General features: G+C 44.7%; 96 protein-coding genes, 1 tRNA gene, 1 other RNA gene and 4 pseudogenes (2 of these 102 cut by a window edge). 15 read left to right on the top strand and 87 right to left on the bottom strand.

Going from position 1 to position 115,343, the window contains the following annotated elements:
- The 4 genes in view from J1C86_RS04305 to J1C86_RS04290 are tightly spaced (at most 14 nt apart) and all read left to right on the top strand, a layout consistent with a single transcriptional unit that may run on beyond the window.
- Positions 1-468, top strand: partial view of an HD domain-containing protein gene (locus J1C86_RS04305; RefSeq protein ID WP_125408079.1) — the 3' portion only. Its footprint begins 834 nt before the window's first position; the window shows 468 of its 1,302 coding nt (coding positions 835-1,302); its start codon lies off the left edge, out of view; its stop codon occupies positions 466-468.
- 1 nt (position 469) lies between these two features.
- The gene (yidA, locus tag J1C86_RS04300) at positions 470-1,279 is read left to right on the top strand and encodes a sugar-phosphatase (RefSeq protein ID WP_125408077.1); all 810 of its coding nucleotides are present in this window, start codon (positions 470-472) and stop codon (positions 1,277-1,279) included.
- Positions 1,279-2,493 (top strand): aminoacyltransferase, encoded by a 1,215-nt coding sequence (locus tag J1C86_RS04295; RefSeq protein ID WP_185757512.1) that lies wholly within the window; start codon positions 1,279-1,281, stop codon positions 2,491-2,493. Before yidA ends, J1C86_RS04295 begins: the two co-directional genes overlap by 1 nt.
- A gap of 14 nt (positions 2,494-2,507) precedes the next feature.
- Positions 2,508-3,749 (top strand): aminoacyltransferase, encoded by a 1,242-nt coding sequence (locus J1C86_RS04290; protein WP_125409194.1) that lies wholly within the window; start codon positions 2,508-2,510, stop codon positions 3,747-3,749.
- 34 nt (positions 3,750-3,783) lie between these two features.
- Here J1C86_RS04290 and J1C86_RS04285 read toward each other — a convergent pair whose 3' ends face one another.
- From J1C86_RS04285 to pcrA, 8 genes are all read right to left on the bottom strand, one after another.
- Positions 3,784-7,965 (bottom strand): GBS Bsp-like repeat-containing protein, encoded by a 4,182-nt coding sequence (locus J1C86_RS04285; RefSeq protein ID WP_185757511.1) that lies wholly within the window; start codon positions 7,963-7,965, stop codon positions 3,784-3,786.
- Between the two features lie 64 nt (positions 7,966-8,029).
- Positions 8,030-8,788, bottom strand: a complete 759-nt coding sequence (gene tpiA / locus J1C86_RS04280) for a triose-phosphate isomerase (protein WP_427150822.1) — start codon at positions 8,786-8,788, stop codon at positions 8,030-8,032.
- Positions 8,789-9,068: 280 nt separating this feature from the next.
- On the bottom strand, positions 9,069-9,923 hold the full coding sequence (rfbD, locus tag J1C86_RS04275) for a dTDP-4-dehydrorhamnose reductase (protein WP_125408067.1): 855 nt from the start codon (positions 9,921-9,923) through the stop codon (positions 9,069-9,071).
- A gap of 259 nt (positions 9,924-10,182) precedes the next feature.
- Positions 10,183-11,667: a glucosyltransferase domain-containing protein gene (locus tag J1C86_RS04270; protein WP_427150821.1), complete on the bottom strand. Its 1,485-nt coding sequence runs from the start codon at positions 11,665-11,667 to the stop codon at positions 10,183-10,185.
- Entirely contained in the window at positions 11,664-12,590 is a 927-nt protein-coding gene (locus tag J1C86_RS04265) for a glycosyltransferase family 2 protein (RefSeq protein WP_002895909.1), read from the bottom strand. Before J1C86_RS04265 ends, J1C86_RS04270 begins: the two co-directional genes overlap by 4 nt.
- Before the next feature lie 100 nt (positions 12,591-12,690).
- Positions 12,691-13,971 carry an O-acetylhomoserine aminocarboxypropyltransferase/cysteine synthase family protein gene (locus J1C86_RS04260; protein WP_002895910.1) on the bottom strand — a complete coding sequence of 427 codons (1,281 nt, stop codon included), beginning with the start codon at positions 13,969-13,971 and terminating at the stop codon, positions 12,691-12,693.
- A 98-nt stretch (positions 13,972-14,069) separates the two neighbouring features.
- On the bottom strand, positions 14,070-14,468 hold the full coding sequence (locus tag J1C86_RS04255) for an NUDIX hydrolase (protein WP_125409299.1): 399 nt from the start codon (positions 14,466-14,468) through the stop codon (positions 14,070-14,072).
- Complete coding sequence (gene pcrA / locus J1C86_RS04250) at positions 14,465-16,753, bottom strand: DNA helicase PcrA (protein WP_125409301.1); 2,289 nt, start codon at positions 16,751-16,753, stop codon at positions 14,465-14,467. The genes J1C86_RS04255 and pcrA overlap by 4 nt, the downstream gene beginning before the upstream one ends.
- A gap of 260 nt (positions 16,754-17,013) precedes the next feature.
- Here pcrA and J1C86_RS04245 point away from each other — a divergent pair, with 260 nt between their 5' ends.
- Positions 17,014-18,210 carry a cation diffusion facilitator family transporter gene (locus tag J1C86_RS04245; RefSeq protein WP_125409303.1) on the top strand — a complete coding sequence of 399 codons (1,197 nt, stop codon included), beginning with the start codon at positions 17,014-17,016 and terminating at the stop codon, positions 18,208-18,210.
- Positions 18,211-18,242: 32 nt separating this feature from the next.
- On the opposite strand, the gene J1C86_RS04240 is transcribed toward J1C86_RS04245, so the two are convergent.
- The 5 genes from J1C86_RS04240 to J1C86_RS04220 form a co-directional block, all read right to left on the bottom strand.
- Positions 18,243-18,980, bottom strand: a complete 738-nt coding sequence (locus J1C86_RS04240; protein WP_185757517.1) for a hydrolase — start codon at positions 18,978-18,980, stop codon at positions 18,243-18,245.
- A gap of 140 nt (positions 18,981-19,120) precedes the next feature.
- Positions 19,121-19,678, bottom strand: a complete 558-nt coding sequence (gene lepB, locus J1C86_RS04235) for a signal peptidase I (protein WP_125331455.1) — start codon at positions 19,676-19,678, stop codon at positions 19,121-19,123.
- Positions 19,679-19,861: 183 nt separating this feature from the next.
- Positions 19,862-21,367 (bottom strand): pyruvate kinase, encoded by a 1,506-nt coding sequence (pyk, locus tag J1C86_RS04230; RefSeq protein ID WP_125331454.1) that lies wholly within the window; start codon positions 21,365-21,367, stop codon positions 19,862-19,864.
- A gap of 56 nt (positions 21,368-21,423) precedes the next feature.
- Positions 21,424-22,434 carry a 6-phosphofructokinase gene (gene pfkA, locus J1C86_RS04225; protein WP_125409309.1) on the bottom strand — a complete coding sequence of 337 codons (1,011 nt, stop codon included), beginning with the start codon at positions 22,432-22,434 and terminating at the stop codon, positions 21,424-21,426.
- Between the two features lie 84 nt (positions 22,435-22,518).
- The gene (locus J1C86_RS04220; RefSeq protein ID WP_312022656.1) at positions 22,519-25,629 is read right to left on the bottom strand and encodes a DNA polymerase III subunit alpha; all 3,111 of its coding nucleotides are present in this window, start codon (positions 25,627-25,629) and stop codon (positions 22,519-22,521) included.
- A gap of 180 nt (positions 25,630-25,809) precedes the next feature.
- Here J1C86_RS04220 and J1C86_RS04215 point away from each other — a divergent pair, with 180 nt between their 5' ends.
- A complete protein-coding gene (locus J1C86_RS04215; protein ID WP_125405874.1) occupies positions 25,810-26,517 on the top strand; it encodes an ABC transporter ATP-binding protein in 708 nt (235 codons plus the stop codon).
- Between the two features lie 14 nt (positions 26,518-26,531).
- Positions 26,532-27,365, top strand: a complete 834-nt coding sequence (locus J1C86_RS04210; protein ID WP_125405871.1) for a lantibiotic ABC transporter permease — start codon at positions 26,532-26,534, stop codon at positions 27,363-27,365.
- Positions 27,366-27,407: 42 nt separating this feature from the next.
- Here the strand turns inward: J1C86_RS04210 and J1C86_RS04205 are convergent, their stop codons facing one another.
- The 23 genes and pseudogenes from J1C86_RS04205 to dnaG all read right to left on the bottom strand — a co-directional run bounded on the left by J1C86_RS04205 (position 27,408) and on the right by dnaG (position 58,167).
- On the bottom strand, positions 27,408-28,103 hold the full coding sequence (locus J1C86_RS04205; protein ID WP_125405868.1) for an LrgB family protein: 696 nt from the start codon (positions 28,101-28,103) through the stop codon (positions 27,408-27,410).
- Positions 28,096-28,476 carry a CidA/LrgA family protein gene (locus J1C86_RS04200; RefSeq protein WP_002900667.1) on the bottom strand — a complete coding sequence of 127 codons (381 nt, stop codon included), beginning with the start codon at positions 28,474-28,476 and terminating at the stop codon, positions 28,096-28,098. Before J1C86_RS04200 ends, J1C86_RS04205 begins: the two co-directional genes overlap by 8 nt.
- Before the next feature lie 173 nt (positions 28,477-28,649).
- Positions 28,650-28,871, bottom strand: a complete 222-nt coding sequence (gene asp5, locus J1C86_RS04195; RefSeq protein ID WP_125405865.1) for an accessory Sec system protein Asp5 — start codon at positions 28,869-28,871, stop codon at positions 28,650-28,652.
- 1 nt (position 28,872) lies between these two features.
- Positions 28,873-29,055 (bottom strand): accessory Sec system protein Asp4, encoded by a 183-nt coding sequence (asp4, locus tag J1C86_RS04190; RefSeq protein WP_002895929.1) that lies wholly within the window; start codon positions 29,053-29,055, stop codon positions 28,873-28,875.
- The gene (gene gtfB, locus J1C86_RS04185) at positions 29,048-30,400 is read right to left on the bottom strand and encodes an accessory Sec system glycosylation chaperone GtfB (RefSeq protein WP_125405862.1); all 1,353 of its coding nucleotides are present in this window, start codon (positions 30,398-30,400) and stop codon (positions 29,048-29,050) included. The genes asp4 and gtfB overlap by 8 nt, the downstream gene beginning before the upstream one ends.
- Positions 30,384-31,904: an accessory Sec system glycosyltransferase GtfA gene (gene gtfA / locus J1C86_RS04180; RefSeq protein WP_125409313.1), complete on the bottom strand. Its 1,521-nt coding sequence runs from the start codon at positions 31,902-31,904 to the stop codon at positions 30,384-30,386. Before gtfA ends, gtfB begins: the two co-directional genes overlap by 17 nt.
- 12 nt (positions 31,905-31,916) lie before the next feature.
- On the bottom strand, positions 31,917-34,298 hold the full coding sequence (secA2, locus tag J1C86_RS04175) for an accessory Sec system translocase SecA2 (RefSeq protein WP_125409315.1): 2,382 nt from the start codon (positions 34,296-34,298) through the stop codon (positions 31,917-31,919).
- Positions 34,291-34,770 carry an accessory Sec system protein Asp3 gene (asp3, locus tag J1C86_RS04170; RefSeq protein ID WP_125405854.1) on the bottom strand — a complete coding sequence of 160 codons (480 nt, stop codon included), beginning with the start codon at positions 34,768-34,770 and terminating at the stop codon, positions 34,291-34,293. The genes secA2 and asp3 overlap by 8 nt, the downstream gene beginning before the upstream one ends.
- Positions 34,767-36,296 carry an accessory Sec system protein Asp2 gene (asp2, locus tag J1C86_RS04165; protein ID WP_125337856.1) on the bottom strand — a complete coding sequence of 510 codons (1,530 nt, stop codon included), beginning with the start codon at positions 36,294-36,296 and terminating at the stop codon, positions 34,767-34,769. Before asp2 ends, asp3 begins: the two co-directional genes overlap by 4 nt.
- Positions 36,286-37,866 carry an accessory Sec system protein Asp1 gene (gene asp1 / locus J1C86_RS04160; protein ID WP_125409317.1) on the bottom strand — a complete coding sequence of 527 codons (1,581 nt, stop codon included), beginning with the start codon at positions 37,864-37,866 and terminating at the stop codon, positions 36,286-36,288. Before asp1 ends, asp2 begins: the two co-directional genes overlap by 11 nt.
- An 8-nt stretch (positions 37,867-37,874) precedes the next feature.
- Positions 37,875-39,098, bottom strand: a complete 1,224-nt coding sequence (secY2, locus tag J1C86_RS04155; protein WP_125409319.1) for an accessory Sec system protein translocase subunit SecY2 — start codon at positions 39,096-39,098, stop codon at positions 37,875-37,877.
- A gap of 32 nt (positions 39,099-39,130) precedes the next feature.
- Positions 39,131-40,135, bottom strand: coding sequence for a sugar transferase (locus J1C86_RS04150; RefSeq protein ID WP_002900686.1), 1,005 nt, complete (start codon positions 40,133-40,135; stop codon positions 39,131-39,133).
- Positions 40,136-40,151: 16 nt separating this feature from the next.
- Positions 40,152-43,373: an SP_1767 family glycosyltransferase gene (locus J1C86_RS04145; protein WP_427150820.1), complete on the bottom strand. Its 3,222-nt coding sequence runs from the start codon at positions 43,371-43,373 to the stop codon at positions 40,152-40,154.
- A gap of 343 nt (positions 43,374-43,716) precedes the next feature.
- A pseudogene (locus J1C86_RS04140) lies at positions 43,717-43,821 on the bottom strand (LPXTG cell wall anchor domain-containing protein); the annotation flags it as partial.
- 96 nt (positions 43,822-43,917) lie between these two features.
- A pseudogene (locus J1C86_RS04135) lies at positions 43,918-45,561 on the bottom strand (accessory Sec-dependent LPXTG-anchored adhesin); the annotation flags it as partial.
- Positions 45,562-46,773: 1,212 nt separating this feature from the next.
- Positions 46,774-47,571 (bottom strand): annotated as a pseudogene (locus J1C86_RS04130) (hypothetical protein); the annotation flags it as partial.
- Positions 47,572-48,786: 1,215 nt separating this feature from the next.
- A pseudogene (locus J1C86_RS04125) lies at positions 48,787-53,034 on the bottom strand (accessory Sec-dependent serine-rich glycoprotein adhesin); the annotation flags it as partial.
- Between the two features lie 200 nt (positions 53,035-53,234).
- A tRNA-Ser gene (locus J1C86_RS04120) sits at positions 53,235-53,322 on the bottom strand.
- 38 nt (positions 53,323-53,360) lie between these two features.
- On the bottom strand, positions 53,361-54,206 hold the full coding sequence (locus J1C86_RS04115; protein ID WP_125409676.1) for a DUF695 domain-containing protein: 846 nt from the start codon (positions 54,204-54,206) through the stop codon (positions 53,361-53,363).
- A gap of 166 nt (positions 54,207-54,372) precedes the next feature.
- Positions 54,373-54,721: a transfer-messenger RNA gene (gene ssrA, locus J1C86_RS04110) on the bottom strand.
- Positions 54,722-54,802: 81 nt separating this feature from the next.
- Positions 54,803-55,141 carry a metal-sulfur cluster assembly factor gene (locus J1C86_RS04105; RefSeq protein ID WP_002897870.1) on the bottom strand — a complete coding sequence of 113 codons (339 nt, stop codon included), beginning with the start codon at positions 55,139-55,141 and terminating at the stop codon, positions 54,803-54,805.
- Positions 55,142-55,267: 126 nt separating this feature from the next.
- Positions 55,268-56,380, bottom strand: a complete 1,113-nt coding sequence (gene rpoD / locus J1C86_RS04100) for an RNA polymerase sigma factor RpoD (protein ID WP_002897871.1) — start codon at positions 56,378-56,380, stop codon at positions 55,268-55,270.
- 2 nt (positions 56,381-56,382) lie between these two features.
- Positions 56,383-58,167 carry a DNA primase gene (gene dnaG, locus J1C86_RS04095; protein ID WP_427150819.1) on the bottom strand — a complete coding sequence of 595 codons (1,785 nt, stop codon included), beginning with the start codon at positions 58,165-58,167 and terminating at the stop codon, positions 56,383-56,385.
- Between the two features lie 154 nt (positions 58,168-58,321).
- On the opposite strand from dnaG, the gene mscL reads away from it, so the two are divergent.
- Positions 58,322-58,705, top strand: coding sequence for a large conductance mechanosensitive channel protein MscL (mscL, locus tag J1C86_RS04090; RefSeq protein ID WP_002895947.1), 384 nt, complete (start codon positions 58,322-58,324; stop codon positions 58,703-58,705).
- Positions 58,706-58,818: 113 nt separating this feature from the next.
- On the opposite strand, the gene rpsU is transcribed toward mscL, so the two are convergent.
- The 6 genes from rpsU to J1C86_RS04060 form a co-directional block, all read right to left on the bottom strand.
- Positions 58,819-58,995 carry a 30S ribosomal protein S21 gene (gene rpsU / locus J1C86_RS04085; RefSeq protein WP_000048054.1) on the bottom strand — a complete coding sequence of 59 codons (177 nt, stop codon included), beginning with the start codon at positions 58,993-58,995 and terminating at the stop codon, positions 58,819-58,821.
- A 147-nt stretch (positions 58,996-59,142) separates the two neighbouring features.
- On the bottom strand, positions 59,143-59,826 hold the full coding sequence (locus J1C86_RS04080) for a DUF4956 domain-containing protein (protein WP_002904175.1): 684 nt from the start codon (positions 59,824-59,826) through the stop codon (positions 59,143-59,145).
- Between the two features lie 11 nt (positions 59,827-59,837).
- Positions 59,838-60,569 (bottom strand): polyphosphate polymerase domain-containing protein, encoded by a 732-nt coding sequence (locus tag J1C86_RS04075; RefSeq protein WP_002910141.1) that lies wholly within the window; start codon positions 60,567-60,569, stop codon positions 59,838-59,840.
- 378 nt (positions 60,570-60,947) lie between these two features.
- Positions 60,948-62,405 (bottom strand): M56 family metallopeptidase, encoded by a 1,458-nt coding sequence (locus J1C86_RS04070; RefSeq protein WP_125405830.1) that lies wholly within the window; start codon positions 62,403-62,405, stop codon positions 60,948-60,950.
- 15 nt (positions 62,406-62,420) lie between these two features.
- Positions 62,421-62,798, bottom strand: a complete 378-nt coding sequence (locus J1C86_RS04065; protein ID WP_002895954.1) for a BlaI/MecI/CopY family transcriptional regulator — start codon at positions 62,796-62,798, stop codon at positions 62,421-62,423.
- A gap of 113 nt (positions 62,799-62,911) precedes the next feature.
- On the bottom strand, positions 62,912-63,268 hold the full coding sequence (locus J1C86_RS04060; protein ID WP_125405827.1) for a DUF1304 domain-containing protein: 357 nt from the start codon (positions 63,266-63,268) through the stop codon (positions 62,912-62,914).
- A gap of 189 nt (positions 63,269-63,457) precedes the next feature.
- On the opposite strand from J1C86_RS04060, the gene J1C86_RS04055 reads away from it, so the two are divergent.
- Entirely contained in the window at positions 63,458-64,774 is a 1,317-nt protein-coding gene (locus tag J1C86_RS04055; RefSeq protein WP_125405824.1) for an FAD-containing oxidoreductase, read from the top strand.
- A 111-nt stretch (positions 64,775-64,885) separates the two neighbouring features.
- Entirely contained in the window at positions 64,886-65,854 is a 969-nt protein-coding gene (locus J1C86_RS04050) for an NAD(P)/FAD-dependent oxidoreductase (protein ID WP_061592718.1), read from the top strand.
- A 33-nt stretch (positions 65,855-65,887) separates the two neighbouring features.
- On the opposite strand, the gene whiA is transcribed toward J1C86_RS04050, so the two are convergent.
- The 11 genes from whiA to cdaA all read right to left on the bottom strand — a co-directional run bounded on the left by whiA (position 65,888) and on the right by cdaA (position 75,963).
- Positions 65,888-66,799, bottom strand: coding sequence for a DNA-binding protein WhiA (gene whiA / locus J1C86_RS04045; RefSeq protein WP_125405818.1), 912 nt, complete (start codon positions 66,797-66,799; stop codon positions 65,888-65,890).
- Positions 66,796-67,773, bottom strand: a complete 978-nt coding sequence (locus J1C86_RS04040) for a YvcK family protein (protein WP_125405814.1) — start codon at positions 67,771-67,773, stop codon at positions 66,796-66,798. The genes whiA and J1C86_RS04040 overlap by 4 nt, the downstream gene beginning before the upstream one ends.
- Entirely contained in the window at positions 67,770-68,660 is an 891-nt protein-coding gene (gene rapZ / locus J1C86_RS04035; RefSeq protein WP_002900704.1) for an RNase adapter RapZ, read from the bottom strand. The genes J1C86_RS04040 and rapZ overlap by 4 nt, the downstream gene beginning before the upstream one ends.
- Before the next feature lie 55 nt (positions 68,661-68,715).
- Positions 68,716-69,096 carry a RidA family protein gene (locus J1C86_RS04030; protein WP_002895964.1) on the bottom strand — a complete coding sequence of 127 codons (381 nt, stop codon included), beginning with the start codon at positions 69,094-69,096 and terminating at the stop codon, positions 68,716-68,718.
- Between the two features lie 234 nt (positions 69,097-69,330).
- Entirely contained in the window at positions 69,331-69,492 is a 162-nt protein-coding gene (locus tag J1C86_RS04025) for a hypothetical protein (protein ID WP_125405811.1), read from the bottom strand.
- Between the two features lie 11 nt (positions 69,493-69,503).
- Positions 69,504-70,814, bottom strand: coding sequence for a GTPase ObgE (gene obgE, locus J1C86_RS04020; RefSeq protein ID WP_011836728.1), 1,311 nt, complete (start codon positions 70,812-70,814; stop codon positions 69,504-69,506).
- 50 nt (positions 70,815-70,864) lie between these two features.
- Positions 70,865-70,993 carry a DUF4044 domain-containing protein gene (locus J1C86_RS04015; protein WP_002895969.1) on the bottom strand — a complete coding sequence of 43 codons (129 nt, stop codon included), beginning with the start codon at positions 70,991-70,993 and terminating at the stop codon, positions 70,865-70,867.
- Between the two features lie 117 nt (positions 70,994-71,110).
- Positions 71,111-72,850, bottom strand: coding sequence for an Ig-like domain-containing protein (locus J1C86_RS04010; RefSeq protein ID WP_185754987.1), 1,740 nt, complete (start codon positions 72,848-72,850; stop codon positions 71,111-71,113).
- Positions 72,851-72,915: 65 nt separating this feature from the next.
- On the bottom strand, positions 72,916-74,268 hold the full coding sequence (glmM, locus tag J1C86_RS04005) for a phosphoglucosamine mutase (RefSeq protein WP_125401451.1): 1,353 nt from the start codon (positions 74,266-74,268) through the stop codon (positions 72,916-72,918).
- 94 nt (positions 74,269-74,362) lie between these two features.
- On the bottom strand, positions 74,363-75,127 hold the full coding sequence (locus J1C86_RS04000) for a CdaR family protein (RefSeq protein WP_002902728.1): 765 nt from the start codon (positions 75,125-75,127) through the stop codon (positions 74,363-74,365).
- On the bottom strand, positions 75,115-75,963 hold the full coding sequence (gene cdaA / locus J1C86_RS03995) for a diadenylate cyclase CdaA (protein WP_125409499.1): 849 nt from the start codon (positions 75,961-75,963) through the stop codon (positions 75,115-75,117). The genes J1C86_RS04000 and cdaA overlap by 13 nt, the downstream gene beginning before the upstream one ends.
- Before the next feature lie 232 nt (positions 75,964-76,195).
- On the opposite strand from cdaA, the gene murT reads away from it, so the two are divergent.
- Genes murT through J1C86_RS03980 form a run of 3 tightly spaced genes read left to right on the top strand, consistent with a single transcriptional unit; the run spans position 76,196 to position 78,600 of the window.
- On the top strand, positions 76,196-77,539 hold the full coding sequence (gene murT / locus J1C86_RS03990; RefSeq protein WP_125341721.1) for a lipid II isoglutaminyl synthase subunit MurT: 1,344 nt from the start codon (positions 76,196-76,198) through the stop codon (positions 77,537-77,539).
- Complete coding sequence (gatD, locus tag J1C86_RS03985; RefSeq protein ID WP_125341720.1) at positions 77,539-78,324, top strand: lipid II isoglutaminyl synthase subunit GatD; 786 nt, start codon at positions 77,539-77,541, stop codon at positions 78,322-78,324. Before murT ends, gatD begins: the two co-directional genes overlap by 1 nt.
- 18 nt (positions 78,325-78,342) lie before the next feature.
- On the top strand, positions 78,343-78,600 hold the full coding sequence (locus J1C86_RS03980) for a LapA family protein (protein WP_002895980.1): 258 nt from the start codon (positions 78,343-78,345) through the stop codon (positions 78,598-78,600).
- An 18-nt stretch (positions 78,601-78,618) separates the two neighbouring features.
- Here the strand turns inward: J1C86_RS03980 and J1C86_RS03975 are convergent, their stop codons facing one another.
- From J1C86_RS03975 to J1C86_RS03810, 34 genes are all read right to left on the bottom strand, one after another.
- Positions 78,619-79,800, bottom strand: a complete 1,182-nt coding sequence (locus tag J1C86_RS03975; protein ID WP_125409497.1) for an MFS transporter — start codon at positions 79,798-79,800, stop codon at positions 78,619-78,621.
- 78 nt (positions 79,801-79,878) lie between these two features.
- Positions 79,879-80,742: an XRE/MutR family transcriptional regulator gene (locus tag J1C86_RS03970; RefSeq protein ID WP_125409495.1), complete on the bottom strand. Its 864-nt coding sequence runs from the start codon at positions 80,740-80,742 to the stop codon at positions 79,879-79,881.
- Between the two features lie 200 nt (positions 80,743-80,942).
- On the bottom strand, positions 80,943-81,830 hold the full coding sequence (locus J1C86_RS03965) for a hypothetical protein (RefSeq protein ID WP_427150818.1): 888 nt from the start codon (positions 81,828-81,830) through the stop codon (positions 80,943-80,945).
- Complete coding sequence (locus J1C86_RS03960) at positions 81,823-82,722, bottom strand: hypothetical protein (protein ID WP_427150817.1); 900 nt, start codon at positions 82,720-82,722, stop codon at positions 81,823-81,825. Before J1C86_RS03960 ends, J1C86_RS03965 begins: the two co-directional genes overlap by 8 nt.
- Before the next feature lie 28 nt (positions 82,723-82,750).
- Positions 82,751-83,416, bottom strand: coding sequence for a hypothetical protein (locus J1C86_RS03955; protein WP_125405799.1), 666 nt, complete (start codon positions 83,414-83,416; stop codon positions 82,751-82,753).
- A gap of 424 nt (positions 83,417-83,840) precedes the next feature.
- On the bottom strand, positions 83,841-84,023 hold the full coding sequence (locus J1C86_RS03950; RefSeq protein WP_237657555.1) for a DUF4176 domain-containing protein: 183 nt from the start codon (positions 84,021-84,023) through the stop codon (positions 83,841-83,843).
- 52 nt (positions 84,024-84,075) lie between these two features.
- The gene (locus tag J1C86_RS03945) at positions 84,076-84,738 is read right to left on the bottom strand and encodes a hypothetical protein (RefSeq protein WP_004187647.1); all 663 of its coding nucleotides are present in this window, start codon (positions 84,736-84,738) and stop codon (positions 84,076-84,078) included.
- Between the two features lie 90 nt (positions 84,739-84,828).
- Positions 84,829-85,560 carry a hypothetical protein gene (locus tag J1C86_RS03940; protein WP_125405888.1) on the bottom strand — a complete coding sequence of 244 codons (732 nt, stop codon included), beginning with the start codon at positions 85,558-85,560 and terminating at the stop codon, positions 84,829-84,831.
- 146 nt (positions 85,561-85,706) lie between these two features.
- A complete protein-coding gene (locus J1C86_RS03935; protein WP_125405796.1) occupies positions 85,707-86,264 on the bottom strand; it encodes a hypothetical protein in 558 nt (185 codons plus the stop codon).
- A gap of 136 nt (positions 86,265-86,400) precedes the next feature.
- A complete protein-coding gene (locus J1C86_RS03930; RefSeq protein ID WP_125405794.1) occupies positions 86,401-88,296 on the bottom strand; it encodes an ABC-F family ATP-binding cassette domain-containing protein in 1,896 nt (631 codons plus the stop codon).
- 100 nt (positions 88,297-88,396) lie between these two features.
- Positions 88,397-88,762, bottom strand: a complete 366-nt coding sequence (locus J1C86_RS03925; protein ID WP_125409483.1) for a hypothetical protein — start codon at positions 88,760-88,762, stop codon at positions 88,397-88,399.
- 4 nt (positions 88,763-88,766) lie between these two features.
- On the bottom strand, positions 88,767-89,486 hold the full coding sequence (locus J1C86_RS03920) for a matrixin family metalloprotease (RefSeq protein WP_125405788.1): 720 nt from the start codon (positions 89,484-89,486) through the stop codon (positions 88,767-88,769).
- A 177-nt stretch (positions 89,487-89,663) separates the two neighbouring features.
- The gene (locus J1C86_RS03915; protein WP_125405786.1) at positions 89,664-90,524 is read right to left on the bottom strand and encodes a DNA/RNA non-specific endonuclease; all 861 of its coding nucleotides are present in this window, start codon (positions 90,522-90,524) and stop codon (positions 89,664-89,666) included.
- A gap of 60 nt (positions 90,525-90,584) precedes the next feature.
- On the bottom strand, positions 90,585-90,767 hold the full coding sequence (locus tag J1C86_RS03910; RefSeq protein WP_002895988.1) for a DNA-directed RNA polymerase subunit beta: 183 nt from the start codon (positions 90,765-90,767) through the stop codon (positions 90,585-90,587).
- The gene (murA, locus tag J1C86_RS03905; protein WP_002897900.1) at positions 90,760-92,040 is read right to left on the bottom strand and encodes a UDP-N-acetylglucosamine 1-carboxyvinyltransferase; all 1,281 of its coding nucleotides are present in this window, start codon (positions 92,038-92,040) and stop codon (positions 90,760-90,762) included. Before murA ends, J1C86_RS03910 begins: the two co-directional genes overlap by 8 nt.
- 67 nt (positions 92,041-92,107) lie before the next feature.
- A complete protein-coding gene (locus tag J1C86_RS03900; protein ID WP_002897901.1) occupies positions 92,108-92,338 on the bottom strand; it encodes a DUF1146 family protein in 231 nt (76 codons plus the stop codon).
- A 174-nt stretch (positions 92,339-92,512) separates the two neighbouring features.
- Positions 92,513-92,935, bottom strand: a complete 423-nt coding sequence (locus J1C86_RS03895; protein WP_002904155.1) for a F0F1 ATP synthase subunit epsilon — start codon at positions 92,933-92,935, stop codon at positions 92,513-92,515.
- A gap of 7 nt (positions 92,936-92,942) precedes the next feature.
- Complete coding sequence (gene atpD, locus J1C86_RS03890; RefSeq protein ID WP_002895993.1) at positions 92,943-94,349, bottom strand: F0F1 ATP synthase subunit beta; 1,407 nt, start codon at positions 94,347-94,349, stop codon at positions 92,943-92,945.
- A gap of 38 nt (positions 94,350-94,387) precedes the next feature.
- Complete coding sequence (locus tag J1C86_RS03885) at positions 94,388-95,269, bottom strand: F0F1 ATP synthase subunit gamma (protein ID WP_002895995.1); 882 nt, start codon at positions 95,267-95,269, stop codon at positions 94,388-94,390.
- A 15-nt stretch (positions 95,270-95,284) separates the two neighbouring features.
- Positions 95,285-96,790: a F0F1 ATP synthase subunit alpha gene (gene atpA / locus J1C86_RS03880; protein ID WP_002895997.1), complete on the bottom strand. Its 1,506-nt coding sequence runs from the start codon at positions 96,788-96,790 to the stop codon at positions 95,285-95,287.
- 15 nt (positions 96,791-96,805) lie between these two features.
- A complete protein-coding gene (locus J1C86_RS03875) occupies positions 96,806-97,342 on the bottom strand; it encodes a F0F1 ATP synthase subunit delta (protein WP_002897904.1) in 537 nt (178 codons plus the stop codon).
- Positions 97,342-97,836, bottom strand: a complete 495-nt coding sequence (atpF, locus tag J1C86_RS03870) for a F0F1 ATP synthase subunit B (protein WP_061589215.1) — start codon at positions 97,834-97,836, stop codon at positions 97,342-97,344. The genes J1C86_RS03875 and atpF overlap by 1 nt, the downstream gene beginning before the upstream one ends.
- An 18-nt stretch (positions 97,837-97,854) precedes the next feature.
- A complete protein-coding gene (gene atpB / locus J1C86_RS03865) occupies positions 97,855-98,571 on the bottom strand; it encodes a F0F1 ATP synthase subunit A (protein ID WP_002910186.1) in 717 nt (238 codons plus the stop codon).
- A 35-nt stretch (positions 98,572-98,606) separates the two neighbouring features.
- Positions 98,607-98,807, bottom strand: a complete 201-nt coding sequence (locus tag J1C86_RS03860; protein WP_002896005.1) for a F0F1 ATP synthase subunit C — start codon at positions 98,805-98,807, stop codon at positions 98,607-98,609.
- A gap of 264 nt (positions 98,808-99,071) precedes the next feature.
- Positions 99,072-100,013, bottom strand: coding sequence for a mannose-6-phosphate isomerase, class I (gene manA / locus J1C86_RS03855; protein WP_002912075.1), 942 nt, complete (start codon positions 100,011-100,013; stop codon positions 99,072-99,074).
- 125 nt (positions 100,014-100,138) lie between these two features.
- Complete coding sequence (locus J1C86_RS03850; protein WP_002912074.1) at positions 100,139-100,639, bottom strand: phosphatase PAP2 family protein; 501 nt, start codon at positions 100,637-100,639, stop codon at positions 100,139-100,141.
- 142 nt (positions 100,640-100,781) lie between these two features.
- Positions 100,782-103,178 (bottom strand): glycogen/starch/alpha-glucan phosphorylase, encoded by a 2,397-nt coding sequence (locus J1C86_RS03845; protein WP_002912072.1) that lies wholly within the window; start codon positions 103,176-103,178, stop codon positions 100,782-100,784.
- Between the two features lie 212 nt (positions 103,179-103,390).
- Complete coding sequence (gene glgA, locus J1C86_RS03840; RefSeq protein WP_002900748.1) at positions 103,391-104,821, bottom strand: glycogen synthase GlgA; 1,431 nt, start codon at positions 104,819-104,821, stop codon at positions 103,391-103,393.
- Positions 104,818-105,957 carry a glucose-1-phosphate adenylyltransferase subunit GlgD gene (glgD, locus tag J1C86_RS03835; RefSeq protein ID WP_002896012.1) on the bottom strand — a complete coding sequence of 380 codons (1,140 nt, stop codon included), beginning with the start codon at positions 105,955-105,957 and terminating at the stop codon, positions 104,818-104,820. Before glgD ends, glgA begins: the two co-directional genes overlap by 4 nt.
- Positions 105,947-107,089, bottom strand: a complete 1,143-nt coding sequence (locus J1C86_RS03830) for a glucose-1-phosphate adenylyltransferase (protein WP_002897914.1) — start codon at positions 107,087-107,089, stop codon at positions 105,947-105,949. Before J1C86_RS03830 ends, glgD begins: the two co-directional genes overlap by 11 nt.
- A gap of 6 nt (positions 107,090-107,095) precedes the next feature.
- Positions 107,096-109,006, bottom strand: a complete 1,911-nt coding sequence (glgB, locus tag J1C86_RS03825; protein ID WP_125409485.1) for a 1,4-alpha-glucan branching protein GlgB — start codon at positions 109,004-109,006, stop codon at positions 107,096-107,098.
- Between the two features lie 385 nt (positions 109,007-109,391).
- Positions 109,392-110,816, bottom strand: a complete 1,425-nt coding sequence (locus J1C86_RS03820) for an NADP-dependent glyceraldehyde-3-phosphate dehydrogenase (protein ID WP_002912068.1) — start codon at positions 110,814-110,816, stop codon at positions 109,392-109,394.
- A gap of 235 nt (positions 110,817-111,051) precedes the next feature.
- Positions 111,052-112,785, bottom strand: a complete 1,734-nt coding sequence (ptsP, locus tag J1C86_RS03815) for a phosphoenolpyruvate--protein phosphotransferase (protein WP_002912067.1) — start codon at positions 112,783-112,785, stop codon at positions 111,052-111,054.
- 1 nt (position 112,786) lies between these two features.
- Positions 112,787-113,050: a phosphocarrier protein HPr gene (locus J1C86_RS03810; protein ID WP_002896017.1), complete on the bottom strand. Its 264-nt coding sequence runs from the start codon at positions 113,048-113,050 to the stop codon at positions 112,787-112,789.
- Positions 113,051-113,647: 597 nt separating this feature from the next.
- Here J1C86_RS03810 and nrdH point away from each other — a divergent pair.
- Together nrdH and nrdE are read left to right on the top strand one after the other, a co-directional pair.
- On the top strand, positions 113,648-113,866 hold the full coding sequence (nrdH, locus tag J1C86_RS03805; protein ID WP_002897920.1) for a glutaredoxin-like protein NrdH: 219 nt from the start codon (positions 113,648-113,650) through the stop codon (positions 113,864-113,866).
- A 160-nt stretch (positions 113,867-114,026) separates the two neighbouring features.
- A protein-coding gene (gene nrdE / locus J1C86_RS03800) for a class 1b ribonucleoside-diphosphate reductase subunit alpha (protein WP_125381821.1) crosses the window boundary here: on the top strand, positions 114,027-115,343 show its 5' portion. It continues 843 nt past the right edge of the window; 1,317 of the gene's 2,160 nt are visible here — the first part of the coding sequence; the start codon lies at positions 114,027-114,029; the stop codon falls past the right edge of the window.

Genomic DNA, 115,343 nt, shown 5'->3' with positions numbered 1-115,343 from the left:
GCCTTGGATGATGGTGTTATGAATACCTATTTCCAAGTTTGGATGACTAGTCCGGACAAGATTTTATCAGACTTGGCTCAGCGTTTTATCAACCGCAAGGTCTTTAAGTCCATCGTCTTCTCTCAGGAAAACGAAGCGCATTTGGATATCATGCGAGACCTAGTTGGACAGGTTGGTTTTGACCCTGATTACTATACTGCTATCCATCGTAATTTTGATTTACCTTACGATTTCTACCGGCCTGACGTTGAAAAACCCCGGACTCAGATAGAAATTCTGCAAAAAGATGGCAGCTTAGCAGAACTGTCCAGTCTGTCTCCTATCGTCCATTCGCTAGCCGGGACCAGACAGGGTGATAATCGCTTCTACTTCCCCAAGGAAATGCTGGCAGAGACCGGACTTTTCAGCGAAAAAAACCAGACCTTTATGCACTATATCAAAAACGACCAATTTACCTACGGAGAATAAAATGTCTATCAAATTAGTTGCCGTTGACATTGACGGTACCCTCTTAAACAACCAAAAAGAAATCACTCCTGAAGTCTTCAGCGCTGTTCAGGATGCCAAGGCTGCTGGTGTAAAAATTGTCATTGCAACTGGCCGTCCTATTGCAGGCGTAAAAAAACTCCTCGAGGAGCTAGAGCTTAATCAGCCAGACAACTATGTCGTTACTTTCAACGGCGGACTGGTGCAGGATACTGTTACAGGTCAAGAATTAATCAAAGAAACATTGACTTATGAGGACTATCTGGATATCGAACTGCTCGGGCGAAAATTAGGCGTTCACATGCATGCCATCACCAAGGACGGCATTTATACAGCCAATCGCAACATTGGCAAGTACACTGTTTACGAGTCCAATCTGGTCAGCATGCCGATCTTCTACCGTACACCTGAGGAAATGGCCAATAAAGAAATCGTCAAGTGCATGTTTATTGATGAGCCGGAAATTTTGGACGCGGCCATTGCTAAGCTGCCACCGGAATTAGCCGAAAAATATACACTGGTTAAATCAGCTCCTTTCTATCTGGAAATTGTCAAAAAGACTGTCAATAAAGGGGCTGCTATCCTTCATCTGGCTGAAAAACTTGGCTTGAGCAAGGAGCAGACCATGGCTATCGGTGATGAAGAAAACGACCGCGCCATGCTGGAAGCTGTTGGCTCTCCTGTTGTCATGGAAAACGGTAAGGAAGAACTCAAGAAAATCGCCAAATATATCACCAAATCGAACGACGAATCCGGCGTAGCACACGCTATTAGAGAGTGGGTTTTAAAATAATGTTTAGTTACAAAATTGGAATTTCAGCTCGGGAACACGACGATTTTGTCACGGCTCATCCACAGGCTAATCTTCTGCAGAGTTCTGCCTGGGCTCAGATTAAGGATAACTGGGCCAATGAGCGCTTGGGCTTCTATAAAGACGACCACTTGGTTGCTGCAGCCAGTGTCTTGATCAAACCACTGCCCTTGGGGATGACCATGCTTTATATTCCGCGCGGTCCCATCATGGACTATACTGACAAGGAGCTACTGACCTTTGTTTTGGCCTCGCTCAAGAAATTTGCCAAGGAGAAAAAAGCGCTCTTTGTCAAGTTTGACCCAAGCCTCTTTCTGGCAGAAAGCAAAATGGGCGGCGAAATGCAAGACAAGTCAGAGACAGTTGAACTGATTCAAGAGCTGCAGCAGGCAGGAGCTGTCTGGGTCGGACGGACTGAGTCTCTAGATGAAACCATCCAACCTCGCTTGCAGGCCAATATCCATAAAGAAGATTTCAGCGAGGATCTGCTTTCTAAGAGTACTCGGCAGGCTATTCGTACATCCCGAAACAAAGGCATTCAAATCCAATTTGGCGGAGCAGAATTACTGGATGACTTTTCAGCCCTGATGAAGAAAACAGAAAACAGAAAAAACATCCACCTGCGTGGCAAAGACTATTATCAAAAACTCTTGGACACTTATCCTGAACACTCCTACATCACCTTGTCCAGCATTGATCTAAAGGCGCGATTGGAAGACTTGCATACTCAGCTGACCAAGACACTTAAGGAAGCAGAGAAATTTACCGAGAAAACCAAGCCCGGCAAGATTGAGAATAACCAGCAAGAACAGAAACGCCTCCAAGAAGAGATTGACTTTCTGCAGGGCAAAATCAGCCAAGGTGCTACTGTCGTTCCCCTTTCTGGCACACTGGTCTTGGAATACGGCAAAACCTCTGAAAATATCTATGCCGGAATGGACGAGGAGTACCGCCGTTACCAGCCAGCCATTATCACTTGGTACGAAACGGCCAAACATGCTTTTGAGCGCGGAGCGGATTGGCAAAATATGGGCGGAATCGAAAACGATCTCAAGGGCGGTCTCTACAGCTTTAAATCCAAGTTCAATCCGACTATTGAGGAATTCGCTGGTGAGTTCAACCTGCCAACCAATCCTCTTTACCACCTCTCCAATCTGGCCTACACTATCAGAAAGAAACTGCGCAGCAAGCATTAACAGAAAGGAAGCCTATGACCTTTAAACTTCTCAGCCAAGAAGAATTCATCCAGCATACCTCAGCTAGCTCCCAACGCTCTTTCATGCAGACCGTAGAAATGGCAGAGCTGCTGAGCAAGCGTGGCTTCAGTACCCAGTATGTTGGCTACACTGACCCACAGGGACAGGTAGTGGTGTCTGCTGTCCTCTACAGTATGCCGATGACTGGCGGCCTCCATATGGAAATCAACTGCGGCCCTGTCTCTACTGATGCTCAATACTTGACTCCCTTCTATCAAGCTTTGCAATCCTATGCTAAAAAAGAAGGTGCTCTAGAGCTCATCATCAAGCCCTATGAAACTTATCAGGCCTTTGACAGCAATGGCCAGCCAACTTCTGATGAAAAAGGCGAGCTTATCCAGCAACTGACTGACTTAGGCTTTGCCTTTGACGGCCTACAGACAGGCTATCCAGGCGGGGAGCCTGATTGGCATTATGTCAAAAACTTAGCTGGTCTGACGGAGAAAGACCTACTCAAATCCTTCAGTAAAAATGGAAAGGCGACCGTCAAAAAGGCGAATACCTTTGGCATCAAGCTAAAAAGGCTAGAACGTGACCAACTCAGCGTTTTCAAAGACATCACAGCTTCTACTTCTGACCGGCGGGAATATGATGACAAGCCACTAGACTACTATCAAGATTTTTATGATAGCTTTGGACATCAGGCGGACTTTATGACAGCCAGTCTCAACTTCAAGGACTATCTTCAGAACTTACAAAAAGACCAAGAGAAACTGGGCCAGAAAATCCAGAAACTGCAGGCGGACTTGGAAAACAATCCTCAATCTGAAAAGAAGCAAAATCAGCTGCGAGAGCTTTCCAGCCAGTTTGATAGCTTTGAAACCCGTAAAGCAGAAGCACAAGAACTGATTGATAAGTACGGCGACCAAGACCAAGACCAAGTCCTGGCTGCCAGCCTCTTTATCTATACTCCTCAGGAAACAACCTATCTTTTCAGTGGCTCCTATCCTGAGTTCAACAAATTCTACGCGCCAGCCCTGCTGCAGGAATACGTTATGACCGAAAGCATCAAGAGAGGCATTCCATTTTATAATTTCCTCGGCATTATGGGAATTTTCGACGGTTCTGACGGTGTTCTGCGCTTCAAGCAGAACTTCAACGGCTTCATCGTCCGAAAAATGGGGACTTTCCGTTATTATCCTAACCCTCTCAAGTTTAAGCTGCTTCAGCTCATAAAGAAAATTCTAAGACGTTAAAAAAACCAAGTTTTCCCTTGGTTTTTTTGTATGTTTATCTATAACGAGGTGTCGCAAAACCACGGATATTTCCATGACCGATGCGGTAAGTATTGCGTTTAACTACGTTATTGCTGTTGCCTTCAATCGTGTGAATGATGCCATTTTCAACTTTTTCGACAATACCGATATGATCAGCCCAACCATCGTTTTGCTGGGTATCTTTGTCCCAGTTAAAGGTGATGATATCACCTGCGCTAGGAGTCGAATTACCATCTTCATTCCAGATACCTAGTCTTTGGAAAATATGAATATGGCGCTCAACACCGCACTCGCGACCGATAAGATCGCTCAAGCCCTCTCTTTGGAAAATAACCGTCGTGAAAATGTCGCACCAGTCATCTGTGTTTTTTACAGCGTAGCCAACTGGCAGCGGTCTGACACTGTTATAATCGTTGACCAAGCGCTGATGCTCAGCACTTCCTCCCCTGACACCTACCATAGCAGCTGCCGCCGCAAGAACACGGTCTCGCTGACTAGCTGCCTGAGGGCGGTTCACAGAGATAGAGGTCTTTTCTCCGCCAGCTCCCTGCAGCTGATTTTGATTATTTAAGTAATACAAGTGAACATTGTACTCGCCTGCATTATTCTTATGGTCACGCGCATATACATGCTTACGATAAGTACCATCAGCCTGACGATCCGCTGTGTACCATTGGACATCATCTTGGCCATTCGCTTCTGACCAAGTCGGCAGGTAAACTGTCTTGAGACCTTCTGGTGCCACAATGCCTGATACTACAATGTCAAACTCTCCAGTATCGTTGTTCTTATTTTGAATACTGATTTTACCTTGCGGCTTACTGATAGAAACATTTGTCTTGATGCCACCTGCTCCTACCAGCTTACCATCATTTTGGACATAGTAGAGATGCACATTATACTCGCCCTGAACGTTGTTATGGTCACTAGCACGAACTCGTTTCCGATAAGTTCCATCCGGCTGACGTTCCGCGTTGTACCACTTGATATCATCCTGACCGTTGGCCTCTGACCAGGTTGGCAGGGAAACAGTCTTGAGACCGCCTGGCGATACAATATCTGAAACCACAATATCAAAATCGCCATTTTCGCTGTTACGATTTTGGATACTGATTTTGCCCTGTGGTTTAACTGCTGACACATTGGTTGTAGTACCACCAACACCGACTAACTGCCCGTCGTTACGGACATAGTAAAGATGGATATGATACTTACCAACTGAGTCTTTATGTTTACTAGATTCAACAGTAACTTTATAGGTACCATTAGCCTGCTGAGTAGCTGTATACCAGATAATATCGTCTTGACCGTTAGCTTCAGACCAAACCGGAACACTGACAGCAGACACTTCATAAGGGGCAGAAACGTTTGAAATCACAACATCAAAACTGCCGTTGACATTATTCTTATTTTGGATACTGATGTTGCCCTTTGGCTTACCTAGAGAAACATTAGTCTTGATGCCACCAGCACCAACCAGCTTGCCATCATTTTGCACATAGTAGAGATGAATATTGTACTCGCCCTCAACATTTTTGTGATCACTCACACGGACTCGCTTACGATAGGTACCATCCGGCTGACGTTCTGCGTTGTACCACTTGATATCATCTTGACCGTTGGCCTCTGACCAGGTTGGCAGGGAAACTTCCTTCAGACCGCCTGGAGATACGATACCTGAAACTACAATATCAAAATCGCCGGTTTCGCTGTTGCGATTCTGGATGCTGATTTTGCCCTGCGGCTTGCTGATAGAAACGTTGGTCTTGATGCCACCTGCTCCTACTAGCTTGCCATCATTTTGCACATAGTAGAGATGCACATTATATTCGCCTTGGACATTGTTATGATCGCTCAGTCGAACTCGTTTCCGATAAGTACCGTCAGCCTGACGCTCAGCATTGTACCACTTGATATCATCTTGGCCATTGGCCTCTGACCAAGTTGGTAGGGAAACAGTCTTGAGACCGCCTGGCGATACGATATCTGAAACCACAATATCAAAATCGCCAGTTTCGCTGTTGCGATTCTGAATACTGATTTTGCCTTGAACTTTTGGTTTTTCTATAGAAATAGTCGTTTTAGTGCCATTTACACCTACCAAGCTGCCATCATTTTGCACATAGTAGAGATGCACATTGTACTCACCCTCAACATTTTTGTGATCGCTCAGACGGACACGCTTACGATAGGTGCCATCAGCTTGACGCTCAGCGTTGTACCACTTGATATCATCTTGGCCGTTAGCCTCAGACCAAGTTGGCAGGGAAACTTCCTTCAGACCGCCCGGAGATGAAATACCTGAAACCACAATATCAAAATCGCCGGTTTCTTTGTTTCGATTTTGAATACTGATAGTGCCCTTAGGCTTGCCAAGAGAAACGGTCGTTTTAGTTCCGCTTACACCAACCAATCGGCCGTCATTTTGGACATAGTAGAGATGGACGTTGTACTCGCCCTGCACATTATTGTGGTCGCTTATAGGTACTCGCTTACGATAGGTGCCGTCCGGCTGACGTTCCGCGTTGTACCACTTGATATCATCCTGACCGTTGGCCTCTGACCAAGTTGGCAGAGAGACAGTCTTAAGACCACCTGGGGATGAGATACCTGAAACTACAATATCGAAATCTCCAGTTTCGCTGTTGAGATTCTGAATGCTGATTTTGCCCTGTGGCTTGATGACAGATACATTGGTTGTAGTACCACCAACACCGACTAATTGACCGTCGTTGCGGACATAGTAGAGATGGACATTGTACTTGCCAACTGAATCCTTATGTCTGCTAGAATCAACAGAAACTTTATAAGTACCATTGGCCTGCTGAGTGGCTGTGTACCAGATAATATCGTCTTGACCATTAGCTTCAGACCACACTGGAACACTAACGACAGACACTCCATAAGGAGCAGAAACGTTCGAAATCACAACATCAAAGCTGCCGTTGACATTATTCTTATTCTGAATACTGATGTTACCCTTCAAAGGCTGCTTAGCAAGAGCGGACTGCTGGGTAAATCTCCCAGTGTAATCAACGCTATGATCAAATACATGCTTACCAGCTAACAGCTGAGCCTGGGCTGTAAACTGCCATGCTCCAGCGCCACTATTGTATTTGAGAGATTTAGCTCCATCAAGATTTAAATTAGAGGACGGATACTGGGCCACCCAGAAGTTGCTATATCCAAATTGCGACGTATTAACCGGTCCCTTGCTGCGAAGATTATTTTGATCCAGCCAGCTGGCACTGGTATAGTACATCAGGTTTGAATAACCCAGTCTGCGCATCTCATCCGCCCAAGCCTGGGTATGCTGGTTAATCCCATTTTGCATTTTAGGATCTTCCATGTCATTGACCATGACTGTGTTTTTAGGCAGGCCTAGTCTATTAGCAAAGGCAACGTAATAACGAGCTTCTGCTCTCGCTTCTTCATCACTGGTATAGTGCGAGAAGGCATAGGTCGATACTTGTAAACCAGCTCCCTGCGCATTTCTCACCTGAGACTCAGCAAATGGATTAGTGTAATGGGTTCCTTCTGTCAGTTTGACAACGACACCGCCAACCCCTTGCTGGGCTAATTTACGATAGTCGTCTACGCTGATATGGCCATTGTGGCTGCTGACATCTACAAAGGATGTGCCTTTAATCTCCGCTTGGGAATTCCCGCGGGCTGCCTGAGCCTTTGACCCCGCATTATAAAATACAGTTTTTCCAGCATTATTAGCTTTTGGTGCTGATGCTACTGCAGGACTAGCCTTGGGCTCTGAGGCAATAGCAGAATCTACAACAGAAGAACTTGCTTTTGCTGACTGATTAGCTGCAGTTTCATTCTGATTAGAAGCATTTGCATCTGGCTGACTTTGCCCTTCTGGCTTAGCAGAAGCTACCTGAGTTTCTACAGGAACTGATTGAGCTGCTCCTCCAGACTCAATAGCTGTTCCTGTAGCGTTCGTTGCTTCCTCCTCTTGCTTAACAGCTTGAACTGACTGTTCTGCAGATGATACTGCTACAGTCAGCTGATTAGACGTTTGTGATGCGGCCGCATTCACTGTCTGATTCTCGGAACTAACAGACCTTTCTGTTTTTAAAACTCCTGACTCAGCGACAGTATGTTCCTCGGCTTTTGCAACATTGGCAGTCGCTGCCAACAAAATAGCCGTACTCGCTAAATAAACTAATTCTTTCGATTTCAACTTTTCTCTCCAACTTTTAAAAAACTTGTCACCTTTGGGAGGACAAGTCTTTTTTCAACATTTTTTATTTTACAAAATCAAGCAATGCCAAGAAGCTTTCAGCTTCAAGTGATGCACCACCAACAAGAGCACCGTCAACATCTGGACAAGCCATGTAAGACGCAACATTTTCAGGTTTTACAGAACCGCCGTACTGAACGCGAACCTTGTCCGCTACTTCTTGACCAAAGTCAGCTGCTACAACGTCACGAACTGCTTTACACATCTTTTGAGCGTCGTCTTGAGTTGCTGACTTACCAGTACCGATAGCCCAGATTGGCTCATAAGCGATAACCAATGATGCAACTTGCTCAGCAGTCAAGTCTTTCAAAGCAGCTGATACTTGAGCACCAACGAAATCTACAGCTTTACCAGCTTCGTAAGTTTCAAGCGATTCACCACAGCAGATGATTGGCACCAGACCATTGCGGAAGATAGCATGCGCTTTTTTGTTGATGTCTTGGTCTGTTTCATGGAAATAATCACGACGTTCTGAGTGACCGATAACAATGTAGTCAACTCCAACTTCTGCAAGAACTTTCGGGCTGTTTTCACCAGTGAAGGCACCTGCATCTTCAAAGTAAGAGTTTTGCGCTGCAACCTTAAGATTGCTTCCTTTAGCTGCTGCCAAAACAGTTGTCAAATCAAGTGCTGGAGCAGCGATACCAGCTTCTACTAAATCTGAAGAAGGTAGCTTAGCAGCAACCGCTTCTACAAAAGCCTTTGCTTCTTCAGGATTTTTGTTCATTTTCCAGTTACCAGCAATAAATGGTTTACGTGACATATTCACACACCTCTTCTATTTTATTTATAGTAATATTGTAACATAGTTGAATGAAATAATAAAGGTTATCCACAGAATTTCATCAAATTGAAACATCTTTATTTTAAGGGGATAAGATCTGTGGAAAATTCTTCTCATTATCATTTTCCCCTCGCATCTTCAAGCCAGCTATTTCTACAGCAGAGCACGCGCCTCAAAATCACTTCTTGAGTCTGCTAGAAGAAAAAAACAGAACCTAGTCTGAGACTAAGTTCTGTCGATGTTATCAATTTCAAAAAAATCACTGTTTCTTCTCTTGCTTGTAAAACTCTTTTAAGGCATCCTGCCAAGTCGGAATGACAAAGCCTGTCGCCTTAGCCTTGGTCAGGCTCATAGTTGAGTTGAAAGGCCGCTTAGCCTTGGCTGGGAATTTGCTGGAATCAACCGGCTGGACTTCCACATCTGTATCTTTGAGAATTTCCACTGCAAAGTCATACCAAGTTGTGTCCTCTGCCGCATCATTAGACAGATGGTAATAACCAAATTCCTTTTGGTTTTCAGCCAAATGAGTCATAAATTCAGCCAGCGTACGAGTCCATGTCGGACGTCCATGCTGGTCATTGACTACAGTCAGAGTTTTGTGCGTCTTAGCAAGATTTTGCATGGTAAAGACAAAGTTTTTACCGTAGTTACCAAAGACCCAAGCAGTACGGATAATATAGAAACGGCTGGAATATTTCTCAACCAGCTCCTCACCCATGCGCTTGGTACGGCCATACTCCGTCTGCGGATCCGGCCGGTCATCTACTTCCCACTCCTCACCGACAGGTTTTTGGCCGTCAAAGACATAGTCTGTTGAGATGTAGACCAAGGATGCTCCATGTGCTTCTGCAGCTTTTGCAACATTTTCGGTCCCTGTCACATTGATGGCATAGTCCAGCTCTTTTCCTTCGTCCTCTGCAGCATCAACTGCGGTATAGGCTGCGCAGTGATAAACCAAGCTTGGCTTGACTTCCGCAAAGACCTTGTCCACCATTTGCGCATTGGTAATATCCATTTCCGCCACATCAACAGCCACATACTCCTCATTGCGCTCATCCAAAAGATAGCGAAGCTCTGTACCCAGCTGTCCATTCGCACCTGTAATTAAAATCATTTGTCTTTCCTTTCACATCATAAACATTCAATGAGTTTATTATAACAAAAAAAGCAGAAAAAATCTGCTTGATCGAATCATACCTCTAGTCATTTTTAGAAAAAAATCTCATACTTTTTACACTCCATATATAAATGATGCAACATTATGCAAGTGATAATCAGAAAACTTAGCATCATTTCAAATTGACAGTATAAACTTTAACAATGCATAATCATATTAAAATGAATCTTTTCTTTATTTCTCTCTTAGGAAGTTTCTACTTCATGATAACAAATAATTCATTATTTTCAAGATAAATATTATATAACTTTGTTTCTTCAAGTAATGTGTAATTTTCACTACTAAAATCTATATTAGCAATATCGATTAATTTGAAATCGACGTTTAAGTTCGTTATGCTATTAAATCTCAATGTCATATCCCAAGAAACATTTGTATTTGGCATAATCAAACTTTTTAACATTGGATAAACAGAAGCTGTATTGCTAAATACTGGCGAATCAGAAAGAAAGCGATTCACATTAATAACTGTTTTTTCGGGTGTAATGTACTTGTTTAGAGAGGAGGCTAGCAATATGCTCTGCGCTTTGAACATTTCATTTTGTTGTTTTAAACTGCTCACATAAGTAAAAGAGAAAGATAAGAAATAAAAAACTAATAATCCCGAGACGACAGACTTCCCTCTACGTAGAATTTTACTCTTTTCAACGCACTCTAAGCTAACAATTAAGATAATCGCTAAAAAAATTCCGAAACCATATTCATATCTTGGTCTCATAAGATAATAAGGATTAGATAAAATCAAATAAGTTCCATAACTAAATACACTTCCTAAACTTAGCCAAATCATCATGTAAATAAAGTTTAAAAGGAATTTAGTACTGGATAGGCGAATCACACTAATAGTTAAGAGAAATATAGCAATTATCGTTAGTAAAACCCAGATAGTTGAACTTTGAAAAAATATATTGTTCAAATATCCTGTAGCATTCACCCCAATTATTTTAATCATCTCTAATCCCTTTGGAATATCAGCTTGATCAGCAAAAATCGGTGGCTTTATAAAAATTTGTATACGATATAAAAGCAAACCAATTACATATGACAACATTGAGATGAAAATTTTAGGAATTTTTTCTTTAAAATAACTTCCTTGCAATAATTCTAAAAATACTAGCGTCATGGTTACAATAATGTACACTCCTGAAGAAGCTTGGTATGAATTGCACATTAAGAATATACCAACAACTGACATAACTCCAAATATTTTTTTATTATCCCAGAAAATAAATGGAATGATGGAAACTAATATACTTAAAGTCATAAAAGGATTGTCAAATCTAAAACTTAATGGCTCTAAAAACCACGGATTAATCCCTATAATAGTTGAAACAGATGCTGTTATAAAAGAAATCTTCTTATTGGGATATAAGACAAACAATAAAATTAAGCTCGCTAAAGTTAAAAAACAAGCTGACAGAATATTTGAAGTCAAGCCTAGTTCTGTCAGATGATCCCCACCTTGTATTAAACGAGCGGAATACTCACTTAAATATCTTGAATAATGTTCAGAGAATTTTGAATAGCCTTGTAATTGTCTTCCAATATCATCAATATAGGGATACTCAGCTAAACCGATATTAATATTGACCACTGAATAAATAATAAAAATAACTAGGGCAGACGATTTATTTAAAAGAAGATAGTTTTTAAAATCAGAAAAACGTTTCTGGAAAATCATTTACTCTTCTCCTTAATCACATAAATCGGTCGATGCTTGGTTTCCATAAAGATTTTGCCAATGTATTTACCCAGTATGCCGATGGTCAGCAGCTGGAAGCCGCCAATAAGGAGAATGACAGTCATAAGGGACGGCCAACCCGATGTCGGGTCACCAAAAACCAAGGTGCGAATAATAATCACTGCCATCAGGATGAAGGCTAAAATCCAAGACAGGATACCTCCTAAAAAGGCGATGTTGAGCGGCGCATCAGAGAAATTGACGATGCCTTCCAAAGAATAGTTGAAAAGAGACCAGAAATTCCAAGAGGTCTTACCAGCCACTCGTTCAACATTTTTGTATTCCAAATACTCGGTATTGAAGCCAACCCAGGCAAAAATCCCCTTGGAGAAGCGATTGTACTCTGAAACTTCCAGAATAGCTTCTACCATCTGGCGGCGCATCAGGCGGAAGTCCCGCGCACCATCTACCATCTCTACCTGACTAATCTTGTTAATCAGCTTATAGAACAGATTGGCAAAAAAGCTCCGGATAGGTGGCTCTCCCTCGCGAGTAGTCCGACGAGTCCCCACGCAGTCCAGCTCAGGATTCGAGTCCAGCATGGCCTTCATCTCAATCAGGAGCTCAGGCGGATCCTGCAAATCTACATCCATGACCGTCACAAATTCCCCTCTCGCCTCTTGCAAACCAGCATAGAGGGCTGCTTCTTTTCCGAAATTGCGAGAAAAGGACAGATAGTGCACGTCTGGACAGCGACTGCTGAGCTCACGCAAAACAGCCAAGGTCCGGTCTGTCGATCCGTCATTGACAAAAATATATTCAAACTGGTCACGGATTTGGTATTTGACCGCTTCCATAGCTTCATGAAACAGAGGAATAGACTCTTCTTCATTGAAACACGGAACAATCACCGAAATTGTCATTTTAATCTCCTACTATTTTATATATTTCATCCTATTATAACAAAAAACTAGGCGAAAACCTAGTTTTATTCTCATTTTCACAGTCTAGAGGCCTTGAAAATTAGATAGATTCCAAGGCGATTCTCAAATCCTCTATCAAGTCATCTACATTCTCCAAGCCGATAGAGAGACGGATTTGATTTGGTGTGATGCCTGCTGCCAGCTGAGCTTCTGGTGACATCTGACCGTGAGTCGTCGTAGCTGGATGGACGACCAGGGACTTAGCATCTGCTACATTGGCCAAGTCAGAGAAAATCTCTAAGCTGTCAATAACCTTACGAGCTTCTTTCTCTCCACCTTTGACATTAAAGGTGAAAATAGAGCCCACACCTTTAGGGAAATATTTTTCTGCCAAAGCATGGTAAGGACTGCCAGCGAGCTTGGGATAATTGACCTGCTCGACCTTAGGATGCTCTGCTAGGAAATCTACAATCTTCTCGGCATTGGACACATGGCGCTCTACACGCAAAGAGAGAGTTTCCAACCCCTGCAGGAAGAGAAAGGCATTGAAGGGAGACATGGCTGCGCCCGTATCGCGCAAGAGCTGAGTCCGGACAGCAGTAACAAAGGCTGCTGCTCCAACATCACGTGTATAACTGATATCATGATAGCTCGGGTCCGGATCAACAAACTGCGGAAACTTGCCAGAAGCTTCCCAGTCGAAACGACCGCTGTCCACAATCACACCGCCAATGCTGGTTCCATGACCACCGATAAACTTGGTCGCAGAATGCACCGCGATGTCCACTCCATGAGAAAAGACATTGATCAGATAAGGAGTGGCAAAGGTATTGTCGGAAATCAGCGGAATTTTATGAGCATGAACCAGCTCTGCCAAAGCATCAAAGTCTGGAATATTAATCAGCGGATTGCCCAAGCTTTCAATCAAAACCAGCTTGGTATTGTCCTGAATGGCCACTTCTACTTCAGCCAGATTTTCAATATCCACAAAAGTCGTGGTAATGCCATAGCGAGGCAAGGTTTCCTTGAGCAGATTAAAGGTACCGCCGTAGATGGTAGAGGCTGCCACTACATGATCGCCAGCATGAGCTAAGGCTAAAATGGTATAGGTAACAGCTGCCATACCAGAAGCTGTTGCTAGAGCTCCGACTCCACCCTCCAAAGCTGCAATGCGCTCCTCAAAAGCAGACAGGGTCGGATTGGTAATCCGAGTGTAGATATTACCCGGTTTGCGTAGGGCAAAGAGATCTTCTCCCTCCTGAGTATCGTCAAACACATAGGAAGTTGTCTGGTAAATAGGCAGAGCCCGCGACTTAGTTGTCGGGTCAACTGTCTGTCCGGCATGAAGCTGCAGGGTTTCAAATTTAAATTCACGTGTCATAAGGTCACCTCACTATAGTTATGTGATAAGTCTACCACTAAACGTCTCGCTTGACTAATAGAATTTCTTTATCAAAAGAAATAAAGAGAAGCTATATCTTATAGCTTCTCAGTTATATTCTCAAAAGTCGCTTGATTGCTGGGCCAGTACAACTGCGACGAAACTTTGTCTAAAGCTACCCACTGAGCTCCCACATGCTCATCTGAAAGCTGGATTTCCTTCTGTTCAGTCAGAACTAGAAAGAGATTTTTGTGGATGGTCAGATTTTCATCAATCTTTACCGTGAAATCTCCAAGACCCGTCAGACTTGAACAAGCTAAGAGCAAGCCGGTCTCCTCTTTTATTTCACGAAGGCAAGCTTCTTCTGGACTCTCACCACTCTCAATCCCACCAGTAATGGGCTGCCAAAAGGAAACTTTCTCATTCTCAACTTTCAAGAGCAAGATTTCTCCATCCTCTGGATGATAGATCCAGGCTTCAATTGACTGTCTTATCATGATTTTTTCTCAATCGGCGCTATGCTGGCCAATACTTTCTTCAAACCGACTTCTGGGAAATTAATCTTAAGCTCTTGACTATTTCCACTGCCAGAGACTGCCAGAACAGTCCCATCGCCCCATTTCTTATGATGGGCAATATCTCCGATAGCCCAAGCAACTTCCGGCTTAGATGGCTGGCTCTGACTGCTTTTTCCAAAAGGCAGACTGCCTGTAGAAATGGAACTTGGTGCCGCCTGACGCTTCCGCTCCTGCAGGGCTTGAGCCAGACTCATGCCCTGACCGAATTTGCTAGTATCGCTATTGGTATAGCTGACCTTAAAGGAGCTGTTTGCCGGCCGAGCCAGTCCCTGATAATCTAGCAAGTCTGAACTGATTTCTCTCAAGAAGCGAGTAGGATGATTATAGTTGGTTTTACCATAAAGCATACGGGAATTGGCATTGGTCAGATAGAGAATCTTCTCTGCTCGGGTGATACCGACATAGGCCAGACGCCGCTCTTCTTCTAGCTCATCCTCATCTTCAGATGCCCGACTTAGAGGGAAGACATTTTCCTCCATACCAACCAGAAAGACGACTGGAAATTCCAATCCCTTGGCCGCGTGGAGGGTCATCAGCGTCACTTCGGAACTCTCCGTATCTCCGTCATCTGTGTCTGCAATCAAGGCTAAGTCATTGAGGAAGCGGCTGAGCTTATCCAGACCTGTCTCATCTGCAGGATTATCTGGACTTTCATCAAAGTTCTTGGTTACAGACAGGAATTCTTCGATATTTTCAATCCGAGCTTGGCTTTCCAAGGTTGCCTGGGCAGCTAAGGCTGCAACATAACCCGTCTTTTCCAGTACGGCTTCTACCAGCTCCGTTACTGTATAATCATCCAAGCGCTCCCGCAAGTCAAGAAGCATATTAGCAAAATCATAAACCGCCTGAGCCGCCTTGCCCTTGACCGGCGACAGCAGGATATTGACGGACGCATCCAGTAAAGAGATTTCCTGACTGGACGCAAAATCCCGAATTTTCTCCACCGTTCCTGGTCCTACACCACGCTTGGGCTCATTGACCACGCGCTCATAGCTGATATTATCGCTAGGATTGGCGATGAGATTGAGATAAGAAATAACATCGCGTATTTCTTTACGGCTGTAGAACTTGGTTCCACCGACCATGGTATAGGGAATATTGGATTTGAGCAGGGCTTCCTCCACCGTCCGTGACTGGGCATTGGTCCGGTAAAGAACTGCAAAATCCTTATGACTGTATCCTTCTCGGCTCAGCTGATCAATAGTTCGGGCGACAAAAAGAGCCTCATCCTGCTCGTCATTAGCCCGATAGTAGACAATTTCCTCACCGTCTTCGTTTTGAGTCCAGAGATTTTTAGGACGGCGGTTGCGGTTGTTTCGGATGACTTCATTAGCCGCCTGAAGAATGGTCTTGGTTGAGCGATAATTTTCCTCTAGCAGGACTACCTTAGCTTCTGGATAATCCTTTTCAAAGTCTAGGATATTCTGCATATCGGCTCCCCGCCAGCCATAGATAGACTGGTCAGCATCTCCGACTACGCAAATATTCTTAAAGCGGGAGGCCAAGAGCTTGACCAGCTGATACTGAGCATGATTGGTATCCTGATACTCGTCCACATGGATGTACTGGTAGCGTTGCTGGTAGTAGGTCAAAACGTCAGGATTTTGATCAAAGAGTCGCAGGGTCAGCATGATTAAGTCGTCAAAGTCCATAGCCTCAGACTGGCGCAATTCCTTTTGATAGGCCGTGTAGCACTTGGCCACAATCTCTGTATACATATCACCAGCTAGATTTGCATAGGCTACCTCATCAATCAGGTCGTTCTTAGCATTGGAAATGGTCCCCAGAATGGCACGCTCATTCCACTTTTTAGGATCTAGATTGAGATTTTTGAGAATTCGCTTCATCAGAGTCCGCTGTTCGCCAGGATCAACGATCGTAAAGTTGCGGTTGTAGCCAATATAATCTGCTTCTCGTCTCAGAATACGCACACACATGGAGTGGAAGGTAGCGATTAAGCAATCTTGAGCTTCCGTTTTAAGTTTTTCAGCCCGTTCTCTCATCTCCCGCGCCGCCTTATTGGTAAAGGTAATGGCTAAGATATTCCATGGATTGACCATTTTTTCATCAATCAAATAGGCAATGCGGTGGGTCAGGACACGGGTCTTACCCGATCCAGCTCCCGCCATTATCAGCAAAGGCCCTTTTGTTGTCTGAACCGCCTCAGCCTGACGGTCATTCATACCGTTTAATAAAGGATGCATTTTTCTTCCTCTTTCAAAGTCAATGCTACTATTATAACAAAAATCCTGATGAAGCTAAACCAGAAAGAAGAGGAATTTCTGATTTTAGGTTAGATTTTCGGCAAAGTCATCTAAGGCACCCTAAGTCTGACGAAAATTGAAAATCAGGCCTATTTTTGCTATAATATGCCCATATGAGACTTAGAACATCTGTCCAGAGATGACATTTCTTCGCAAGTCTCTTTTCCATTCTGCTGCCCCACTCAGAAAGAAAGGCTGTCATGAAAAATCCTAGTAACAATCTGAAACTAGCGGAGAGAGGAGCCATCCTGTCCATCGCTACCTATCTGATTCTCTCCGCGGTCAAGATTATCGCAGGTTCAACTCTCCAGTCCTCCAGTCTGACGGCCGACGGCTTTAACAACGTCTCTGATATCGTGGCTAATATCGCCGTTTTAATTGGCCTGCGTATGGCTAGAAAACCAGCCGACCGTGACCATCGCTTCGGCCATTGGAAGATAGAAGATTTGGCCAGTCTCATCACATCTTTTATCATGTTTTTCGTTGGATTTGATGTCTTGATTGAGACCATTCAGAAAATCATCTCCAATCAAGAAACCAAGATTGACCCAGTTGGTGCCGTGGTCGGAATCCTCTCGGCTATCATTATGTTGGGTGTTTATTTTTACAATAAAACGCTAGCTAAAAAAGCTCACTCCAAAGCTCTGGATGCCGCAGCCAAGGATAACCTATCAGACGCTGTCACTTCTATCGGCACTTCAGTTGCTATCATTGCCAGTGCCTTCAATTTCCCAATCGTTGATAAGCTAGCAGCCATTATCATTACCTTCTTCATTCTCAAGACGGCCTATGATATCTTTATGGAATCTTCCTTCAGCCTGTCCGACGGATTTGATGAAAGCCTGCTCCAAGACTATAAGCAAGCCATCCTAGAAATTCCTAAAATCACTCAGGTCAAGTCACAGCGCGGCCGGACCTATGGCAGCAATATCTATCTGGATATTATCTTGGAAATGAATCCGGATTTGTCTGTTTTTGAAAGCCATGAGATTGCGGACCAAGTTGAGGATATGCTTATGGAGCGCTTCGGAGTCTTTGATATTGACATTCATATTGAGCCTGCTCCCATTCCCGAGGATGAGACGCTGGACAATCTTTACCCAAACCTGCTCATGCGTGAACAGCTCGTGGAGCAAGGCAACCAACTGGATACACTTCTGTCCGCCGAATTTCTCTACATTTCCCAAGATGGCCGACAGCTGAACAAGGCTGAATTTCTGGCAGAAAGAGCCTCAAAAACACCTATCAAGAACGTTGAACTGCTCTCTGTCAGCCAGAAAACCAAGCTCATCCGCTATGAAATGGACGGTGTTATCCATACCAGCCTCTGGCGCCGCCACGAAGTATGGCAAAACATCTTTCACCAAGAGACACGAAAAAACCAGTCTGATGATTAAGTCAGCCTGGCTTTTTCTTTGCAAAACATCCTTCACTTCCCTGTGTAATAGATAACAGTAATACTATCTAGACTTTGCAAATTTGTTGGTTTCTCTTTAGCTTTCAGGCCGTCTTTTTCAGGATTGTCAGACAAATAATAGTTGTCATAGCTATCATCTAGGTCGGTATAAATCTTTATCTTATCATTAACAAGTAAAGCAGCATATCTTGCCTGTCCAAAAGACTTTCTTGAAATCTTTGTAAATTCAATTTTTTCAACATTTTCATAGTGATTCAGTAAAAATAAAGCCAGCCCCTCTTCCTGGTTGCGCACCTTTACTTTTTCCTCAGTCGTCAGCCAAGCATTTTCTCCAGAGTAAATAACATCCGTCTCACCCGTATCTTTAAAATTTGTGACCTTCTCTTTCTTTTTCAGACGAAAAGTCAATTCTGTAGAATCAGTGCGAGAACTATCATTTATATTATATTTTTTATCCTTTGAGTCCAAAGAAATGTGTGGGATATAGCTGGTGTCATTTACAATCACACTAACAGAACCTGCTTCCCAGAACTTTCCCTTAGAAAATTCATCAAATTCAATTTTTTGAACATCTTCATAATGATTAATGATATAAAGTGCAAGCTTTTGCTCTTTCTTATGAAGCTCAGTCATTTCTGTATCTGACATCCATATTTTTTCACCATCTCTATTTATTATGTTGCTACATGCAGTCAGAAAAATCAGAGCCAGTATAACCAAAAATAATAATTTTTTCTTTCTTGACTTCAAGAGCAGTCTCCTTTAACGGTCTTTTGATATTAGTATACCACATCAGGACAAGTATCTTTATGTTTACTTGTAACTTTAAAGTTGATTTTCAAAGAAAAAAACCAAGACTTGCCCTGCCTTGGTTGAAAATAGACTTCAATTTACTTATTTTTAATAAAACCAAATTCATTAAGAGGTGAGAGTCGGAACTCCACCACTCCCTTGATTTGACTGGCTTTGATGAGTCCAAATTCTCGGCTGTCCTTGGTATTTTCACGTCGGTCATTAAGAATCAGATAAGAATCTTTAGTAATTTTATCAGACTTTGAGTCCTTTAAATCCATAATAGAGAAATCATGAGTATAGTAACCCGAACTTCCTGCTGAAGCCAAATATTTCTCGCGCATTTTCTCAATGTATTCTTCCGACATGACCTGGCCGTTCAGGTAAAGGAGATCATCCATATAGGTTACCTGATCTTTTTCTTGGGCAATGACCCGGCCGACATAGTCTTTACCGTCCACTTCATAGAGGACAAAGTCTCCACGCTTGATGTCTTGCTTTCTCGTCGCCAAGACCAAGTCATTCTTTGCCACATAAGCATTGCTGTCTTGTTCAGTCACCCGATAAGGCGTATAAATAAAAACTCTCAACCCTATAATGATAGCTGCTAGAACTGAAAAAATAATGACATTTCTTAATAAATCTCTCTTTAACATCTGTCTCTCCCATCTCTTTTATACCATTATATCATTTTTAGACAAAATAGACAAAGGGACAATCTTATTTCAAAAATCAAAACGCTAACGTATCCTTCTTCTCATGCAAGATAACGGTCATCACATAGACAAGAAAAAAACCGGTGATTTTTCAATCAACGGTTCTTTTTTTATTTTCTTAGATTAACGTACTGTACGGATACGCATTGTGTTGGTACGAACTGCTTCACCAAGCGGCACACCAGCAACGATAACGATATCATCACCAGATTCAACCAAGCCTTGCTCAACCGCAATCTTTTCAGCGATGTCAAACATATCATCTGTGTTAGATGGAGTGTTTGTAGTCACTGGAATTACACCCCAGTTCAGCATAAGACCGCGTTGAGTCAATTCGTCAAAAGTGATAGCCAAGATATCAGCATTTGGACGGTATTTAGAAATCAAGCGAGCTGTGTGACCAGTCTTAGTAAGGGTAACTACCAACTTGATATCCATTGAGTTTGTAGCATCTTTAACTGCTGAAGCCATAACTTCAGTCTTAGAGTTGCGCTCAAAGTTGTCAGTTGTCAAGCGACCATATTCGTTAAGAAGGGTTTGAGCATTCTTATCGATAGTAGCCATTGTTGTTACTGACTCAAGTGGGTATTTACCATTTGCAGACTCACCTGAAAGCATAGTTGCATCAGTTCCGTCGATAACAGCGTTAAATACGTCTGATACTTCTGAACGAGTTGCACGTGGTTTTTCTGTCATGGTTTCAAGCATGTTAGTTGCTGTGATAACCACTTTACCAGCTGCATTTACCTTCGTGATGATCATCTTTTGGTAAACTGGAACCATTTCAAATGGTACTTCGATACCCATGTCACCACGGGCAATCATGATACCATCAGCAGCTTCAATGATTTCGTCCAAGTTATCGATACCTTGTTGGTTTTCGATTTTCGCGAACAATTGAACATGGCCGTTGCCAGTTTCTTCACAGATTGCACGAACTTCGTTGACGTCTTTTGCAGTACGTACAAATGAAATCGCGATGAAGTTGATTCCTTGCTCAAGACCGAAGCGGATATCATCATTGTCACGCTCAGCAAGTGCTGGGAAAGGAATCTTCGTGTTAGGGATGTTCACACCTTTTTGCTTAGCAATGATGCCGTCATTTTCAACTTCAACTTCAAATTCACGAGTAGCATCGTCTTTAGCGACAACACGAAGACCAAGTTTACCATCGTCAACCAATACTTGACGGCCAACTTCAACATCATCGTAGATGTCCAATCCGCCAGCAACATTCAAAGCAATGACTTCACGAGTAGACTTGATGCCTTGCTTAGTAGCAACACGGATTTTTTCACCAGTCTTGTATGAATACTCTTTTGCATCGCCTTCGAACAATTCTGTACGAATTTCTGGTCCTTTTGTATCAAGAAGGAAACCAACTTTTTGACCGGCAATTTCTTCTGCACGCTTAACAGTTGCCATGCGTTCTCCTTGCTCAGCATGGTCACCGTGTGAGAAGTTGAAACGGAATGTGTTTGCGCCAGCTTCAATCAGCTTAGCAATGTTTTGAGCTGATGCTTCAACATCCAGCTTTTCTCCCCAATATCCGTCATCACCGAATTTTTTACCACCGCGGATTTCTACCGCAGGACCTAATGTTGCAACGATTTTTACACGTTTATTCATGATTGTATGAAACTCCTTCTTCTATTTGGCCTCTTGGCCTGAATAACAAATAATAATTAAATATTGATGCTGCGGTTCAAATCAGCCAAGTCCAAATCAGCCTTGTGCGGATTGTTAACGACAATTTTGCCCTCAGAAGTCAAACTAAAGAGTGCTCCTTCTTCAGCAGTTCCCAGAATTGGGCTTTCAACCATCTGCTCATTGCGGATTCCAACAGCAACTCCGCCGATACCTTCTTTAAGCAGTTTAACAGCATGTGCTCCCATACGAGATGCAAGAACACGGTCACGCGCAGTTGGTGAGCCTCCACGCTGGATATGTCCGAGCTCTGTAACACGCAAATCGCTCATATCTCCAGCTTCTTTCAGCTTTTCAGCAAATTCATCCGCTGACATGACACCCTCAGCCAAGACAATGATGTTGTGCTTCTTACCCTTGGCATAGCCACTCTTAATGCTTTCAACAACTTCTTCGATCTTGAAACCTTCTTCAGGAACGATGATTTCATCCGCACCAGATGCGATACCTGCCCAGAGAGCAATATCACCAGCATTACGTCCCATTACTTCGATAACGAAAGTACGGCGGTGACTGGATGAGGTATCCCGAATCTTGTCAATCGCATCCATAGCTGTAGTAACAGCTGTATCAAAACCGATAGTGAAGTCTGTTCCGACGATATCATTGTCAATGGTTCCTGGAACACCGACAGCTGGGAAGCCGTGCTCTGTCAAGCGCATAGCACCGTGGTAAGATCCATCTCCACCGATAACAACGACACCTTCGATTCCATGTTTTTTAAGTTGCTCAATCCCTTTTAGCTGCCCTTCAACTTGGGCAAACTCAGGGTAACGTGCAGAGTGAAGGAAAGTCCCACCGCGAGAAATAATGTCACCAACTGATGTCGCATCAAGTGGGTAAATCTCGCCAGCTACCATTCCAGCGTAACCATCATAAATACCGTAAACTTCCATTCCTTCGGAAATTGCTTTACGAACAACTGCACGGATGGCAGCATTCATTCCAGGGGCATCACCACCACTAGTCAAAACAGCAATACGTTTCATTTCGCTTTTTGCTCCTTTTTCTTTTTAACATTCTTATAGATTATACCACAATCATCATGAAAATTCTCTTATTTTCCATATTTTTTAACGAAAAATCGTTTTCATAGTATAATTCTTCAATTCCTCTTGCAGTTGCTCCGATTTCTCCACTCGGAAATGAGGTGCAGATATGGTTCGCTTCTCATCTTCGTAGCGCAGGACAACCGGAATATTGCCGGGATATTTCTGCAAAATATGAGATATTTCCCGATCATGCTCATGTCCAGCAAGTTTTATCCAAAAGCGTTCAGTAGTGGCTTCTTCTATATCTGACAAGACCAGCTGTAAGCGTCCATCCCGCTCCTGTACCTTGCCGGTCAAGTAGTAAATCCCCTTCTCCTTAATGCGTTCACCTAGCTGGCGATAGGTATCAGGAAAGAGGGTAACATCCAGTTTTTTCTTGGTATCTGAAACCTGCAAGAAGGCCATATTCTCGCCCTTTTTAGTCCGGATAGTCTTGATAGTCTGGACTTGAGCTAAAATCCTAGCTCTGCTATTTTCCGTCAAATCACTAATCCAGCTAAAGTGCTGGTCCGCTTCTTTGGCCAGTTTAACCAAGGGGTGATCGCTAAGCCCCACACCGATAATGCTCTGTTCCAGCTCAAACTTTTCAGCATCGCTAAAATCCTGAGCCTCTGTCCAAGAATAAGTCGTATCCGCAAAGAGACTACCTAGCTCATCCGCAAATACAAATAAATTAGGCAGATTGGCTAGAATTTTTTGGCGATTTTTCTCAAAACTGTCAAAGAGCCCCAGCTGGATCAGAGGAGTCAGCAGCGGAATCTTATGGTAATTCTTAGGCAGGCGCAGAATAAAGTCTTCCACCCCAGTAAAGGCAGCATTTTGTCGCTCTTCTATAATCCAGTAAGCCAAATCCCTAGGCAGGCCTTTGATATTTTTCAGACCCAAAAAAATCTTCTTATCCTGAAACTTATCATGGTAGGGAATATTGTTGATACTGAGGGGCGCTGTTTCAAAGTTAAAACTCAGGGCATCGTTAATATAGTCACTGCTAGAATAATTGAGCATGATATCAAAGAAAACATCTGGATAGTGAGCCTTGAAATAAGCCAACTGAAAAGCCAGAGCTGAGTAGGCATAGGCGTGGCTGCGGTTGAAGCCATAGCCAGCAAACTTCTCCATAATAGCAAAGACTTCCTTGGCTTTGGTTTCCGAGTGACCAAGTTTGAGAGCACCTGCGACAAAGTCCTCCTGCATGCGGTGCATTTCAGCAGCACTCTTCTTTCCCATTGCCCGCCGTAAAATATCGGCTTTCCCCAGACTAAAGCCACCAAAGCGCTGGGCTACCTGCATAACCTGCTCTTGGTAGAGCATGATACCATAAGTCGGAGCTAAAATATCAGCCAAACTGTCATCAATCAGCTCCACCTGCTCCAGTCCATGCTTTCTTTTGACAAAATTGTCGATATAATCACTGGCTCCAGGACGATTGAGAGAGGTTGTGGCCACTACTTCCTCAAAGCAAACAGGCTGAACCCGCTTGAGCAGGCTGATAGCGCCCGGCTGCTCAAACTGGAAAATCCCCTTTGTCTGGCCCGCCGCAAAGAGTTTCAGAGTGCCTGCATCCTCCAAGTCAATGTCTGCAATCTCAATATCTACCTCATATTTTTTCAGTGTTACTTCTTTCATCCGCTGGACAAAGGTCAGATTGCGCAAGCCCAGAAAGTCCATCTTGAGCAGACCGTTGCTCTCCACACCGTGGGCATCATATTGGGTAATATACATGTCCTCGCCGTATTTGAGCGGTATCTGATCAGTCAGGTCACTGTCACTCATCACAACGCCGGCTGCATGGATAGAAGTCTGACGGGGATGACCTTCAATTTTTTTAGCAATATCAAAGGCCTTTTGATATTCTAGCTTACTGTTGATAATCTGACGAAAGGCCATATTTTTCTCATAAGCAGAGGTCAGACTATCGCCAAATCGGATTTTCTTGGTGATATTGGTCAGTTCATACTCTGGCAGACCGAAGCGCTTAAAGACATCGCGAATGGCCTGCTTAGCTCCAAAGGTCGAGTAGGTCACAATCTGTGCCGCATGCATACTGCCATACCGGTCGCGAACATAGCGGATAAACTCCGGCCGGTAAACATCGGGAATGTCGATATCAATATCAGGCATGGTATAGCGCTCTAGATTTAGAAAGCGCTCAAAGAGCAGGTTATTCTTGACTGGGTCAATCCCAGTAATCTCCAAGGCATATGCCACCAGACTGCCAACAGCAGATCCTCGGCCCATGCCCATATAATAGCCCTGACTGCGACCAAAGCGCAGCAAATCCCAGACGATGAGGAAATAATCATCAAAGCCCATCTGATGAATGACATCCAGCTCCTGATCCAGCCGCTCCTGATAGAGAGCTCCTCTTAAGCCACGTTTTTTCAGACCAGCTTCTGAGCGCTCCCTTAGCTCTTGCACGGCTGGCCGCTCTCGGTTAAAGCGTGGCAGTTTCAGCTCCCTATTGATATCATAGTGAACATCACGGACTAGCTTCTCAAGGTTAGCCAGACTCTCTGGGAAAGTTTCCTTAAAAGCTCCTGCCAGAGCATCTGGTGCTAGCAAAAACTCATGATTGGGGAGGCTGCCAATCTCCCGCAAGCTGGCATTTTCTCGAATAGCCCGGAGCATCTGCAAGGTCTCCAAATCTCCTGTGTCAAAATATCGGACGGTATGCAGGGGCAGGGTTGGCCGACCAAACTCCTGCTGGGGCGTTGCTGGAAATACACCAACATAAAAATCCAACCCCAAATCCAGATCTGCTACTCCGTCAAAAGCAGGAACAATCACAGCCAATCCCTTAAAGAGATGCTGGAAATCCTCCCAGTTTTTTTGTCCCATCATCTTGAGAGTCGAGACTTTCATCAGATTGCGATAGCCCTGACTGTCTAAGGCTAGCAGACGGAGATGAAGCTCCTGCTCTGCCTTGATCAGACTCAGCTCCAAGCCTAAAAGCGGCTGTAGTCCCGTAGATTCGGCTTCCTCTAAGAAATGATAAGCCCCATAGAGATTGTCCACATCCATCATGCCCAGATGACTGTATCCTAACTCCTTGGCTTTTTGCACATATTTCTTTATCGGGATCAAGCTATCCATAAAACTGTAAACAGTTTTGGTATCAAGTTGTATCACCACATTTTTCTCCTTGAACATGCTTTGCTTCTTCTTATAACTATTATACCGCAATTCACTGAATGAGGGAAATAGGAGTTTGACTGAACAGAAAGATTCCATTCACCCTTTCCGGCTTTCTTTGCCATTTTCCTAAGGAAAAGGTATAATAATTGTAAATTGAAGAAAATAAAGGAGATATGTATGAATCAGTATCCTCTGGTCTATCTTGACCATGTCCATAAAAATTATGGCGACGCACCTGCCCTGTATGATGTGAGCTTAAACATTCAGCCTGGCAGAATCATCGGACTTCTAGGTCCTAATGGCAGCGGCAAGACAACTATTATCAAGCTTATCAATGGTCTCTTGCAGCCCACCTCTGGCCATATTTATCTCAAAGGCGTCAAACCTTCTCCTGATACCAAAAGAATCGTTTCCTATCTGCCAGATACGACTTATCTAAGCGACAGCTCTAAAGTAATCGAAGCTGTAAAATATTTCCAAGATTTTTATGATAATTTTGACAACGCGAAAGCCATGCAGCTTCTAAAGGATCTTCATATCGATCCTCAAGCGCGCATCGGAAGCCTTTCAAAAGGAAACAAGGAAAAAATGCAGCTCATTTTGGTCATGAGCCGCCATGCGGAACTGTATATCCTAGACGAGCCTATCGGTGGTGTTGATCCGGCTGCTCGTGACTATATCCTGCAGACCATCATCCAAAATCGCACGCCTCAGTCTTCTGTCATCATTTCCACCCACTTGATTGCAGATATCGAGCCAATCTTGGATGAAGTCATCCTGATTAACCAAGGTCAGATTCTTTTGCATGAAAATGCTAATCAGCTGCGTCAACAGTACAATCAATCCATTGATAATCTCTTCCGCAGCCAGTTTCGCTTTTATTAGGAGGTCTTCATTATATGTTTGGAAAACTGTTTAAATACGATTTTAAGTCTAATTACAAATGGTATTGTATCACCTTTGCCATTCTTCTCACTCTATCTATCTTGATGGGATTTATAACTGGCAGCAGCTTAAGACCTGAGGTCATGGAACGCTATAGTGACTACCCAATGGCTACTAGTGGTGTTATTGTCACTTTATACCTACTCTTCCTCTTGCTGTTTTCTGCATCCTGCGCTGTCTTTCTGTCCAATACCATCATTATTATCCGTCGGTTTTATAAAAATGTTTTTGGGCGAGAAGGCTACCTGACTTGGACTTTGCCAGTTACCCCGCATCAGATTCTTCTGTCTAAGCTTCTTTCCGCATTTGTTTGGACCCTCTTGTGTATGCTGACCATGTTTATTAGCGGCCTTGTCATTTTTGGCATTGCCCTCCCTATTACAGGCTATTCATTTAATGAGATTTTTAAATATATTGGCGAAATCCCAGATTTATGGCTTTGGATTGTCAAATACGGCTTCCTTAATCTCCTCCAAATCCTTTCTGGTATCCTCTTCTTTTATCTAGCAATCTCAGTTGGACAGTTATTTAAGAAGAATCGGATTATGATGGCTGTGCTTTTCGGATTTTTGATTTGGAGTGTTCTGGCGGTCCTGTCAATCTTCTTACCTAGTTTCTTCAATCCATATGGCCTATTTGCTCCATACGATTATAGTAACTCCGCTACGGACTTTGAACAGATGCTAGACGTCTTTCTTCTTATCCGAATCGTCTTTGAACTGGTCAAAATTTTCGGTTTCTATTTTACAATCTATGCCATCGTAAAAAACAAACTAAATCTGCAATAAGTAAAACAAGGTTGAAACAAAACGTTTCAACCTTGTTTATTTTTACTTCAGAATAATGGCTGCCACGATGGGGCTAACCAGAACATACATGAGGCCGGTCACGCCAATCGCAAGTCCTGCCATAGCTCCTGCGACTTGGCCGTATTTAAAGGCGGTTCCCGTTCCTACCGCATGGCCAGTTCCACCTAAAGCAAGACCGATAGCTACCGGGTCTGTGATTTTTAAGAGCTTAAGAAGCGTTGGCCCCAAGACACTGGTCAGAATGCCCGTCGCAACCACCACCACTAATGTCACTGTAGCAAGACCTTGCAGCTTGTCTGTGATACCGACAGCCATGGCCGTTGTGACAGATTTCGGAAAAAGAGAAACAGCCAGAAAGAAGTCCATTCCGAAAAACTTAGCCAGTAGAGCTGTAAAGCTGGTATTGACTACAACCGCCGCAAAGGTCCCAATCAAAATACTGCGCGCATGGTGCTTCATCAAATGAAAAGTCTTGTAAAGCGGAATCCCCAAAGCAACCGTAGATGGCACGATTAGGTTGTTTAAATAGGAGCCGCCGACATAGTAATCCTTGTAGGAAATACCGGTTAATTTCAAAAAAGCAATAACCAAAACTGCTGCAATCAGCAAAGGAGTTGTCAAGGGATGAGGAAATCTACGAAAAATCAATAGGCCTAACAGATAGGCCAAGATAGACAAGGCAAGGCCAAAGAGAGGGTTGCTCCATAAATCAGACATTGCTGGCGTCTCCTTCCTCATAATCTCCTTCGAAACGAGTCTTAATCAGCTGCACCACAACTGCAATCACGCAGACATTAAGCACAATTGCTCCTAAAACAATCAAAATAATCGGCAGTAGATAAGGCGCGATGACCTGAAATTTATCCATGATACCAACTGCTGGAGGCAGAAAAAGAATGGTCATATTTGCCAAAAGAAAATTGCCAACCATGCTGATATGACGCAGGCGCAGAAGCTTGAACTGCAGCGCCAAAAACAGCAAGACTAAACCAATGATACTGCCCGGAACAGGCAGATGGAAAACACTTGAAATCCCTTCTCCAACGAGGGAAATCATAAAAATAATCATCAACTGAACGTATAATTTCATACCAAACCTCCATCACTTGTATATCCAGTTTACTCCTTTTCAGAAAAATATCAAGGTTCTTTCAGAAATTAAAACCTTTACATCCAAAATTTGCTTATAAAAATTCCCTCTATTGTCTGCAATAGAGGGTCTTTCTTATTTAGCAGTCGTCTGAGTAACTTCCTAAACAGATGCTAGATGGATTGAATCATAAAGAAAATCATGAGCACAATCAAGGCAAGGCTTGCCAAAAGAACTAGGATTTTCTTTGCGAGATGGGTTTCCCAGTAGCCTGACTTGCCAATCGATGTATTGGTGTCTCTGTAAAATTGCTGGTTTTCTCTAGGAAGCAGACTAACCAGCAAAATCAAGATAAGGGCTACTACAATGGTAAATGTAATCAATATTGTTTGCATTTTATTTCCTCAAGGCTCCAATCAATGTAAAAATCAAGCCAATCAAGATCATCATGCCCAAGGCGATGACAAAGGCCTTGTTGAGATTTTCTCCCAAGCTGGCCTTTTCTTTCTTGGGCTTGGCTTGCTTGAGCTCATCTAACCGTCCCTCAATATCCTTATAAAATAAATCTTTTTTAGCCATGCTGACCTCCTAACAAGCTTTGGAGAGTCTCCTGATAAAGACTGACGGGTACATCATTGGCATGTCGACCTTGAGCTTGCAAGGCCGACCGCATCTGCTCAACACCAGATAAGGCTTCTTCCAAAGTTGATGCCAGTTGAGCTGGCTGGCTGCTGTCGAAAATATGCTGTTGGGCAATGTAGTGCCTGTCATGCAGGGTCTGCTCAAAGCCTAGAATCAAGAGATTGTTCTCAAAAGCCTTGCGCACTGCCTGCAGGACCTGACCTCCGTGATTGATGTCCAGATAAATGTCCGATTCCAAGTAGAGCTGCTCGATCTGCTTGAGACTGGCATTTTGATAAAGGACGACATTTTTATAGGACAGCATAGACAAGAGTTTAGGTGACATTTCCGTAAGGGCAGCAATGCGAAAGACTAGCTGTGGTAGGGACTGAACCAAGGTCTCTAAGCCTTCAATCTGATCCGAATGGGTCAAGATTAAGGCATCTTTTCGTAGGTAGTTGTCCCGCTTGAAGTCATAATGATAGCCCAGATGCAGGAACTTCTGCTGCTGGTCAGTCGCTGCCAGACTCTTGGCCTTTTCATAAGTTGCTAAATCTGGAATGACAATGGTCTGCGTCCGCAGCTGACTATTTTCCAGAATCAGCTGCATATTGCCCGGAAGCTCGTCATACAGAGGCTCCTGCCAGAAGAGAATATCCTGGCCAGCTCGGCCTGTCAAGCTATGGGAAACCAGGAAAGAATAAGCCAGCGAATTAAAGAGAATGTGATCCAAGTCAAAGTCTAGCCGCTCTAAAAAGAAATGGATAAAATCTACTCGGCTTTTGAACATCCGCAGCGGCTCCTGATCTAGAGTCAGGATAATGTCACCGGTGGCGTGATTTTCCACGATACGCTCCTGACCATCAGTACTGTAATAGGTTGTGTTGAAAGCCTCCTGGCCTGATTTGTAGGCTGTTTTCGCAAAGCAGCGGCCTTGCTTATTATAGCGCTCACTCAGTCGCAGCTGGCCTTTTTTATCCAGCCAATCCACCTGTTTGACCAAGCGCCCCTTGGCCTGACTTGCATAGTGAATCCGTGCTCTTTCTTCTCCCATGTCACTGACACGTGCCGACTGGTGGTCGCCTGTGATTTCCCAGAAAGGGGGCACTGGCACTTGATTGAAAAAGAGCGGGTGGTCTACTCCCTCTTCATCCCCTAAAAAATAAGTATAGGGGGAAATCATATCGTCCGGGAGAAAGCCATTGGCCTCAATGACAATGGTCGGACAGTCATAGCCAGCTGCAAGGAGGGAATCATGCAGATCCTGGGTTTCCTGATTGTAATAATCAAAGAGCTGAATCATCTCTGACCTCCTTTAAAAGCTGGGACCAAGCCGCTTCAACCCTGCTGGTCAAATAATTCTCGGCCACTTGATAAGAGTGTTGGCTCATCTCCTGCTGGCGTCCTTGGCTAAAGAGAGCTACTATTTTCTCCACAAAAGCAGCAATAATTTGGTCCTCGACCTGATTGGAACTGACCGGTATCAGATAACCATTTTTACCATCATCGATAAAAGTCTGATTGCCATAGCGGACATCAAATCCGATGAGGGGCAGACCGGAGCCAACTGCTTCCATAAGAGTCAAACCAAAGCCTTCGCTGGTTGAAGCCGTCAGATAAAGCTCATAGCCTGCATAAATCTGACTTAAATCTGAATGCCCTTTGAGTCGAATGTAGTCCTGAGCTCCTGCTTCCTCAATCCTGCGGCGCAGCTTCTCCTCTTCGCCCCCCTTACCGTAAATATCCAGAGTCAGCTCAGGCAGCTGGGCATGGGCTTGGACAGTAGCTGCCACTAGCCAATCGATATGCTTTTCCGTAGCAAGACGCGAAGCCGTGATCATGGAGTAAGGCTTGCGAGGCTCTTTGGGATAAGTCAGCTGGTCCAAACTCCCTACCGGTATGGTGACAATCTTGGGCTGCTTGTTCGAGTAATGCTGGAACTGCTGCTCTAGAATCCTTTTCTGAGCCTCTGTTGCCACGATGAAAAAGTCCACCTTGTCAGCATTGGTAAACTGGTAGTCATAGAAATTATTCCAGAGAATGTAGTCGTCGCTGCTGGCATTTTCACTAAAATGCTCCGCATGGACCACTACTCCCAGCTTAGCCTTCTGACTCTCCTCAAAGACAACCTGACCAATCCCAGTCTCCCTATCCAAGATAACTACATCATCTGCCTGCAGCTGCAAACATTGGAGAAAATAGCGAACCAGCTCAGCCTTGGAATAGAAAATCCGATCTGGAAAGCGATAGAGCTCTTCCTGACCATCCTCTATCAGCATGTCATAAGCCACACTACCGTCTTCGTTGTAGAAACGGCGCTGGTAGAGGGTTGCAGCATCATTGTGGGGTGCAAAGTACTCGCTGGCATAGCGGACATAGGAGAAATAATCCTTGCGAATCAATCTCCCCCTCGAGACATACTCCACATGCTCCACAAAGTCCTGGTCTTCCTGCCGCAGATAGCAAGTGATAAACTGATCATCCTGCGGATAGAAATAACGGACAATCTTGCCCTCTCTCTCCGAGCGCTCCGGCAGACCTGCGACTTGAGACAGCACCTGATCCAGCGTCACCGTCGTTGGTGCAATCTTGACATCAGTAAAGTAATTATAAAGCCAAATAACTTCCTCATCCAGAAAACCGATATTTTCCGTCAGATGCTGGATATTATCTGCTAAAATCATATCCATAAAGATAAACTTAGCCGGTTGCTGGATCCTGCGCAGAAGCTGGGCCCGATAAGCTTGGGCGTATTCTACACCGCTGCTAGCCCAGCCGATGCCTAAGTTGATGTTATATACTGTCATATTCTCCTCGTCTTACGGGAAGTACATGATGACTTCTCCTTTAGGGTTGAGTGCCAATTCACTCATCAAAAGATTCTTGACAATCTGCTGTTTCATGCGCTCCTTCATATATTCAAAGCCATCGTAAGCCTCTTGATAATATTCTACCAGAGGATTTTTCATAGAGAAATGCTGACCGCTCAAGGCTGTCTTAAGCTGTTGCAGATAGTCCACTTGCTCGACCCAGTTCTCATCAATAGCCTTGAGAACGGACACCCGCTGAAAATGGGTAAAGAGCTTGTCAGACTTGAGATAGGCTTTCTTTGCCTGCAATTCCTGCTCGGCGATATCCTGCAAGAGCTCTGCAATTTTCTCCGGCGAATAAATATCGAAATCATAAGGAATGCGCTCAGCATGATAGCTGAAATGGTCTAAGATAAAGCGATAGAGGTCAGCCCGCGTCCCATAGGACTGCTCATAGGCCGCCTGATGAATGACCTGACTGAGGACACGGCTGATTTCTTCATCAATCCGCTCTTCAGCTTGAATCAGACGATTGCGCTCAGCATAGGTAATCTCCCGCTGAATCTTCATACACTGGGCATATTCCAGCGTCATCCGACGGGACATCTTGGCACTGCTTTCGCTGGCTCTCTGGGCCTTAGCTACTAAGCGTCTAAAGCGGCGCTGTCCCAGCTGGACTGGATGCTGCTGAACTTCTTCAGTTGAATAGTCCTTGTAGAGCTTCTTGAGCCAATCTGGCCCCCACTTCCTGAGCAGATCATCCTCTAGCGAGATGAAAAACTTACTAATCCCCGGATCACCTTGGCGGCCTGAACGGCCACGAATCTGTAGGTCAATCCGTTGGTTCTCCATCCGCTCAGTACCAATCACCACGAGACCGCCTAAATCTGCGACACCTGGACCCAACTTTATATCCGTCCCGCGGCCAGCCATGGATGTAGCCACCGTCACCGCACCTTTCTGCCCAGACTCAGCGATGATTTGCGCCTCACGGGCCGCATTGTTGGCATTGAGCAGGTTATGGGCGATACCTTCTCTCAGCAGTAGGGATGAGTAAATCTCTGACATCTCCACTGAGCCGGTGAAAATCAAGAGCGGATTGCCTTGGGCATGGTAGTTCTTGACCTCATCCAATGAAGCAAAGACTTTTTCTGGCAGGGTCTGGTAAAGCTGGTCTGGTAAATCCTGCCGAATCACTGGCTGGTTGGTCGGGATCTTGATGACAGACATGGAGTAAGTCTCCATAAATTCGCTCTCCACCACCTTGCCGGTTCCAGTCATACCAGAGATTTTCCGGAAGAGCCGGAAAAGATTCTGATAGGTAATGGAAGCCATGGCCCGCGTTTCATCCGTCAGCTTGACATGCTCCTTGGCCTCAATAGCCTGGTGCTGGCCTCCCTGAAGCCGAGTCATTTCCAGCAGACGGCCGGTTGAGCGATCTAGAAGCACGACTTCTGCCTCTTTGTCGCCCTGTCGGACAATATAGTCCTTGTCTTTCTTGTAGAGCTTGTGGGCCCGCAAGGCTAGATTGAGGTGGCGGACCAACTCTTGATTTTCCTTGGAGAAAAGATGCTCCAAGTCAAGAAAAGACTCCGCCGCCAGAATACCTTTGGATGTCAGCCAGACTTCATTTTTCTCGTCATCGTAGTGATAATCCCCTTCTTCTTTCAAAGTCGTAATGAAGGTATCCATGATACCATAGAAGTTTGACTGAACTCGAGGAGCACCAGAGATAACCAAAGGTACCTGAGCGCTGTCTAAGAGGATGGAGTCAATCTCGTCTATGATGACATAGTTGAAAGGACTAAGATATTGGCTATCCTTATTCTCTGCTAGATTTTCAATCAGATAGTCAAAGCCCAAGGCACTATTGGTCGTATAGACAATATCCGCCTGGTAAATCAGCCGCTTCTGCTTGGGAGTTAAATTTTCAGCCTCATCAGCTACCACCGCTGCCTCAATAGTCAACTCCAGAAAACGATAGACCTGCCCCATTTCCTGAGCATCCCGCAGGGCCAGATAGGTATTGGTGGTCACCAGCATAGCTCCTTGACCAGACAGGGCATTGAGATAGAGTGGCATGGTAGCCGTCAGAGTCTTGCCCTCTCCCGTAGCCATCTCAGCGACATTGCCCTCATGAAGAACAATCGCCCCCATGACCTGCACATCGTAGGGAAACATGCCCAGCACCCGCTTGTCCGCTTCCCGCACCACAGCATAAGCCTCCGGCAGTATGTCGTCTAAAGTCTCACCTGCGGCCAGTCTCTCCTTAAATTCCTGTGTTTTCTTTCGCAGATCAGCGTCTGACAAGCCAGCCATTTCTGACTCAAAGCTCTTGACTTTGGCTAAGATTTTCTTTAAGCGCTGAATTTGAAAATGATTTTTAATCATCAGACTCCTCTATGATTTGGTCAATATTTAGGCAATGAAACTCTAAGGACTCAACTCCTGCACTCAGCAGCTGAACCTTATAGCTATAGGCTTCGTTTGGGTAGGTAAAGATCATACTCTCCGAGCGCTCCACTTGATTGCTGATTTCTTTCTCATAACGGTCAAAGAAGATGATTTTCAGAAAGACGCTGGATTCAGGATAGGTGGTCATATCTCTAGACAGGCAATAGCAAGCTCCCTTTTTGAGCAAGGGAAGAGCAGGCACCTGCCGGTCTCGCTGATAGTTCCATTTGGAAGACCATTCATGGATGGTCTGGCCGGAGGCCATTAGTTTATTTTCAAAAAATATATGTGAAGGGGAATGAATGATAAGGGTAGTTCCATAGAGATAGGTAAAGTCAGTCATTTTACCAGCTGCCGAAACCCCTCTCAGCTCTCCCCAGTAAATGCCCTTTCTTTTTTGAATGTTCATTTCTTTCTCCCAAATTCCTTTTCCAATATCATTCGATAATAATTTATAAACCAAGATACAGATACGCTGATATCGTCATTATGACGTCCCGGAACACCTCTGCTGATCAGCTTGGCCTCGGTCAGATGAAGAGCCGCTACTAAGTCCTCATAGGCCGTCGGATCATAGTCTTCTTCCTTCATATAGGCGATACCAAAGGTCGTCCGGCTGAAATCAGCCTTCTCAACTTTGCGCCAGTAGCGATGATTCAGCTCCTCTACGTGTTCCTGATCTTTGCCACCTGTGTGGAGATGAAGGACGTCGAAAGCTGTTGGAAAGACCTTAGGCAAGTGCAAACGACCACGTTGGGCAATAGTTCCTAGATTTCCCAAGGGCTTGGACAAAACGATAGCTCGCGGACGAAACTCCGAACCATAATAGACAGCACCGTAGGTCCCCATCGACATGCCAGATATGACAAGGTCTCTCTCTGTAAAGCCCAGATAGTCCAGATGCTCTTGGATAATCTCATGAATACCGCTCTCCAGCTCCTGACTGCCTAGATAAAACATACCGCCATCCACGCGCGGATCTGAAAACAAGAGAAAAGGACAGCCCAAACTGCGCATCATACCGAAGCCCTCGAAGCCTTCCGCCCGACGGTAACCAGAAAAATAAACAGCCAAAGGAGGCTTCAAATCTCCCGGATAAAAGAAGTAATTAATCTCCTGACGGTGGCTATCGCGAAAAATCTTCCCACCCAGAACATACTTACCAAACTCAAAGCGGGTCAGGCGCTGATGCAGAGCACCTACCTGAATCCGTCCCTCGCCTCTAGCCTCCAGACTGACGCCCAGATAGGAAGTAAAGTCATTGTCCAGAACCATGGATTCCCGCATGTCCTCTTCTGTGAAAATAGTCTCGCGAGCAATATCTGCAGTCGAGCCTTCCTGGATATTATAGAGGCGAAGCCGCAGCTCACAGCTGCCGGACTTTTCATATTCAAGCCAGAGTTCAACTGGATTGAACTTATTGGCAATAATATTGTATTTCCAAGACAGGATTGGCTGAAAGTCCTGACCAAAGTCACCTTCCAGCTCCAGATTTTCATAGCCATTGTAGCAAATCTTGCCCCGAAATCCGGGACTGACCACCATATCAAGCGGGGTCATCTTATCGCCATACTGGCCGGAAAAGAGAGCCTTAGACAGCTTGCGGAGCAGGTCAGCTCGATCGCTCATATCCGTTGGCTGAGCACAGTGACGCTTAAGGAAGTACTCAATATCCGCTTCCTGGGTTTCCTGTTCCTGATCATAGAAAACTGTATAAGGAATAATCTTGGACTCAATCATAAACAAATCTGGAATCCGACGCAGGTCGTCCACCAGAATCGCATCAAACTTGCCAATCTTATCCATCTCCATGACCTTTTTGATAGCTAGATTGGAGTTGGGAAAGAAATAATACCAGGCCATATTGTCTGGAATGGCAAGCTCCTTGCTCCAGTCGCTTGAGCCAATCTGTAAGATTTTCAGCTTATTTTGCATTCTCAGCCTCCTTGAGCCACTGCTCCCACCTGCCAATCAGCTCCAGACCAGTATTATGATGGATTTTTTCAATGGAATAAATCAAGGCCTGGTTCCAATTTTTTAAACCTTCCAAGTAATAGTCTGCAGCAGTTGGTAGATCAGAGATAGAGTCCAAGATGTAGCCATTTTGCAGATGGGTCACATAGTCCGAGCCCACCAGATTGATCTGCGGAATCCCGGCAGAAATCCCAGCAATCTGCGTATAGAGATTGGGCTGCTCACTCAGGTCGATGATTAACCGCGTATCATCCAGCTCCTGAATCAAGCTGAGCTCGTCTGTGATATTTTTAATGGTGAAACGGAGGTCCTGCTCCTGATTTTCCAGCAGGGCATTCTCAGCCTGCTCACTGCGCCGGTAGTTCTTGACAAATTCATATTGATTCAGATACTCATCAATAACCTCCTGCACCTTGGTCTCGACCTTTTGGATTCCTTCCTGCCAAGCATTGTAAACACCGATAGTCAGCTCCGTATCCGTATGCTTGGCCACATAGTGGAGAACCTTGAAGATAGCATAGTCATTAAGCCCTTCTTCCAGATTAATCTGATAAAAAATCTTGGATTCGCGGCGGCGTTGGCTCTTGCCCAGCTGCAGACGGGTATCAAAAGGCGACAGGTAATGCACCTTCTGAGCCTGCCCAAGCAGGTAACGCTGAATAACCTTCTTGAAGTCCATACGATCAGTCAAGACTAAATCCGCCTGCTGCAAATCTGCTTCTAAAGCTGGCCAATCCACTGTATGATTGCGCTCGTGGAAAAAGCTGAGAATGATTTGAACATTCTTGGGCAATAAGCGCAAAATGGCTTGAGTGTATAAGGGATGCGTTGCTAGGACAAACCGGCTGTCAGCTCTTGCATTACGCTCGATATAGTGGCCTAATTTCTCCAAGATTAAGTCTGGCATCCTCTCATACTCCAGCTTATCAAAGTCCAGTAAGTAAGCAGGATTGACCTCTACCCGGCAGTCGTCAGGCTTGAGATGCTCACGAATCCGCCAGTCACCATCCGGCTGTAGGTAGTCCTGATAAAGGGGCTGCCCCTCTTCATAATAGGTGATACTGGAGGCAAAGCCCCGATCATCAAAGATATAAAACTTCTCCAGTTGGTCATCCTTGAAAAACTTGATGAAGCTGATAAAGCCTTCTACTCCAAACTCGACATGGGCATAGAGCTGTCCCTGCCTGCGGACCATGACTAGAAAGGGCGTATAGACAAACTCGCAGTCTGGCTCCCAGTCCAGATCCTTGATTTGCAAGACCTGCATTTCTTTAGACTGGATTCCCTGAATCTCATCAAAGACCGAGTAATAGTCCGTCTCAAAAATATCCTGCCGATGCAAGAGATAGCGGGCATGTGGCATATAAGCTGGCAAAAGCAGCTGGACTGGCAGATTTTCACTTTGAAAAATCCGAATCTGATGAATCGAGTCATCAAACTCCAGTCGCTGCATAGAGCGGTACCAAGGGATAATATCCCGGTGCCAAATCCGATCCCCACTGCCACTCCATGAAGGAATAAAGTAATACATAGTTTCTCCTACAACAATGAACGATAACGGTCATTAAGCGTCAAGGCATCCACCTCGTCCTTAATAGAAAAGACCATCCCGATAAAAATCATAAAAATCCCCGGAATCATACTGAGCCGCAGATAGCGAATGTCCAGAAGCACCACTATCATGGGTAGGCCAGAAATCAGGATAAGATAGAAAGCCCCCACTAGTGCAAAATAGGTCACTAAACCATTTATATAGCGGCGGGTTGCTCCTCCCGGATAAACATTTTCAATATACTCTCCACTCTTTTGCATCCGCTCGGCAATCTGGTCGCCACTGATATTGATAAAGGCGAAGGCCAGCGCCAGGATGAAAATAGTCAACAGATAGAGGATAAACCAAGCTGGACTTCCCATAGACAGCGCTTCTATCCACTGCTCAATCAGCTGATTGTTCGGCTGAAGAAAGTGGATAATCAAAAGGAAATACTGGGGAATGCTGACCAAGGTCATAGCGTACATAATCGGCATCCCACCAGCAGGATTCAGACGAATATCCAGATAAGAGTATTTCTTGAAACGATTATGAATATTGATCTTATTGACTGGAATTCGGTACTTGGACCGCTCAACTGTAACAGCCAGATAGAGAAAGACTAGGCTGAAAACCAGCATCAAGGCCAGCCAAAGTGAAGAAATCTTCAGCTCCTGAATGGAGTTCCAAATATCCTGCGGAATGTAGGCAATCATGCTGGCCATGACAATCATGATGGAGCCGCCCAATCCCATGGCAGCATTCAAATCCGTCAGCCAAATGAGAAAGTAGGTCCCAGCCATCAAGACCAAGGTATCTAAGACCATAATCGTAGTCATATCCACCCCACCTGCTTCTTGCAATGGCAGATTTAGGACCAACGCTACTGACTGAATCAAGGCAATGACCAAAGTCAGCAGCATCCGCCGCCTTTCCTGCACTTCCAAAGGGAGCTTACTTAGGCCTAGGCGCTTGGACACAGCAAACATCTGCCAGATCAGCATAGAGGACATCCAAGGAGACAGGCCGACGGAAAAGAGCGACATACTGCGCAGATTTCCCCCCATCAGGGCTGTCGCATAGTTTAAGGTCGTAGAGGTTCCGTCCATGGCAGCTGCCTTACTCATATCGATGAAGGGCAGGGTCAGCTTGGTTCCCAAGACATAGATAAATAAGAAAAATAAGGTCCATAGAAACTTCTTGATAATGACTTGTTTAAAAAATGACTTCACACTGACTCCTCATGACGATGGCTGGAAAAGCTCTAAGATAAGACTTCCATCACCGCATCTACTAAGACTTTTTTGCTAAAATAACCTTCCTTGAGCAGGAAAGAGAACTTTCTAACCCGCTCGACCATAGCCTGATATTCCTCTGCAGTCAGATTTTCAACGATCCGACTGGCCTCTTCCAGACTGTCTACGACAAAGCCCAGACCGCGCTCGCGAATCAGCTCTGCATTGGACAGGTAAGAAGGGACGATGACCGGAATCCCAGCTGCCAGATAGGTCGCTGACTTATGAGAGATGTTGAGACCATAGTATTCTGGCTCGTCTGCTGGATTTTCCTCAACACCCCAGACCAGACCCAGACCACCCTTGGACAGCTCCAAGAGCAACTCTGGCCGGCTGACCCAGCCGCGATAGCTGACATTGGCCTCTGGATTTGACTCTTCTTCAGGCGAAAAAATCTCCAGTGGCGTAGCATAAGACCAATTGATCAGATGTGGAAAACGCTCCACACTTCCTGCAAAATACAGCTTAGGCGCAAACTGAGGCTGGTGCAGGGGCAAATCATAGGGATGATCCCACATGCGCTGGACCAAAATCTTGTCCACAGTCAGCCCCTCTGCCAGAAGTTTGTCCCGCATCTGCTCAGAAGGAACGATGACTGCATCTGACTGATTGTACATATCGATATACTCCGGCATCAGATAGTAGTTTGACGGGAACATCAGCGGCGGCACATCATGGATAAAGGTAATCAGCTTGGCCTGCAAAATCTTCAGCTTGCTGATAAAGGCCTGGTCAAACTCCCGACCATTCCAAGTCGGCGACTGATAGATAACCACATCGCCATAGCCCACACTGGCCATAATGCCGTCCAGACGACGACTGAGCTCCGACTGGCTGTCACTGTATATATCGTAAAAGTAAAAACTCAGTTCATTGAAGCCCAGCTGCTTGGCGAGCTTGGTCACATCATTCTGGGCAATCAAGGCCGTACTCTGGCCAGACATACCGTATAGATTGGTAATATTAACTTTCATATTCTTTTTCTAATCTTCATTCCTGAGCCAGATTGGCAACAATCTGACTGTCATAAGCTTGGTCGTCTCTAAACTCAATATCCTGATCAAAGTTATGCTCAGCCGTATGCTTGTGCGACAGCTTGACCTTGTGCGTAGCTCCCATCTGGAACCATTCATACTCTGAGTCAATATGCCCAATATCCAGCGCTCGATAACCTTCCTGAACCAGATCATAGACCAAGACCTTGGCCGTCGGACCCAGCATGGTCAAAATCAGACGATTATCCGCATGCTCTCGAACAGCCTGCTTGATGGACTCCAGCTTGCTAAAGGCATTGCGCGAAGGACAGATAATTCGCTTGATGGACCTAGCCCCATCAAAGAGGTCATTGCCCACACCAGAGCGAGAAGTCAAGCCCTCTACGATCAAGAGGTCCTTGTCCTGCCATAGCTGCTTGAGCTTTGCAAAATAGCCCGCAGACGGCGTCTTATCTTCCAAATCGATATAAGGACGGGAAATAAAAGTCGATCCGTACCAAGGTGCTCGGCAGATCTCTTGATAATCTGCCAAATGATAATACAAGTGAACTTTCCAAAAATTCTGGGCATCAATGGAATAGCGCTCTAGCCCTGTAAATACATCGGACAGACAGACCATCAAACGCTCATCGCTCTCCATAGACATAATCTCTCTCAAGCGTGCTGACAGTTCTGGATCGTATTCCTGATAGACGATACCACGGCCCGCAATCAAATCCATCTCCCCATCTCCAAAGCGAACTACTGAAGCACCTTTCTCCAAGAGATAATCCAGCGATTGGTCAATAGAGAGTACAGAAATCTGCCGCTCTTCAGGATCGGCCAATCTTAGCTTCTCAATAGCCTGCACCATGACTTCAGGGTTATCAGCTGGAAAGACTTCCTGCCCCTGCTGGCCATGGGCTGTGCTGTCAAAGGCAAAGACTGGCTTGCCAGCAGACTTAAAGCGAGCAATGATATCACCGACCTCATCGCCGGCATTGATATCCAGCAGCAGCTGAGACTTAGCTTCCAGCGACTCCAAGAGAGCCGGAATGCCCGCAATATCTGAACTGACGCTGACATTAGGATACTGGAGCAAACGCGTGATTGGCTCTGCTACCACTACTGGAGCTGCAATGTAGAAATGACAGGCAGGCAGGGCTTGAATCAGATAATTGATATGCAACAGATCACAAGAGTAGGTGTAGACTAGACAGGACAGACTTGAGCCTTCTTCCCCTTCCACCATCTTTTGAGTCAGGGCTCCGACTGGCTCCTGCATATCCGACCAATCCAGTCCCTGATAGAACCACCAGACCTCACGATAGATGGACTGGGTATACTCTTTCCAAGGCTTGCGCTCGGTCAGATAGTGAATCACCGGCGGATAGAGCCCTTTTTCTGGCTCATAGTCCGAAAAGGTCGTGTGCAGCGTAATGCAGTTATAAGCAAAAGGCAGCTCCATCCAGCGGTTTTCAAAGAGCATATTGAGAATGCTTTGATCACCAGACGGTACCTTGTCATGCCATTCATTGGTCAGTTCAATCAAACGTTGGCGAATATTTTCCTGCTTCCAAAGGGCATTATTGATTAATAAGAACCCAGCATTAAAGATGTGCTGATGAAAATACACTTGCCCACCCAGATCCTTGACAGCAGCAAGTGGTGCATCTCCAAGTTCTGTTTCAAATAAGGAGCTTAAATCCCGCGTGACAACGATATCGCAATCCAAATACAAAGCCTTGTCTTCCTCAACAAAATCCGCTACAAAATAGCGCAGGAAAACTGTATAACTAATATCCGTTTTAAAATTTGATACCAGCGAAGCAGACACCCGAGCATTGACAATCTGGCAGTCCAGCTTGGCCAGCTTTTTCCGCATGCTGACAAACCACTCTGTCGGAAAGTCACTGTTGATGACATAAAACTTGATAAAGCGATTGTGGCAGACGATGGACTTAATGGTGGTTAAGACCTGCTCACTATAGGCAGCATTAGCCGCCAGCACCACAGCCCGAAAGACTTGCGGCTTCTCTCTTTTCATCAGACTGCGCAGCTTTTCCACCATCTCCTGTGGATTTTCATGCGGATAGACCAGCTCTTCCTTTTCATTTTTCTTAGTATTGTCAAAAGCCAGAACTGGCTTGTCAAGCGCCTTGAAACGACTGCTCAGCTGATAGTGCTCGCTTCCATGGTGAATATCCAAATAGACCTGGCACTTATCAATGAGCTCATCCAGCACAGCATGAATAACCTGCGGATAAAGATGGATGTTCTCATACTGGTTCAAAGATTGCAGATAAGCTCCCATCTCTGTGTAACAGGCGATGTGAAAATCAACCCTAGGCAAGGACTGGGCTAAAAACTCTATCTGCTCTAACTCCTGTACATCTGTCAGGAGCATGCAGTTCAGAGATGCCTGCTCCCAACGGTCCGGCATCTCAAACTCTCCCCGATGATGGGCTAAAATCTCCTCTAGACTCAAGGCCTGAAAGTCCCACCAAAGCTGACGGTAGCGATAGCTAACTTCCGAGTTCCAAGGCTTGCGAAAGGTCGTATAGTGGATAATCAGAGGTTCCTGATCCAGCTCAAAATGGCCATTCCAGCCGCTGTAAAAGGCCACCAAGTCATGGCCTACCTGCAAATTGTAAATCTTATCCAAGGGCAGCCAGTCTTGAGCCAGCACATGATTTAAAACCGTCTGATCGCCGTTGAAATCCTCCATTTGGCCAGACTTGACCAAGCTCATGATGCGGTCCGTTTCCTTGATAAAGGTCTCCTGCAGCTGCCTTTCTTTCCAAGTTTGATTATCAATTAACAGAACGCCAGCATTAAAGCCATAACCTCCGGCATCTCCAACCGCAGCCACAAGCTTGCCATCTAGAGAAATATCAAATAAAGGCTGCAAATCTCTATTGACCACCAGATCACTGTCCAGATAAAGGACGCGTTCCTCAGCCACAAACTGCGGAATGAAATAGCGAGCATAGGTAGCTGAACTGATATGATCCTGAGTCAGCCACTCTGGACTGATAGTCACTTGATCCAAGCTAACATTGACCAATTCACTGTCCAGCTGCTCGGCCAGCTCATTAAATTCATGAAACCATTCGTCACTTAATCCTTGATTGAAAACATAGATTTTTACATTTTTATTGTAATATAAAATTGACTTAATTGTAGTCGAAACTTGCTCCTGATAGGCCTGATCACCAACCAAAACAATCGTTTTCATTTCTTCCCTTACTCTTTCATTTCATAAACTCTAAAACATCATTTCTATACTTGATATTATATAAAATATTGTCCAAAAAATCTATATTCTCAAGGACTTTCCTGCAGAATAAAGGATACTTTTTTCTACTAAATTGTCAAAAAAACAGGAAGTTGTCAAAACTTCCTGTTTCTATTGCCTCTCGGTTTCTTTTTACTAATTCCTAGTCTAGGATTTTAGGAAGCAAGCACCAGAAATAATCAAATTATTTCCTTAAGGCTTGCTCTGTCCATCACTTCCTCAACTCATTAGCTGAGTGAAATTTCGACGGACTAAAAGATAAACTGATCGGCTTTATTTACTGCTACTCCTCAGAGTCGCTTTTCTTTTTACGTCTCTTGAAGGCCAAGCCCAATGCTCCTAAGCCCAGAGCTAGGATGGAAGCCTTGCTCTCCGTTTCCCCTGTCTGAGGCAGACGACCTCTGGAAATCAGATCCAGCTCAGACTGTCTTGCTGAAGCGGAAAGACTTTCAGATATGCTCTGACTAGCTGACAGACTCGTTGACAGGCTTTCCGATACAGACTGACTGACACGGGCAAGCTCGCTGAGACTGACTGCTGCTGACAGTGACTCGCTAGTAGAAAGGCTGAGTGAATAGAATTCCTTCTCATGAACCAGATCCAGCTGACTATGCAAGACTGAGGTGCTGGTGCTCAGTGAGGTAGACTCGCTGATTGACTGAGAATCGCTAATCGAAGCACTTTCCGAACCAGACAGGCTAGCCGAAGTACTTGCGGATTCTGAAGCACTTACTGAAGCAGATCTACTTGCCAAGGCTAAAGCAGATGCACTTACTGAAGTGGATTCGCTTGCTGATACAGATGCACTCGTTGAGGCATTCGTTGAGGCTGAAGCACTTGCACTTACTGAAGCGCTGGTGGACGCAGACGTGCTGGCAGATACAGATGCGCTCGTGGACGCGGATGTGCTTGCACTCACTGACGCACTGGTTGAGGCTGAGGTACTTGCACTCACAGATGCACTTGTCGACGCGGACGTGCTTGCGCTCACAGATGCACTCGTCGACGCGGATGTGCTGGCAGATATAGATGCACTCGTGGAAGCTGATTCACTCGCTTTTGCAGATGAGCTAGTTGAAGCTGACTCACTTGCACTTACTGAGGCACTCGTCGATGCGGACGTACTTGCTGATACTGATGCACTCGTCGACGCTGACGTACTTGCAGATACTGAGGCACTCGTCGATGCAGACGTGCTTGCACTCACTGACGCACTTGTTGAGGCTGAGGTGCTTGCAGATACTGACGCACTCGTGGAAGCAGACGTGCTTGCAGATACAGATGCGCTCGTCGATACTGACGTGCTTGCACTCACTGATGCACTGGTTGAGGAGGACGTACTTGCGCTTACTGACGCACTCGTCGACGCTGACGTACTTGCACTCACGGATGCACTCGTGGACGCTGAGGTACTTGCACTTACTGACGCACTTGTTGAGGCAGACGTGCTTGCAGATACTGATGCGCTCGTCGAGGCAGACGTACTTGCGCTCACGGATGCACTTGTAGATGCCGAGGTACTTGCGGATACTGACGCACTCGTCGACGCGGACGTACTTGCACTTACAGATGCACTCGTCGACGCGGACGTACTTGCGCTTACTGACGCGCTTGTCGACGCGGACGTACTTGCACTTACTGATGCGCTAGTAGACGCGGACGTACTTGCAGATACTGACGCACTCGTGGAAGCAGACGTACTTGCGCTTACTGAAGCACTCGTCGAGGCGGACGTGCTTGCGCTCACGGATGCACTTGTTGATGCGGACGTACTTGCACTTACTGATGCACTCGTCGACGCGGACGTACTTGCAGATACTGATGCGCTCGTGGACGCGGACGTGCTTGCGCTCACAGATGCACTCGTCGACGCGGATGTGCTGGCAGATACAGATGCACTCGTCGATGCAGACGTACTTGCACTCACTGACGCACTCGTAGATGCGGACGTACTTGCACTTACAGAGGCGCTCGTGGACGCGGACGTACTTGCGCTCACTGACGCACTTGTCGACGCGGACGTGCTTGCAGATACGGATGCACTGGTTGAGGCTGAGATACTTGCACTTACTGAGGCACTCGTTGAAGCAGACGTACTTGCGCTTACTGAAGCACTCGTCGAGGCGGACGTGCTTGCGCTCACGGATGCACTTGTTGATGCGGACGTACTTGCACTTACTGATGCACTCGTCGACGCGGACGTACTTGCAGATACTGATGCGCTCGTGGACGCGGACGTGCTTGCGCTCACAGATGCACTCGTCGACGCGGATGTGCTGGCAGATACAGATGCACTCGTCGATGCAGACGTACTTGCACTCACTGACGCACTCGTAGATGCAGACGTACTTGCGCTCACGGACGCACTCGTTGACGCTGACGTGCTTGCACTCACTGACGCACTCGTAGAGGCGGACGTACTTGCGCTGACTGAGGCACTCGTGGACGCAGACGTACTTGCACTCACTGACGCACTTGTCGATGCAGATGTGCTGGCGCTCACTGACGCGCTAGTAGACGCTGAGGTACTTGCACTTACTGATGCACTCGTCGATGCTGAGGTACTTGCACTTACTGATGCACTCGTAGATGCTGAGGTACTTGCACTTACAGACGCACTCGTCGACGCGGACGTGCTTGCACTCACTGAGGCGCTCGTCGACGCTGAAGTACTTGCAGATACTGACGCACTTGTCGACGCTGAGGTACTTGCACTTACAGACGCACTTGTTGATGCAGACGTGCTGGCAGAAACTGATGCACTTGTCGACGCTGAGGTACTTGCACTTACAGACGCACTCGTCGATGCGGACGTGCTTGCACTTACTGATGCACTCGTTGAAGCCGACGTACTTGCGGATACAGACGCACTCGTGGAGGCGGACGTACTTGCACTTACTGATGCACTCGTTGAAGCGGATGTACTTGCGGATACAGAGGCACTCGTTGAAGCTGAGGTGCTTGCACTTACTGATGCGCTCGTTGAAGCCGACGTACTTGCGGATACAGACGCACTCGTGGAGGCGGACGTACTTGCACTTACAGACGCACTCGTCGATGCGGACGTACTTGCACTTACTGATGCACTCGTAGATGCTGAGGTACTTGCGCTTACGGATGCACTCGTCGACGCGGACGTGCTTGCACTCACTGAGGCGCTCGTCGACGCTGAAGTACTTGCAGATACTGACGCACTTGTCGACGCTGAGGTACTTGCACTTACAGACGCACTTGTTGATGCAGACGTGCTGGCAGAAACTGATGCACTTGTCGACGCTGAGGTACTTGCACTTACAGACGCACTCGTCGATGCGGACGTGCTTGCACTTACTGATGCACTCGTTGAAGCAGACGTACTTGCGGATACAGACGCACTCGTGGAGGCGGACGTACTTGCACTTACTGATGCACTCGTTGAAGCGGATGTACTTGCGGATACAGAGGCACTCGTTGAAGCTGAGGTGCTTGCACTTACTGATGCGCTCGTTGAAGCCGACGTACTTGCGGATACAGACGCACTCGTGGAGGCGGACGTACTTGCACTTACAGACGCACTCGTCGATGCGGACGTACTTGCTGAAACTGACGCGCTCGTTGAAGCGGACGTGCTTGCACTTACTGATGCACTCGTTGAAGCCGACGTACTTGCGGATACAGACGCACTCGTCGATGCGGACGTACTTGCACTTACAGACGCACTCGTGGAGGCTGATGTACTTGCTGAAACTGATGCACTCGTCGACGCGGACGTACTTGCAGATACTGATGCGCTCGTGGACGCGGACGTGCTTGCGCTCACAGATGCACTCGTCGACGCGGATGTGCTGGCAGATACAGATGCACTCGTAGATGCAGACGTACTTGCACTCACTGACGCACTCGTAGATGCAGACGTACTTGCGCTCACGGACGCACTCGTTGACGCTGACGTGCTTGCACTCACTGACGCACTCGTAGAGGCGGACGTACTTGCGCTGACTGAGGCACTCGTGGACGCAGACGTACTTGCACTCACTGACGCACTTGTCGATGCAGATGTGCTGGCGCTCACTGACGCGCTAGTAGACGCTGAGGTACTTGCACTTACTGATGCACTCGTCGATGCTGAGGTACTTGCACTTACTGATGCACTCGTAGATGCTGAGGTACTTGCGCTTACGGATGCACTCGTCGACGCGGACGTGCTTGCACTCACTGAGGCGCTCGTCGACGCTGAAGTACTTGCAGATACTGACGCACTTGTCGACGCTGAGGTACTTGCACTTACAGACGCACTTGTTGATGCAGACGTGCTGGCAGAAACTGATGCACTTGTCGACGCTGAGGTACTTGCACTTACAGACGCACTCGTCGATGCGGACGTGCTTGCACTTACTGATGCACTCGTTGAAGCCGACGTACTTGCGGATACAGACGCACTCGTGGAGGCGGACGTACTTGCACTTACTGATGCACTCGTTGAAGCGGATGTACTTGCGGATACAGAGGCACTCGTTGAAGCTGAGGTGCTTGCACTTACTGATGCGCTCGTTGAAGCCGACGTACTTGCGGATACAGACGCACTCGTGGAGGCGGACGTACTTGCACTTACAGACGCACTCGTCGATGCGGACGTACTTGCACTTACTGATGCACTCGTAGATGCTGAGGTACTTGCGCTTACGGATGCACTCGTCGACGCGGACGTGCTTGCACTCACTGAGGCGCTCGTCGACGCTGAAGTACTTGCAGATACTGACGCACTTGTCGACGCTGAGGTACTTGCACTTACAGACGCACTTGTTGATGCAGACGTGCTGGCAGAAACTGATGCACTGGTCGACGCGGAGGTACTTGCTGAAACGGATGCGCTGGTTGATGCAGACGTGCTGGCGCTTACTGACGCACTAGTCGAGGCGGACGTACTTGCTGAAACGGACGCACTCGTTGAAGCGGACGTACTTGCAGATACGGATGCACTGGTTGACGCGGACGTACTTGCTGAAACGGATGCACTGGTTGACGCGGACGTACTTGCACTTACTGATGCGCTCGTTGAAGCTGACGTACTTGCTGAAACGGATGCACTGGTTGACGCGGACGTACTTGCACTTACTGATGCGCTCATGGAGGCAGATGTACTTGCTGAAACGGACGCACTGGTCGACGCGGAGGTACTTGCTGAAACGGATGCGCTGGTTGACGCGGACGTACTTGCACTTACTGATGCGCTCGTTGAAGCTGACGTACTTGCGCTCACGGACGCACTTGTCGATGCGGACGTGCTTGCTGAAACTGACGCGCTCGTTGAGGCAGACGTACTTGCACTTACTGATGCACTCGTTGAAGCGGACGTGCTTGCGGATACCGACGCACTCGTCGAGGCTGAGGTACTTGCACTTACCGATGCGCTCGTGGACGCAGATGTGCTTGCGCTGACTGACGCGCTCGTCGACGCTGAGGTGCTTGCACTCACAGATGCACTCGTGGACGCTGAGGTACTTGCGGATACCGACGCACTCGTCGAGGCTGAGGTACTTGCGCTTACGGACGCACTTGTCGATGCGGACGTGCTTGCTGAAACTGATGCGCTCGTGGAAGCAGACGTACTTGCAGATACGGATGCACTGGTGGACGCTGAGGTGCTTGCACTCACAGATGCACTCGTTGAAGCGGACGTGCTTGCGCTTACGGACGCACTTGTTGACGCGGACGTGCTGGCACTCACTGACGCACTCGTTGACGCGGACGTGCTTGCAGATACGGATGCACTCGTGGAAGCAGACTCACTTGCTGATACAGATGCACTTGTTGACGCTGAAGTACTTGCGGATACAGAAGCACTGGTAGACGCGGACGTACTTGCTGAAACGGATGCACTCGCCGACGCGGACGTACTTGCTGAAACGGATGCGCTGGTAGACGCTGAGGTACTTGCACTTACTGACGCGCTCGTGGACGCCGAGGTACTTGCGCTCACTGACGCACTTGTTGAGGCGGACGTACTTGCGGATACGGATGCACTCGTCGATGCTGAGGTACTTGCTGAAACGGACGCACTTGTCGACGCTGAAGTACTTGCACTCACTGACGCGCTAGTTGACGCCGAGGTACTTGCGCTCACTGACGCGCTTGTTGATGCAGATGTGCTGGCACTCACTGACGCGCTCGTGGACGCCGAGGTACTTGCACTTACTGATGCGCTCGTTGAGGCTGAGGTACTTGCAGAAACAGAGGCACTTGTTGAAGCCGATGTGCTTGCGCTTACTGACGCACTCGTTGAGGCTGACGTACTTGCAGATACGGATGCACTCGTTGAAGCGGACGCGCTGGCACTCACTGACGCACTCGTGGAAGCGGACGTACTTGCACTTACCGACGCACTCGTTGACGCTGACGTACTTGCACTTACTGAGGCACTCGTGGAAGCAGACGTACTTGCACTTACTGAGGCGCTCGTTGAGGCAGACGTACTTGCACTTACTGACGCACTCGTGGACGCTGACGTGCTTGCGCTCACTGACGCGCTAGTAGACGCTGAGGTACTTGCAGATACAGATGCACTGGTGGACGCTGAGGTGCTGGCGCTCACTGAGGCACTGGTTGAAGCGGACGTACTTGCACTTACGGACGCGCTCGTGGAGGCGGAGGTACTTGCACTTACTGACGCACTCATCGATGCAGACGTACTTGCGCTCACTGACGCACTCGTTGAAGCAGACGTACTTGCACTTACGGACGCGCTCGTGGAGGCCGACGTGCTTGCAGATACTGACGCACTCGTCGACGCTGAGGTACTTGCACTTACTGATGCGCTCGTTGAAGCAGACGTACTTGCACTTACTGATGCGCTCGTTGAAGCAGACGTACTTGCACTTACTGATGCGCTAGTGGACGCTGACGTACTTGCACTTACTGATGCGCTAGTGGACGCTGAGGTACTTGCACTTACTGATGCGCTAGTGGACGCTGAGGTACTTGCACTTACTGATGCGCTAGTGGACGCTGAGGTACTTGCTGATACGGATGCACTTGTGGATGCTGACGTACTTGCACTTACTGATGCGCTAGTGGACGCTGAGGTACTTGCTGACACAGATGCACTTGTGGATGCTGACGTGCTGGCGCTCACTGAGGCACTCGTTGAAGCGGACGTACTTGCACTTACAGACGCACTCGTGGAGGCGGAGGTACTTGCGGATACAGAAGCGCTGGTTGATGCAGACGTGCTTGCAGATACAGAGGCACTCGTGGAGGCAGACGTACTTGCACTCACTGACGCACTCGTTGATGCGGACGTACTTGCTGATACTGACGCACTCGTTGATGCGGACGTACTTGCTGATACTGACGCACTCGTCGATGCCGACGTGCTAGCACTTGTCGATGCGCTCGTTGAAGCAGACGTACTTGCTGATACGGATGCACTCGTTGATGCGGACGTACTTGCAGACACAGATGCACTGGTTGAGGCTGAAGTACTTGCAGATACGGACGCACTCGTCGACGCTGAGGTGCTTGCACTCACAGATGCACTCGTTGAAGCAGACGTACTTGCACTTACTGATGCACTAGTGGACGCTGAGGTACTTGCGCTCACTGACGCACTTGTCGACGCTGACGTACTTGCGCTGACTGACGCACTGGTTGAAGCAGACGTGCTGGCAGATACGGATGCACTCGTCGACGCTGAGGTACTTGCGCTTACGGACGCGCTCGTCGACGCCGAGGTACTTGCACTCACTGACGCACTGGTTGAAGCAGACGTGCTGGCAGATACGGATGCACTTGTCGACGCTGAAGTGCTTGCAGATACGGACGCACTGGTTGAAGCCGATGTGCTTGCGCTTACTGACGCGCTCGTTGAAGCAGACGTGCTTGCTGAAACTGATGCACTCGTTGACGCTGAAGTACTTGCACTTACTGACGCGCTCGTTGAAGCGGAGGTGCTTGCACTTACTGACGCGCTGGTCGATGCGGACGTACTTGCACTCACTGACGCACTAGTTGATGCTGACGTGCTGGCTGATACAGATGCACTTGTCGACGCGGACGTGCTGGCGCTGACTGATGCGCTCGTCGAGGCAGACGTACTTGCGGATGTTGATGCACTTACAGAAGCCGATTTACTATCTACAATAGACTGGCTCGCTGAGGTCGATGCACTAAGAGACGCTGAGGTACTTGCAGACACTGAAGCACTGGTCGAGGCGGATGTAGAAGCTGATGTTAAAGCTGAACGACTTGATGCAAGATCCTTTACTACTCTATCCGCAGAAATAGTATCTTTAGATTTATCTGGATAAGTAATGGTAACCGTTCCGTTTGCAGAAACAGAAATCGTAGCTGTAGCAGGTATATTAGGATTTGCTGCTCTAACCGCAGCAGCTACAGCATTTCTCTCATTTGTAGATAGGTTAGAAAGATTATTTACAAACGTTATTGTCGGATCTGCAGGATCATACTTTTCATTTTGAGTTTTTACAGTGAGGATAAATCTTTCAAAACCATTTCGGCTATCAATAGGGTTTATTTTAGTTTCATTGCCACTAGGATCTGTTCCAAGCATATAACGAGTATAAATACCAATAGGGTTATCTAGTGGAACGGTACCAAATATTCTAGTTCGAAGAGGATTCTGAGCCGTAGCATTGCCCGGTTGTCCCAGATTATCTGTAGAATATTGTAACCAGTCAGGTGAAAGATAAAACTGCCCCTGCTTATTTCTTTCAACATTACGGATGATAACAGCATTAACTTGACCGCTATTATCTGTAGTTCCTGCATAAAATTCAAAAGATTCGCCTCTATATACTACATAATCTCCTGTTGTAACCTCAGGAGCTTCTGTATCAACAGCATTTGCCACATCACGACGTTTCCGAACACGAGCCGTTTCACTTGAGGAACTGGCTGAGCCATTATTAGTCGAAGACCTATTGGTTTCAGATGATGCGCTTTGACTGTTTACAGTAGATTCTGACTTGGAGCTAGCTGAGGTCGATGCTGGCTGAGATGCACTCACTGAATCAGATGTACTTGAAGATACTGAAAGAGACTCAGATACACTTAAGGAATCTGAGACTAACTGAGATGTGCTGGCACTGATAGAAGCAGAGCTAGACTGTGACATTGACTCTGAAGCTGAAATGCTGGCAGAGATAGACGCACTGACAGAAGCACTGGCACTGGCTGAGGATGTATCTGATACAGACTCTGACTCAGTATGTGAGCTTGCCGTTGCGGTCGCTGCTTCAGCAGCACTGCTTTCTTCTCCTAAAACTGTTTCACCACGTGTCGCTAAAACGTCTGTCGTGTCAATGACTTTTTCCAGAGCCTGCTCTTCTTCCGCATGGACGATTGTGTTTGTCACAACAGCTCCGCCCAGCACGGCTCCCGTGGCGACAATGCCCCTCAAAAAGTCTATGCCGCTCTTCTTATCGGTAACTTGTTCTTCCGTTACCTTGAGCTCGATCGATGAAAGGCCTCCCCCTCTCATTGATCTAAAAAGGCCGAACTGTGATGTCGCAGCACGCAGCCAATGCTTACCCGATTTAATCAGCTTAAAACGAGTCACACGCTCTACTTCGTGGTACTTACCTTTTTGACGTTTAAAAAACATAATTCTCCCTTTAATTTATATCCTTTTTAAAAATCCATTAATCCCATTTTACCACACTATTATATAAAATGAACAATAAATTACTTATTTTTTTTGCTGAAATTGTTTTCAAGCATTTCCAAAAATATTCATATTAAAGCAACTTTCATCTCCTTCAATAAATAGAAAAAACGCCAAACAGCGTTTCTTGCATATGATAACGGAAGACATGGGATTCGAACCCACGCACGCTTTTACACGCCTACTGCGTTTCCAACACAGCCTCTTAAGCCTCTTGAGTAATCTTCCACAAAAGAGAAAGCCCAGCTTTCTCAAAACTTTAACCATTATACCACATTACAGCCCCAACCGCCATAGTTTCCGTTAAATTTTTTCACAAATTCAACCAAAGTCCAAACATTCTGGTTCAAATCAAAGATTTCCGTCGTATCCATACGAATCACGTGCAGCTGATATGGTTTGTCCGCATCTTCTATCTTTTCAGCAGATACAAGGCTATAGCCCAACGCTTCAACTTCCTTAAGAAAACCATCTCGGTCTTCCTCAGACGCAAAATAGGCCAAATGGTCAATCTCGCGCTCCTGAGTGTGGTCATCACCTTCCTGCTCCAGCTGATACCAGACCCGCTGGTTGAGAATGGTCTGATACTCGTATTCATTAGGATAGAGAAAGTCAAAGTACTGATCCCACTCCTCATCTTCCAAGGTCGCTGAGTCATAGCGGCGGTCTGGAAAGTCGCGCATCACGTTTGCAATTGGCTCCAGATGGCTTTTCTTGTCTTGCAGATAGTAGTAAAACTCAATATTTCCATCTGTCGTAATCACACCAACATGAATGCCACCGACCTGGCTCAAAGCCTCAGAAAGCCGATCCTCAATCACATTCAGCTCCTTAAACTCTTCACTAGATGGAAAACCCGTCTCCCCATCGTACTGGAGGAGCGATATCTTGAGTCTCATAGCATGGGTATAGAGAGGATAGGGTGCCTCATCAGCAAGAGCTAGATTCAGACGGATACTAGCCAACTTGTCATCAATATAAGTTGAGAAAGATCCCCACTCACTCGGAAAAGGATCTTCAGAAGGCACATCAAGCACTGATTCTTCTACCTTTTCTACTTTCTCTTCCTCTTGTTCTTGTTTCTTACCAAACAGATTCTTAAAAAAACTCATATCCAACTTCCCTTAATACTTATGAAATTGACCAATTAGAAATACCAATATTTCCTTTGTCATCACTAACATCATTGTATTACTTTTTCAAACAGAAATCAAGATTCCCTGAACATAGCAAAAGCAAAAAACGCTGATTTCTCAACGTTTTAGAAAGGCTTTAAAATAATGGAGCCGGTGGGAGTCGAACCCACGTCCAAACACCTGCTAACACATTTGTCTACAACCATAGGCTATGTATTGATTTAACTTAACTTTGACACATAGCTCAAGCCCAAGTCAAGCGAGTCTATAATTCTCTTGCAAAATCCCTAGACCAGATTTTGCCGTAGCTTGCTCATAATAAGACCTGTCATCAGACACAAGCAATCCGAATCGGGTCACGCTGGCTGGTTTTTAGGCAGCTAAAGCGTAAGAATTGTTATTTTTTGCAGTTATATTTAACTGGCGTTTTACATCCGCTAGATGAGTCGCAAAATGTGCCTCATAATGCCTGTCGAATCCGTAACGACCCCGAGACAATAGGAATATTATAACAGAATCCCTCAAAAAAAGCAAAAGCCTGCACACAGCAGGCTAGTACTTACTATCAGTTCTTAGCGAATCCCCAAAGCGATTCGAGCATAGCGGCTCATCTTTTCCACCGTCCAAGCTGGGTACCAAACCAACTTAACATCAGTCTTAGTAACCTCTGGAACATCTGACATAGCATCATAGATCTGGTCAGTCAGAAGATCCGCCAGAGGGCATCCCATGGTTGTCAGGGTCATATCGATTTCCGTTTCCCCATTGGTCTCGTCAAAACGGATTTCATAGATTAGGCCCAGATTGACAATGTCAATCCCCAGCTCAGGGTCAATGACTTGCTCCAAGCTCTCTAAAATACGCGTTTTAATCTTTTCAACTTCTTCAGGGCTGTATTTTTGTTCTGACATGCAATATCCTCCTTATAGATATAGCAGAAATTTCAAATTAGCTCGAGGGGGCTTTTGTTTTCAGCTAGGTCTTCCGGCTTGACGCTTCCTACTGAAAATTTCTCCCCCTTCTTGTGCTCTTAGTTCTTAATCTTCGATAAAATCTCTGAGTGGTTTGCTGCGGCTTGGATGGCGGAGTTTACGCAGGGCCTTGGCTTCAATCTGGCGAATCCGCTCGCGGGTGACATTGAAGACCTTGCCGACATCTTCCAGGGTCCGCATTTTGCCGTCGTCCAGACCAAAGCGCAGACGTAGGACGTTTTCTTCGCGGTCTGTCAGCGTATCCAATACTTCATCCAGCTGCTCACGAAGGACGACACGAGTTGTATAGTCGACTGGGTTTTCAATCACTTCGTCTTCGATAAAGTCTCCCAGATGACTGTCATCTTCTTCACCGATAGGTGTCTCCAGAGAAACCGGCTCTTGAGCAATCTTGAGAATCTCACGAACCTTGTCAGGTGTCATATCCATCCGCTCAGCGATTTGCTCTGGTGTTGGGTCTTGCCCTAATTCCTGCAAGAGATTACGTTGCTCGCGGACCAGCTTGTTAATGGTTTCCACCATATGGACCGGAATCCGAATAGTCCGAGCTTGGTCAGCAATCGCACGGGTAATGGCTTGACGAATCCACCAAGTTGCATAAGTTGAAAACTTAAATCCTTTGGTGTAGTCAAACTTATCAACGGCCTTCATCAACCCCATATTTCCTTCTTGAATCAAGTCAAGGAACTGCATACCACGGCCGACATAGCGCTTAGCAATGGAAACAACCAGACGAAGATTGGCCTCAGCCAGACGCTGCTTGGCCTCCAAGTCTCCCTGTTCTACCAAGATAGCCAGCTCCTGCTCTTCTTCATTGCTGAGAAGCGGCACAACCCCGATTTCTTTCAGATACATGCGGACCGGGTCATTGACCTTGGCTGAATTGCTGCCTAAGAGCTCTTCATCCGTCAGCTCCGCTTCTTCCTCTTCGTTATTTAAGACGCGCGCGCTGGGATTTCCTTCTTTATCTGTAATTGAGATACCAGCATCCTGGATGCGCTGCAGCAAATCCTCAATCCCATCAGCGTCCAAAGTGAAAGGAATGACCAGTTGGTCATTGATTTCATCATCTGTCGCAACTCCTGTCTGCTTGTGGTTGCGGATAAATTCTGCAATTTGAACGTCTAATGTTGTTACTTCTTTTTGTTTTGTAGCCATTCCTACTCCATTCTTCTTTTTTGCTCAATCAAGCGCTCTAGCTCAGACAAGGCTGTATCCGTATCTCCGCTGTGAGAGGCTTCTCGAATCTTCTTACTAATAAACTGATTATGCTTGCGCAAAATCTCCCGCTCTCTTGTTTCTTCCACTTCTTTCAATTCATCTTCCAAAACCTCATCAGGCAAATCTTCTTCTAAGACGCGGTACCAAGCCTGCTGGACATGATCTGGCAGCTGGGACAAATCTTGCGGTGTCACCTCACCATTTGCCAGCAAAATCTCATACAAGGCCTGTAACTCCTCAGAGTCAAAGAAAAAGTCTTCTCTCAGCCGATATTGGTTCAAAATCAAAGGATGATGCATCATGCGGTGGAAGATATGATTTTCCGCCCTCGTCAGCTGACTCAGCCGGTTCGAAGGCGAAAACTGCATGACGACTGGTTGAGACTGCTGAGTGGGCGCCTCCTGACTGCGACTAGAGCGCTCAGCCAGCCGGCTGTTATTCACCGTCTGCTCCACCTGCTGATAGTCAAAGTCCGGCAGCAACTCAGCCAGCATGTATATATAGGAGTTCTGCGCTGTGATGGACTTGGTCTTCGCAATAATCGGTGCCATCTTCTCTACAAACTCAATCTGAGCCTGCAGATTTTCAATATTATCTGGTTTCAGATGATGCAGCAGAAACTCCACATTACTTATTCGCGTTTTACTCAGCAAATGCTGCAAGTCTTCCTCAGAATTTTTAGCGAGAAATTCATCGGGGTCCAAATTATCCGGAATCCGAACAATTTCCACCGTCATATCTTTCAGCTCATCCAAAGCCTTTGCAGTCGCTGCCTGTCCTGCCCTATCTCCATCGTAAGACAGGATAATCTTCTTGCAATACTTGCTCAGGTGCTGGACATGCTCAGGTGTCAGAGCTGTTCCCATAGAGGCAACCGCATTTTCAATCCCAGCCCGATAAGCCGCAATCACATCCATGAAGCCTTCCATTAGATAAACCTCATGGCTCTTCTTGATAACCGGCTTGGCCTTATCCAGATGATAGAGCTCGTAGCTTTTATTGAAAATAGCGGTGCTGCGACTGTTTTTATACTTGGCCTGATGCCCGTCTGAAGCCGCTGCCTGCCAAATCCGTCCGGAAAAAGCCACAACCTGCCCACTGTCATTGGTCAGGGGAAACATAATCCGATTCTGAAAGGCATCATAGACCAGATTATTCTCCGCCAGATTAAAGAGTCCCGAGTTCATGATGGTATTCTCATCAAACTTGCCAGCCATACTCTTATGAAGATAATTCCCCTCATTAGGAGCCAGCCCGATTTGAAAATGCTTAAGAACATCATCTGTCAGACCCCGCTGGTAGAGATAAGCCCGCGCTTCCTCTCCCATCTTGGTCGTCATCAGAACCGCATGATAAAATTTCGCTGCCTCGGTATGGATATCGTAGAGAGCCTGGTGCGGATGGCTTTGTCTCAGTCGGTCATTGCCCGCTGTCTCTACAGCCAAGGGAATCCCTGCCCAATCTGCTACAATCTGCACAGCATCCATAAAGGAAACGCCTCGATAATCCTCAATGAATTTGAAGACATCGCCCGACTTGCCGCAGCCAAAACAGTGATAAAACTGCTTGTCCTCTACAACGTTAAAAGAGGGCGTCTTTTCGCCATGAAAGGGACAGAGTCCCAGGAAATTCCGCCCAGCCTTGGTCAAGGCTACTGTTTCTCCTATGACATCGACGATATTGACGCTGTTTTTAATTTCAGAAATGATTTCTTTATCAATCAAGAGACAATACCTCCAATTTATCATAGAATATCATTCTATATTTTATACTAAAATGAAGCAAATGTAAAATATTTGACAAACAAATATCTTGTAGATGTCATATAAATAAGCTATAATATAATCACATTAATAAATTCTTGAAAGGAAAGAAAGAATGTTAAAGGATCTTAAAGAATTCTTGCTGCGTGGGAACGTGATTGATTTGGCAGTCGGTGTGATCATCGCCAACGCTTTTGGAGCAATCGTCACTTCATTGATTACTGACGTAATCACTCCCCTCTTCCTCAACCCAATTTTGAAAGCTGCAAACTTGGAGCAAATTTCTCAATTGAAATGGAACGGGATCGCTTATGGTAACTTCTTGAGCGCTGTAATTAACTTCTTGGTAATCGGTACTGTTCTCTTCTTCATCGTTAAGTCTGCTGAAAAAGCACAAAGCCTTGCTAAGAAGAAGGAAGAAGCTGAAGAAGCGCCAGCTGGACCAACTGAATTGGAAGTCCTGCAAGAAATCAAAGCTTTGTTGGCTGAGAAAAAATAAAGAGAATTCACTGATGAAAATCAGTGTTTTTTTCTTGCCTATTGCTCATAATCATCCTCTTCTCTCCAAAAAGCCAAAACAAAAAACAGACCGGGGTCTGCTTCTTTGTTCAATTAGAATTTTTTACGTTTACGAGCTGCTTCTGATTTGCGTTTGCGTTTTACAGAAGGTTTTTCATAGAATTCACGTTTGCGTGTTTCTTGAAGAGTACCAGCTTTAGTAACCGCACGTTTGAAACGACGAAGTGCATCATCAAGTGATTCATTCTTGCGTACTACTGTTTTTGACATTTTTTTCACTCCCTTCAAGTCCAAAATCTATATAATCATACCACATATAGAAAAGAGTGTCAAGTATTTTCTGTAAGTATAATGTAGCTCCTTTTTATGATACAAACAAGAAAACCAACTGCTCTGCTGCAGCTGGTCTTCTTCTGCTTATAGAGTTTTGCGCTTTTTAGCGGCTTTGGAAAGGGAAATATCCTGTACCTTATCATAGAACAGGAACTGCTGAATAAGCTCCCTGTCGCTCATGTCAGGATTCAAGTCAACAACATAGTCCAGCTTGATAGACTTCTTTTCAGCCGACTTGAGAGAGGTCAGTTCTGCTGATTTACAAGTCGTTGCAAAGATAGCATCAAAGAGTACTTCGTAGTCAAAGTCAGCTGGAACCTGAACCTGGACATAACGTCTGGTCGGACTGACTGAAGTAAAGCTCATCTTTTCAAAGAGCATCCAGATGCCTGAAATAGCTAGAGTAAAGACAATTCCCAATGCTACAAATCCCATCCCTGTTGTAATCCCAATAGCCGTCGCCATAAAGATGGCTAGGAGCTCCTTGGAGCCACCTGCGGCTGACCGGAAACGAATCAAGCTGAAAGTCCCTGCTACGGCGACACTGGTACCCAGATTTCCATTAACCAAGAAGATGATAATGGAAATAATAGCTGGCAAAAGGGAGAGGGTGACGACAAATTCCTTGGTATAAATCGTTTGCCGCTTATAGACCTTGGCCAAGATAATTCCTAAGACCACACTAGTTGCTAGTGAAAAAATCAGTGCCAAAGGATTAATCTTAACTTCCGTGGAGGAGTAAATACTGTTAAATAACTGATTGAGCATAGACTACCCCCTTAGGCCTTGACTGTTTGAGTCAGCCTTTCTTTAGTTTGCAGGTAGGCTTTGCCGTATTTTGAGAAGGACTGGTCTTCTAGTCCATATTTATTGAGAATATCAGCCAGCCACTGAGGATACTGACCAGGAACCTTGATTTCCATAATCACCTTGTCGTCTTCCAGCAAGGGCAGTCCATAGCGACCTGAAGCCAAATCTACATCATAATCTCGATAGCGGATGTTGGAATCAACTGTCACACGTACCTTTTTATCTTCCAAGCCTCTCATAGAGTAGCGGTCATAGCTAATCACCATTTTTGGCTTCAAGTCTAGATAGCGCTCCTGTAACTGTTCTACTTCTGCCTTGACTCGGTCATCAGAAATAGTATGGTCTGCCACACCATTCACAATATAGTTGGTCACAGAGAGAGGATTGGAAACTAAACGATATTTGAAGCCTACTTCATCGCGTTTCTTCTTGATTTCCAAGAAAACTTGACTATCATCATTTGGCTGCTCAGCATAAGTGCGCATCCGCATCTTTTCGCGACCACCTTTTCTGGCAATGGAATCCTGAATCATCTGGAACTCATCATTATCAAAATACACATTGGAAATGGTTGAAGTCGCATAATCATCTGCGGTGAGGTAAGGTCTCATGTCAGCTTCAAGACGAGCTAGCATTGCCCGGTCAAGAATATACTTCGTTTCGATTCGTTGGAAGTTTGTTTGGATTTGCTTTTGTTTCATTTGAATTCTCCTTTGATTCTACAAATGTAGTTTGTGCTTTTAAAAGAAATAGAGCTTCCGCTCTGCATCCTACAAGCGTCTGGATAAGCTTTGCTTTCTTCTCCTTTCCAAGCAGTATATTTCAAAAACATTCTACAAATGTAGTTTATAGGTATATTCTACAATTGTCGTTTATAAATGTCAAGAAAAAAGATAAATAATCTTTCAGTTTTTTTAGCATTAGGACACGAAGTGCAAACTTTAAGCAAAATCGACCTAAAATAAAAGATAAACTGATGACTAACTGCTCTTTGAGGATTTCCCAATCCCCCTTTGAGAAGATAATAAAATTCTACCAGTCTAAGCTTTTAAGAAACTTAAACTGGCAGAATCCTTTATTTAATCGTCATCATGGTCATCATCATCGTCCGTATCATCAGTGTCTGTTGTATGAGAGGAACTGTTCTGAGACGGAGTTTGAACTGTTGCTGTACTAGCTCCAGTAGAGCCCGCTGCTCCCGTATTTCCTGCACCTGCAGTAGAGCTGTTATCAGCTGGAGTTGATGCAGCAGACGAGGATGGACTGACTTCTTTTTCAACCGTTACCGTCTTTTCGACAATGGTATGCTGCTTGGATTGGATCAGTTTTCCATCCTTAGCATTGACAATGGTTTCATGGGCTGTTTGCCCATGTGAGAAGCGGATTTTATAGGTGTCTTTCTCACGCGAAATTTGTAAATCTTTAATATCTTTTTCAGAAAGAGATAGCTCTTTTAAGACGGACTCTAGAGCCTGACGCTGACTGAGTCCTTGAGGCTGTTTTTGCCCTGCAACAGGTCTGCTTTGTTGAGCAGCTGGACTCTCTAGAGCAAAGACGGAACTAGTCAAGAGCAAAAGGAGAGGAACGGCCACTACAAAAATAGCAGACAGAAACCTCTTAGGCAGGCGGTTATCCATAATACCGACAATCCGACGCTTGAGATTAAACTTGTCAGAGTAAAAGCAGGTTGTCAGGGCAATTGGGGTCTTCTTACTGCGGTCTATCATAGTCAGAATCGTTTCACCGTAGAAAGTCCGATACTCTGTATCTCTACTGCTCAGAACATCATAGTCACAGTACATTTCTCCTGCTTCCTGGGTTTCACGGCAGGCAAAGCGGACAACCGGATTAAACCAGTGCAGACTCTTGGCAAAAATTCCCAAAAGATTAACTAAAACATCGCGGTGCTTATAGTGAGTCAGCTCATGCTTGAAAATCAGCTGCAGCTCTTCTTCTGTGTAGTCCAACTCTGGCAGCACGATTAAAATATCTCTGAAACCTAGCAGCATAGGACTTTGGGACATAGAATAGTGGAGCAGACGAATCCGGCCCTTAACTCCCATCTCCTGCTGAACAGCCCGCAGCTGAGCCATCGCTTCTTCGTCCTGAAACTCCGTGCCCCAGCGCCTCAGCATCTTTCTGAAGCGAATATAAGAATAAGCATATCTTCCAATACTAAAGACAAAGCCAATCAGCCAGATGGCAAAGAGAATTTCAAACCAAGGTAGGCCCAGAAAAGCCTCCCATAGATTTGTCTGGGCAGCTTTTTCAACTGCTGGAGAAGCGCCCTGAGCTTCACCTGTCTGGGTGGCAGTCACTGCTGTCTGAACTACCGATCCTGTATTCAGCCGAATCAGGCCTGAGCCAAACTGAGGACGGAACGGAAACAGAAAACTCAGCAATATCAAAAACCAAATAAAATACTTCACTCTGACCGAAATCTTGGTCTTAAAGACCGTAAAAAGCAGACTAAGCAAAAGCACCAAAATGGATGTCGACAAACTGGTCAGCAGAAAAGAAAGAAGGAACTGTTTCATGCTTATCCCTCCATCCTACTTTCCTTGGTTGAGCAAACTACGCAGCTCATCCAATTCATTTTCCGAAAAGGAGTTAGAAGAAAAGAGTGTTTTGACAAAACCGCCCATTGAACGGCCGCTGTGACGCTTCAAAAAATCCGAAGCCTCAACTTCCAGATACTCATCTTCTGAGATCAAGGCTGTATACTGCCTTTCACGCCCCTTGCGGACACTTTCTAAAAAGCCCTTTTCAGTCAAGCGAGCCAAAACTGTCAGCAAAGTCTGGGGCTTCCAGTGATTGTCTGGTCCCAGCTTTTCCATGATACGGGCAGAGGTCGTCGGGGTAGGCAGTTGCCAAATTACCTTTAAAATAGTAAATTCCCCGTCTGGCAAACGTTTAATAGATCTTTTCATCGTTCCACGCGCTTTCTAAATTAATGCTATTTCTATTTTTATTCTACACTTGTCTAACAAAAAAGTCAATCATTATATAAAAAAGAGCGAGAAATCAATTTTCCTCACTCTATTTAGAAAAATAAACTAAGTAGGGTCAGCATAGCCAGCCCTCCCTGCTTGAACAGGATTTTGAGGTCACTGGTCACCGCACCGTAAGCTGCCACCAAGATGATATAAACCATAAAAATTCCCAGCCAAAACGAACTAGGTTGTACAAAGGCCGCAATCAAGACCAAAACAGCTATCAGACCGTTGTATACTCCTTGGTTTTTGAAAAGAGTATTGACCGACTGCTGCCCCAACTCCTCTTGTGACATGCTGAAAACCCGAGCTGTCGCTGCAGAAGTCGTCGCGATGGTCTCCAAATACAGGATATAGAAAAATTCCAAGGCAACCAAGCTTGCCAAAATCAATGTAATAATAGACATTTTAACCCCCTAAAATATATAACGAAACTCAGTATAACACAGACTGACTGGAACTGCGAAAATCTTGCTCAAAAATGGACATTCTGTTTAAAAATAAACACTAAAAATACTGAAGAAAAAAAGCGTAGCAGAAATCAGCAATTTCTGACTAGATGTGATACAATCTTTTTTGAAAAATGGAGGTAAATTATGTTAACCTATGATTTAATTGTCATCGGCTTTGGGAAGGCCGGTAAAACATTGGCAGCCAAAATGGCGTCCCAAGGAAAAAAAGTTGCTTTGATAGAGCGAAGCAAGGCTATGTACGGGGGAACCTGTATCAATATTGCCTGCATCCCAACCAAGACCCTGCTTGTCGCAGCTGAAAAAGGCCTGGCTTTCGACCAAGTCATGGCTGAGAAGAATGCTGTAACCAGCCGTCTCAACGGGAAGAACTATGCAGCAATCAGTGGCGCTGGTGTCGACATCATTGATGCGGAAGCTCATTTCCTTTCCAATAAGGTCATCGAAATCACAGCGGGCGATGAGAAAGAGGAACTGACTGCTGAAACTATTGTCATTAATACTGGTGCTGTTTCCAATGTCCTGCCAATTCCAGGACTGACTGAGACCGAGCACGTGTATGACTCAACTGGCATTCAAAATCTGAAGGAACTTCCTAAACGTTTAGGAGTTCTGGGCGGCGGTAACATCGGACTAGAATTCGCTGGACTCTACAACAAATTGGGCAGTCAGGTGACTGTGCTGGATGCTGCTCCTGTCTTTCTCCCTCGAGTTGAGCCTTCTATCGCTGCTCTAGCTAAGCAATACATGGAAGAAGACGGAATCCAACTCTTACAAAATGTACGTACCACACAGGTCAAAAATGATGGTAACGAAGTTGTGGTTGTGACAGAGGATGGAGAGTTTCGTTTTGACGCCCTGCTCTATGCTACTGGCCGCAAGCCGAATGTTGAGCCACTGCAGTTGGAAAATACAGATATCGAGCTGACAGAGCGAGGAGCGATCAAGGTCGATAAGCACTTGGAAACATCTGTACCTGGTGTATTTGCAGTGGGCGATGTCAATGGCGGTCTGCAGTTCACATATATTTCACTGGATGACTTCCGTATCCTTTATAGCTATCTGGCTGGCGACGGCAGCTACACACTGGAAGACCGTAAAAACGTCCCTACCAGCATGTTCATCACACCGCCTTTAGCTCAAATCGGATTGACTGAAAAGGAAGCCCAAGAGCAAGGACTGCCGATTGCAGTTAAGGAGATTCCAGTCGCAGCAATGCCTCGTGCACATGTCAATGCTGACTTACGCGGTGCTTTCAAGGCTGTTGTCAACACTGAAACCAAGGAAATCGTCGGAGCAACTATCTTCTCAGCTGGAGCTCAGGAAATTATCAATATCCTGACTGTAGCCATGGATAATAAGATTCCTTACACCTACTTGAGCAAGCAAATCTTCACCCACCCAACGCTGGCTGAAAACCTCAATGATTTATTTGCTATCTAATTTTAAGCCCCTAATGGGGCTTTTTAAATGTCTTTAAAACATTTGCTTACATTTCAACCCCTTTTTGTGGTACAATAATGCTAGTTTATTTTAAAAAGATTGAGGAAAATTATGTCTGAACTGTATGATATTACGATTGTCGGCGGCGGTCCAGTTGGCCTATTCGCAGCTTTTTACGCCCATCTGCGCCAAGCCAAGGTTAAAATCATTGATTCCCTGCCTCAGCTGGGCGGTCAGCCGGCCATTCTCTATCCAGAGAAGAAGATTCTGGATGTCCCTGGCTTTACCAATCTAAGTGGCGAAGAGCTGACTCAGCGTCTGATTGAACAGCTGGAAACTTTCCAGACTGAGATTTGCCTCAATGAAACGGTGCTTGATATCACTAAATCTGATGATGGCTTCTCTATCACAACCTCTCAAGCCCAGCATCAGACCAAAACCATTATCATCGCCATGGGAGGCGGCGCCTTCAAACCGAGAGCTTTGGAGCTAGACGATGCTGAAAACTACAGCAACCTCCACTATCATGTGTCAAACATCAGCCAGTATGCAGGCAAAAAGGTTGTCATTCTGGGAGGTGGCGACTCGGCTGTTGACTGGGCACTAGCTTTTGAAAAAATTGCAGAAACCAGCCTGGTTCACCGTCGGGACAACTTCCGAGCTTTAGAACATAGTGTGGAAGAACTCAAGGCTTCTAGTGTTGAGATTAAGACACCATTTATACCGAGCCGATTGGTTGGTGAAAATGGCAAGATAACCCACTTGGAAATCAGCCAAGTCAAAGGAGAGGAAAGTCAGCTTCTGCCTCTGGATCACCTCTTTGTCAACTACGGTTTTAAATCCTCTGTCGGCAATCTCAAAGATTGGGGCTTGGAACTTAACCGTCACAAGATTTTAGTCAACAGCAAGCAAGAAACTTCCATGCTAGGTATCTATGCAGCTGGGGACTGCTGCAGCTACGAGGGTAAGATTGACCTGATTGCGACTGGGCTAGGCGAGGCACCTACTGCTGTCAACAATGCCATTAACCATATCTATCCTGAGCAAAAAGTCCAACCCAAACATTCTACAAGCCTATAAAAAAACAGCTGCCGAGCTCAAGCTCAGCAGCTTTTATAATTCATCTGCGATTTTATTGATTTTCCTCAAGCGATGATTGATACCGCTCTTAGTCAGAGGTCGGCTCAGACTATCAGCTAGCTGCTGGATGGAGTAGTCCGGATGTTGGATACGAAGCTGGGCAACCTCCTGCAGGTCTACAGGTAAACTCTCAATGCCGATATTATCGCTGATTTTGGCAATATTGTTGATGATTTTCATACTGGCTGTGACTGTGCGGGCGATGTTCGCTGTCTCTGCATTATTAGCTCGATTGAGGTCGTTGCGCGCTTCCCGCATGAGCTTAAGAGATTCAAACTCAGCCATGGCTTCCATAGCACCGATGACAATAAGAAAATCCATGATATCCTCAGCCCGCTGCAGATAAGTAACAGCCCCCTTCTTGCGCTCAATGGTCTTGGCATCCAGCAGAAAACGCTGCATCAAGGCAGCCAAATCCTCAGCATGATCCAGATAAACGGACAAGATTTCCAGCTGGTACTTGCCTGAGTCAGGCTCCCGCATGCTACCATTTGAGAGGAAGGCTCCCCGTAGGTAGGCTCGGCTGGCTTCGTCATCTGACAAAATGGCCTGGTCAATCCCTGCCTCAATACCAAAAAAGGAGTCAGCCAAGTGCAGGTCCGAAAGGATTTCTTCTACTTTCTGATCCAGAAATACTGTGTATACACGGTTCTTGCGCAGATTGGTCTTCTGATGGTGGCGGATTTCTGACTTGACCTGATAAAGGTCCGACAGCAACTCATAGAGATGGCGAGCAATCTTGGCATTTTCTGTTGTGACAGATAGAGTCAAACCACTGCTGGCCAAGCCCAGACTGCCAGACATCTTTATCATGGCTGACAGCTCATTTTTATCTCTGCTTGCCAGACTCAGCAGTTCTTCTTTTACTTTTACTGTAAAACTCATTTGCGTACCTGTATAATCTGCATCAATTCGTCAACGACCAACTCACCATCATGGAAAGCTCCGCCATTTTCCAAACGCAGAAAATTCGAAGAAATAACGCGCGGAACCTGCTCTTGCAACCCCTGAAAATCATGCTCCACCTGTACCAGATATTCGTCAAACTGGTTGCTGTCCATGTACTCATGAGGGACAGGTTCGATATTGACCAAGACTGTATCTACAAACTTCCTGCCCAAATGACGGTGCAGAACTTGGACGTGGTCGCTGTCTGAAAAATGCTCTGTTTCACCTCGTTGGGTCATGATATTGCAGACATAGGCCACTTCTGCCTTGGTGTCTAGAAGAGCTTGGCCAATTTCCTCGATAACGAGGTTAGGCAAGATAGAGGTAAATAGAGAACCCGGCCCCAGAACCACCATATCGCTTTCTAAGATGCTCTCAACCACCTTTTTACTAGCAGCAGGCTTCTTGTCATCATAGGTGTTGGTCACATAGACCCGCTCAATCATCCCGGTCTTGCTGGTCAGATTGCTCTCACCGATAACTTCTGTTCCATCTTTAAACACAGCATGCAGAGTTAGAGGGGTATCGCTAGAAGGGTAGATTTTACCTGTTGTATGGAAAAACTTGGTTAAAAGCTGCATGGCGTTATAGGTTGAGCCCTGCATTTCAGAAATACCTGCAATAATCAGATTGCCCAAGGGATGTCCCGCTAGAACACCATCTCCTTCCGCAAAGCGATACTGGAAGACCTTCTCATAGAACTTTGGCATGTCGGACATGGCTACTAAGACATTTCGCAAATCACCCGGCGGAGTCAGCTGCTGGATGTTTTTCCGCAGTTCACCAGAACTGCCGCCATCATCTGCTACTGTGACAATGGCTGTAATTTCTACGTCCTTTTTACGCAGGCTGTCTAAAATAACAGAAATCCCTGTTCCACCGCCGATGACTGTAATTCGTGGCTTTCTCATGAGCGGTTCACCGTTTCTTTCCGACGGTTTTTGTCGCGGTGGCTGGCATTAACCGGCCAATTTTTAGCCAAATCATCTGCTAAGCGCTGAGCAAAGGCTACACTGCGGTGCTGACCACCCGTACAGCCCACAGCAATGGTCAGGATAGACTTGCCTTCCTTCTGATAGCCCGGCAAGATTGGCTCAATCAAGCCTAGCAGATGCTGGTAAAATTCTTCTGACTCCGCATGGTTCATGACATAATCAAAGACATCCTTGTCCAAACCTGTCTGATTGCGTAGCTCAGGTTTATAGTAGGGATTGGGCAGAAAACGCACATCAAAGACCAAGTCTGCATCCAAAGGCAGACCATATTTGAAACCAAAACTCATGACCTCAATGCGGAAACTGTGCATCTCGTCCTGATTTGAGAATTGCTCAGAGATGGTCTTTCTGAGCTCCCGTGGTGTCAAATCAGTTGTGTCCACAACATTTTGACTGAGATTTTTCAGAGGGGCCAAGAGCTCACGCTCCAGCTTAATCCCATCTAAAATCCGGCCATCAGCTGCCAGCGGATGGCTACGACGCGTTTCCTTGTAACGAGCCACTAACTCCTTATCCGCCGCATCTAGGAAAAGAATCTTAAAATCAATGTTCTCGTTTTGCTCTAAATCATCCAAAACGTTCTGGATTTGCAAAAAGAAGGAACGGCTCCGCATATCGACAACCAGAGCCAATTTATCATTGTCCGTGGTCCCTTCGACCAACTGCAAGAACTTTGGCACCAGAGTTGGCGGCATATTGTCAATGGTAAAATAACCTAAGTCTTCAAAGGACTGGATGGCTACGGTTTTCCCCGCCCCGCTCATTCCAGTCACAATGACAAGCTGAATTTTCTTCTCAGACATAATAATCCTTTCATCAGATAGAATCCGTCAAAGAGTGGTTTTCCCCTGCTCTTTTTTAGAGAATCTCGGCAATAACCTCAATCTCAATCTTCACATCCTTAGGCAGGCGAGCCACTTCGACTGCTGAACGAGCTGGAAATGCTTCTGTAAAGGCCGTTTTGTAAACTTCATTAAAGGCCACAAAATCATTGATATCACTCAAGAAGCAAGTAGCCTTGACTACATGGTCAAAATCTGTTCCAGCGGCTTCCAAAATGGCTGAAACATTTTTCAGTACCTGCTGGGTCTGCTCTTCAATAGTTGTCCCAATGATTTCTCCAGTTTCAGGAGACAGAGGAATCTGCCCGCTCGCAAACAAAAGATTGCCGACAATTTTTCCTTGAACATAAGGTCCAATCGCTGCTGGTGCTTTATCTGTATGAATCGTTTTTGCCATAATTATCACTTCTCCTACTTATTTTTTTCATTATACCATAAAATAGCAAGCAATGGCCACGACAGATTGATAAGCCTTGACTTTTTCCATTTTTTCATTAATGAGGTCCTTAGAAGCTAAAATGAGGTCCTTAGAAGCTAAAAGGAAATCGACTTACCTATCAGAACCCATTTTTTAAGATTTAAAAACGCTGAGAAATTTTTCCCAGCGTTTATAGTTTCAAAATCAGAAGTCTTATTCCTCTTCTGCTTTCGCTAATGTTTCTCTTTCCAGACGCAGCTTGCGTTTGGGGTTGAGTTTATTAAAGAGCTCTTCTAGTTTTTCTGCATTCCAGACGTCGGCTGCAGAGACAAAATTTCCATTTTCATCGCGGAAGGATATTGGTTTATCACCCATTGCAAGCCTCCTTAGTCAACAAATTCAAACTCAAACTTGCCAATACGAACCAGATCTCCATCCTTGGCTCCGCGATCACGAAGGGCTTCATCAACTCCCATACCGCGAAGTTGGCGGGCAAATTTCATGACTGCTTCATCGCGGTCAAAGTTGGTCATACTAAAGAGTTTCTCAAGCTTGTCACCAGACAGTACCCAAGTCGCGTCATCATCACGAGAAATTTCAAAGGCTGGTGCTTCTTCGTCAAAGCCATAGTAAGCTTCTTCTTCCATTTCAGACTCATCATAAAGCAAGAACTCTGGTGTCTTATCCAGTAACTCTGCAGTCGCATCCAAGAGAGTCGCAAGTCCTTGCTTAGTCAGACTGGAAATCGGGAAGATTTGCGGTAGTTCCGCAAACTCATCATAATTAGCTGCTAACTTCTCTTTGAATATCTTAAGATTTTCAGCGCTATCTGGCATATCCATCTTGTTGGCAACAATAATCTGCGGGCGCTCCATGAGACGAAGATTGTAGGATTCCAACTCTTTATTGATAGCCAGATAGTCCTCATAAGGGTCACGTCCCTCACTAGCTGACATATCGATGACATGCAGGATGACCCGTGTCCGCTCAATATGACGGAGAAACTGGGTTCCCAGTCCCACTCCTTGGCTAGCCCCCTCAATCAAACCCGGCAGATCTGCCACCGCAAAGGACTCTCCAGAATGAGTGCGAACCATGCCTAGATTGGGCACGATTGTCGTGAAATGATAGGCACCAATCTTAGGCTTGGCTGCTGTAATAACACTAAGCAAAGTGGATTTCCCGACAGATGGGAATCCGACCAGACCAACGTCTGCTAGGACCTTGAGCTCCAGCAGAAGCTCTCGCTCTTGACCCGGTTCTCCGTTCTCAGAAATCTCCGGAGCAGGATTTTTAGGCGTTGCAAAGCGGATATTTCCGCGACCGCCTCGGCCACCACGCGCTACGATAAATTCTTGGCCATTTTCTACCAAGTCTGTCAGTACCTTGCCAGTCTCAGCATCACGAACCGTCGTCCCCTGCGGCACACGAACAATCAAGTCCTCAGCCCCTCGGCCATGCATTCCCTTGGTCATGCCCTTTTCACCAGACTGAGCCTTGAAGTGGCGATTGTAGCGAAAATCCATCAGGGTGCGCAGGCCCTCGTCTACAACAAAAACAACATTGCCGCCACGGCCACCATCGCCACCCCAAGGGCCGCCGTTAGGAACATATTTTTCACGGCGAAAGGCCACCATGCCATCGCCACCATTGCCAGCCTTAACTTGAATCTTAGCTGTGTCTAAAAACATACTCATTTTTTCTATTCTCTTTTTCTAGTCTAAAAAAACGCCCTGAAGCGTTTGGATTAAAAGATTGCACTGAGAGCGGAAGCAAAGATAGCTCCAACTGTCACGATGAGCATGATAATCACGACCAGCATCGTCAATTTTTCAAATCCTGTTTTTTTGCGTTGTCCGTTATCTCCAAAAGCCACGATAACACCTCTATCCTTTAAAAATTACTAGGTCTATTCTAACATGATTGCTCCGTTTTTTCAAATGGAAAAGTATGCAAAAAGGCTTTAAGAGAAAACTCTTAAAACCTTTGAATTTTATCTAGTCTTTTTTTGAAGAAAAACATAGCTTCCAAAGCCAACTAAGATTGCCAAACCTGCAACTGACAGCCAAAGTGTAGTTTCTTGACCAGTCTTAGGCAGAACTTTTTTGTTGCCTCCTGCAGCACCCGGATCGTTGGTACCATTGTTTGAATTGTTATTTCCATTCCCTGGATTGTCTGTTCCACCCTTTGGATTGTCGGAACTGTTACCAGGGGTATTGTTACCATTGCCTGGGGTATTATTTGGATTATTGTTTGGATTATTATTTGGGTTGTTGTTTGGATTGTTGTTATTGCCAGGAGTTGGCGGCTGAACTGACTTGCCTGGATCATTACCTCTATAAGTATTTGTAAAGACTGGATCCAAGTCATACTTAACAGAGCCTAAAAGCTCACCATTAACGTCAGTTACAGTAACTGTCAGCTGTGCTTCCTTGTCATCATAGACGTAGTTAGGATCATTTCCTGGGATTTCCTTGATGCTGTAGCGGTAAGTACCAGCAGCACTGTAGTTTAAAGCCTTGAAGTTGATAGAGCCGTCTGCTTCATTGGTAACTGTTTGAAGCAAGTTACCATTTTCATCAAAGAGACCAAAGGTAAACTGACCTTTTTCTAACTCTTTGTTAACAAGCTTCTTCTGAGCCTTAATCATTACGTCTTTTGCTAACAATCCGCTTCCTTTACCAGAACCATCTTCTAAGCGGACTGACTTAGTAATAGTACGCTCTGGGAAGCCTTTAGCTGTCCAAGACAAGGTGTTGTTAACCACATCACCTACTTGAACACCATCTGGTACGCGAGTAGAGTACTCGATGTACATTGGCCAGTTGTAGTTATCACCAAAGTTGATGGTAAAGCCATTAGCATCACCATTAGCATTTTGCGTAAGAACCGCCTTGTTAGTGAAGTTATCCAAAACAGGCAGAGTCAGCAAGTGCGCTTCATTGCGGATACCACCTTCTACAGGAGCATAACGAACTGCGCGCAGTGTACCTGGTACCAGTGTCAGACCATCGCCAAAGTTGTCTGAAATCACCATGTTACGAAGCATGTCCTGTCTTGCATTAAGGATAATGCGCCACTTGACAATCTTTGGATCGCTACTGTCTTGGTAACCATATTTCATTTCATATTCACCAGCAGTTCCTTCTACCTTTTCGTATTGGAAAGAAAAATCTGTCTGGCCAAATTTGAAGGAAACTGGCCCTGAATTTTGCACCTTGTCGTTATTAACCCGTACATTAAAAGTCAGGGACATTTCTTTTTGTTCGGTGTAGTTAGTAAAGTAATTACTAAAGGTTACCGTAACAGTCTGACTTGCTGGATTCGCTTGAGCTTTTCCGACTACTTCTCCCTTGTGATTGACAACATCAGATACTTGGAAGTTTAAGGGAGTAATCAGGGTTAATTCCTGCGGCAGTGAGAAAGTAAGGGTGTCGCCTTCAGCGATAGTTTGAGATGACGGGAATGTGAAACTAGTTGTTACAGACAGAGTTTCATTGGTCATAACTGTTGAGTCACTTGTTAATGGCACACCATCTTTGGTAATGCTTGTTTGCTGGGTATAATCTGTTACCTCAGCAGCCTGTGTCCTAGCAGCCAAACCAAGACCTGTAACAATGGCCGTTAACAAGATTAAAATTTTAAGAATAAGTGTTTTCTTATTTTTCATCTTATACTCCTTTCGTAGCTTATTATACCAAGAGTATTGCAATTTATCAACATTTTTATTCAAAGTGTTTAAAAATTCATACGAATATAAAAAAACCAAGACATTATGTCTCAGTTTCTTTACATTTATTAGTCTATCCCAATTTCATCTCGAACAACATTAGCAATGGTATCTACATAATAATTTACTTCTTCGTCAGTTGGTGCTTCAGCCATGACCCTCAGCAGAGGCTCTGTTCCGCTCGGACGAACCAAAATCCGGCCATTGCCAGCCATTTCGGTTTCCATTCTCTCAATCACCGTCTTGATAGCAGGGACTTCCATCGCCTTATCCTTCATGCTGTTTTCCACACGGATATTGACCAGTTTCTGCGGATAGATGGTTACTTCAGCAGCCAATTCGGATAGTTTTTTACCTGTTTCCTGCATGACCTTGGTCAATTGCACAGCTGAAAGCTGACCGTCACCTGTCGTATTGTAGTCCATGATGATAACATGTCCAGACTGCTCGCCACCTAGATTATAGCCATTCTTGCGCATTTCCTCTACTACATAGCGGTCACCAACTGCTGTCACAGCCTTTTGGATACCTTCGCGATCCAAAGCCTTATGGAAGCCAAGATTGGACATGACGGTCGTAACAATGGTATTCTGCGCCAGCTCGCCTTTTTCAGACAGGTATTTACCGATAATGTACATAATCTTGTCACCATCTACCAGCTCACCATTTTCATCCACAGCAATCAAGCGGTCGCTATCTCCATCAAAGGCCAGACCAATCGCTGCACCAGACTCACGAACAACTTCCTGCAAAGCTTCAGGATGCGTAGACCCGACATTCAGATTGATATTGAGGCCGTCTGGATTTTCTCCGATAATCGTCAACTGTGCGCCTAGATCCGCAAAAATCTGACGGGCGCTGGTAGAAGCCGCACCGTTGGCCGTATCTAAGGCTACATGCATTCCTTCTAGTTCTAAGCCAGTTGAAACCAAGTATTGTTGGTACTTGCGCAGCCCTTCTGGATAGTCCACCAAGTCACCTAAACCTTCGGCGCTTGGACGTGGCAAGGTGTCTTCCGCTGCGTCCAGCAAAGCTTCGATTTCCAACTCACGCTCATCATCCAGTTTATAGCCGTCACCACCAAAGAATTTGATACCATTATCCAAAGCTGGATTGTGGCTGGCAGAAATCATGACTCCGGCGCTGGCTTTCTCTGACTTGACCAGATAAGCCACACCAGGCGTTGCAATGACACCCAATTTATAGACATGAATCCCAACGGACAAAAGTCCTGCAACCAAGGCGCTTTCCAGCATTTCTCCTGAAATTCGAGTATCCCGGCCAACAAAGACCCGAGGAACTTCACTTTCGTGCTGGCTCAGAACATAACCACCAAAGCGGCCAAGTTTAAAGGCCAATTCCGGCGTTAGTTCCACATTTGCTTCTCCGCGAACACCATCAGTTCCAAAGTATTTACCCATTATAAATAGTTTCCTTTCATAAGACCTGGATGTAAAGATTTAGGATGCAACTCAGGCAGGCTAACTTCATCCAAGTTTATTTTCAAAATTTTATTTAGTTTTTATTTGATGAGCTCGTATTTGAGCTACTGTTAGAGGAGGACGAGCCTGAGCTGTCTGCTGTTTTAGTGTTGACACGCATAGTCGTTTCAAATGGTGTCACCACGCTTGGCATGACATTTCCCTGACCATCAACAGCCTGCAGTGGTGCTGTCCCGCTATAGTTACCAGTGATAATGACATTGGTTGGGAGAATGGCTACGACAGACTCAATCTTAGACAGGGTCTCCTCGTCACTGGTTACTGTAGCTTCCTTATTTTCCAAGGTCACACCGCTAATAGACACATTTTCAGCCACCTGGCTGTCTGTGATGAGGTAGCGGACCTCAACTTTCTTGCTGGCTTTTTTACCAATCTTAACAGAAATCTTCTGGGGAGTGACTGTAGCAGTCAGACCACTTGGCAGGTTTTCCACTTTCAGAGGGATTTCGACTGTGCCTTCTGTAGCCTTGGAAAGATCAGCTACGACTCGAAACTTTCGAGTACTTTCCTGCATTTCACTGGCTAGATTGACACGGTTGGAGCCTGTCAAGGCAACGGAAACCTCAGAAGTAAAGCCGCTGATAAAGTAATTTTCGCTGTCATATTTGATATCAATTGGCACATTGGAAACCGTATTGGTATAAGTTTCAGATGTGACCTGCCGAACTCCAGTATTATTTTGATAACTGCTAGAGGTTGCATAGACAAAAAGCACTAGGGCAAAGAAAAACGAAGAGATGATATAAAGAATTTTTTTACGTTTTTTCATTTCTTCCATCCTCCCATGAAGCGTTTTTTCAAACCTGCTGGCTTGTCCTGCTCTGATAAGAAGACCTTTCTCAGCTCAATCTCAAACTCATCCAAAGTCAAATTATGCTTGAAAATTCCATTGTGCGTAGTGGAAATCCCACCGGTTTCTTCGGAAACGACAAAAGTAAAAGCATCGGATACTTCAGACAGGCCAATAGCTGCGCGGTGCCGGGTTCCAAACTCCTTAGAGATACCGCTGCTTTCTGTCAGAGGCAGGTAGGCACAGGAAGCCGCAATTTTATTGTTTTTTATAATGACAGCTCCATCGTGCAATGGTGTATTGGGGATGAAAATGTTGATTAGCAGCTCTCCGGACACATCTGCATCCAAGGGAATCCCTGTCGCAATGTACTCCTGCAAGGTGCGGGTCCCTTGAATGGCCACCAAAGCCCCGATTTTCCGCGGACTCATATAGGCAACAGACTTGACAAAGGCCTGAACCATTTTTTCTTCGTTACTGATGGGCGTTGTAGAAAAAATATCTGTTGCCCGGCCCAGCTTTTCCAATCCTGCTCGAATCTCAGGCGAGAAAATCACCACGGTCGCAATGACCCCGTAGGTGATGACCTGATTGATCAACCAAGAAATGGTGGTCAAGCCGATGATATTGGCAAAAAACTGTGCCAAGATAAAGAAGAGCACCCCACGGACCAAAATCATAATCTTGGTACCGGCAATGGCCTTGATTAGATAATATAGAATCCATGCGACGATAGCGACGTCAATAATATTAATTACAATCCTCCAAGGGTCAGAAAACAAACTGGCCCAATATTGGAGATTGGTTAGTTGTTGAAAATTCATACTTAGACTTCCTACTCCTCTACAAGCAAAGTCAAACAGCTGTAGCAACAAATCGAGCTTATTAAATCTAGTCACAGCCTGATTTTATCTTGTAATTAGAGTTTACTCAATTAACTTCTCTCTTTTTATTTTACAGTGGGTCTTAATGCTTAAAGACTTACCACCCCATTATATCACGTTTGTCAATATTTTTCTGTAACCTTCTTTACTTTTTTATGATAAAATATTTCTTATGAAGATAAAAACAGCATTGGGCCTCTTGGCAGGAAAGTCCTCCCACTTTGTTCTCAGCAAAATGGGACGCGGCTCGACTCTGCCAGGGAAAGTTGCCCTGACATTTGATAAAAATATTTTACAAAACCTAGCAAAGAACTATGAGGTTGTGGTTGTTACCGGAACCAATGGTAAAACTCTGACTACAGCTCTGACAGTGGGTATTCTCAAGGAAGCCTTCGGAGAAGTGGTGACCAATCCTAGCGGTGCCAATATGATTACCGGGATTACCACAACCTTCCTGACTGCTAAAAAAGGCAAATCTGGCAAACATATCGCTGTGCTGGAAATAGATGAAGCCAGCCTATCTCGGATTTGTGATTATATCAAGCCCAGCCTCTTCGTCTTTACCAATATTTTCCGCGACCAGATGGACCGCTATGGTGAGATCTACACGACCTACCAGATGATTCTGGATGCTGCAGCTAAAGTGCCTGAAGCGACTGTGCTGATGAATGGCGACAGCCCCCTCTTTAACTCGGTAACCCTGAAGAATCCTGTCCGCTACTATGGATTTGATACCGAAAAAGGCCAGGCTCAGCTAGCTCATTACAATACAGAGGGCATCCTCTGTCCCAAGTGCGAGCATATCCTCAAGTACGAGCTCAATACCTATGCCAATCTGGGAGCTTATATCTGTGAGGACTGCGGCTTCAAGAGTCCTAAGCTTGACTACAGCCTAACCGCTCTCAAAACGCTTGAGCATAACCGCTCGGCCTTTACCATTGATGGTCAAGACTATCAGATCAATATTGGCGGTCTCTACAATATCTATAACGCTCTAGCAGCAGTATCAGTAGCTCAATTCTTTGGTGTCGAGCCGGCTACTATCAAGGCTGGCTTTGACAAGAGCCGAGCTGTCTTTGGCCGTCAGGAAACTTTTAAAATCGGCGATAAGGAATGTACCTTGGTCTTGATTAAAAATCCAGTCGGTGCGACCCAAGCTTTAGATATGATTGGACTTGCGCCCTTTGACTTTAGCTTGTCCGTCCTCCTTAATGCCAACTATGCGGACGGCATTGATACCAGCTGGATCTGGGATGCTGATTTTGAGAGGATTTTAGAGATGGAGATTCCTCATGTCATCGCAGGCGGTGTCCGCCACTCTGAGATAGCACGTCGACTGCGGGTAACGGGCTATCCAGCAGATCAGATTACTGAAGTCAAAGATTTGGAAGCAGTTTTTAAGACCATTGAGCAGCAAGAAACCAAGCATGCCTATATCTTAGCAACTTATACTGCTATGCTGGAATTCCGCGAGTTGCTAGCAGAACGACAAGTGGTCAGAAAGGAGATGAACTAATGGTATACAGATCCCTCACTTCTCCTGAAAATCAGGACTATTGCTATGGTATAAAGATTGCTCATCTCTATGGCAATCTCATGAATACCTACGGCGACAACGGCAATGTCCTCATGCTCAAGTATGTGGCTGAAAAGCTAGGCGCTAGGGTTGAAGTCGATATCGTCTCTCTAGAAGATGACTTTGACAAGGACAGCTACGACATCGTCTTCTTTGGCGGAGGTCAAGACTATGAGCAAACGATTGTGGCCCGCGACCTGCCAGCTAAAAAAGAAGCTTTGGAAAGTTTTATCAATGAAAATGGCGTAGTGCTAGCTATTTGCGGAGGTTTCCAACTTTTAGGCCAATACTATATCGAAGCTTCTGGCCGACGAATCGAAGGTCTGGGCATCATGGGCCACTATACCCTCAACCAGACCAATAATCGCTATATTGGTGATATTAAGATTCATAATGAAGAATTCAATGAGACCTACTACGGCTTTGAAAATCACCAAGGACGCACCTTCCTCTCTGACGACGAGAAACCTCTGGGCAAAGTCGTCTATGGAAATGGCAACAACCAAGAAGATGGGTACGAAGGCGTTCATTATAAAAATGTCTTTGGCTCCTACTTTCACGGCCCTATCTTGTCCCGCAATGCGAACTTGGCCTACCGTCTGGTGACCACAGCTCTGAAAAATAAGTATGGCTCAGATATTGAACTGGCCGCTTATGAAGATATCCTAGCCCAAGAAATCCCAGAAGAATACGGAGATATCAAAAGCAAGGCTGAGTTTGAATAGATAAATAGGAGAATCACTATGAAAGAAAAATTGCATTATATCCTGCTTTTAATTACCGTTCTATTGGTGGCTGGTATTTCCTTGGCCAATATGCAGAGTGTCAATGTTAGCTTTATCCTATTTAGCTTCAAACTTCCCTTAATCATATTGATTTTGGTCTCAGTGCTCTTAGGCTCTGTCACGACCTTTCTCATCAGCATGCTAAAAAACTTCTCGCTGAAAAAAGAGCTAAAGAAAACCAAAGAAGCGCTTAAAAATTCCCATACAGAAAACTAGGTTGGAAATCACTCCAGCCTAGTTTGTTTGTATTCTCATTTGATAAAGGTAGGAAATCAAAGCCAATCCCATCACTCCAAAACCAATCAGAAGAAAGGAAAGGGTGTGGACACTCGGCAGAAGAGTCATCAGAAAAGTCGCAGGAGGCATGAAAAGAATTGCCAGCGTGTAGATCGTTGAGAAAACGCGACCTAGATACTGCTTGTCCACCTTGGTCTGAACCTGGCTGAAGAAATGAATGTTGAAAACAGTCATAAAGAGCTCGCAGATTAGATTACCAGAATAGGAGAAATAGGGATGAACCGGTAGCAAGGCAGAGACGCCCATGACTGCGACTCCAACACCGGTCAATAGCAGAGCTAGGAGTAGATTTCCCATACTGGCCTTAACCTTGCTGGCTAGAATGGCTCCAACGATTGAGCCTACAGCTCCCAAACTCAAAATAGTCGCATAAGAGCCGGTCTTATCGTAGAGCTGATTGGTAAAAGGCAATAGATAATTAAAGGCCGCAAAGAAAAAGTTGACTGCGGAAGCTACTAAAAGCAGAAAGAAGATTTCTTTTTGCTGACGGATATAAACTAAACCTTCCTTGATATCTCCCAGGATATTTCCAAAATTGATGGGAGACTTCTGCTTGCTTGGCTCATGATTAGGCAGAAAGTAAACCAAGGCAAAAGCCAGAAAGAAGCTAAGAGCATCCAGCTGAAGGGTCACACGCAGATTTGCATACTGCATTACGATAAAAGACAAAACTGGAGCTGAGACACTGATAACCTGCAAGGTCAATTCCAGATGAGAATTGTAGATTACAATGTCTTCCTTGTCTACAATTTCGGTAATATAAGACTTATTAGCTGGCCGAGAAAAGGCAAAGGCTATAGCCTGAACCACATTAGCAAAAATCAGCGCTCCAATCATGAGCTGGTCATTTGAAATAAAAGAAATCAGCAGACAAAGACCAGCACAAATCAAATCTGTTACCATCAAAACCTTACGCCTGGAAAAGCGGTCCGTAATGGCTCCCCCCAAAGGATTGAATAAGATAGAAGTGACTAGCTCTGATATCTGGTAAATGCCCAAGACCGTCTGTCCCAGAGCTCCCAAAGAAGCAAGCCAGATGCTATTTCCATAGTCATAAAGCATATTCCCAATTTTATTAATAGCAGCCCGTGTAATCAGCTGTGCTGCCTGTCGATTCATAAAAATACCTCCTTCCATTTCTGAAACTATTGTATCAGGAATGGAGGGAGGTTCTTTATTTTTCCCATATTTGGGAAATTATGCTTTCACAAACTTATCGAAATGTTCTTGATAATAAGCGACTTGCTCAGTTAAATTCAGCACTTTAAAGATATGCATGGCTTCCTGCATTTGCGTGATTCCCTGCTTCTTCTCTCCCTTCTGATAAGCCGCAAAACCCTTGAGATAGAGGAACACATTGCGTTCATAGAGTTTGATGCCTTTGCCAATGATTTTCTCTACGTAAGCCTCAAAATAACTAGCCTTATCAAAAGAACGACTTTCCAAACAATGCTGGTAACAATTGAGAGCTAGAATCAAGACCAATTTCTTATGGCGACCGATTTCTTTGTAGTAGTCCTCCCGCTCCATAACTTCCTTGCCCAGACGGTAGACATAGTCCACATCATAGAAGCTATAGAGGTTTCCAAAGAGGATCAGCTCGTACATGGTCCAATCTTCCACTTGGAAAAGATAATCAGCCACCTTATCTAAATCCTCTTGCCTCATGCGAAACTGACTGTCTCGCTGACAAATCAAGCCCTGCATCAAAATCCAATTCAGCTCATAGTAAAGAGGCGCACTGCTGGCCTTGGCCTTTTCCAACTGCTCCGCTTGCAAGTCCTGAAATCCCTTGATGTCATTTGAGTAGTAAAGAGGGATAATCTTACCCATCATAGCCACGTGCTCATGCTGCTGGAAATTCCGTGCCTTGTCCATAAAATTTTCAAGGGTCACATGAATATTGTCCAAGAGATCTAAAAATTTCGAGAGGGTCATGTCCGACTCACCCAGCTCAAAACGAGACAGCTGAGAAGTCGAGCAAACCTGACCCGCCGCTTCCTTCAATGAATAATGTCCATTTAAACGAAAATCACGAAAAACTTTGCCTAAATCTTCCATTTGTTTACCACTTCAATTCCTTTAATTGCTGTTTCGCTTCCCTAGTCGCTCTTTCAAAACTACCTTCACTGCCCCTTGTTCGGATTTTATTTTCATACGAGGCTCTTTTCGTCAAAATCTTATCGGCTGAAAATCGGAAAAGGCAGATTCTGCTAAGAATCCTGTCTACTTATCTCTATTACCCATACCAATCCTTCTTTTCATCTGTTTTTTAATAAATCCTTGTGTTTTTTTAAATATTTTTTTCCATACCACTCTTCTAAAGTTTTCCCTTCCCACTCACGGTATTCTTCGGGATATTTCCATTTGTAGAAAGCTTGTAAATAACTAGGAAATTCGATATAGATTAGCATAGCAATCACAGCAATATTTAGGATAATCCATGTTATCAAAAGACCTAAGCCTTCCAACGAAGTTGAAAATTTCATGGAAAAACTCTTTATTATAAAGTTTATAATTACTCCAATTCCCAAAAAACTCATTCCATAAATCGCAATCTTATTGGCAATTTTGTTGCGAAGAGAAGAGCCACTTCCATTACCATACATCAGTTTTTTAAGACTTTCAATTTCAAGGCTAAACATAAAATAGGCTAATATAGTAATAAAAACAAAAATAGCAGCAACCATCCAAATAGATAAAGTTGGTAACGACATATCAATCGCTAACAGATTAAATTCAAGACTAAGCCAAATTAAAAATGTGATAACATGAAAATGATAACGATAGGGTAATAAATAATTTCTTGTAATGAACTTTCCAACTAAAACAATGAGTAACCATATAAACAGGAATAAAACATATACTTCAGCTGACAATAAGGGAGTTTTAGATATAGAAACAGCTAAATCTTTTGGGTTGGAATCATGTAGATAAATAGAAATTACTAAAAGCATAAAATTTAAGCTTATCGGAAATATCAATGCCAGAATAACACTCTGAATTTTTAATCCCATAGAAGGATGCCCTTTTCTATAATACTTTTCTAATTTGCTATAGACATCTTTTTTCTGATACTGTACAAACCCATCATCTTCCAGATTCAAACTCTCTTCAAAACTAGCATTAAAAATAGATTTTTTATCCATAAGTTTGATTACCAATATTCTTTTGTAGTAGTTCAGGGTGCTTTTTCAAGTACCTCTTCCCATACCATTCCTCTACGGACTTGACTTCCCATTCTCGGTATTCTTCTGGATATTTCCACTTGTAATAGGCTTGGAGAAAATATGGTAAACCTATAAAAACAATTATTGCAATCACCATAATATTAGCAAAGACCCATAGAAGTAAAAAACCAAATGCTTTCATGGAATTTGAAATATCTACAGTAAAGCTTCCGAAAATATATTTTATAACAATACCAATCCCTAAAATCCCCATGCCGTAAATAGAAATCATTTTAGCAATCTTATCACGAAAAGTCACTTGTCTATCCTCATCATACATAAGTTTTCTTAATCCTGTTAACTCCATACTAAACATCATGTAAGTGAAGATCATTATTACTCCATATATAGCAATAAATTCCCAAAATGCCAAATTTGCTAATAGAATGTCAATAACTATCAGATCTATTTCTAATAAAAACCAAAGCATAAATGTAAAAGCATGAAGCTGATAGCGATATGGTAAAAGATAAGTTCGTTTAGTAAATTTTCCAAGAATGACTAAGAACAGCCAAATAAGAAGTAAAATCAAAAAAACATTTACAGTTAATGACTCGTGCTTAGATATCGGAAGAGTCAGGGTCTTACTCTCATGAAATTCCATAGATACAACAAGCAACATAAAGTTAAATCCAACAGGAAAAATTAAACCTAAAATAAAACTTCTAATTCGAAACCAAAGAGATGCTCTCCCTTTTTTAAAATAGTTAGACGTTTTATCATGCTGCTCTTGCTGCAACTTTCGAAACCCATCATCTTCCAGATTTAAACTCTCTTCAAAACTAGCATTAAAAATAGATCTTTTCTTCATTTTTTTCACCCAAATCCTAGTGCCTTACCTATTCATAGTCAGGATGTGTCCTTATATAGATTGCTGCATATAAAGCATCTATCATAACAGCTGGGAAAGTTAAGTTCATCAAAATTCCAATGAAAACACCAAAAACATTCTCACTGTAACCAGTAAGAATTGCTAGTACTAGCATGGCAGCTAAAAAAGCAACTCCAAAGTTGAACAGCCGTTCTTGCTTTCTACCTTTTTCTTTGCCGCCATATGTCTCCCACCGGTTGAAAGCCCAGATTTTCCCCTGATTTTTAGGAAGGTAATACCAAGAGTAGAGAGTGCATGAAAATAGAAAAATACAAAAGGCTACAAGATTATAAACAAGTGCCAAGCCTGAATATATCCCACCATTGCCAACTAGCATGACCAAGCCTATAAAATTGACGTCAACAAACAAAACTAAAACAATTATGGAAACAAATAGATAGATGAAACTTTTAAATTTTAGAATAAAATTATTAAAGAAAGAGATTGGGATTGCAACACCACTAATGGACATACAAATTATGAACAGGATCTTATAGACGCCAACATGGTCTATAAAGGTCGTCCCAAAAAATGCCATAAAAGAGATTGCCAGTGTAATCCAAGGTAGAATCTTAATATAGCCTAAACTAACCCCATTAGTAATTAAAGGTCCATGATATCGTTCTTTATACATGCTTATCCTCTGATTGAAATTGCTTAATACTTTTCTCGTGCTGAGCTAAGAGAACCGCTAAGACATTCGAAAAATTTGTCAATAGCGGTACTTGGTGATTGGTGATTTTTGCATTAATTGCTTCCTTCACCTCTCCTTTGAGGCTTTCTAAATGTATCAAATTTATAAAAGAGGTCTTAGCTGTCTCAAGCTAAGCATTGATGGAGGTTTTTGAATTAAACAAGGCTGTCTTTTGTTCATAAACCTCTTTCAATCTACCTTCCCTGTGCGGTATAGAAAAACAAAGCCATCTGCTCTTAATTATACCATGAATCTGGAAGCCGATAAATAAAAAATCGCTTTGACTCAAGCGATTCTTCTCATACCATATTAAATAGAACCTTTTAGAACATCTGTTGACTTCTTCCAAGTTTCGTAATGCTCTTCAAAAAGCCTCTTCGTCTTCATTTCTATATCCTTTAACATTTTCTCTATTGAAAAAGAACAAATTATCTGGTGTTTGCCTCCCATTCGGAATAACTACTGAACCGCAGTCAAAATAGACACTCTTAGTCCCTCCTTGGCCATCTTCCACTTCGATTACACTAGCCTGTGAAACAATTATCACTTCTGTATCATCGCCATTTTTAAGGGTTACTACCGAACCCAAATGTAAAATTTTATTTGTTTTCTCCTTCTTCCCTAAAACGCACTCTCCCTTGGCTATACAGCTTCATAATCTTTACAAAACGAACGGGGTTGTTTTGGTTGTACAACAAAAAAAGCATGAAGAACATTAAACCTGCTCCCCAAAAATCATAGCCTCGTTCGATCGGTTGCCCGAATTTTTGAGTACAGTCGTAAAAAACGTACAAAAAATAGATAGCAAAGGCAAGTATAATGTAACGAGTTATTCGATAGATTGTAGCAGATGCCTCAGCTGGATCAAAATGTTCATCCCTCACCATCAAATTATGGGAAGCTGCATAATAAAATACCTTCTCTGTTGTCGGCTGAGCCTTGCGCACATTTTTATAAAGTCCTCGCTCAAGAATTGCGGTAAACAATAGAAACTCAGCCAGCCACAATAGTAACACATAGCTCAAACTAGTCCAGTTATAGACACCAATATCCAAGGCTGAAAGGAAGCCATAGAGACCAGGTCCACCAGCCATTAGAAAAATAACCATTTCAGGAATGTAAGCATTGGTCTTATAAGCACCTTCCGTATTGAGCAGGAAACTTTTGGGAGCTGCTAAAGCCTCTCCAGTCTGCTGGTCATAATAGACCGCCTGACCATCACACTCGCCAATAAATACTCGACGACGTCTAAGAAAAAACATTCTAACCTCCTTCTAATTACTTATTGAAGTTCTTTTACAGAACTTTATAATCTCTACTGCTTCACTCACTTTTATTTAATTTCAAATCAGCTAAGCCCCAGCTTTATAATCATGTAGCTCTTTTGTCAAAATAGCTACATCCGGTCCGACGCTCACTTCTAAATATACATCAGAGTTTTCATCGTCTCTACATACTACTTTTAATTTTCCAGACTCAAATTTTTCTGTTATGTCCAAAATACCAGAAATATTATTCTGATTATATATAACAAAAGCAACTCCCAACAAAAGACCTGCAAAAATAATCTTAAAAATCTCTCCTCCAATCGGTTCTCCTAAAAAATCTTTGAAGTGAAAAATAAAATCATAGACATAGTAGAAACCTACTGAAGGAATAGTGAACAACAAAGCGTTAAATAAATAAGTATTATTGCGCTTCTCTTTTTCGCTCAAGTTCTTTTCTTTTAAATCCTCTGAATCACAAATAGTAAAAAGGCTGACCGTTTGAGTAGTCACTTGCGCTCTATTGATATTTCGATACAAGGCTCGTTCTACAAGCATAGTAATAAAAGCAAACTCTGCTATCCAGATAAGAATAACACTCCAAAAAGTTGTCATGCTATAAGTTCCTTGTAAAAATAGACTAAAGAAGGAAGAAATGCCACCTCCGCCAGCTATAAAGAGAACAACTAATAAAGGAATATGTCGATTCATCCTGCTTGATTTCTCTGTATCTAATAGTTTACTCTTTGGTGCCTCTAAAACTTCGTGGGTCTTACGATCATAATAAATGGCTTTGTCATAATATTGATTCAAATACATACGACGTCTTCTAAAAAACATATCTCTCCCCTTTTCTAATTCTTATTCTAGTTCTGTCAGCAAACCTCTGTTCCCAAAACTGAATTAGCTAATTTTGTCATTCAACATCTGTACTGTAAAAAAATTCTTATTTTATATTCCCAAACTTATTTTGTACTTGCAATATAAGCCAATTTCTCAATTCTCTCATGAATCGTTTCTACATTCAAATTTTCTCGAAGGTATTCACAGAGCATTCCATTTTCATAAAACATTTGCTCTGAAAGCTGACCTTTAGGTTCATCGGGGCACTGAATCATAACAATGCTGAAAACACCACCGGGACCAGAATTCTCAATTGCATTCCCCTCAAAATGATAGGTGAAAGCCCGAAAATGAGAACCATTGTAGTTACCTGAAATTACATAGGCAACTTTTACTAGATTTCCACGACCAAATGGATAATGACTAAAATTAGCGTATTTTGCTACATAAGGATTTTGAAAAAGTTTCAGTGTCAGGTCATTACTTGTTTTTTGCTTAGAGTAATCTCTGTAATAATCGTTACCTTGTGCTTTGTCAAATTGATAGCCGTGCTCGGAAGCGAAGGCTTGGTATACTTTATTCTTTTTGGCGGAATGACTAATCGCCCAATAAACTATCCAACCTACGAAAGCAAAAATTGCTAGCATTAAGACAATAAAAATTATTACAAAATCCATCATTTTCTCCTATTTTTCTTAAATAAAACGATTCAGTCATCAAAATCTTTAGTAATACGATAACTGAACCACATTGAATATCAATTTAATTTTTCCTGTAAGCTCTAAGAAGCTCATTTCTAACGGAAACTGCATACTCCTACACCTTCTCCGCCAATTCTTCCCATTCTAGCATGGCTTCTTCTTGGGCGGCGGTCAGCTGGTCGATTTGCTGCTGGCTCTCCATGAGTTCACTGGCGTCATTGGTTGCCTCCATGGCTTCCTGAAGCAGACTGATCTGGATGTCCAAGTCCTCGATTTGTGCTTCCAATTGCTCTAGGCGGCGGGCCAGCCGGCGCTGTTCTTTCTGGTTTTCCTTTTGAAGCTGATAGTCATTGGCAGGTGCTGGCTTGTCAGGACTGGCCTGCTCCGTCTCCTCACGCAAGGCTTCCTGCTCTGCCTTTTTCTCCAGATAGTAGTCATAATCCCCTAGATAAAGAGTGGAGCCTGTCTCAGAGAGCTCGATGATCTGGGTGGCTACGCGATTGATAAAGTAGCGGTCATGGCTGACAAAGAGCAGGGTTCCGTCAAAGTCAATCAGAGCATTTTCCAGCACTTCCTTGCTGTCAATATCCAGGTGGTTGGTCGGCTCGTCGAGGATGAGGAAGTTCTTGTTTTCCATAGACAGCTTGGCTAGGAGCAGACGCGCCCGCTCTCCACCTGATAGCATGCCGACAGACTTCTTGACATCGTCTCCCGAGAAGAGGAAAGCGCCTAAGCGATTGCGAATCTCGACCTCTGGCGTCAGCTTGAAGTCATTCCATAGCTCATCAAGTACCGTATTGCTGGCAGTCAGTTTACTCTGGGTCTGGTCATAGTAGCCCACTTCCACATTAGCCCCCAGCTGCTCCTTGCCCCTGATGAAGGGCACTTGACCGATTAGTGATTTAATCAAGGTCGTCTTTCCAATCCCATTTGGCCCGACAATAGCTACCGCATTAAACTTGCGAATATCAAGGTTAATTGGCTCCGACAGAACTTCCTCGCCATAGCCAATAGCTGCATCTTCCAAGGTCAGAACAACATTGCCTGAAACCTTATCGGATTTGAAGGTCATGTTAGCCGAGCGACTGCCGGTCTCCGGCCTGTCCAAACGCTCCATCTTTTCCAGCTGCTTACGACGGGACTGAGCCCGCTTGGTTGTGGAAGCCCGAACCAGATTGCGATTGACAAAGTCCTCCAGCGCAGCGATTTCTTTCTGTTGCTTTTCGTAGTTCTTGGCTTCAGTGGCCAGCTTCTGCTCCTTTTGGACCACAAAGCTAGAGTAATTGCCCACATAGCGATCCAAGGAATGCTTGGTCAAATCCAGCGTGATGGTCGCAACCTTGTCTAAGAAATAACGGTCGTGGCTGACGATGATCAGGGCACCGCTGTAGTTGACTAAGTAAGTCTCCAGCCAGGCAATGGTCTCGATATCCAAGTGGTTGGTCGGCTCGTCCAGAACCAGCAGTTCTGGCTTTTCCAAAAGCATCTTAGCCAGAGCCAGACGGGTATTCTGCCCGCCCGACAACTCAGAAATCTTCATCTGCCACATGGACTGGTCAAACTTGAAGCCATTCAAAATAGCTCGAATATCAGCCTCGTAGGTAAAACCACCTTTCTGGCGAAAGTCCTCTGACAGCTGATCGTACTGGGTCATGAGAGCAGTCAGATCTTCCCCTGACAATTCTCCCATTTGCAGCTCCATCTGCCGCAAGCGCTTCTCTTGCTGACGCAGACTATCAAAGACCAGCAGCATCTCATCGTAGATGGTATTCTCCGACTCAAAGCGGCTGTCCTGAGCCAGATAGGACAGAGACAGGTCTCGTTTTTTATTAATCTGACCAGAAGTAGGCTCTTCCTCGCCCACCAAAATCTTGAGCAGGGTTGACTTCCCAGCTCCATTTTTACCGACTAGGGCAATTCGATCACCCTCATCCACCTGCAGGTTAATATTGTCAAAAAGAAGCTCCCCTGCAAAAGAGCGCTCAATCTTGCTTGCTTGTAAAATAATCATAAGACCATTATAGCAGATTTCCAGAAGCACAGCTATCAGAATTCAAGAGAAAGCGAACTCAGCTCCCCCAAAAGAAAAAAGACAGTCATACCAGACCGCCTTACATAAAACTATTGAGAATAGATTGATTCTGCAAAATCAGATAAATTCCCAGCAGAATCAGAACCGCAAAGACAACAAATTTAATCATTCCCTTGATCAGACGAATAACCAGAAGGATAATCATGGACCCGACTAGCCACATAAAGGCCGAATTGTGAAAAAATCCCTTAACCGCCTCAATATTCTGACCGAAGAAGAGCTGAATGGGTGCCGGAACATGATTTTCCCAAGCCGCTGTCACCCCTAGCTGGTTGGCAATCTCATTGCCGCTTTTCCATAGCCAAACAAAGATTCCTGAGTTAAAAACAAAGAGAAAAACTTGCTCTGGAAAGTGTCGAATCAAGTAAAAAATAGATTTTAACATAGGCTTACGATTGATACAAGTCTTTTACAGCCTGGATATCTGTCGGCTGGATACTGTAAAATGAGCCTGCTGACTGCATCACTGATTCCTCCTCATTATGGTCTAATCCGATAGCATGGCCCAATTCGTGCGCTGCTGTATTGACAATCCGCTCATGAGAATAGGCATAGCGACTGTCCAGCAGGTAGTAACTATTAAGGCGAACCGTGACATGGGTAAACCGCTTGGTTAGGAGATTGGTCTGCGACTCAGCTTCACCAGCTGCACTGATGTTGCCATCGTTCATCTCCGTCGCGACAATGTCCGCCTTGTCTTTGTCATTGATGATTTGAAAGGTGAAGGCACCTGTTTGATTCCAAGAATCAATAGCCTCCTTATAGGCTGAACGGAAGGTTTCATTGTTTGTATCGATGTAAATCGTGGCGCTTGGCTGATCCCAACGAGCCCCTGTTGTTGCATGCTCATCTGTCAGCTGATCCGTCTGCGTCTCCTCACTGCTGTGAAGCCCCGTGGAAATGCCTTGGTGATTTAAAAATTGATCCACTCTGCCAACAGCTGTCTGAACAGCCTGCGTCAGTCCCTCTGTACCCGGTTTTGTCGAAGTGGTAAAATAGAAAATTCCGACAATAACCATAAAGCTCAGGACAAAGGACCAAGCAAGGCCCCATACCACACGCCCAATCAGACGCATGAGGAACCGGATGCTTTTAAAAATAAGTCTCATCGCAACCTCCTTTACTAGATTGTAAGAGAACGTTGATTTTACCACCGCTTTCTTAAAGAAGACTGAAAAATTAGCCTTCTTTCTATCTATTATTATAAAAGAAAATGACTACAAATCTGCAACCATTTCTTTTCATACTATTGAATACTCTTTGCAAATCTATTTTTGAGTATAAAATTAAGAACCACTATCCAGACTGACCCTGCCACTATTATAGTCCAGGCGAATCCCTTTTTGCACATTCGGGATAAAGACATTAAATTCCAAACTACCATCGCTGGACTTGGCCTCTAAATGTGACCCAACCGGTACTAAATCAGTCTCCGTGGCATAAATCAAGGTTACCCGGTAGCGCACTCGCTTGTTCTTATCAAGAGCCTTACGGATCTTTGTCTCATAGTAATTCTGCCCTGTCGAATCCGCTTCATTGGCTTGGTTGGACCAGGCCGTCTGCACAGCGATATTGGCAGGATTGCTGGTGGAAGCATCAAAGCCCTTCAAACCACCAATCAGTGAATAAGCCAAGAGATGTCCGCGGTCCACAGCATGATTGTACTCACCAGGGAGGTTCTTAAGTTGATGCCAGCCTGCCGGTACCCATGAAGTGTTAGCATTTCCAGTTTCTTCCCGCTTTTTGTACTGACGGGTAGACTTAGATAAAAAGGCATTCGCCACTGTCGGAAGGGTTTGCCCTTGAACAAGCTTGGTCTTATTGTCAGCGTAGGGCTTACTAGAAATCCCCGCATCCAAGTCTGTCTTATTTCCATTCACGATAAAGGCGCCAGCTCCATTCCATTCAATGCTGCCTTTAAGCTGAGCTCGGACAGCATCCGTCAGAACGCTCTCAGCTAGTTCCTGGCTAGGGGTGCCCTGATCTTGGACTTGCCCAACTCTGATTTCTGAATTTGGACTCTGAAGTGGCTGCTGACCATCCTGTCCCCAGAAATAGCCAGCCAGAGCCAAAATCAAGGCCAGAGTCAGCCCAGCCCAGCCTTGTAGGCTCTTAGAATTCCTTTTCTGACTAGTCTTTCTTTTCATCTTCTTTCTTTCAACTTAGCAAACTGGATTCACATTTCAGCCAGTCTTTTCGACTAGGAGCTAGTTTCCTGTAAACTTCCCGATTAATTCTTGCCAGGTTTCTGGTGAAAAAACTGAGCCCTTACCGTTTCCGATAATGTTATAACCAATCATCAGAGACACGAAAAAGAGAATCACGGCTACCAAGAGAACCAGTAAAACAAGGCCAATCTGCCGGCCTAAATATTTAAGATTTTCACTCATCGTCTTCTTCCTTTACACGCTTCACTTTGGCTCCCAAGGCTGCCAATTTTTCATGGAATTTATAGTAGCCTCGGTCTAAGTGTACCAGCTTGCTAACCTTGGTCTCGCCTTCAGCAATCAAGCCCATCAAAATCAAAGTCGCACTGGCCCGAAGGTCTGTTGACATGACTTCAGCCCCCTGAAGACTTCCACCGCCCCAGATACGAGCTGTGTCACGCATGATATCAGAGTGCAGCCCCATCCGACGCATTTCCTCCAGATGCTGGAAGCGGTTCTCAAAGACAGTCTCAATCATCGTAGACTCGCCCTTGGCCATAGCCATGAGAGCCGTAAACTGAGCCTGCATGTCCGTTGGGAAACCTGGATAAGGAAGGGTCTTGACCGCAACCGGTCTAAGTTTCGAAACATCGGAACGAATCCGAATCCCTTCATCTTCCTCTGTCACTTCCACTCCCATTTCCTGCATTTTGGAAAGCAGGGGACGGTTGTGCTCCCAAATGGCATCCTCAATCAGCAAGTCACCACTGGTCATAGCTGCAGCAACCATAAAAGTTCCTGCTTCGATACGGTCTTGAACCACATTATGCTTGGCCCCGCGTAGCTGATCCACTCCGACAATAGTCAGAGTCTCTGTACCCGCTCCTCTGACCTTGGCTCCCATTTCATTTAAAAAGAGGGCTAGGTCAACGATTTCAGGCTCCCGAGCAGCATTTTCAATCACTGTCGTTCCTTGAGCCAGCGTCGCAGCCATCATGATGTTTTGCGTTGCTCCCACACTAGGAAAGTCCATGTAAATGTGGGCACCCTTGAGTCGCTCTGCCTTCGCTTCGATATAACCCGCTGTTTGGGTAATCTGAGCGCCCATGGCTTCTAAGCCCTTCAGGTGCAAATCAATAGGCCGGCTGCCAATCGTACAGCCGCCTGGCATGGAAACCTTAGCATGACCATTACGAGCAAGAACTGGCCCCAAAACAACGATAGACGCCCGCATTTTGCTGACGTATTTGTAAGGTGCCTCCTCAGACAAAGGCTGGGTGGCATCCACAACAACTGTATTTTCTTCCTGATTAAAATCCACCTGAGTGTTTAAACCGCGGACTACATTGTTCATGGTAAAGACATCAGACAAGACCGGAACATTTTTCAAAACAGATTGGCCTTCACTAGCCAAGACTGTCGCTGCCAAGAGAGGCAGCACCGCATTTTTTGCTCCTTCAATCTTGACCTTTCCGACCAAGCGATTATCTCCACCTTGAATAATAATTTTTTCCATACCGATTCCTTACTCTAAATTTTTAAAATCATCTATACTATCATACCATAAAATCAAAAATATGACCTTATAAAGTACCATTAAAAATCGCCCGGCTCATATCGTAAATACCAATGAAGAAAAGGCTGACTAAATAGCCCAAGGCAATGCTAAACAAGAGAATCAAAAAGCGAATCTTCATCGCATTATCGGCATTAACCTTGAAAAACCTCTCCCACTCAACAACCGTTGACAGCAGATGAAAGGCAAAGAAAATAAAGAGCAAATGACTGCATAATTTAAAAATAACTTCTACCATAACTTTTATTATACCACAAGACTCCAGTCAGGGACGAACTAAACAGTCCCGCCCTTTTTCTTTGGAAAAGAAAACTGAGACATTTCTGCCTCAGTTTTGCGTATTCAGTTTGTATTCATAAAAGCATCCTACCACATGATGAATGGCTTCCATCAATCTAGACAAAATAGCTTCTTATAATCTTGTTCCGACATTGATCCGGTTGATTGCCCGCTGCAGAGCAATCTTAGCCCGGCGTTCTTGGTCAATCAAATGCTTATCATGTGCTTCTTCGATTTCTTGCTCAGCTCGGAGCTTAGCTCTCTCGGCCCGACTAATGTCGATATCTCGTTCACGCTCAGCTGAATCAGCCACGATAGTAATGACATTATCTGCAATTTCAATGATTCCGCCATTGACCGCAATCCAGTCGATATGCTTGTCATCATCAACCCGACGTACCTTGACCTGATCTACTTCTAAAACAGCGATGGTATTGATATGGCGGGGCAAAATCCCCAGTTCACCATCAATGGTCTTTACGGAAACAAATGCAGCATGGTGATCATAAATAAGGCCATCCGGTGTCACGATTTGTACTGTCATTTGAGCCATCATTCACCTCTTAGAATCCCATTTTTTCTGCTTTAGCTAGGACATCCTCAATAGAACCAACTCCACGGAAGGCATCTTCTGGTAACTTGTCGTGCTTGCCTTCAAGGATTTCTTTGAAGCCACGAACCGTTTCAGCTACTGGTACATAAGAACCTGGCTGACCGGTAAATTGCTCCGCCACATTGAAGTTCTGTGACAGGAAAAACTGAATCCGCCGCGCACGTGCAACCAAAGTCTTCTCATCGTCAGACAACTCATCCATACCAAGGATAGCAATGATGTCCTGCAATTCATGATAACGTTGCAAGACCCGCTTAACCTCTGCTGCAACTGCATAGTGCTCTTCTCCGACAATCTCAGGAGAAAGGGCACGCGAGCTGGAAGCCAGTGGATCCACAGCTGGATAAATCCCCAGCTGAACCAATTTCCGTTCCAGGTTGGTCGTAGAGTCCAAGTGAGCAAAAGCTGTCGCTGGTGCTGGGTCAGTATAGTCATCCGCTGGCACATAAATAGCCTGGATGGAAGTAACGGAACCTTTCTTAGTTGAGGTAATCCGTTCTTGTAACTGTCCCATTTCTGTCGCAAGTGTTGGTTGGTAACCAACGGCTGACGGCATGCGGCCCAAAAGGGCAGACACTTCCGAACCAGCCTGAGTAAAGCGGAAAATGTTGTCAATAAAGAGCAACACATCCTGACCTTCCACATCACGGAAATATTCCGCAATAGTCAGTCCAGTAAGAGCAACTCGCATCCGAGCTCCAGGTGGTTCATTCATCTGACCAAAGACCATAGCCGTCTTTTCGATAACACCAGACTCTTTCATTTCCCAGTAGAGGTCATTCCCTTCACGCGTCCGTTCACCAACACCTGTAAAGACAGAAATCCCACCGTGCTCTTGGGCAATGTTGTGGATCAATTCCTGAATCAGGACAGTCTTCCCAACTCCGGCACCACCAAAGAGACCAACTTTCCCACCTTTCAGATAAGGAGCTAGGAGGTCGATAACCTTGATCCCTGTTTCCAGGATTTCTGATGAAGTTGATAGTTCATCAAAGGTCGGTGCCTTTTTATGAATCGGCTGGCGCTCTGCATCTTCTGCAAAAGGCGCATCCAAGTCAATAGTATCCCCAAGGACATTGAACACCCGCCCCAGAGTTTCCTTGCCAACTGGCACAGAAATCGGACGACCAGTATCCAAGACCTCCAAACCACGCGTCAAACCATCGGTCGACTCCATGGCAATGGTCCGCACCACACCGTCACCAAGCTCAAGAGCTACTTCAAGGACGATTTTTGATTTTTTCTCATCATTTTTATAGACTACAAGTGCATTATTTATCTCAGGTAGCTTGTCTCCAGCAGCAAACGCAACGTCTACGACCGGCCCGATAACCTGAGCAATTTTGCCTGAGCTCATGTTTTTTCCCTCGTTTAATTTCTAATTCATTTGTGGCCTTATTCTAGGGCACTTGCACCCGCCACGATTTCAGTAATTTCCTGCGTAATGGCAGCCTGCCGAGCGCGGTTGTACTGAATAGTCAAATCACTGATGACCTTTTTAGCATTGTCTGTCGCTGTCTGCATAGCAGTCATGCCGGCAGCATTCTCAGCCGTCTTGGCATCAATAATGGCACCGTAAATCATGCTCTCCGCAAACTGGGGCAGCAGTTGATCCAAGATAGAATCCCGACTGGATTCCAGTTCCAGATTCAGCGTATAATCTTCATCAGCTTCATTGGGATCCAAGTCAATGATTGGCAGCATCTGCTCCACCCGCATCTGACTGGTCAGACTGTTGACATGGTGATTATAGCAGACATAGAGCTCATCGAAGAGTTCATTCTGATACATCTCAATGGTCTTGCTAATGATTTTACGGACCTCATCAAAGCTAGGCTGATCTGCTAGACCACGCAACTCATAAACTGGCTGAATGCCCCGAGCTCGGAAGAAATCAGCACCGACACTTCCGATACAGATGACTTCAAAGTCCTCTCCTGTCGGATGGTACTCAGCTTTCAGCTCCATCAAAGCCTTGAGAATGGTTGCGTTATAACCGCCTACCAGACCGCGGTCAGAAGTAATGACGATATAGGCTGATTTCTTAACTGGCCGACTGATTAACATCGAGTGATGACGGGCATTTTCTGCCTCGTGGCCATGCAGCATATCCGTAACTAACTTACGCACTTTCTGGGCATAGACCTGAAAGTTCTTAGCTGCTTCCTCAGACTTTCCCAGCTTAGCAGCAGAAACCATCTGCATGGCATTGGTGATTTGACTGGTGTTTTTCGTGGATGCAATTTTATTTTTAATATCATTTAATGAAACTGCCATCTGACACCTCTATTCTTATTTGAAGCTAGACTGGTCAATAAACTCAGTAATGGCAGCATCCAAGACTTCTTCGCTTGGAAGATCTTTCGTTGTCCGAATGGTTTCATAAATGCTTTCTTGATGTGCATCAAAGTAGGCAAATAATTCTGACTCAAAGCGCAGAATATCGTCCACTGGCACACTGTCCAAGAAACCATGGGTCAAAGCATAGAGAATCACGACCTGCTTTTCAACCGGCAGCGGCTCATGAATCGGCTGCTTCAAGACTTCTACAGTCCTGCGGCCACGATTGAGCTTGGCCTGCGTTGCCGCATCCAAATCACTACCAAACTTAGTAAAGGCCTCAAGCTCCCGATAAGAAGCCAGGTCGATACGCAGGGTTCCAGCTACTTTCTTCATAGCTTTGATTTGAGCAGAGCCCCCAACCCGTGATACAGAAGAACCTGCATCAATGGCCGGACGTACCCCAGCATTGAACAGGCTGTCGCTGAGGAATATTTGTCCATCAGTGATTGAAATCACGTTGGTCGCGATATAAGCCGAAATGTCTCCTGCTTGCGTTTCAATAAATGGCAGAGCTGTAATCGAACCACCGCCCAGCTCATCAGAAACCTTGGCTGAACGCTCCAAGAGACGGCTATGCAGATAGAAAACATCCCCTGGAAAGGCCTCACGGCCTGGCGGACGACGGAGCAAGAGGGACAGTTCACGGTAGGCTACAGCCTGCTTAGACAAGTCATCATAGACAATCAAAACATGCTTGCCATTATACATAAACTCTTCTGCCATCGCTACACCAGCATAAGGCGCCAAGAAAAGCAAAGGCGACGGCTGTGAAGCAGAGGCTGTCACAACAATGGTATAGTCCAAAGCACCATACTGACGGAGCGTTTCTACCTGCGTACGAACGGTAGATTCTTTCTGACCAATCGCCACATAGATACAAATCATATCCTGACCTTTCTGGTTCAGGATGGCATCAATGGCAATGGTTGTCTTCCCAGTCTGACGGTCCCCGATAATCAGCTCCCGCTGGCCACGGCCAATCGGAACCAAGGCATCAATTGCCTTGAGACCTGTCTGCAAAGGTTCAGATACTGACTTACGCTGCATGACACCCGGAGCCGGTGTTTCAACCGGACGTGTCTTGTCCGTGACAATGTCACCAAGCCCATCAACAGGACGCCCCAGCGGATCAACAACCCGCCCAATCAAGGCCTCTCCGACAGGAACTTCCATGATTTTGCCAGTCCGACGAATGGTATCTCCCTCACGAATGTCTGTAAAGTCTCCCAAGATGATAATCCCAACATCGGTCGACTCTAGATTTTGCGCCATACCATAAGAGCCATTTTCAAAGATTAACAGCTCTCCGCTCATAGCCTTATCCAGACCATGAGCACGCGCGATTCCATCACCAATATAAGTGACGACCCCTGTTTCCGTGACGTCAAAATTTGGCTGGAAATTTTCAATTTGTTGCTTAATTAAAGCGCTGATTTCTTGTGCGTTAATCGCCAAAATTCACACCACTTTCTATTTCAATTTTTCTTTTACGACTTGCAATTGACGTTTTATGCTTGCATCAATTGTTTTGTTATTGGCAGAGATGACAAAGCCGCCAATCAAGCTGCTGTCCAATTCTTCCTTGAGCGAGCGGACTTTTAGGTCCATCTTCTGCTCAATAATCGGCCGAATCTTCTCCTTCTGACTGGCTGTCAAAGGCTGAACAGAGCGCAGCGTCACCTCAAACTCATTGCTGATCTTTTCAAGCTGGTGCTGACTCTCCAGCACAATCTCATAAAAGAGGTCCTCACGATGATTGAGAATGACAATTTCAATCAGATTATCAAGCAGCTGGGAGCCTGAGTTTTGAAAGAGCCGCAGACTCTTTTCTTTCTCGTGGTCACTGATTCCGATATGTGACAAAAAGTCAGCAAGGCCGGTCTCCGCGAAAACAGCCTTAATCTGACTCAGTTTTTCAAAAACATCTTCTTGCTGACCTTTTTCAAAGACCGTCTGAACAAAAGGCAAAGCATATTTCTCAATGATTGCATATTGCTTCTTATCCATCAGGCATCTCCTAACTGTTTGATATAGCGATCAATGAGCTCGCTCTGAGCTTCCTTATCCAGCTCCTGACTCAAAATCTTACTAGCCAAAGTCACTGTCAAGTCGGCTACTTCTCCTTTGATGCTGCTCATAGCCTCTGCCTTGTTTTGGACAATTTCCTGATTGGCTTTAGCCTTCAAGCGCCCTGCTTCTTCTGCCGCATTAGCTAGGATTCCAGCCTTGTTCTTCTCAGCTGTTTCTTTAGCTGTTTCAACAATAGTAGCAGCTTCTTCACGGCTTCCTGCCAAGGCTTCTTCACGCTTTTGCGCCAAGTCTTCAGCTTTCTGACGGGCAGCTTCTGCACCATCAATATCATCTGAAATCTTTTGAGCACGCTGATCTAAAATCCCGATAATATTGCCCCAAGCAAACTTCTTAATGAGAAATACTAAAAGAAGAAAGGAGCCAGCAATCAGGATAAAGTTGCCAATAATTTCACCTACGGTTATATTCATTTTATCTATCCTTTCTTTTTATTCTTCCTCACCATTAATTTTCTTACCAAGATACATAGATGTTAGCATGGTAAAAACATAGGCTTGGATACAGGAAATAAAGATGGAAAAACCAGTCCAAACCATGTTCATAATAAAGGCAATCGGATACCAATACGCTGCTTGATGTGCCCAAGTCAAGAGCAAACCAGCCAATACTTCACCTGCAAAAATATTCCCATAAATCCGCAAGGCTAGCGAAGCAAAATTGGTAAATTCTTCCAAGATATTCATGGGTGTCATGATACCTGGAGTCACAAAACCTTTTAGATATCCTTTTATACCTTGACGACGGATTCCTTCTACATGACAGAATACCGTCACTAAAAGAGAGAAGCCCAAGTCAAAAGCGAGATTGGCTGTCGGCGATGTCCAGAGATTGAAACCATTGGTTGTCTGAACCTTAGCCATTAATCCCAAGTTATTCGCCACAGCAACGAAAAGAAAGAGGGAGAATAGAAAAAGCGAGTAATTCTTCATATAATGCTCGCCAACGTTTCCTTTGGTAAAATCTATGACAAAGTCATAGATATATTCCAAAGCATTCTGCTTTCTTGACGGCTTAATCGTCATCTTTCGACTTGCCCAATAAACAAGTCCAAAAGTTACAAACACCGTCAGCAGAGTCATGGCCAGCAGGGTCAAATCAAAGGTCACAGGACCTATATTGATAGTTGGATTGATACTTTCTTCCAACAGATGACACCCCCTTTTCTAAAGAGAATCCTTTCTTATTTGATAACAAAGGACATAGCCAGCGTTACAAAGAAAGTACCTTCAACAAAGGCTACTCCCAAGATTAGGAGGCTTCGCAATTGACCGATAATTTCTGGCTGACGAGCTGCTGCCTTAAATAGATTACTCATAATCATACCTTCAGCAATTGATACGCCTAAGCAGGCCAAACAAAGTCCTAAATATGTTAAATTCATGATGACTTCTCCTTTATATTTTAAAATTTACTTCCTTAGTTTACTCCTAAAATATCGAATAGTCAATCTTTTGCCACCATTGTAAGCGTTTTTTGTTTTATTCTTTTGATTTATAAATTTTCCTGTCAAAACAATTGAATTATTATTGATATACAAACTATTCTGCTATATAAATAAGAAGAAAGTGATTAAAATTTCACTTATTTCATATGTTTTTTAAAGAAAAAAGAGCAAAGTGATTATTTGCTCTTGATTTTTCTATGATTATGGATGGCTAACAATCAACTGCATATCTCCAGACAAGGTCCATTCTGTGACATCGTTAGGCAGGATGAAATGCTCCCCTTTTTCAAGAGGATAAACTGCCCCACCAACTTCTAGCTCACCGACACCTTCCAAGACACTGACCAAGCTATAGTCTGCTGTCTTTTTAAAATTGACTGAACCGGCAATATCCCACTTGTAAACAGCAAAGAAGTCATTGGCCACCAAAAGAGTAGAAGTCAAACTATCTGCCTGAATGGTAACAGGACGGCTATTCGCTGGCTCACCGATAGTCAGAACGTCAATCGACTGCTCCAAATGCAGCTCACGAAGATTGCCAGCATCGTCCTTGCGATCAAAGTCATAGACACGGTAGGTTGTGTCACTGGACTGCTGAGTTTCTAAAATCAGAATCCCCGAGCCAATGGCATGCATGGTGCCACTTGGTACATAGAAGAAATCGCCAGCTTTTACTGGGATTTTGGTCAGAAGATGGTCCCAATCCTTGCTCTCAATCTGCTGGCGCAGCTCTTCCTTGCTCTTGGCATTGTGACCATAAATAATCTCTGCTCCTTCGTCTGCAGCAATGACATACCAGCATTCAGTCTTACCAAGCTCCCCTTCGTGCTCTAGTCCATAGGCATCATCAGGATGGACCTGAACACTGAGCCAGTCATTGGCATCTAAAATCTTCGTCAAAAGCGGAAAGACAGGTTCCGGACGATTGCCAAAAAGCTCACGGTGCTCGGCATAGAGAACATCTAACTTCTGGCCGGCAAAGCGTCCGTTCTTGACGGTTGACACACCATTAGGATGAGCGGAGATAGCCCAGTACTCTCCTACGTGATCGCTGGGAATCTCATAGCCAAAGACATCGCGCAGCTTGGTTCCGCCCCAAATCTTCTCCTGCATCACAGACTGTAGAAATAATGGTTCTGACATGGTATTCTCCTTAAATATTTTTTAGATCCAGCAAGGAATAGCCCTTGGTGTCGAAACGGTTGTTACTGCTTCTATTATAATATAGCTGGAGGTCCTTTGTCTACTCTCTGCCGAAAACAGGTCCTTTATAATAAAAAAAGTAAAGCTCCCCAGCAAATGCCGCAAAGATAGCCGACCAGCACATCCTTTGGATAGTGCACTCCGCCAATCACGCGCACTACGGCTAGCCCTGCTGAAAGCAAGAGGCAGATAAGCCCCGGCAGCCAGAAAAAGTAGAGTAGACACATAGAAATCACTGTCGCCGAAAAAACATGGCGGCTGGGCATGGACTTGCCTGATGTATCCTTGGTCAGCAAGGGCTGAATAGCCCATTTTTCATAAGGGCGTTCTTGATTCAGCCGTTTACGAATGGCCGACAGCAGACCAAATCCGATAGCTGGTAAGAAGAAAAAAGCAAGCAGCCCTTTCCAGCTTTCTGTCAGAAAGGCACTGATTAGAACGAGACCATAAACGATAGGTATGAAGAGGGTCATTCCCCGATTGAAGTAAGCCAACCCTTTCAGCCACTGAGGGCGACTGCGAAAAGGAGTCGTTAATTGTTGATAAAAAATCGTGTAGTCTTTCATGCTTGCTTACCCTGCTTTTCTAAAAGTTGGACTCTCATACTTCCTCTACTATAGCATATTTCTAGACAAGATGGTAGATAGATAGCAAAAGAGACTGAGACCAAAGCCCCAATCTCTTATTGTTCATGTTTTCTGAAGAGTATTATTTCTCCAAGTTCCAGATTTCCTTGGCATATTGCTCAATGGTATCATCTGAGGTAAACTTATCGGAAGTAGCAATGTTAATCAAACTCATGCGTGCCCATTTTTCTTTGTCACGATAGAGAGCATCAATCTTCTCTTGAGCTTCTACATAGGCATGGAAATCTTCCAAGAGGAAATATTCGTCATTGTGGGTAATGAGGGCTTCATAGATTTCAGATCCTTCTTCACGGACGTTTGGAATGGTGCCGTTGACAAAGGTATCGACCACTCGGCGAATATCTGGATTGCTTTCATAGACACCGCGTGAGTAGTAATCGTGGCGGGCATAGTGCTCGTAAACTTGGTCCTTGTCCATCCCAAAGATGACAATATTGTCGTCACCGACCTCGTCCTTGATTTCGATATTGGCTCCGTCCAGTGTAGCTAGGGTAATGGCACCTGTCATCATGAACTTCATGTTGGAAGTACCAGAAGCCTCCTTGGAAGCCAGAGAAATCTGCTCTGATACATCTGCTGCAGGAATGATGAGCTCAGCTAGGCTGACCCGGTAGTTTTCTAGGAAAACAACCTTGAGTTTGCCTTGCAGGCTTTCATCCTTGTTGACCAGATTGGCTACTTCATTGATTAGCTTGATAACCGACTTGGCAAAGTGGTAGCCTGGAGCAGCCTTGGCACCGAAGATAAAGACGCGTGGCACCATATCCTTGTCAGGATCGTCCTTGAGGTCCCAGTAGAGCTTGATGATATGAAGCAGGTTGAGTAGCTGACGCTTGTAGGCGTGGAGGCGTTTCACCTGGACATCAAAGATGGCTTCTGTAGAGACTTCCACTCCTGTTGATTCCTTGATGAAGTCAGCCAGACGAGCCTTGGCTTCCTGCTTCACTCGGTAGAAATCACCCAGCACTTGCTGATTGTCCTTGAATTCCAAAAGCTTACGTAGCTCATGGATATCACTTCTCCAACCTTTACCAATTAGTTTATCAATCTCAGCTGACAGAGGCTGGTCCGCAATTTGCAGCCAGCGGCGCTGGATAATTCCGTTGGTTTTGTTATTAAACTTCTCTGGATAAATGCTGTAGAAATCACGCAAGGTGTCTTCTTTGAGCAGTTCGGTGTGGAGTTTGGCAACACCATTGATTGAATGACCGCCAATGATAGCTAAATGGGCCATGTGGATTTGATTGTCCTTGACGATCCGAGTGTTTTCGATGACTTGCGGATCAAGGCCGCGCCCAGCCATTTCAGCTACATAGCGGTTGTCAATCTCTAGGATAATCTGATAAACCCGCGGCAGGACATTTTTAAAAAGCTCTGCATCCCATTTTTCCAAGGCTTCAGACAGAATGGTATGGTTGGTATAGCTCATGGTTTTAACTGTAGCATTCCAAGCATCTGCCCATTCCAGGTCGTACTCATCCACCAAGAGACGCATAAACTCAGCCGGTGCAACAGCTGGGTGAGTATCGTTAATATGGACAGAGACCTTCTCATGAATATCCTTGAGCGGACGCCCTTGCTTGAGGTAGGATTTGATAATGGTCTGCAGACCTGCACTGGTCATGAAATATTCCTGGATCAAGCGCAGCTCTTTTCCTTCGTAGCTAGAGTCGTCTGGATAGAGAATGGCAGTGATGTCTTGCACCCGGCGACGAGCTTCAATGGTCGGGTAGTCCAGTTCATGCTCCTCTGGAATTTCAACATCCCAAAGCCGGAGATTGTTGACAGTGTCATTGCCAAAGCCAATCTGCGGCACATCGTAAGGAACGGCCCGCAAGGTTTTAGAATTCTCATAAAGAGGCACAATCCGACCTTTTTCATTGGCATGGAGGGAAACATTTCCGAAGATTTTAACATCAACAATATCATGGTCCTTACGGGTCTCCCAGACATTGCCTAGACTGCCAAACCAAGCATCAGGAATTTCTACCTGATAGCCATCTACGATGCGTTGCTTAAAGAGGCCATAGCGATAGCGAATCCCATTTCCAAATCCTGGATAGCCAGTGGTTGCCAGCGAGTCCATGAAGGCAGCCGCCAAGCGACCCAGACCGCCATTGCCCAAGGCCATATCATACTCAGCATTCTTGACATCTTCAAAGTCAACGCCCAAATCGGCAAAGCCTTCCTTGACCGTATCGAGGATTCCTAAGTTGAGCAAATTGGTTTCCAGCATACGACCTGGAAGAAACTCGATAGAAAAGTAATAAGCTGTTTTTTGCTGCTGCTCAATCAACTGATTGCGACGCTCCAGCCAAAGGGGCGTGATATACTTGCGGACAGTGCTGGCTAAAGCCTGAAAAAGCTCCACTGAAGTCGCATCGGCAACCTTAATCAGCTGTCTTTCATGTAGAATGTCCTTAAAATCTCTAATAAAACGTTCTTTTGTCAGTTCCATGGTGGGTGGGTATCTCCCTTTCTTAATAGCGGGAAGCAGATTTAAACGTAGAAATACTTTTTTCAATCAAGATGGGAATCGCTCACTTCAGCCACAAGCTAAAAACAGGGCTCCAACATAGTATGATAATATATAAAAATGTAAGTCTCACGGAAATCCTCCCTTGTCCCATGGACAAGAGAGGATTTTTTATACTGATTCCAAAGTAAATGTTATAGAAGTGATTGATATAAATCACTGTAAGCCTTGCTGGCTGTATCCCAAGAGAAGTCTCTTTCCATCGCCTGTTCTTGCAGAGATTTCCAAGCTTCCTTGTCATCGGCATAGAGCTTGAGTGCTTCCTTGAAGGTCCAAGTCAACCAGTAGCCAGAAAAGTTATTGAAGCTAAAGCCCGTTCCCTGTCCTGTATAGACATTGTAAGGCTCGACGGTATCACGCAGACCGCCCACTTCATGCACCAAAGGCAAGGTTCCGTAGCGCATGGCCATCATTTGTGAAAGGCCACAAGGTTCGAAGCGGCTTGGCATGAGGAAAATATCGCTGGCAGCGTAGATCTCCTGAGCCAAGGTTACATCAAAGAGAATATTAGCTGAAAGCTTATCAGGATAGGCATGACCAAACCAAGCGAAAGCCTGCTCAAAAGCTGGATCCCCTGTTCCCAAGAGGATAATCTGCACATCTTCCTGGAGGAGATTATGCAGCTCTTCCACTACCAAATCAAAGCCTTTCTGACGGGTCAGACGGGAAACAATCCCAACTACCGGCACATCATCACGCACAGGCAGACCAACTCGCTCTTGCAAAGCTCGCTTGTTTTCTAGTTTACCAGATAAGTCAGATTTGTTAAAGTGATGGGCTAATAGCGGATCCGTTTCTGGATTATAGATATCTGTATCTATACCGTTGACAATTCCGACCAGCTTACCAGACTCCATCCGCAGGATTTGATCCAAATTACAGCCAAATTCTGGTGTACGGATTTCACCTGCATAGCTTGGTGATACAGTTGTCACTCGGTCCGCATAGAGAATGCCGGCCTTCATCCAGTTGAGACAGTCATTCCAACGCAGGGTTCCGTCTGCATAGCGCTCGTAGCCCACTCCAAACAGTTCCCAAAGCATGCTGTCAGGGAATTGGCCTTGGAATTCCAGATTATGGATGGTCAAGACAGTCTTGATATTCTGATATGCTTGAATCCAATGGTATTTTTCCTTAACCAAGAAAGGAATCATAGCTGTATGATAATCGTGAACATGCAGAACATCCGGAATGAAATCAATCCGCTCCATCAGCTCTACGGCTGCTAACTGGAAGTAAGCAAAGCGCTCACCATCATCAAAATCCCCGTAAACATGACCGCGGAAGAAATAATGCTGATTGTCAATAAAATAGAAGGACACACCATTCAAGACCAGTCGCTTGACCCCAACGTATTGGCGACGCCAGCCAACGCTGACTTCAAAATAGAAAAGGTCTTCCACTTGGTCGCCAAATTTGGCATGGGTCATGTCATAGTATGGCAGAATGACACCAACTTCATGGCCAGCCTTGACCAGTGATTTGGGGAGAGCGCCAATAACGTCTCCCAAACCACCTGTCTTAGAAAATGGGGCTCCTTCTGCTGCTGCAAATAAAATCTTCATCGAATTATGTCCTCTGTAACTTTTTGGCCCTTCTTGACTACAATTGGGTCTTCTGCAGTTCCGCGAATCACCACTCCTTCGCCAATTTCAACACCCTTGTCCACAATCGCGTACTCGACAGTTGCATTTTCTCCAACTTTCACTCGAGGGAAGAGAACACTGTGTTTGACACTGCTTCCAGTCTTAATCTTGGTATTCCGTGAAATCACAGAATTGATGACTTCACCTTCCACAATGCTTCCTGACGCAAACTGGGAGCGAGATACTTTTGAAGACTCAGCATAGTAAGTCGGCTCTTCATTCTTAACCTTGGTGTAAATCTTTTGGTTCGGACTGAAGAGAGAGTAGAATTTCTTACTTTCAAGCATATCGATATTGGATCTGTAGTAGGTCTCTACAGAATAGATATTAGCCAGATAGCCTGTATATTCGTAGGCAAATGCCCCTTCCTGAGTTGCTAAATCACGCAGGACATAGCGCAGTTTTTGGGGATGCTCTTTCTTAGCTTCTTCTTCTAGCTTTTCAATCAGCCAAGGAGTATCTACCACAAAGATGTCTGTAGACATATTGAAGAGCTCAGCATCTTCTCGGCCATCAAAGAGTTTATGCCCTCTGACATGGTCCGTCTCGTCAATATCTAAGACAGCATTAACATCCGAAATATTTTCCTTGTGCAATTTCTTGTAGACAACTGTAATCGGCTGCTCTGTTGTATTGTGCAAATGGAAAACTTGATTGAGGTCAATATTAACCAAGATATCACAGTTAAGTGCAACTGTTTGGTTGGAGCCAGAACGTTTCAGGTAGGTCAAAAGCTGCTTATAGTATTCCTCACCGACTGTAGAGCTTTCTACACGAGTATTGTAGATTCCCAGGTAATAGTGGCTAAGCAAGGTAGACAGACCCCACTCACGACCCGAACGAATATGGTCAAAGACAGAGCTGATATTGTCCTGCTGGAAGATACCAAAGACACTGCGGATACCAGCATTGGCAAGACTTGAAAGCGGGAAGTCAATCAAGCGGTATTTCCCACCGAATGGCAAACTGGCTACTGGACGATGATTTGTCAGAGTTGACATATCATGGAAGCCGACTGTGTTTCCTAAAATTGCTGAGTATTTATCAATCTTCATCTTTTGGTACCCCCACTTTCTCGTTGTATCCGACAACATATACTTCCTCTGTACCATCAATCTCTACACCATCAGAGATGATAGCCCCTTCACCGATAATGGCCCGCTTGATCTTAGCGTCTTTGCCAATAACAGCTCCACTCATGATGACAGAGTCTTCAATGACTGCGCCCTTTTTGACTTGAGCACCAGTAGAAAGAATAGAGTGTTTTACTGTACCGTCAACGAAACAGCCATCAACGACCAGCGAATCTTCTACATGGGAATTTTCACTGATAAAGTTTGGCGGAGAAATCAAGTTGCGAGAATAAATCTTCCAGCGACGATTGCGGCTATCCAGAGCATTTTCTGGGCTGATGTATTCCATGTTGGCTTCCCAGAGAGACTCTACTGTACCAACGTCTTTCCAATAGCCTGCAAAGTCATAAGCATAAACGCTTTCGCCAGATTCTAGGTAGTTAGGGATAACATTCTTACCAAAGTCAGACATATCCACATTACTCTTTTCAGCAGCTACCAGCATATTACGCAGACGTTGCCAGTCAAAGATATAAATCCCCATAGAAGCCTTGGTTGACTTAGGATGTTCTGGTTTTTCTTCAAATTCAACAATCCGATTATTAGCATCTGTATTCATAATACCAAATCGGCTGGCTTCTTTGAGAGGCACATCCAGAACGGCTACTGTCAAGCTGGCATTGTTGTCCTTGTGAGACTGAAGCATGTCATCATAATCCATCTTATAGATATGGTCCCCAGACAAAATCAGGACATACTCAGGATTGATGCTGTCGATATAGTCGATATTTTGATAAATCGCATGGCTGGTACCTTCAAACCAGCGATTTCCTTCGCTCGCAGAATAAGGCTGAAGAATGGACACGCCTGAGTTAATACCATCGAGCCCCCAGCTAGAACCATTTCCAATATGACTGTTCAGAGCTAGTGGTTGGTATTGAGTAATGACACCGACATTATGAATACCGGAGTTGGCACAGTTAGACAAGGCGAAGTCAATAATACGATAGCGGCCGCCAAACTGTACCGCAGGTTTTGCGATACTCTGTGTGAGCTTTCCAAGACGAGTTCCTTGCCCGCCGGCAAGAATCAAAGCTAGCATTTCATTCTTCATAGACTACTACTCCTTTGTGGAATCTTTTTTAACATTTTTTCGAGCAATCCGACGCTTGATCTTCCAGATGCTGGCTCCAAGAGCTGGCAACGTAAAGGTCAAGGTCTGTGGATAATCTTTCCAAAGTCCTTCTTGAGACTGAACTGTTTCATTATGTTCCTTCCAAACACCTCCCCATTCTTCTAATTCAGTGTTCCATACTTCTTCATAAATGGCTTCCACTGGAACACCAATGGTAAAGTTCTTCCGCTCTACCGGCGCCATATTAAATACACAAACTAACATATCTCCTTTTTCAGTCTTACGAATAAAGGAGAGGACACTTTGATCAACATTATCTGCATCTATGATTTCGATGCCATCATAGCTCAGATCAATCTCCCAAAGTGGACGATTGTCTTTATAGAAGGCATTGAGTGCAGCAGTAAAGCCCTGCATCTTCTTATTCATCTGATCGTCCAGATTAGACCATTCTAGTTGCTCTTCTGACTTCCATTCTAAGAACTGACCAAATTCTGATCCCATAAAGAGCAATTTCTTGCCCGGATGGCAGATTTGGTAGGTCAGCAAGTTGCGGAGCCCTGCAAATTGATTGTAACGGTCGCCCCACATCTTGTGCATGAGACTCTTCTTGCCATGAACCACTTCATCATGCGAGAATGGCAGTAGGAAGTTTTCAGAGAATACGTACATAAAGCTAAAGGTTACCAGATTAAAATCGTACTTACGATAAATCGGATCTTCCTCGTAGAAACGAAGGATATCATTCATCCAGCCCATATTCCACTTGTAGTCAAACCCAAGACCACCCAGCTCTCTCATACCAGTAATCTTGGTCTCTGAGGAACTTTCCTCTGCAATCATCATGACATCAGGATGGGCTAGCTTGATAACCGTATTGAGGCGTTGCAGGAAGTAATAGCCTTCATAATTGCGATTACCGCCATCTTTATTTGGCTGCCAAGGACCGCTGTCATAGTCCAGATAGAGCATATTGCTGACAGCATCAACCCGAATTCCGTCCAGATGATAAAAATCAATCCAGAATTTAATGCTGGAAATCAAGAAAGACTGAACCTGATTTTTACCCAAATCAAAGTTGAGAGCACCCCAGCCATAGTTATGAGCCCGATCGTGGTCCTGATACTCGAAAGTTGGTGTCCCATCATAGTAAGCCAAAGCATCATCATTAATAGTGAAGTGACCTGGTACCCAGTCCACAATGACCCCGATATTGTTCAAGTGACATTCTTCGACAAAGTCCTGAAATTCCTCAGGTGTGCCATAGGTATGCTCAAAGGCGAAGTAGCCCATGAGCTGATAGCCCCAGCTAAGTCCCAGCGGATGAGCCATAAGCGGCATGAATTCCACATGTGTGTAGTTCATCTCCACCAGATAAGGAATCAACTCTTCTTTTAACTGGGCAAAGCTATAAGGATTGCCGTCTTCATTGCGTTTCCAAGATCCGGCATGCACTTCATAGATATTGACCGGCCGAGAGAAGAAGCCCCAACGTTTCCGGCGTGCCAGCCAAAGACCATCTTTCCACTTCTTCTCAGGAATAGTGCGAATAACTGCTCCCGTGCCTGGACGCTCTTCCAGATAGATAGCCAGAGGATCAATTTTTAAAATTTCCTGACCACTGCTACGTTTGATATTGTACTTGTAAATATCTCCTTCCTTAGGTAGCTCTGTGAAGGCTTCCCAAACGCCCGCTTCATTTCGGACCATAGGAATCTGCTCTTCATACCAATTGGTGAAATCTCCAATCAAATGGACACTCTGAGCATTAGGTGCCCAAACGCGGAAAGAGTAGCCAGACTTGCCGTCCACTTCATCCTGATGCGCCCCTAGATAATGCTGTAAATGAAAGTTTTCACCTGTTGTAAAGGTTCTTAATGCTTCGTTCTTATCCATGCAATCACCTTTCTATTTGTAAGCGTTTTCTATAATACTATTCTACATTATTTTTATCTCTTTTTCAAGTAAATTTCAAATATCCTTACGGAAAATTACTAAAACCGAACATTAGCTGAAATTAGTAATAAATGAGAGAGAAAACACTGCATTTTGTGTCTCTCAGTATATTTTAATTCCTTTTTCGCTAAATATAGGAGCTATCCAAAACAAGAAAAAGATGAAAATTTTCATAAAGATATAGACCAATATGTAAATTTACATTTTAAAATAATAAGCAATTAAACATATAAATGCTTGATTCTTTTCAAATGGTTCGATAATCTTGTTAAATTTACAAGTTCATCAAGGTAAGAAAAAAGACCGCACAAAGCCGCCTTTCTCATTATTTCACATCAAACACGATGGATTTCACTTGTGTCATCGCTTCGATACTGTAACGAATCCCTTGCACTCCTGCTCCAGATCCCTTAACACCAAGGAATGGGAAGTTATCTGGACCACGTTGGGTCTTATTATTGATGTGTACAGTACCCACTTCCAGTTTCTCAGCAATTTCAAATGCTTTCGGGAAATCATTTGTAAAGACTGAAGATTGAAGACCAAATTCTGACTGGTTACAGATCTGGATAGCCTCCTCAACGGAAGTCACACGAATAATCGGAAGAACAGGACCAAATGGCTCTTCCCAAGCTAATTTCATATCCAGTGTCACATGGTCAAACAAGGCAGGCCAGATGAGATTTGCTTCACGTTTGATTTCTGTCAAGGCTGACGCTCCCTTTTCCTGAGCATCTTCAATCAAGCCCCAGATGAAATCTGCTGATGCATGATCAATGACTGGTGTGATATCCGCATTATCAAAGGGATCACCAACCGTCAGTTTCTCTACCTCTGCCTTAATCAGCGCCGCTAATTTATCTGCTACGCTCTCCATGACAATGACACGTTTAATAGCCGTACAGCGCTGGCCGGAATAACTGTATGCCCCGCCAACAATCTGCTTAGCTGCATGCTCCAAGTCAGCATCTTCCAGCACAACTGCAGCATCCTTACCACCCAATTCTAACATAATTGGACGCATACCAGCTAACTTCCCGATGCGCTCACCGATTGGGGTGGAGCCAGTAAAGTTAATGTAGTTTACTTCCTTATGCTCAATGATGTAATCCCCGATTTCTGAACCACGTCCTGTGATGGTATTGAAAACTCCAGCAGGCAGACCAGCCTCAGCAAAAGCTTGAGCCAGGAGCAGACCAGAAATTGAACCTTGAGTAGGTGGCTTAAACATCACGACGTTTCCGCCGATAAGGGCAGGAGCAATTTTGGAACCAGACAGGTTGACTGGGTAGTTAAATGGCGCAATGGCCAGTACAACTCCTACAGGCTCACGACGAACCACAGCCAATTTTTTCTTGCTGGCAGCTTCAAAGCCGCCACCTTCCATAACCTGACCGTGAATACGAATGCCTTCTTCAGCCGCATAGCGAATCAAGTCTGCTGTCCGGACTACCTCTCCGACTGCCGCTTTGATCCCCTTGGCAACTTCCTTTGCAAGAATTTCGCCAATCTTCTCCTGATCGCGCTCCAAAATATCCGCAACCTTATGCAAATAAGCTGCACGTTCAACTGCTGAAAGAGCTCGCCAAGCTGGCAAAGCCGCACGAGCGCTTGCCATCGCATAGTCAACCTCTGCCTGAGTCATGGCAGGCACAGTTCCTAAAATCTCATTGTTGATAGGAGATGAGATGGTAATTTCATTTTCAGAAACTTTCCACTCTCCATTTATATAGTTTTTATATTGTGTCACGTGTCCCCTCCAAAATGTTATTAAATATTATTTTACCAAATTTTCTGAAAATTTCAACCAAAAGTTATAAATTTAAAGAATTTTTTCACAATTAAGATAGATTATCTAATTTTGTTCATATTAGATCTGCTTATTTTCTGTTTTCTTTGATTTCAACTTTCTACACAAGCTTCACTATGCCTCTGAAGAAAACTAAAAAAGACCAGGAAATTTTTCCTGATCCTAATTTTTCAGATTAATCGAAGTTCAGATATTCTTTTTCAAGTTCAAGAACTTCTTCCATCGTTGCACATTCAGTCAGTGCACGCTGAGCCAGTTCTTCCATCTTCTTCGTATCCAGCTTCTTCATGAGGCTACGAGTCCGAAGAACAGAAGTCGCACTCATAGAGAATTCATCCAAGCCCATACCTACGAGCAATGGCACCGCAGTTTGATCGCCAGCCATTTCTCCACACATACCTGCCCACTTGCCTTCAGCATGAGCTGCCTTGATAACATTGTTGATCAAGCGAAGGATAGATGGGTTGTAAGGTTGATAGAGGTAAGAGACTTGCTCATTCATCCGGTCAGCCGCCATAGTGTACTGGATCAAGTCGTTAGTACCGATAGAGAAGAAGTCTACTTCCTTGGCAAATTGATCTGCGAGCATAGCTGCTGCTGGGATTTCAATCATGATACCTACTTGGATATTGTCTGCTACTGCAACGCCTTCAGCTTGCAGCTTAGCTTTTTCTTCATCATAAACCGCTTTAGCTTTACGGAATTCTGTCAGAAGGGCTACCATTGGGAACATGATGCGCAATTGTCCATGTACAGAAGCACGCAAGAGTGCGCGGATTTGTGTACGGAACATAGCATCGCCAGTTTCAGAGATAGAGATACGCAAAGCACGGAAACCAAGGAATGGGTTCATTTCATGCGGCATATCGAAGTAAGGAAGCTCCTTATCTCCACCAATGTCCATTGTACGAACAACTACTGGTTTTCCATTCATGCCTTCAAGCACAGCCTTGTATGCTTCATACTGCTCATCTTCTGTCGGGAAGTCTTGAGAGTCCATATAAAGGAACTCAGTACGGTAAAGACCAACCGCTTCTGCACCGTTAGCATTGACACCTTCAACGTCTTTTGGCGTACCGATATTGGCTGCCAATTCGAAGTGCTTGCCATCTGCAGTCACAGTCTGAGCATCCTTAAGCAATTCCCATTCAGCTTTTTGCTTAGCATAAGCCTCACCAGCTGCTTTAAATGCTGCGATTTGCTCTTCAGTTGGATTGATAATCACTTCACCAGTGATACCGTTAGCTGCAATCACATCGCCGTCTTTTACAAGCTCAGTAATATTATTAGTTCCCAATACTGCTGCGATTTCAAGCGTACGTGCCATGATAGCAGAGTGGCTTGTCCGGCCGCCGATATTAGTTACAAAAGCTTTAACAAATTTCTTATCCAGCTGTGCTGTATCAGAAGGAGTCAAGTCATGAGCAATCACAACTGATTCTTCATTGATAGACGCTGGGTTTGGCAATTTCTTGCCCAAAAGGTTAGCAAGAACACGCTTCGTCACGTCGCGGATATCTGCCGCACGTTCCTGCATATATGGATTGTCGTCCATGTTTTCAAAGAGAGTGATAAACATGTCCGTTACTTCTTTCAGACCAGCTTCTGCATTGGTCTTTTTCGCACGGATTGTTTCTTTGATTTGCCCAACCATTTCAGGGTCAGCAAGTACCATTAAGTGAGCGTCAAACACCTGAGCGGCTTCCTCACCAAGGCTATCTACTGCTTTCTCACGGATAACAGAAAGCTCGTTCTGTGAAGCTTCAAGAGCTGCATCCAAACGAGCCTCTTCTGCATTTGTATCTTCGACTGAAACAGTCTCAAATGATAAATCCGGTTGAACTAATAGATATGCCTTAGCAACGGCAACACCGTCAGATGCTGCAATTCCTTTAAGCATTTCTGTCATATTAAGCCAATCCTTCTTTTTCCATTGTTTCAGAGATTGCAGCGATAGCATCGTCTGCATCTGCGCCTTCAGCTGAGATCTTAACATCAGCTCCTTGGCCAACACCGAGACTCATAACACCCATGATAGATTTCAAGTTTACTGATTTACCTTTGTATTCAAGCGTGATGTCAGAAGCGAATTTGCTAGCAGTTTGAACCAACAAAGTTGCTGGACGTGCGTGAATACCTGTTTCTGCTACAATGTGGAAATCTTTAGAAGCCATAGTTAGACTCTCCTTTTAAATAATTCTTTTTGAGTTATTGTGATAACCCTTACAAGTTGATATTATATCACCTTTTGAAATCTTTTTCAAGAATTTTATAGCCCGCTTACAAAATATTTCTTAGGAAATGAAAACTCTTCTTATTATATTGAAGAGAGAATTTTCGAGCAAAATCCCACATTCCCCAAGCTTTATTCAAAAATGTCTGCCACCAAATTTTCAATTGTTAATTTCTTATTTTATAGAAACTAATTGTTATAAAATAAGAATATAAACTCCCCCTCCACTCCTCCTAGTGATTCCCTAAATTCTGTAACACAAGATATTGGATTTTTGTTTTTAGGCGGAAAAGCTACTAGTCATTTTTCTAACATTTTAAGACTTGTTTAAGCATTGCCGCATCAGCATTTTGCTCCTTTTCTGCAATTTTTCACTTCTTTTCACCGCTTATACAAACACTATATATTGTATTGTAATCTATCCTATAACAAAATATCACACAATATTTAGTTCAAAACTATTGACATTCTATTTTCTTTTAGATATACTAGTTTCGTATTATTTAAAAGAAAAAACGAAAGTTTAGAGGAATTTTTAATGGTAACTATTTACTCAAAAAACAACTGCGTTCAGTGCAAAATGACCAAGCGCTTCTTAGATACTAATCATGTAGAATATCGCGAAATCAACTTGGATGAACAGCCAGAATTCATTGACCATGTCAAAGATCTTGGTTTCAATGCTGCTCCTGTGATTCAGACAGCAACTGAGGCATTTTCTGGTTTCCAACCTGGTAAATTGAAAAAATTGTCTTAATGTAGTTTATTTTGAGGGCGGCGCGCCTTGATTGGGAGATAAACTAAAAGACAGATTATCAGGGCAAACTGCAGCTCCTATGCTCATAGGGGCCGTTTCTTTTGTAAGGCGGATATTTTTCCGCTAGCTAATTATCTTATTTATATAGAAAAGGAAAAACATGGGACTCAAACATTTAGAGGATGTGACATACTTCCGACTCAACAACGAAATCAACCGTCCAGTTAATGGTCAGATTATGCTTCATAAAGATCAAGAAGCCTTAAAAGCTTTTTTTAAAGAAAACGTTGAGCCAAACACCAAGCAATTTTCTTCTATCACAGAAAAAATTAAATATTTAATAGAAGAAAACTATTTGGAGAAGGAATTTATTGAACTTTATTCTCCGGAATACATCGAGGAGCTGACTGCTTTTATCCATGCTCAAGATTTCAAGTTTAAATCTTTCATGGCTGCTTATAAGTTCTACAACCAGTATGCACTGAAGACCAATGATGGCGAATACTATCTGGAAAGCATGGAAGATCGGGTACTCTTCAACGCCCTCTACTTTGCCAACGGAGATGAAGCCATTGCCAAGGATATTGCCAATGAGATTATCCACCAGCGCTACCAACCAGCTACACCAAGCTTCCTCAACGCTGGTCGGGCTCGTCGTGGTGAATTGGTTTCTTGCTTCCTCATCCAAGTAACAGATGATATGAACTCAATCGGCCGCTCCATCAACTCTGCCCTGCAATTATCTCGTATCGGAGGAGGGGTCGGTATTTCCCTCAGCAATCTGCGGGAAGCTGGAGCACCTATCAAGGGTTATGAGGGAGCTGCGTCTGGGGTTGTGCCTGTTATGAAACTCTTTGAGGACAGCTTCTCCTACTCTAACCAGCTGGGTCAACGTCAGGGAGCTGGAGTTGTTTACCTCAATGTCTTCCACCCAGATATCATCGCCTTCCTTTCTACCAAGAAAGAAAATGCCGACGAAAAAGTTCGGGTTAAAACCCTCTCACTCGGTGTTGTCATTCCGGATAAGTTCTACGAATTAGCGCGTAAAAATGAAGAAATGTACCTCTTCAGCCCCTATTCTGTTGAACGTGAGTATGGAGTGCCATTTGCCTACCTCGACATCACTGAAAAGTATGATGAGTTGGTCGCTAATCCAAATATCACCAAGACCAAGATCAAGGCTCGTGATTTGGAAACAGAGATTTCCAAACTCCAACAAGAATCTGGCTATCCTTATGTCGTAAACATTGATACCGCCAACCGTTCAAATCCAATTGACGGTAAAATCGTCATGAGTAACCTTTGCTCTGAAATCCTGCAAGTACAAGAGCCTAGCCTTTTGAATGATGCGCAAGAGTATCTTCACCTAGGAACAGATGTATCATGTAACTTAGGCTCTACCAACGTTGTCAACATGATGACTTCGCCTGACTTCGGAAAATCCATCCGGACTATGACACGCGCCTTGACCTTTGTC

It is taken from the genome of Streptococcus sanguinis, assembly GCF_050220005.1.
Classification (GTDB): Bacteria; Bacillota; Bacilli; order Lactobacillales; family Streptococcaceae; genus Streptococcus; species Streptococcus sanguinis_Z.
Note: the sequence above shows the minus strand (reverse complement) of the source record. Positions and strands in the feature narration are given on the sequence as shown.

What these genes read in the sequence shown, in the direction of transcription:
- secA2 (WP_125409315.1), bottom strand. Translation starts at nt 34,298, where the DNA reads ATGATTAAAAATCATTTTCAAATTCAGCGCTTAAAGAAAATCTTAGCC.
- J1C86_RS03960 (WP_427150817.1), bottom strand. Translation starts at nt 82,722, where the DNA reads ATGAAGAAAAGATCTATTTTTAATGCTAGTTTTGAAGAGAGTTTAAAT.
- J1C86_RS03980 (WP_002895980.1), top strand. Translation starts at nt 78,343, where the DNA reads ATGAAAGAAAAATTGCATTATATCCTGCTTTTAATTACCGTTCTATTG.
- J1C86_RS03945 (WP_004187647.1), bottom strand. Translation starts at nt 84,738, where the DNA reads ATGTTTTTTCTTAGACGTCGTCGAGTATTTATTGGCGAGTGTGATGGT.
- J1C86_RS03965 (WP_427150818.1), bottom strand. Translation starts at nt 81,830, where the DNA reads ATGGATAAAAAATCTATTTTTAATGCTAGTTTTGAAGAGAGTTTGAAT.
- J1C86_RS04075 (WP_002910141.1), bottom strand. Translation starts at nt 60,569, where the DNA reads ATGAAACAAAAGCAAATCCAAACAAACTTCCAACGAATCGAAACGAAG.
- murT (WP_125341721.1), top strand. Translation starts at nt 76,196, where the DNA reads ATGAAGATAAAAACAGCATTGGGCCTCTTGGCAGGAAAGTCCTCCCAC.
- yidA (WP_125408077.1), top strand. Translation starts at nt 470, where the DNA reads ATGTCTATCAAATTAGTTGCCGTTGACATTGACGGTACCCTCTTAAAC.
- manA (WP_002912075.1), bottom strand. Translation starts at nt 100,013, where the DNA reads ATGTCAGAACCATTATTTCTACAGTCTGTGATGCAGGAGAAGATTTGG.
- J1C86_RS04080 (WP_002904175.1), bottom strand. Translation starts at nt 59,826, where the DNA reads ATGCTCAATCAGTTATTTAACAGTATTTACTCCTCCACGGAAGTTAAG.
- glgA (WP_002900748.1), bottom strand. Translation starts at nt 104,821, where the DNA reads ATGAAGATTTTATTTGCAGCAGCAGAAGGAGCCCCATTTTCTAAGACA.
- gatD (WP_125341720.1), top strand. Translation starts at nt 77,539, where the DNA reads ATGGTATACAGATCCCTCACTTCTCCTGAAAATCAGGACTATTGCTAT.
- glgB (WP_125409485.1), bottom strand. Translation starts at nt 109,006, where the DNA reads ATGGATAAGAACGAAGCATTAAGAACCTTTACAACAGGTGAAAACTTT.
- J1C86_RS04245 (WP_125409303.1), top strand. Translation starts at nt 17,014, where the DNA reads ATGAAAAATCCTAGTAACAATCTGAAACTAGCGGAGAGAGGAGCCATC.
- mscL (WP_002895947.1), top strand. Translation starts at nt 58,322, where the DNA reads ATGTTAAAGGATCTTAAAGAATTCTTGCTGCGTGGGAACGTGATTGAT.
- asp4 (WP_002895929.1), bottom strand. Translation starts at nt 29,055, where the DNA reads ATGGCTAAAAAAGATTTATTTTATAAGGATATTGAGGGACGGTTAGAT.
- J1C86_RS03850 (WP_002912074.1), bottom strand. Translation starts at nt 100,639, where the DNA reads ATGAAAGACTACACGATTTTTTATCAACAATTAACGACTCCTTTTCGC.
- J1C86_RS04025 (WP_125405811.1), bottom strand. Translation starts at nt 69,492, where the DNA reads ATGGGTGATAAACCAATATCCTTCCGCGATGAAAATGGAAATTTTGTC.
- J1C86_RS04255 (WP_125409299.1), bottom strand. Translation starts at nt 14,468, where the DNA reads ATGATAAGACAGTCAATTGAAGCCTGGATCTATCATCCAGAGGATGGA.
- J1C86_RS04270 (WP_427150821.1), bottom strand. Translation starts at nt 11,667, where the DNA reads ATGATTTTCCAGAAACGTTTTTCTGATTTTAAAAACTATCTTCTTTTA.
- J1C86_RS03940 (WP_125405888.1), bottom strand. Translation starts at nt 85,560, where the DNA reads ATGTATTTGAATCAATATTATGACAAAGCCATTTATTATGATCGTAAG.
- asp5 (WP_125405865.1), bottom strand. Translation starts at nt 28,871, where the DNA reads ATGCAAACAATATTGATTACATTTACCATTGTAGTAGCCCTTATCTTG.
- rpsU (WP_000048054.1), bottom strand. Translation starts at nt 58,995, where the DNA reads ATGTCAAAAACAGTAGTACGCAAGAATGAATCACTTGATGATGCACTT.
- J1C86_RS03845 (WP_002912072.1), bottom strand. Translation starts at nt 103,178, where the DNA reads ATGGAACTGACAAAAGAACGTTTTATTAGAGATTTTAAGGACATTCTA.
- J1C86_RS03885 (WP_002895995.1), bottom strand. Translation starts at nt 95,269, where the DNA reads ATGGCAGTTTCATTAAATGATATTAAAAATAAAATTGCATCCACGAAA.
- J1C86_RS04000 (WP_002902728.1), bottom strand. Translation starts at nt 75,127, where the DNA reads ATGGAAGAAATGAAAAAACGTAAAAAAATTCTTTATATCATCTCTTCG.
- rpoD (WP_002897871.1), bottom strand. Translation starts at nt 56,380, where the DNA reads ATGGCTACAAAACAAAAAGAAGTAACAACATTAGACGTTCAAATTGCA.
- J1C86_RS04290 (WP_125409194.1), top strand. Translation starts at nt 2,508, where the DNA reads ATGACCTTTAAACTTCTCAGCCAAGAAGAATTCATCCAGCATACCTCA.
- J1C86_RS04265 (WP_002895909.1), bottom strand. Translation starts at nt 12,590, where the DNA reads ATGACAATTTCGGTGATTGTTCCGTGTTTCAATGAAGAAGAGTCTATT.
- ptsP (WP_002912067.1), bottom strand. Translation starts at nt 112,785, where the DNA reads ATGACAGAAATGCTTAAAGGAATTGCAGCATCTGACGGTGTTGCCGTT.
- J1C86_RS04210 (WP_125405871.1), top strand. Translation starts at nt 26,532, where the DNA reads ATGTTTGGAAAACTGTTTAAATACGATTTTAAGTCTAATTACAAATGG.
- whiA (WP_125405818.1), bottom strand. Translation starts at nt 66,799, where the DNA reads ATGAGTTTTACAGTAAAAGTAAAAGAAGAACTGCTGAGTCTGGCAAGC.
- asp2 (WP_125337856.1), bottom strand. Translation starts at nt 36,296, where the DNA reads ATGCAAAATAAGCTGAAAATCTTACAGATTGGCTCAAGCGACTGGAGC.
- glmM (WP_125401451.1), bottom strand. Translation starts at nt 74,268, where the DNA reads ATGGGTAAATACTTTGGAACTGATGGTGTTCGCGGAGAAGCAAATGTG.
- J1C86_RS04260 (WP_002895910.1), bottom strand. Translation starts at nt 13,971, where the DNA reads ATGACACGTGAATTTAAATTTGAAACCCTGCAGCTTCATGCCGGACAG.
- J1C86_RS03955 (WP_125405799.1), bottom strand. Translation starts at nt 83,416, where the DNA reads ATGTATAAAGAACGATATCATGGACCTTTAATTACTAATGGGGTTAGT.
- J1C86_RS04200 (WP_002900667.1), bottom strand. Translation starts at nt 28,476, where the DNA reads ATGAAATTATACGTTCAGTTGATGATTATTTTTATGATTTCCCTCGTT.
- J1C86_RS04105 (WP_002897870.1), bottom strand. Translation starts at nt 55,141, where the DNA reads ATGTCAGAACAAAAATACAGCCCTGAAGAAGTTGAAAAGATTAAAACG.
- pfkA (WP_125409309.1), bottom strand. Translation starts at nt 22,434, where the DNA reads ATGAAACGTATTGCTGTTTTGACTAGTGGTGGTGATGCCCCTGGAATG.
- pyk (WP_125331454.1), bottom strand. Translation starts at nt 21,367, where the DNA reads ATGAATAAACGTGTAAAAATCGTTGCAACATTAGGTCCTGCGGTAGAA.
- J1C86_RS03875 (WP_002897904.1), bottom strand. Translation starts at nt 97,342, where the DNA reads ATGGATAAGAAGCAATATGCAATCATTGAGAAATATGCTTTGCCTTTT.
- tpiA (WP_427150822.1), bottom strand. Translation starts at nt 8,788, where the DNA reads ATGTCACGTAAACCATTTATTGCTGGTAACTGGAAAATGAACAAAAAT.
- nrdH (WP_002897920.1), top strand. Translation starts at nt 113,648, where the DNA reads ATGGTAACTATTTACTCAAAAAACAACTGCGTTCAGTGCAAAATGACC.
- J1C86_RS03935 (WP_125405796.1), bottom strand. Translation starts at nt 86,264, where the DNA reads ATGATGGATTTTGTAATAATTTTTATTGTCTTAATGCTAGCAATTTTT.
- J1C86_RS03970 (WP_125409495.1), bottom strand. Translation starts at nt 80,742, where the DNA reads ATGGAAGATTTAGGCAAAGTTTTTCGTGATTTTCGTTTAAATGGACAT.
- rapZ (WP_002900704.1), bottom strand. Translation starts at nt 68,660, where the DNA reads ATGTCTGAGAAGAAAATTCAGCTTGTCATTGTGACTGGAATGAGCGGG.
- J1C86_RS04060 (WP_125405827.1), bottom strand. Translation starts at nt 63,268, where the DNA reads ATGTCTATTATTACATTGATTTTGGCAAGCTTGGTTGCCTTGGAATTT.
- glgD (WP_002896012.1), bottom strand. Translation starts at nt 105,957, where the DNA reads ATGAAGATTGATAAATACTCAGCAATTTTAGGAAACACAGTCGGCTTC.
- J1C86_RS03810 (WP_002896017.1), bottom strand. Translation starts at nt 113,050, where the DNA reads ATGGCTTCTAAAGATTTCCACATTGTAGCAGAAACAGGTATTCACGCA.
- rfbD (WP_125408067.1), bottom strand. Translation starts at nt 9,923, where the DNA reads ATGATTTTAATTACAGGTGCGAATGGACAGCTGGGTACAGAGCTTCGC.
- J1C86_RS04150 (WP_002900686.1), bottom strand. Translation starts at nt 40,135, where the DNA reads ATGAAAGTTAATATTACCAATCTATACGGTATGTCTGGCCAGAGTACG.
- J1C86_RS03975 (WP_125409497.1), bottom strand. Translation starts at nt 79,800, where the DNA reads ATGAATCGACAGGCAGCACAGCTGATTACACGGGCTGCTATTAATAAA.
- J1C86_RS04030 (WP_002895964.1), bottom strand. Translation starts at nt 69,096, where the DNA reads ATGGCAAAAACGATTCATACAGATAAAGCACCAGCAGCGATTGGACCT.
- J1C86_RS04205 (WP_125405868.1), bottom strand. Translation starts at nt 28,103, where the DNA reads ATGTCTGATTTATGGAGCAACCCTCTCTTTGGCCTTGCCTTGTCTATC.
- J1C86_RS03895 (WP_002904155.1), bottom strand. Translation starts at nt 92,935, where the DNA reads ATGATGGCTCAAATGACAGTACAAATCGTGACACCGGATGGCCTTATT.
- J1C86_RS04065 (WP_002895954.1), bottom strand. Translation starts at nt 62,798, where the DNA reads ATGAAAAGATCTATTAAACGTTTGCCAGACGGGGAATTTACTATTTTA.
- J1C86_RS04040 (WP_125405814.1), bottom strand. Translation starts at nt 67,773, where the DNA reads ATGAGAAAGCCACGAATTACAGTCATCGGCGGTGGAACAGGGATTTCT.
- J1C86_RS03830 (WP_002897914.1), bottom strand. Translation starts at nt 107,089, where the DNA reads ATGAAGAATGAAATGCTAGCTTTGATTCTTGCCGGCGGGCAAGGAACT.
- J1C86_RS03930 (WP_125405794.1), bottom strand. Translation starts at nt 88,296, where the DNA reads ATGATTATTTTACAAGCAAGCAAGATTGAGCGCTCTTTTGCAGGGGAG.
- lepB (WP_125331455.1), bottom strand. Translation starts at nt 19,678, where the DNA reads ATGTTAAAGAGAGATTTATTAAGAAATGTCATTATTTTTTCAGTTCTA.
- atpD (WP_002895993.1), bottom strand. Translation starts at nt 94,349, where the DNA reads ATGAGCTCAGGCAAAATTGCTCAGGTTATCGGGCCGGTCGTAGACGTT.
- J1C86_RS04295 (WP_185757512.1), top strand. Translation starts at nt 1,279, where the DNA reads ATGTTTAGTTACAAAATTGGAATTTCAGCTCGGGAACACGACGATTTT.
- J1C86_RS03910 (WP_002895988.1), bottom strand. Translation starts at nt 90,767, where the DNA reads ATGAGTGAAAATCTTAAATATTTAGGCCGGCAGATTGGCCTTGTTTTA.
- J1C86_RS03915 (WP_125405786.1), bottom strand. Translation starts at nt 90,524, where the DNA reads ATGAAAAGAAAGACTAGTCAGAAAAGGAATTCTAAGAGCCTACAAGGC.
- J1C86_RS04055 (WP_125405824.1), top strand. Translation starts at nt 63,458, where the DNA reads ATGTTAACCTATGATTTAATTGTCATCGGCTTTGGGAAGGCCGGTAAA.
- J1C86_RS04050 (WP_061592718.1), top strand. Translation starts at nt 64,886, where the DNA reads ATGTCTGAACTGTATGATATTACGATTGTCGGCGGCGGTCCAGTTGGC.
- atpF (WP_061589215.1), bottom strand. Translation starts at nt 97,836, where the DNA reads ATGAATATAACCGTAGGTGAAATTATTGGCAACTTTATCCTGATTGCT.
- J1C86_RS04115 (WP_125409676.1), bottom strand. Translation starts at nt 54,206, where the DNA reads ATGAGTTTTTTTAAGAATCTGTTTGGTAAGAAACAAGAACAAGAGGAA.
- J1C86_RS03920 (WP_125405788.1), bottom strand. Translation starts at nt 89,486, where the DNA reads ATGAGACTTATTTTTAAAAGCATCCGGTTCCTCATGCGTCTGATTGGG.
- murA (WP_002897900.1), bottom strand. Translation starts at nt 92,040, where the DNA reads ATGGAAAAAATTATTATTCAAGGTGGAGATAATCGCTTGGTCGGAAAG.
- J1C86_RS04145 (WP_427150820.1), bottom strand. Translation starts at nt 43,373, where the DNA reads ATGAAAACGATTGTTTTGGTTGGTGATCAGGCCTATCAGGAGCAAGTT.
- J1C86_RS04215 (WP_125405874.1), top strand. Translation starts at nt 25,810, where the DNA reads ATGAATCAGTATCCTCTGGTCTATCTTGACCATGTCCATAAAAATTAT.
- J1C86_RS03925 (WP_125409483.1), bottom strand. Translation starts at nt 88,762, where the DNA reads ATGTTAAAATCTATTTTTTACTTGATTCGACACTTTCCAGAGCAAGTT.
- J1C86_RS03860 (WP_002896005.1), bottom strand. Translation starts at nt 98,807, where the DNA reads ATGAATTTAACATATTTAGGACTTTGTTTGGCCTGCTTAGGCGTATCA.
- asp1 (WP_125409317.1), bottom strand. Translation starts at nt 37,866, where the DNA reads ATGTATTACTTTATTCCTTCATGGAGTGGCAGTGGGGATCGGATTTGG.
- asp3 (WP_125405854.1), bottom strand. Translation starts at nt 34,770, where the DNA reads ATGAACATTCAAAAAAGAAAGGGCATTTACTGGGGAGAGCTGAGAGGG.
- gtfB (WP_125405862.1), bottom strand. Translation starts at nt 30,400, where the DNA reads ATGATTCAGCTCTTTGATTATTACAATCAGGAAACCCAGGATCTGCAT.
- pcrA (WP_125409301.1), bottom strand. Translation starts at nt 16,753, where the DNA reads ATGCATCCTTTATTAAACGGTATGAATGACCGTCAGGCTGAGGCGGTT.
- J1C86_RS03900 (WP_002897901.1), bottom strand. Translation starts at nt 92,338, where the DNA reads ATGGTAGAAGTTATTTTTAAATTATGCAGTCATTTGCTCTTTATTTTC.
- obgE (WP_011836728.1), bottom strand. Translation starts at nt 70,814, where the DNA reads ATGAGTATGTTTTTAGACACAGCTAAGATTCAAGTTAAGGCTGGCAAT.
- gtfA (WP_125409313.1), bottom strand. Translation starts at nt 31,904, where the DNA reads ATGACAGTATATAACATCAACTTAGGCATCGGCTGGGCTAGCAGCGGT.
- J1C86_RS04070 (WP_125405830.1), bottom strand. Translation starts at nt 62,405, where the DNA reads ATGAAACAGTTCCTTCTTTCTTTTCTGCTGACCAGTTTGTCGACATCC.
- cdaA (WP_125409499.1), bottom strand. Translation starts at nt 75,963, where the DNA reads ATGAATTTTCAACAACTAACCAATCTCCAATATTGGGCCAGTTTGTTT.